At 46.5% G+C, this 115,343-nt stretch carries 116 protein-coding genes, 4 pseudogenes and 1 riboswitch (2 of these 121 cut by a window edge); of the genes and pseudogenes, 48 read left to right on the forward strand and 72 right to left on the reverse strand.

Annotated elements, in window-relative coordinates:
- The 3 genes from G9F50_RS12625 to G9F50_RS12635 all read right to left on the reverse strand — a co-directional run.
- Positions 1–209, reverse strand: partial view of a DUF2268 domain-containing putative Zn-dependent protease gene (locus G9F50_RS12625; protein WP_060562154.1) — the start only. The gene continues 577 nt to the left of window position 1, outside the view; the window shows 209 of its 786 coding nt (coding positions 1–209); it begins with the start codon at positions 207–209; the stop codon falls past the left edge of the window.
- 83 nt (positions 210–292) lie between these two features.
- Complete coding sequence (gene fabF / locus G9F50_RS12630) at positions 293–1,531, reverse strand: beta-ketoacyl-ACP synthase II (RefSeq protein ID WP_060562153.1); 1,239 nt, start codon at positions 1,529–1,531, stop codon at positions 293–295.
- A gap of 22 nt (positions 1,532–1,553) precedes the next feature.
- Entirely contained in the window at positions 1,554–2,492 is a 939-nt protein-coding gene (locus tag G9F50_RS12635) for a beta-ketoacyl-ACP synthase III (protein WP_165417772.1), read from the reverse strand.
- Between the two features lie 166 nt (positions 2,493–2,658).
- Here G9F50_RS12635 and G9F50_RS12640 point away from each other — a divergent pair, with 166 nt between their 5' ends.
- The gene (locus tag G9F50_RS12640; RefSeq protein WP_007409123.1) at positions 2,659–2,877 is read left to right on the forward strand and encodes a hypothetical protein; all 219 of its coding nucleotides are present in this window, start codon (positions 2,659–2,661) and stop codon (positions 2,875–2,877) included.
- 28 nt (positions 2,878–2,905) lie between these two features.
- Here the strand turns inward: G9F50_RS12640 and G9F50_RS12645 are convergent, their stop codons facing one another.
- The 4 genes from G9F50_RS12645 to G9F50_RS12660 form a co-directional block, all read right to left on the reverse strand.
- Positions 2,906–3,097, reverse strand: a complete 192-nt coding sequence (locus G9F50_RS12645; RefSeq protein WP_003155061.1) for a ComZ family protein — start codon at positions 3,095–3,097, stop codon at positions 2,906–2,908.
- A 12-nt stretch (positions 3,098–3,109) separates the two neighbouring features.
- Positions 3,110–4,063 carry a BMP family ABC transporter substrate-binding protein gene (locus tag G9F50_RS12650; RefSeq protein WP_060562152.1) on the reverse strand — a complete coding sequence of 318 codons (954 nt, stop codon included), beginning with the start codon at positions 4,061–4,063 and terminating at the stop codon, positions 3,110–3,112.
- Positions 4,064–4,152: 89 nt separating this feature from the next.
- Positions 4,153–4,719, reverse strand: coding sequence for a Rossmann-fold NAD(P)-binding domain-containing protein (locus G9F50_RS12655; protein WP_017417444.1), 567 nt, complete (start codon positions 4,717–4,719; stop codon positions 4,153–4,155).
- An 82-nt stretch (positions 4,720–4,801) separates the two neighbouring features.
- On the reverse strand, positions 4,802–5,536 hold the full coding sequence (locus tag G9F50_RS12660) for a lipase family protein (RefSeq protein WP_060562151.1): 735 nt from the start codon (positions 5,534–5,536) through the stop codon (positions 4,802–4,804).
- A 260-nt stretch (positions 5,537–5,796) separates the two neighbouring features.
- On the opposite strand from G9F50_RS12660, the gene G9F50_RS12665 reads away from it, so the two are divergent.
- Positions 5,797–5,982, forward strand: coding sequence for a YjzD family protein (locus G9F50_RS12665; RefSeq protein WP_007409129.1), 186 nt, complete (start codon positions 5,797–5,799; stop codon positions 5,980–5,982).
- Positions 5,983–6,018: 36 nt separating this feature from the next.
- Here G9F50_RS12665 and G9F50_RS12670 read toward each other — a convergent pair whose 3' ends face one another.
- The 10 genes from G9F50_RS12670 to G9F50_RS12715 all read right to left on the reverse strand — a co-directional run bounded on the left by G9F50_RS12670 (position 6,019) and on the right by G9F50_RS12715 (position 17,810).
- The gene (locus G9F50_RS12670; protein WP_003155070.1) at positions 6,019–6,198 is read right to left on the reverse strand and encodes a YjzC family protein; all 180 of its coding nucleotides are present in this window, start codon (positions 6,196–6,198) and stop codon (positions 6,019–6,021) included.
- A 75-nt stretch (positions 6,199–6,273) separates the two neighbouring features.
- Complete coding sequence (argF, locus tag G9F50_RS12675; protein ID WP_012117275.1) at positions 6,274–7,245, reverse strand: ornithine carbamoyltransferase; 972 nt, start codon at positions 7,243–7,245, stop codon at positions 6,274–6,276.
- On the reverse strand, positions 7,233–10,328 hold the full coding sequence (locus tag G9F50_RS12680) for a carbamoyl-phosphate synthase (glutamine-hydrolyzing) large subunit (protein ID WP_165406563.1): 3,096 nt from the start codon (positions 10,326–10,328) through the stop codon (positions 7,233–7,235). The genes argF and G9F50_RS12680 overlap by 13 nt, the downstream gene beginning before the upstream one ends.
- Complete coding sequence (locus G9F50_RS12685) at positions 10,321–11,379, reverse strand: carbamoyl phosphate synthase small subunit (protein WP_072588976.1); 1,059 nt, start codon at positions 11,377–11,379, stop codon at positions 10,321–10,323. The genes G9F50_RS12680 and G9F50_RS12685 overlap by 8 nt, the downstream gene beginning before the upstream one ends.
- Positions 11,380–11,447: 68 nt before the next feature.
- Positions 11,448–12,605, reverse strand: coding sequence for an acetylornithine transaminase (locus tag G9F50_RS12690; RefSeq protein ID WP_060562147.1), 1,158 nt, complete (start codon positions 12,603–12,605; stop codon positions 11,448–11,450).
- Positions 12,602–13,378: an acetylglutamate kinase gene (gene argB / locus G9F50_RS12695; RefSeq protein WP_032871177.1), complete on the reverse strand. Its 777-nt coding sequence runs from the start codon at positions 13,376–13,378 to the stop codon at positions 12,602–12,604. Before argB ends, G9F50_RS12690 begins: the two co-directional genes overlap by 4 nt.
- A gap of 14 nt (positions 13,379–13,392) precedes the next feature.
- Positions 13,393–14,610: a bifunctional ornithine acetyltransferase/N-acetylglutamate synthase gene (argJ, locus tag G9F50_RS12700; RefSeq protein WP_060562146.1), complete on the reverse strand. Its 1,218-nt coding sequence runs from the start codon at positions 14,608–14,610 to the stop codon at positions 13,393–13,395.
- Positions 14,611–14,632: 22 nt separating this feature from the next.
- Positions 14,633–15,670 (reverse strand): N-acetyl-gamma-glutamyl-phosphate reductase, encoded by a 1,038-nt coding sequence (gene argC, locus G9F50_RS12705; protein WP_060562145.1) that lies wholly within the window; start codon positions 15,668–15,670, stop codon positions 14,633–14,635.
- A 164-nt stretch (positions 15,671–15,834) separates the two neighbouring features.
- Positions 15,835–16,377 carry an MFS transporter gene (locus tag G9F50_RS12710; protein ID WP_060562144.1) on the reverse strand — a complete coding sequence of 181 codons (543 nt, stop codon included), beginning with the start codon at positions 16,375–16,377 and terminating at the stop codon, positions 15,835–15,837.
- Positions 16,374–17,810, reverse strand: a complete 1,437-nt coding sequence (locus G9F50_RS12715; protein ID WP_165406562.1) for an FAD-binding oxidoreductase — start codon at positions 17,808–17,810, stop codon at positions 16,374–16,376. Before G9F50_RS12715 ends, G9F50_RS12710 begins: the two co-directional genes overlap by 4 nt.
- Before the next feature lie 321 nt (positions 17,811–18,131).
- On the opposite strand from G9F50_RS12715, the gene fosM reads away from it, so the two are divergent.
- Complete coding sequence (fosM, locus tag G9F50_RS12720; RefSeq protein ID WP_080130442.1) at positions 18,132–18,575, forward strand: FosM family fosfomycin resistance protein; 444 nt, start codon at positions 18,132–18,134, stop codon at positions 18,573–18,575.
- 130 nt (positions 18,576–18,705) lie between these two features.
- Here the strand turns inward: fosM and G9F50_RS12725 are convergent, their stop codons facing one another.
- Together G9F50_RS12725 and G9F50_RS12730 are read right to left on the reverse strand one after the other, a co-directional pair.
- Positions 18,706–19,014 carry a metal-sulfur cluster assembly factor gene (locus G9F50_RS12725; RefSeq protein ID WP_003155088.1) on the reverse strand — a complete coding sequence of 103 codons (309 nt, stop codon included), beginning with the start codon at positions 19,012–19,014 and terminating at the stop codon, positions 18,706–18,708.
- Between the two features lie 62 nt (positions 19,015–19,076).
- Positions 19,077–19,844: a prolyl oligopeptidase family serine peptidase gene (locus G9F50_RS12730; protein ID WP_007409140.1), complete on the reverse strand. Its 768-nt coding sequence runs from the start codon at positions 19,842–19,844 to the stop codon at positions 19,077–19,079.
- A gap of 120 nt (positions 19,845–19,964) precedes the next feature.
- Between G9F50_RS12730 and G9F50_RS12735 the strand changes: the two genes are divergently transcribed.
- The 3 genes from G9F50_RS12735 (at position 19,965) to G9F50_RS12745 (ending at position 21,209) form a co-directional block, all read left to right on the forward strand.
- Positions 19,965–20,777 carry a Cof-type HAD-IIB family hydrolase gene (locus G9F50_RS12735; protein ID WP_007610550.1) on the forward strand — a complete coding sequence of 271 codons (813 nt, stop codon included), beginning with the start codon at positions 19,965–19,967 and terminating at the stop codon, positions 20,775–20,777.
- A gap of 85 nt (positions 20,778–20,862) precedes the next feature.
- Positions 20,863–21,012 carry a hypothetical protein gene (locus G9F50_RS12740; RefSeq protein ID WP_003155094.1) on the forward strand — a complete coding sequence of 50 codons (150 nt, stop codon included), beginning with the start codon at positions 20,863–20,865 and terminating at the stop codon, positions 21,010–21,012.
- Entirely contained in the window at positions 21,012–21,209 is a 198-nt protein-coding gene (locus G9F50_RS12745; protein WP_003155097.1) for a DUF3813 domain-containing protein, read from the forward strand. The genes G9F50_RS12740 and G9F50_RS12745 overlap by 1 nt, the downstream gene beginning before the upstream one ends.
- A gap of 36 nt (positions 21,210–21,245) precedes the next feature.
- On the opposite strand, the gene G9F50_RS12750 is transcribed toward G9F50_RS12745, so the two are convergent.
- Positions 21,246–21,707: a BsuPI-related putative proteinase inhibitor gene (locus G9F50_RS12750; RefSeq protein WP_060562140.1), complete on the reverse strand. Its 462-nt coding sequence runs from the start codon at positions 21,705–21,707 to the stop codon at positions 21,246–21,248.
- 14 nt (positions 21,708–21,721) lie between these two features.
- Positions 21,722–22,564, reverse strand: coding sequence for a YitT family protein (locus tag G9F50_RS12755; protein ID WP_007409143.1), 843 nt, complete (start codon positions 22,562–22,564; stop codon positions 21,722–21,724).
- 125 nt (positions 22,565–22,689) lie between these two features.
- On the opposite strand from G9F50_RS12755, the gene G9F50_RS12760 reads away from it, so the two are divergent.
- Together G9F50_RS12760 and G9F50_RS12765 are read left to right on the forward strand one after the other, a co-directional pair.
- On the forward strand, positions 22,690–23,541 hold the full coding sequence (locus G9F50_RS12760; protein WP_029325952.1) for a DegV family protein: 852 nt from the start codon (positions 22,690–22,692) through the stop codon (positions 23,539–23,541).
- 48 nt (positions 23,542–23,589) lie between these two features.
- Entirely contained in the window at positions 23,590–23,712 is a 123-nt protein-coding gene (locus tag G9F50_RS12765; protein WP_098081280.1) for a DUF3941 domain-containing protein, read from the forward strand.
- A 48-nt stretch (positions 23,713–23,760) separates the two neighbouring features.
- On the opposite strand, the gene cypC is transcribed toward G9F50_RS12765, so the two are convergent.
- The 4 genes from cypC to G9F50_RS12785 form a co-directional block, all read right to left on the reverse strand.
- Positions 23,761–25,011: a CYP152 family fatty-acid peroxygenase CypC gene (cypC, locus tag G9F50_RS12770; RefSeq protein WP_060562139.1), complete on the reverse strand. Its 1,251-nt coding sequence runs from the start codon at positions 25,009–25,011 to the stop codon at positions 23,761–23,763.
- 130 nt (positions 25,012–25,141) lie between these two features.
- Complete coding sequence (locus G9F50_RS12775) at positions 25,142–26,791, reverse strand: methyl-accepting chemotaxis protein (RefSeq protein ID WP_060562138.1); 1,650 nt, start codon at positions 26,789–26,791, stop codon at positions 25,142–25,144.
- Entirely contained in the window at positions 26,788–27,765 is a 978-nt protein-coding gene (locus tag G9F50_RS12780) for a BMP family lipoprotein (RefSeq protein ID WP_060562137.1), read from the reverse strand. Before G9F50_RS12780 ends, G9F50_RS12775 begins: the two co-directional genes overlap by 4 nt.
- A gap of 171 nt (positions 27,766–27,936) precedes the next feature.
- Positions 27,937–28,833 carry a CvfB family protein gene (locus tag G9F50_RS12785; RefSeq protein ID WP_170936341.1) on the reverse strand — a complete coding sequence of 299 codons (897 nt, stop codon included), beginning with the start codon at positions 28,831–28,833 and terminating at the stop codon, positions 27,937–27,939.
- Between the two features lie 99 nt (positions 28,834–28,932).
- On the opposite strand from G9F50_RS12785, the gene G9F50_RS12790 reads away from it, so the two are divergent.
- The 4 genes from G9F50_RS12790 to G9F50_RS12805 all read left to right on the forward strand — a co-directional run bounded on the left by G9F50_RS12790 (position 28,933) and on the right by G9F50_RS12805 (position 32,923).
- On the forward strand, positions 28,933–29,424 hold the full coding sequence (locus G9F50_RS12790) for a YajQ family cyclic di-GMP-binding protein (protein WP_012117263.1): 492 nt from the start codon (positions 28,933–28,935) through the stop codon (positions 29,422–29,424).
- 100 nt (positions 29,425–29,524) lie between these two features.
- Positions 29,525–29,646, forward strand: a riboswitch (SAM riboswitch).
- Positions 29,647–29,735: 89 nt separating this feature from the next.
- Positions 29,736–31,577 (forward strand): bifunctional homocysteine S-methyltransferase/methylenetetrahydrofolate reductase, encoded by a 1,842-nt coding sequence (locus G9F50_RS12795; RefSeq protein WP_165406561.1) that lies wholly within the window; start codon positions 29,736–29,738, stop codon positions 31,575–31,577.
- A gap of 82 nt (positions 31,578–31,659) precedes the next feature.
- Positions 31,660–32,100, forward strand: a complete 441-nt coding sequence (locus G9F50_RS12800; RefSeq protein WP_007409151.1) for a GNAT family N-acetyltransferase — start codon at positions 31,660–31,662, stop codon at positions 32,098–32,100.
- Positions 32,101–32,296: 196 nt separating this feature from the next.
- Positions 32,297–32,923 carry a pentapeptide repeat-containing protein gene (locus tag G9F50_RS12805; RefSeq protein ID WP_165406560.1) on the forward strand — a complete coding sequence of 209 codons (627 nt, stop codon included), beginning with the start codon at positions 32,297–32,299 and terminating at the stop codon, positions 32,921–32,923.
- A 7-nt stretch (positions 32,924–32,930) separates the two neighbouring features.
- Here G9F50_RS12805 and G9F50_RS12810 read toward each other — a convergent pair.
- Positions 32,931–34,208: pseudogene (locus G9F50_RS12810) on the reverse strand (aminotransferase-like domain-containing protein); the annotation flags it as partial.
- A gap of 60 nt (positions 34,209–34,268) precedes the next feature.
- Between G9F50_RS12810 and G9F50_RS12815 the strand changes: the two are divergent.
- Both G9F50_RS12815 and G9F50_RS12820 read left to right on the forward strand, forming a co-directional pair.
- Complete coding sequence (locus tag G9F50_RS12815; protein ID WP_102421711.1) at positions 34,269–34,877, forward strand: LysE/ArgO family amino acid transporter; 609 nt, start codon at positions 34,269–34,271, stop codon at positions 34,875–34,877.
- Positions 34,878–34,931: 54 nt separating this feature from the next.
- Positions 34,932–35,426, forward strand: coding sequence for a DinB family protein (locus tag G9F50_RS12820; protein ID WP_165406559.1), 495 nt, complete (start codon positions 34,932–34,934; stop codon positions 35,424–35,426).
- 143 nt (positions 35,427–35,569) lie between these two features.
- On the opposite strand, the gene G9F50_RS12825 is transcribed toward G9F50_RS12820, so the two are convergent.
- A complete protein-coding gene (locus tag G9F50_RS12825) occupies positions 35,570–36,433 on the reverse strand; it encodes an AraC family transcriptional regulator (RefSeq protein ID WP_015239545.1) in 864 nt (287 codons plus the stop codon).
- A gap of 122 nt (positions 36,434–36,555) precedes the next feature.
- Here G9F50_RS12825 and G9F50_RS12830 point away from each other — a divergent pair, with 122 nt between their 5' ends.
- Positions 36,556–37,923, forward strand: a complete 1,368-nt coding sequence (locus tag G9F50_RS12830) for an MATE family efflux transporter (RefSeq protein ID WP_003155121.1) — start codon at positions 36,556–36,558, stop codon at positions 37,921–37,923.
- Positions 37,924–37,957: 34 nt separating this feature from the next.
- Here G9F50_RS12830 and G9F50_RS12835 read toward each other — a convergent pair whose 3' ends face one another.
- Both G9F50_RS12835 and asnB read right to left on the reverse strand, forming a co-directional pair.
- Positions 37,958–38,698, reverse strand: a complete 741-nt coding sequence (locus G9F50_RS12835) for a squalene/phytoene synthase family protein (protein ID WP_060562130.1) — start codon at positions 38,696–38,698, stop codon at positions 37,958–37,960.
- 85 nt (positions 38,699–38,783) lie between these two features.
- Positions 38,784–40,625 (reverse strand): asparagine synthase (glutamine-hydrolyzing), encoded by a 1,842-nt coding sequence (gene asnB, locus G9F50_RS12840; RefSeq protein WP_025284535.1) that lies wholly within the window; start codon positions 40,623–40,625, stop codon positions 38,784–38,786.
- Between the two features lie 175 nt (positions 40,626–40,800).
- On the opposite strand from asnB, the gene G9F50_RS12845 reads away from it, so the two are divergent.
- Together G9F50_RS12845 and G9F50_RS12850 are read left to right on the forward strand one after the other, a co-directional pair.
- The gene (locus G9F50_RS12845) at positions 40,801–41,343 is read left to right on the forward strand and encodes a DUF2777 family protein (RefSeq protein WP_014417377.1); all 543 of its coding nucleotides are present in this window, start codon (positions 40,801–40,803) and stop codon (positions 41,341–41,343) included.
- Positions 41,344–41,378: 35 nt separating this feature from the next.
- Positions 41,379–41,612 (forward strand): hypothetical protein, encoded by a 234-nt coding sequence (locus tag G9F50_RS12850; protein ID WP_223837452.1) that lies wholly within the window; start codon positions 41,379–41,381, stop codon positions 41,610–41,612.
- On the opposite strand, the gene G9F50_RS12855 is transcribed toward G9F50_RS12850, so the two are convergent.
- Together G9F50_RS12855 and G9F50_RS12860 are read right to left on the reverse strand one after the other, a co-directional pair.
- Positions 41,609–41,965 carry a YisL family protein gene (locus G9F50_RS12855; RefSeq protein WP_007409161.1) on the reverse strand — a complete coding sequence of 119 codons (357 nt, stop codon included), beginning with the start codon at positions 41,963–41,965 and terminating at the stop codon, positions 41,609–41,611. The genes G9F50_RS12850 and G9F50_RS12855 overlap by 4 nt on opposite strands.
- 93 nt (positions 41,966–42,058) lie before the next feature.
- The gene (locus tag G9F50_RS12860) at positions 42,059–42,964 is read right to left on the reverse strand and encodes a fumarylacetoacetate hydrolase family protein (protein WP_031378473.1); all 906 of its coding nucleotides are present in this window, start codon (positions 42,962–42,964) and stop codon (positions 42,059–42,061) included.
- Positions 42,965–43,181: 217 nt separating this feature from the next.
- Here G9F50_RS12860 and G9F50_RS12865 point away from each other — a divergent pair, with 217 nt between their 5' ends.
- The 7 genes from G9F50_RS12865 to G9F50_RS12895 all read left to right on the forward strand — a co-directional run bounded on the left by G9F50_RS12865 (position 43,182) and on the right by G9F50_RS12895 (position 45,536).
- Positions 43,182–43,397 carry an aspartyl-phosphate phosphatase Spo0E family protein gene (locus G9F50_RS12865; RefSeq protein ID WP_007409163.1) on the forward strand — a complete coding sequence of 72 codons (216 nt, stop codon included), beginning with the start codon at positions 43,182–43,184 and terminating at the stop codon, positions 43,395–43,397.
- Positions 43,398–43,586: 189 nt separating this feature from the next.
- A complete protein-coding gene (locus tag G9F50_RS12870) occupies positions 43,587–43,808 on the forward strand; it encodes a spore germination protein (protein ID WP_003155135.1) in 222 nt (73 codons plus the stop codon).
- Positions 43,809–43,820: 12 nt separating this feature from the next.
- Positions 43,821–44,057 carry a spore germination protein GerPB gene (locus G9F50_RS12875; protein WP_007409164.1) on the forward strand — a complete coding sequence of 79 codons (237 nt, stop codon included), beginning with the start codon at positions 43,821–43,823 and terminating at the stop codon, positions 44,055–44,057.
- Between the two features lie 35 nt (positions 44,058–44,092).
- Complete coding sequence (gene gerPC / locus G9F50_RS12880; protein ID WP_060562129.1) at positions 44,093–44,710, forward strand: spore germination protein GerPC; 618 nt, start codon at positions 44,093–44,095, stop codon at positions 44,708–44,710.
- Entirely contained in the window at positions 44,707–44,883 is a 177-nt protein-coding gene (locus G9F50_RS12885; protein WP_003155141.1) for a hypothetical protein, read from the forward strand. The genes gerPC and G9F50_RS12885 overlap by 4 nt, the downstream gene beginning before the upstream one ends.
- Positions 44,883–45,278 (forward strand): spore germination protein GerPE, encoded by a 396-nt coding sequence (locus tag G9F50_RS12890; RefSeq protein ID WP_014417372.1) that lies wholly within the window; start codon positions 44,883–44,885, stop codon positions 45,276–45,278. Before G9F50_RS12885 ends, G9F50_RS12890 begins: the two co-directional genes overlap by 1 nt.
- 39 nt (positions 45,279–45,317) lie before the next feature.
- A complete protein-coding gene (locus G9F50_RS12895) occupies positions 45,318–45,536 on the forward strand; it encodes a spore germination protein (protein ID WP_003155143.1) in 219 nt (72 codons plus the stop codon).
- A 43-nt stretch (positions 45,537–45,579) separates the two neighbouring features.
- On the opposite strand, the gene G9F50_RS12900 is transcribed toward G9F50_RS12895, so the two are convergent.
- The 5 genes from G9F50_RS12900 to addB all read right to left on the reverse strand — a co-directional run bounded on the left by G9F50_RS12900 (position 45,580) and on the right by addB (position 57,706).
- Positions 45,580–45,873 (reverse strand): hypothetical protein, encoded by a 294-nt coding sequence (locus tag G9F50_RS12900; RefSeq protein ID WP_060562128.1) that lies wholly within the window; start codon positions 45,871–45,873, stop codon positions 45,580–45,582.
- Positions 45,874–45,888: 15 nt separating this feature from the next.
- Complete coding sequence (sbcC, locus tag G9F50_RS12905) at positions 45,889–49,281, reverse strand: exonuclease subunit SbcC (protein ID WP_060562127.1); 3,393 nt, start codon at positions 49,279–49,281, stop codon at positions 45,889–45,891.
- The gene (sbcD, locus tag G9F50_RS12910; protein WP_060562126.1) at positions 49,278–50,450 is read right to left on the reverse strand and encodes an exonuclease subunit SbcD; all 1,173 of its coding nucleotides are present in this window, start codon (positions 50,448–50,450) and stop codon (positions 49,278–49,280) included. The genes sbcC and sbcD overlap by 4 nt, the downstream gene beginning before the upstream one ends.
- Before the next feature lie 64 nt (positions 50,451–50,514).
- Positions 50,515–54,219, reverse strand: a complete 3,705-nt coding sequence (addA, locus tag G9F50_RS12915) for a helicase-exonuclease AddAB subunit AddA (RefSeq protein ID WP_060562181.1) — start codon at positions 54,217–54,219, stop codon at positions 50,515–50,517.
- Positions 54,206–57,706 (reverse strand): helicase-exonuclease AddAB subunit AddB, encoded by a 3,501-nt coding sequence (gene addB, locus G9F50_RS12920; RefSeq protein ID WP_060562125.1) that lies wholly within the window; start codon positions 57,704–57,706, stop codon positions 54,206–54,208. The genes addA and addB overlap by 14 nt, the downstream gene beginning before the upstream one ends.
- Before the next feature lie 139 nt (positions 57,707–57,845).
- Here addB and G9F50_RS12925 point away from each other — a divergent pair, with 139 nt between their 5' ends.
- The 5 genes from G9F50_RS12925 (at position 57,846) to G9F50_RS12945 (ending at position 62,545) form a co-directional block, all read left to right on the forward strand.
- The gene (locus tag G9F50_RS12925; protein WP_020955605.1) at positions 57,846–58,559 is read left to right on the forward strand and encodes a DUF421 domain-containing protein; all 714 of its coding nucleotides are present in this window, start codon (positions 57,846–57,848) and stop codon (positions 58,557–58,559) included.
- Between the two features lie 68 nt (positions 58,560–58,627).
- Positions 58,628–59,137, forward strand: a complete 510-nt coding sequence (locus G9F50_RS12930) for a ferritin-like domain-containing protein (protein ID WP_007610501.1) — start codon at positions 58,628–58,630, stop codon at positions 59,135–59,137.
- A 250-nt stretch (positions 59,138–59,387) separates the two neighbouring features.
- The gene (locus G9F50_RS12935) at positions 59,388–60,008 is read left to right on the forward strand and encodes a TetR/AcrR family transcriptional regulator (protein ID WP_060562124.1); all 621 of its coding nucleotides are present in this window, start codon (positions 59,388–59,390) and stop codon (positions 60,006–60,008) included.
- Positions 60,009–60,023: 15 nt separating this feature from the next.
- Positions 60,024–61,220, forward strand: a complete 1,197-nt coding sequence (locus tag G9F50_RS12940) for an MFS transporter (RefSeq protein ID WP_165406558.1) — start codon at positions 60,024–60,026, stop codon at positions 61,218–61,220.
- Between the two features lie 167 nt (positions 61,221–61,387).
- The gene (locus G9F50_RS12945; protein ID WP_060562123.1) at positions 61,388–62,545 is read left to right on the forward strand and encodes an AbrB family transcriptional regulator; all 1,158 of its coding nucleotides are present in this window, start codon (positions 61,388–61,390) and stop codon (positions 62,543–62,545) included.
- Positions 62,546–62,581: 36 nt separating this feature from the next.
- Here G9F50_RS12945 and G9F50_RS12950 read toward each other — a convergent pair whose 3' ends face one another.
- From G9F50_RS12950 to G9F50_RS12965, 4 genes are all read right to left on the reverse strand, one after another.
- The gene (locus G9F50_RS12950) at positions 62,582–63,103 is read right to left on the reverse strand and encodes a MarR family transcriptional regulator (protein WP_003155156.1); all 522 of its coding nucleotides are present in this window, start codon (positions 63,101–63,103) and stop codon (positions 62,582–62,584) included.
- 89 nt (positions 63,104–63,192) lie between these two features.
- Positions 63,193–64,674, reverse strand: coding sequence for a monooxygenase (locus G9F50_RS12955; RefSeq protein WP_060562122.1), 1,482 nt, complete (start codon positions 64,672–64,674; stop codon positions 63,193–63,195).
- A 148-nt stretch (positions 64,675–64,822) separates the two neighbouring features.
- Positions 64,823–65,338 (reverse strand): signal peptidase I, encoded by a 516-nt coding sequence (gene lepB / locus G9F50_RS12960; RefSeq protein WP_060562121.1) that lies wholly within the window; start codon positions 65,336–65,338, stop codon positions 64,823–64,825.
- Positions 65,335–65,961, reverse strand: a complete 627-nt coding sequence (locus tag G9F50_RS12965; RefSeq protein WP_060562120.1) for a TVP38/TMEM64 family protein — start codon at positions 65,959–65,961, stop codon at positions 65,335–65,337. The genes lepB and G9F50_RS12965 overlap by 4 nt, the downstream gene beginning before the upstream one ends.
- 152 nt (positions 65,962–66,113) lie before the next feature.
- Here G9F50_RS12965 and G9F50_RS12970 point away from each other — a divergent pair, with 152 nt between their 5' ends.
- The 4 genes from G9F50_RS12970 (at position 66,114) to G9F50_RS12985 (ending at position 68,618) form a co-directional block, all read left to right on the forward strand.
- Positions 66,114–66,473: a YhjD family protein gene (locus tag G9F50_RS12970; protein ID WP_060562119.1), complete on the forward strand. Its 360-nt coding sequence runs from the start codon at positions 66,114–66,116 to the stop codon at positions 66,471–66,473.
- 120 nt (positions 66,474–66,593) lie between these two features.
- Positions 66,594–66,794 carry a DUF3311 domain-containing protein gene (locus tag G9F50_RS12975; RefSeq protein WP_003155162.1) on the forward strand — a complete coding sequence of 67 codons (201 nt, stop codon included), beginning with the start codon at positions 66,594–66,596 and terminating at the stop codon, positions 66,792–66,794.
- On the forward strand, positions 66,791–68,260 hold the full coding sequence (locus G9F50_RS12980; protein ID WP_060562118.1) for a sodium:solute symporter family protein: 1,470 nt from the start codon (positions 66,791–66,793) through the stop codon (positions 68,258–68,260). The genes G9F50_RS12975 and G9F50_RS12980 overlap by 4 nt, the downstream gene beginning before the upstream one ends.
- A 40-nt stretch (positions 68,261–68,300) precedes the next feature.
- Complete coding sequence (locus G9F50_RS12985; RefSeq protein WP_003155166.1) at positions 68,301–68,618, forward strand: YbjQ family protein; 318 nt, start codon at positions 68,301–68,303, stop codon at positions 68,616–68,618.
- A 32-nt stretch (positions 68,619–68,650) separates the two neighbouring features.
- On the opposite strand, the gene G9F50_RS12990 is transcribed toward G9F50_RS12985, so the two are convergent.
- Complete coding sequence (locus G9F50_RS12990; protein ID WP_003155168.1) at positions 68,651–68,920, reverse strand: excalibur calcium-binding domain-containing protein; 270 nt, start codon at positions 68,918–68,920, stop codon at positions 68,651–68,653.
- Positions 68,921–69,115: 195 nt separating this feature from the next.
- Here G9F50_RS12990 and G9F50_RS12995 point away from each other — a divergent pair, with 195 nt between their 5' ends.
- Positions 69,116–69,826 carry a YrpD family protein gene (locus G9F50_RS12995; RefSeq protein WP_003155170.1) on the forward strand — a complete coding sequence of 237 codons (711 nt, stop codon included), beginning with the start codon at positions 69,116–69,118 and terminating at the stop codon, positions 69,824–69,826.
- Between the two features lie 228 nt (positions 69,827–70,054).
- Here the strand turns inward: G9F50_RS12995 and G9F50_RS13000 are convergent, their stop codons facing one another.
- The 17 genes and pseudogenes from G9F50_RS13000 to G9F50_RS13080 form a co-directional block, all read right to left on the reverse strand.
- Positions 70,055–70,564, reverse strand: a complete 510-nt coding sequence (locus tag G9F50_RS13000) for a MepB family protein (RefSeq protein WP_060562117.1) — start codon at positions 70,562–70,564, stop codon at positions 70,055–70,057.
- Between the two features lie 122 nt (positions 70,565–70,686).
- Positions 70,687–71,058, reverse strand: a complete 372-nt coding sequence (locus G9F50_RS13005) for an iron chaperone (RefSeq protein WP_165406557.1) — start codon at positions 71,056–71,058, stop codon at positions 70,687–70,689.
- 26 nt (positions 71,059–71,084) lie between these two features.
- Complete coding sequence (locus tag G9F50_RS13010) at positions 71,085–71,453, reverse strand: iron chaperone (protein WP_045207079.1); 369 nt, start codon at positions 71,451–71,453, stop codon at positions 71,085–71,087.
- Positions 71,454–71,598: 145 nt separating this feature from the next.
- Positions 71,599–71,763, reverse strand: a pseudogene (locus G9F50_RS13015) (competence protein); the annotation flags it as partial.
- Positions 71,764–72,146: 383 nt separating this feature from the next.
- Positions 72,147–72,968, reverse strand: coding sequence for a TIR domain-containing protein (locus G9F50_RS13020; protein WP_045507169.1), 822 nt, complete (start codon positions 72,966–72,968; stop codon positions 72,147–72,149).
- 345 nt (positions 72,969–73,313) lie between these two features.
- Positions 73,314–73,478, reverse strand: a complete 165-nt coding sequence (locus tag G9F50_RS13025) for a hypothetical protein (RefSeq protein ID WP_165406556.1) — start codon at positions 73,476–73,478, stop codon at positions 73,314–73,316.
- Positions 73,479–74,194: 716 nt separating this feature from the next.
- Positions 74,195–74,599, reverse strand: a complete 405-nt coding sequence (locus G9F50_RS13030; RefSeq protein ID WP_045507172.1) for a hypothetical protein — start codon at positions 74,597–74,599, stop codon at positions 74,195–74,197.
- Positions 74,600–74,936: 337 nt separating this feature from the next.
- Positions 74,937–75,410 (reverse strand): SMI1/KNR4 family protein, encoded by a 474-nt coding sequence (locus G9F50_RS13035; protein ID WP_069448650.1) that lies wholly within the window; start codon positions 75,408–75,410, stop codon positions 74,937–74,939.
- Between the two features lie 21 nt (positions 75,411–75,431).
- Positions 75,432–77,360, reverse strand: coding sequence for a T7SS effector LXG polymorphic toxin (locus G9F50_RS13040; protein ID WP_069448649.1), 1,929 nt, complete (start codon positions 77,358–77,360; stop codon positions 75,432–75,434).
- A 90-nt stretch (positions 77,361–77,450) separates the two neighbouring features.
- Positions 77,451–78,425, reverse strand: a complete 975-nt coding sequence (locus tag G9F50_RS13045) for a hypothetical protein (protein ID WP_069448648.1) — start codon at positions 78,423–78,425, stop codon at positions 77,451–77,453.
- 15 nt (positions 78,426–78,440) lie between these two features.
- Complete coding sequence (locus G9F50_RS13050) at positions 78,441–79,136, reverse strand: hypothetical protein (RefSeq protein WP_069448647.1); 696 nt, start codon at positions 79,134–79,136, stop codon at positions 78,441–78,443.
- Between the two features lie 60 nt (positions 79,137–79,196).
- Entirely contained in the window at positions 79,197–79,748 is a 552-nt protein-coding gene (locus G9F50_RS13055) for a hypothetical protein (RefSeq protein ID WP_069448646.1), read from the reverse strand.
- 444 nt (positions 79,749–80,192) lie between these two features.
- A complete protein-coding gene (locus G9F50_RS13060) occupies positions 80,193–81,005 on the reverse strand; it encodes a hypothetical protein (protein WP_069448645.1) in 813 nt (270 codons plus the stop codon).
- Positions 81,006–81,431: 426 nt separating this feature from the next.
- The gene (locus G9F50_RS13065; RefSeq protein ID WP_069448644.1) at positions 81,432–81,869 is read right to left on the reverse strand and encodes a hypothetical protein; all 438 of its coding nucleotides are present in this window, start codon (positions 81,867–81,869) and stop codon (positions 81,432–81,434) included.
- Positions 81,862–84,000, reverse strand: a complete 2,139-nt coding sequence (locus G9F50_RS13070; protein ID WP_069449146.1) for a site-specific integrase — start codon at positions 83,998–84,000, stop codon at positions 81,862–81,864. The genes G9F50_RS13065 and G9F50_RS13070 overlap by 8 nt, the downstream gene beginning before the upstream one ends.
- 5 nt (positions 84,001–84,005) lie before the next feature.
- A complete protein-coding gene (locus tag G9F50_RS13075; RefSeq protein WP_165406555.1) occupies positions 84,006–85,085 on the reverse strand; it encodes a tyrosine-type recombinase/integrase in 1,080 nt (359 codons plus the stop codon).
- Between the two features lie 542 nt (positions 85,086–85,627).
- Positions 85,628–86,071: pseudogene (locus G9F50_RS13080) on the reverse strand (competence protein ComK); the annotation flags it as partial.
- A gap of 315 nt (positions 86,072–86,386) precedes the next feature.
- Here G9F50_RS13080 and G9F50_RS13085 point away from each other — a divergent pair.
- Positions 86,387–86,620 (forward strand): IDEAL domain-containing protein, encoded by a 234-nt coding sequence (locus tag G9F50_RS13085; protein WP_012117233.1) that lies wholly within the window; start codon positions 86,387–86,389, stop codon positions 86,618–86,620.
- A 30-nt stretch (positions 86,621–86,650) separates the two neighbouring features.
- Here G9F50_RS13085 and G9F50_RS13090 read toward each other — a convergent pair whose 3' ends face one another.
- Entirely contained in the window at positions 86,651–87,508 is an 858-nt protein-coding gene (locus G9F50_RS13090; RefSeq protein ID WP_015239527.1) for an SDR family oxidoreductase, read from the reverse strand.
- A gap of 124 nt (positions 87,509–87,632) precedes the next feature.
- Between G9F50_RS13090 and G9F50_RS13095 the strand changes: the two genes are divergently transcribed.
- The 7 genes and pseudogenes from G9F50_RS13095 to G9F50_RS13120 all read left to right on the forward strand — a co-directional run bounded on the left by G9F50_RS13095 (position 87,633) and on the right by G9F50_RS13120 (position 94,411).
- A complete protein-coding gene (locus G9F50_RS13095) occupies positions 87,633–89,156 on the forward strand; it encodes an FAD-dependent oxidoreductase (RefSeq protein WP_015239526.1) in 1,524 nt (507 codons plus the stop codon).
- A gap of 232 nt (positions 89,157–89,388) precedes the next feature.
- Positions 89,389–89,763: pseudogene (locus tag G9F50_RS20810) on the forward strand (protoglobin domain-containing protein); the annotation flags it as partial.
- A gap of 9 nt (positions 89,764–89,772) precedes the next feature.
- Complete coding sequence (locus tag G9F50_RS20815; protein WP_371833775.1) at positions 89,773–90,570, forward strand: methyl-accepting chemotaxis protein; 798 nt, start codon at positions 89,773–89,775, stop codon at positions 90,568–90,570.
- 130 nt (positions 90,571–90,700) lie between these two features.
- On the forward strand, positions 90,701–91,258 hold the full coding sequence (locus G9F50_RS13105; RefSeq protein ID WP_014304743.1) for a biotin transporter BioY: 558 nt from the start codon (positions 90,701–90,703) through the stop codon (positions 91,256–91,258).
- Positions 91,259–91,269: 11 nt separating this feature from the next.
- Positions 91,270–92,706 (forward strand): acyl-CoA synthetase, encoded by a 1,437-nt coding sequence (locus G9F50_RS13110; protein WP_060562115.1) that lies wholly within the window; start codon positions 91,270–91,272, stop codon positions 92,704–92,706.
- On the forward strand, positions 92,694–93,785 hold the full coding sequence (locus G9F50_RS13115; RefSeq protein WP_060562114.1) for an acetyl-CoA C-acyltransferase: 1,092 nt from the start codon (positions 92,694–92,696) through the stop codon (positions 93,783–93,785). The genes G9F50_RS13110 and G9F50_RS13115 overlap by 13 nt, the downstream gene beginning before the upstream one ends.
- 50 nt (positions 93,786–93,835) lie before the next feature.
- On the forward strand, positions 93,836–94,411 hold the full coding sequence (locus G9F50_RS13120) for a histidine phosphatase family protein (protein ID WP_060562113.1): 576 nt from the start codon (positions 93,836–93,838) through the stop codon (positions 94,409–94,411).
- A 15-nt stretch (positions 94,412–94,426) separates the two neighbouring features.
- On the opposite strand, the gene G9F50_RS13125 is transcribed toward G9F50_RS13120, so the two are convergent.
- Complete coding sequence (locus G9F50_RS13125) at positions 94,427–95,305, reverse strand: ABC transporter substrate-binding protein (protein WP_060562112.1); 879 nt, start codon at positions 95,303–95,305, stop codon at positions 94,427–94,429.
- A gap of 489 nt (positions 95,306–95,794) precedes the next feature.
- Here G9F50_RS13125 and G9F50_RS13135 point away from each other — a divergent pair, with 489 nt between their 5' ends.
- Positions 95,795–96,943 carry a S8 family peptidase gene (locus G9F50_RS13135; RefSeq protein ID WP_007409199.1) on the forward strand — a complete coding sequence of 383 codons (1,149 nt, stop codon included), beginning with the start codon at positions 95,795–95,797 and terminating at the stop codon, positions 96,941–96,943.
- Positions 96,944–96,988: 45 nt separating this feature from the next.
- Here G9F50_RS13135 and G9F50_RS13140 read toward each other — a convergent pair whose 3' ends face one another.
- Positions 96,989–98,239 (reverse strand): M48 family metallopeptidase, encoded by a 1,251-nt coding sequence (locus G9F50_RS13140; RefSeq protein WP_060562111.1) that lies wholly within the window; start codon positions 98,237–98,239, stop codon positions 96,989–96,991.
- Between the two features lie 154 nt (positions 98,240–98,393).
- Between G9F50_RS13140 and G9F50_RS13145 the strand changes: the two genes are divergently transcribed.
- On the forward strand, positions 98,394–98,789 hold the full coding sequence (locus G9F50_RS13145; RefSeq protein ID WP_007409201.1) for a YhfM domain-containing protein: 396 nt from the start codon (positions 98,394–98,396) through the stop codon (positions 98,787–98,789).
- A 47-nt stretch (positions 98,790–98,836) separates the two neighbouring features.
- Here G9F50_RS13145 and G9F50_RS13150 read toward each other — a convergent pair whose 3' ends face one another.
- The 4 genes from G9F50_RS13150 to G9F50_RS13165 all read right to left on the reverse strand — a co-directional run bounded on the left by G9F50_RS13150 (position 98,837) and on the right by G9F50_RS13165 (position 102,977).
- The gene (locus G9F50_RS13150; RefSeq protein WP_060562110.1) at positions 98,837–100,378 is read right to left on the reverse strand and encodes a fatty acid--CoA ligase family protein; all 1,542 of its coding nucleotides are present in this window, start codon (positions 100,376–100,378) and stop codon (positions 98,837–98,839) included.
- 131 nt (positions 100,379–100,509) lie between these two features.
- The gene (locus G9F50_RS13155) at positions 100,510–101,154 is read right to left on the reverse strand and encodes an SDR family oxidoreductase (RefSeq protein ID WP_060562109.1); all 645 of its coding nucleotides are present in this window, start codon (positions 101,152–101,154) and stop codon (positions 100,510–100,512) included.
- An 80-nt stretch (positions 101,155–101,234) separates the two neighbouring features.
- On the reverse strand, positions 101,235–102,230 hold the full coding sequence (lplA, locus tag G9F50_RS13160; RefSeq protein WP_060562108.1) for a lipoate--protein ligase: 996 nt from the start codon (positions 102,228–102,230) through the stop codon (positions 101,235–101,237).
- Between the two features lie 12 nt (positions 102,231–102,242).
- A complete protein-coding gene (locus tag G9F50_RS13165; RefSeq protein ID WP_060562107.1) occupies positions 102,243–102,977 on the reverse strand; it encodes an MBL fold metallo-hydrolase in 735 nt (244 codons plus the stop codon).
- A 169-nt stretch (positions 102,978–103,146) separates the two neighbouring features.
- On the opposite strand from G9F50_RS13165, the gene yhfH reads away from it, so the two are divergent.
- Positions 103,147–103,269 carry a protein YhfH gene (gene yhfH, locus G9F50_RS13170; RefSeq protein WP_370465857.1) on the forward strand — a complete coding sequence of 41 codons (123 nt, stop codon included), beginning with the start codon at positions 103,147–103,149 and terminating at the stop codon, positions 103,267–103,269.
- Positions 103,270–103,503: 234 nt separating this feature from the next.
- On the forward strand, positions 103,504–104,793 hold the full coding sequence (locus tag G9F50_RS13175; RefSeq protein WP_003155211.1) for a glutamate/proton symporter GltT: 1,290 nt from the start codon (positions 103,504–103,506) through the stop codon (positions 104,791–104,793).
- 40 nt (positions 104,794–104,833) lie between these two features.
- Here the strand turns inward: G9F50_RS13175 and G9F50_RS13180 are convergent, their stop codons facing one another.
- Positions 104,834–105,865 (reverse strand): M42 family metallopeptidase, encoded by a 1,032-nt coding sequence (locus tag G9F50_RS13180; protein ID WP_241264882.1) that lies wholly within the window; start codon positions 105,863–105,865, stop codon positions 104,834–104,836.
- Between the two features lie 131 nt (positions 105,866–105,996).
- Between G9F50_RS13180 and G9F50_RS13185 the strand changes: the two genes are divergently transcribed.
- Positions 105,997–106,215, forward strand: coding sequence for a hypothetical protein (locus G9F50_RS13185; RefSeq protein WP_017417388.1), 219 nt, complete (start codon positions 105,997–105,999; stop codon positions 106,213–106,215).
- 137 nt (positions 106,216–106,352) lie between these two features.
- A complete protein-coding gene (gene fabHB / locus G9F50_RS13190) occupies positions 106,353–107,330 on the forward strand; it encodes a beta-ketoacyl-ACP synthase III FabHB (protein ID WP_007409208.1) in 978 nt (325 codons plus the stop codon).
- A gap of 61 nt (positions 107,331–107,391) precedes the next feature.
- On the opposite strand, the gene G9F50_RS13195 is transcribed toward fabHB, so the two are convergent.
- From G9F50_RS13195 to G9F50_RS13220, 6 genes are all read right to left on the reverse strand, one after another.
- A complete protein-coding gene (locus tag G9F50_RS13195; RefSeq protein ID WP_007409209.1) occupies positions 107,392–109,725 on the reverse strand; it encodes a YhgE/Pip domain-containing protein in 2,334 nt (777 codons plus the stop codon).
- Positions 109,726–109,799: 74 nt separating this feature from the next.
- Positions 109,800–110,372 (reverse strand): TetR/AcrR family transcriptional regulator, encoded by a 573-nt coding sequence (locus G9F50_RS13200; RefSeq protein WP_060562105.1) that lies wholly within the window; start codon positions 110,370–110,372, stop codon positions 109,800–109,802.
- Positions 110,373–110,520: 148 nt separating this feature from the next.
- Entirely contained in the window at positions 110,521–111,954 is a 1,434-nt protein-coding gene (gene hemY / locus G9F50_RS13205) for a protoporphyrinogen oxidase (RefSeq protein WP_060562104.1), read from the reverse strand.
- Positions 111,955–111,981: 27 nt separating this feature from the next.
- Positions 111,982–112,917 carry a ferrochelatase gene (hemH, locus tag G9F50_RS13210; protein WP_003155221.1) on the reverse strand — a complete coding sequence of 312 codons (936 nt, stop codon included), beginning with the start codon at positions 112,915–112,917 and terminating at the stop codon, positions 111,982–111,984.
- A gap of 75 nt (positions 112,918–112,992) precedes the next feature.
- On the reverse strand, positions 112,993–114,054 hold the full coding sequence (gene hemE, locus G9F50_RS13215; RefSeq protein WP_032875175.1) for a uroporphyrinogen decarboxylase: 1,062 nt from the start codon (positions 114,052–114,054) through the stop codon (positions 112,993–112,995).
- A gap of 123 nt (positions 114,055–114,177) precedes the next feature.
- On the reverse strand, positions 114,178–115,343 hold the 3' portion of the coding sequence (locus tag G9F50_RS13220; protein ID WP_060562103.1) for a transglycosylase domain-containing protein. Its footprint extends 976 nt past the window's final position; 1,166 of the gene's 2,142 nt are visible here — the last part of the coding sequence; the start codon falls outside the window, past its right edge; it ends in the stop codon at positions 114,178–114,180.

The raw sequence follows: 115,343 nt of genomic DNA on the forward strand, positions 1-115,343 counted from the left end.
ATATGGCTGTAGCATCCTTTTTCTTTCAGCCGTTTACTGGTCCTAACGCCGTCCTTCAAATGGCGAAACATGCCGTGGTTTTGCAGCATCCCGAGTATCGGCTTCCACTCTTTCTTATCGGCCCCTGAAAAAAGCGGCAAAAGATGCGGGGCCAGATCATTTACGGATGCCGCCTTTTCCATCCATTGATATGTCTGCTTGACGCTCATACCGGTTCGCCTCCTCTTGTTGTTATCATATGCACGCACAAAAAAACCGGCCACCTTTTTCAGGCAGCCGGTCAGAAACTGTATTATTGATATTTTTTAAAGATCAAAGTGGCATTATGTCCGCCGAAGCCGAGCGAGTTGCTGAGAACGATGTTGACATCCTGCTCGCGCGCTTTGTCCGGTACATAATCTAAATCACACTCTTCATCAGGTGTTTCGATGTTAATCGTTGGCGGGATAATGCCGTCTTTAATGGCCATGACGGAGAAGATTGCTTCAATTCCTCCGGCAGCGCCTAACAAATGACCCGTCATTGATTTTGTCGAACTGACGGCAAGCTTGTGCGCATGATCACCGAAAACGGTCTTAATGGCTTTTGTCTCGTATTTATCATTGTAGTACGTGCTTGTGCCGTGAGCGTTGATGTAATCAATTTCTTCTGGCTTGATGCCCGCATCTTTGATTGCTTCCTTCATCGCTCTCGCACCGCCTTCCCCGTCTTGGGCAGGCGCGGTAATGTGGTAGGCATCACCCGTTGAGCCGTAGCCGACAATTTCCCCGTAGATTTTCGCACCGCGGGCAAGGGCATGCTCAAGCTCTTCAAGCACGACGATCCCCGCGCCTTCTCCCATGACAAAGCCGTCACGGTTTTTATCAAACGGGCGGCTTGCCGTTTTCGGATCAGGATTTGTAGAAAGGGCTTTGTTTGCGCTGAAGCCCGCAAATGACATTCTTGTCAGCGGCGCTTCCGTTCCGCCCGTAATCATCGCATCGGCATCGCCGCGCTGAATGACTTTAAACGCATCACCGATAGAGTTCGTTCCCGTGGCACATGCCGTCACCGTACAAGAGTTGACTCCTTTTGCTCCGAGAGCGATTGAGATTTGGCCTGTCGCCATATCAGGAATCATCATCGGAACAAAGAACGGGCTGACCCTTCTCGGCCCTTTTGTCAGGAAGATTTCGAATTGGGATTCAAGCGTTTCAAGACCGCCGATTCCGGATCCGACCCAAACGCCGACTCTCGGCGCGATCTCGTCTGTGATGTTCAGACCGGCATCTTGAACAGCCATTTTCGCGGCTACGACAGCATATTGCGTGAAGCGGTCCATTTTTCGCGCTTCTTTTTTATCCATGTAATTTTCAATATTGAAATCTTTCAGTTCAGCAGCTACTTTCGCCGGATACTCGTCCGATTCCACACGTGTGATCGGTCCGATTCCGGATACGCCGCCGATTGCATTTTTCCAGCTTGTTTCGGCGTCGTTTCCAAGCGGAGACAGGGCTCCAAGCCCTGTAACGACTACTCTTTTTTTACTCATCTTGTGTGCACCTCACCTTTTTTTATCGTCCCCAGCGTATTGCTATGGCGCCCCATGTCAATCCTCCGCCGAAACCGACCATGACGATGACGTCGCCGTCTTTAATTTTGCCTGCTTCCAGTTCCTCTACTAATGAAATCGGAATGGATGCTGCGGATGTGTTTCCATATTTATGGACTGTTTTAGACATCTTTTCAACCGGAAGCTCCAAACGTTCCCGTGCCGCTTCCATGATGCGGATGTTTGCCTGATGCGGAATCAAAAAGTCTACGTCCTCTTTGGAGAGGCCGGCTTTTTCAATGACATTTACACTCGATTCACCCATTTGCCGGACGGCGAATTTGAATACTTCTCTTCCATGCATGATTGTATGCCCTTTTTCATCTAAGTACAAGTGCTGACCGCCTGTACCGTCTGCTCCGAGCTCAAATGACAGTATGCCTCTGTCGTCGCTGACCGGTCCGATGACCGCCGCTCCGGCTCCGTCTCCGAACAGCACAGCCGTATTGCGGTCGTCCCAGTCGGTAATCCTTGAGAGCTTTTCCACGCCGACCACGAGGACATGTTTGTATGTTTGCGATTCAATGAATTGTTTGGCGGTTACGATACCGTACATAAAACCCGCACATGCGGCGCTGATATCCATCGCGCACGCTTTTTTGGCCCCGAGCTTCTCTTGTATCATACAGGAAACGGTAGGGAAGGACTGGTCAGGAGTAACCGTCGCCACTAGGATCATATCAAGCTCCTCAGCGGAAATGCCGGCCTGATCAAGCGCTTTTTGCGCAGCCTCAGCGGCCATGCCGGATGAATACATATCTTCCGCGGCGATTCTTCTTTCTTCTATACCTGTTCTCGTACGAATCCACTCGTCCGATGTATCTACCATTTGTTCAAGATCATGATTTGTCAGCACTTTTTCCGGGATGTAACGGCCGACGCCAAGAATTCCAGCTTTCATTGGAAAGACTCCTTTTTTATAATGAATTTAAAACTAATTAGTTATGATCAATTATTAGTATCAGGTACTAATTCTACCCTATTTTTTTTCTGTTGGCAATATATTCGTCTAAACTATCGGACGCTGCTCCTCATAGAATAAAAGGAAGACGAAAGGAGGCTTCACTATGGATATTTTCTCCAAAATGATGTTCGGCGATTCCAGAGACCGGGATAAAGAACCGGAAGAAAACCCGGAGCAGCCTCAGGCTGAAAACGAAGAAGAGATCGATTACAACCACGTGATGAATCAGCTGGGGTCCATCATGAACTCTCTGGATCAATTAAAGCCCGTATTTAAAGACTTCGCGCCGATGGTGTCCGCTATAAAGAAAAAAATCATGTGAAAAGCCACTTCATGAAAAGTGGCTCTCTTTATTTATTCAGCTCCCCGGCATCAGATCTGCCAAGCTCATACGCTTCCGCCATGACCGAAGTAAACAGGTCCATAAACGGCTGAATCATTTCCATAGACAGATCTATGCCGGATTTCTCAAGCTCCGCCTTTGCTTCCGGCAGGTATTTCATCGCGATCTGCATAAATTCAAGAGACTTTTCATGCTGCATGTGTATCCACCTCTATTCATTTGACGGCAGTTCATTTGTTCGGTTATACGTTTTCACAAGGTCTGAGATTTTGTCTTGAAATGCTTTGTCCACCAGAGGGCTGAACGTCCCCATTTCAACGACTCCTTCCCTGAAATCAAAGTTGTGATCTCCGCTCTTGAGCGTACCTTTATTATATTGCTCGGCAATTAATGTATAGGCTTTATCTACGTTTTGCACCGTGCTTGTCAGCACCGTGTTTTTGCCGAGATTCGATTGCTCGGCGACATAGCCGATGGCGTAAAGCCCGTCTTTTTTGATTTGCTGAATGACAGGAACATTATACCCGTCTCCGGCCGGATATACAACATCCGTGCCTTCCGCTTTTAACTTCTCGTAAAGATGCAGCGCTTCATTGCCGTTATCCCAGTGGTCCGTAAATTCAGTGTTGACGGTGATATCAGGGTTTTCATATTTCGCCCCTTTGATAAAGCCGTCTACTTCAGGCTGCCACAAAAAGGAGGCGATGACGCCGACCTCATTGGTTTTTGACATATGGGCGGCTGTCATTCCCCCGAAAAAACCCATTGCTTCTCCCATAAGATGAACGCTTGTGACATTATCGCTTTTCGCCGTTCCGTTTGCGACGACGAATTCCATGTCGGGATAATCCTTGCTGATCATATTGAAGATTTCCTCGTATTCATTTCCGTGCCCGTATAAAAGATTGACTCCTTTTTTATGAAAATCATCTATCGCTTTTAAAATATCTTCATCGGATCTGATATTTTCTTTATAATAAACGTCAACGTTAAATTCAGATTGTATCGCTAATAAACCTTTGTAACCTTTTGTGCCCCATACCAAGTCACTGATGGTATCGGGAAAAAGCATTCCGACCTTCTCAATTTTTCCTTTAAACGGAGTTTGTGCGCATCCGCTCAATAAAAGGAGGACAGAAAAGATCATGACAAGCCTGGTGATCAAGCCATGTTCAACCCCTTTTCAAACTCATAACATGTATAATTGATATACGTTTATTGTAGCGGTAATGCACATAACATGGAAGGTATTTCTTAAAAAATGTCGAATATTGATGAAAATTGTCTTTTCCATTCTTTAATTTTTTCTTCCGCTTCCGTTTTTTGCGTTTTTTCTTTTATTTCCAGGGTAATAATCTGGTTTTCGTCTTCTGTGCCGTCAGCCTCAAGCTGATTCATCAGCCCGCAGACTGCGTCTTCTAAAAAGATCCTGCTTTCGCCATCTTCTTTTGCTTCTGTCCACGGACCGTAAAGGGGAGGAAGGATAATCGCTTTTGCCGTATCCCGCTGACCGTTTTTTTCCCAGTCTCCGTGATCCTCACTGTAAACAATCCAATATAAAGGCTCAGCCCTTTCTTCAGGCAGACACCCGCTCCCGTATTGAACGCATATACGATCGTATTCCTTTTCACCGATTTCATCTATTATTTGAAAAAGCCCGTTTCTCGCGAGCCACATTAAACGTTCTTCTAAATACAGCTGCCTCGTTTTGTCCTCCGGTTCTGCCAAAATGACATCAACATGCACACCCTCATCCATCAACCGTTCGCACAATGAAAGGCCGAGAAATTCATCTGCTCCAATGATCAGCGCTGTCTTCATCACATCTGCCGCCTTTCCGGTTTTTCATTCGCACACAAGCCAAACAGCCCTCTGAAAAGAGATGGCTGTTGTATTCTATTCATTACAGGTCTTTTTCATGACTGCGGAAAAACCGGCAGATGGCTCTGTACATACGCGCAGGGTTCTCAAGCAGGTGATACGTGATATCAGTCTTGCTTCCGGTCTTTTCCCGGGCTTCTTTATACGCGTTCGCATGCAGGGTGTACGGGTACGGCGCTCCGGTCGTTCTTTGCCATATATGTACCGGCACGCGGGTGCGGCAGCCGGTAATGGTCTGATAGCTCAGTGAGCTTGCCTCTTTTTCAGAAACACCGAAGCTCTGTGCCGTTTCCCTCAGAAACTGCTTATAAAAAAACTTATTTTCTTTCTCTGATTCAAAATGGGCTTGAAGGTCAAGACAAGGATCTAACATTGCGGCTGAACGGATATGCTCCGGTGAAGACTGCAGCAATTGATCGGCGATGAGGGCGCCCATGCCTTCTGCGAGCAAGTGTATTTTCGGATTGAGGGTTTCTTGTTTCAGCACATAATGCATCAGCTGTCTGGCGTAAAGGACGGCTTTTTCCGAACCCCAATGCCGTCCGTATAAATTGCTGTTAAAAATGGTGTATCCTCTGTCAAGCATCGTATTTAACAGCTGGTTTCTCCCTTCATGTTCGAGCCAAAAGCTTGAGTCCCGGCTGACAAAGTGGGTTCTGTCCCCCAGAATAAAGATACAGAAGCCGTTCGGCCGATACGGCAGATGGATGACGTTCAGCTCAGATCCGAATTGGAAAAATCTTTCCGTAATCCCCATGCCTGCCCGCCTCCTTTTACTCCTAATCTCTCTATTGGCTATCATATGTAAGAAGAATGAAAACGGATCGGATAAACTCCTATTTGCTGCTATGTTTTGGCTATTATCCCGAGCACAGGAACCGAATTTTCCATCAGACGGCCGGACAGGCGGGCAAATGCCAGTTTCAGGCGCGCTTTTTGATGAGAAAATGACCTTCCGCCCGCGCTTTATGTATGGTATGATACAACGTAGAATAAAATGAAGGACGAGGTGGAAACGTGCGGTTTATTATCGGTTTTATTTGGACGTTCCTTTTAACACATATGGCCTGTTATTTGGTCGCCTCCATGAACAGCGCGGCGTACAATTTCAAGCAATCATCCGTTATTGCCGTGGTTATTGCGGTGCTAGTCTTTGTTCTTGCGGAGATCATGCCTGTCAAACAGGATGCAAGCCAGCATTAAATAAAAAAACCTGCTATTCAGCAGGTTTTTTTGTGTTCACGGTTTTCGTTGATACGTCCACAATCTGTTGTGGTTTGAAGTTTCAGGGAACATTTCTCCCACTGTAAGCTTGATTTTTTGCGGGTTTTTGACCATGCTTCCCGTTTCGCCGATTTCAACGTACACACCGTTATTCGGCGCTTTTTGTCCCGGGCGGAATTGATGCTGCTGTCCCACGTCATTTCCTCCTTTTTCTTTTTTATGTAGTATGCGCTTGTATGCGGAGAAATATCAAAAACCGCTGAATGAGATTCAGCGGTTTTTTTGTTCATCCTGTTTGTAAAGAAGAGCTTTCAGGAGCGCTTTTTGCGCGTGAAGCCGGTTTTCCGCCTGCTGAAATACCGCAGAGTTCGGGCCGTCGATAATCTCGGACGTGACCTCTTCTTCCCGATGCGCGGGCAGGCAATGCAAAAATGTATAGTCGGGTTTGGCGAGACTGACGAGTGAGGCGTTGACTTGATACGGGGCAAACACATTCAGCCGCTGCTGCGTCTCTTCCTCCTGCCCCATGCTCGTGAAGACGTCGGAGTAAATCACGTCTGCATCCCGCACCGCTTCCTGCGGATTTTCGGTAAGGGTGATTTTCGCTCCGGAAACAGCCGCCGCTTCTTTTGCAGCATTTACCGCCTCTTCCTCTACTTCATAGCCTTTCGGCGAAGCAATCGCAATGTCACAGCCCATTTTTGCGCAACCGATCATTAGTGAATGCGCTACATTATTTCCGTCACCGATATAGGCGGCTTTTACTCCTTTTAATTTTCCTTTTATTTCTTGTATCGTTAACAGATCCGCGAGTGCCTGACACGGGTGATACCGGTCGGTCAGCCCGTTTATGACGGGAATGTCTGCATGCTCGGCAAGCTCTTCGACTTTTTCATGCTCAAAGGTGCGGATCATAATGGCATCAACGAAGCCGGACAGCACCTTCGCCGTATCCGCGACTGTCTCCCCCCGCCCAAGCTGCAGGTCGCTGCTTGAAAGAAATAGTCCCGTTCCCCCGAGCTGGGCCATTCCCGCTTCAAAAGACACACGTGTGCGGGTTGAAGATTTTTCAAAAATCATCGCCAATGTTTTCCCTTGGAAAATCGGCTGTATCGGATGTTGTTTTAATAATGAAGCTTCTGTCAGAAGCGCATTGATGTCTGACGGGCTGACATCTTTTAAGGAAAGAAAATCTTTGCCGTACAAATGGGTTAATGTGTGTTCCGCTTTTATTGTGTGCATGATGCCACTTCCTTTTGATAAAGATCTTTGAGCGATACAGGCTGAGGTTTGCCGGAGCCGCTTGCTAAAAATGCCTTTACGGTTTCCGGTTCAGTAAAGACCGTCACACCGTGCGTCATGGCTTCAATCCGTTGTTTACGCGCTTCTTCAGAGTGATTGAGATTTATATGGACCGCTTTATCCTTTCGCTCTGCCCATGCTGGGAACGCATCTTTGCATACGGTAAATCCCGCCTCTTGAGCCTGACATTCCAATTCCGCATCACAGCCTTCCAGATAGATGCTGCCTTTTTTCTCCCAGACGTGCGCGTAGATTTTTTTCAGGGCGCTTTCTGCGTCAAACGCGACACACATGCCTTCTCCAGTCGACTTCATTTCCGGCCCAGGCTTTACGTCCACATCCTGAATGGCGTGCGAAGAAAAAACCGGGAATTTCACTGCCGTTCCGTGCTGATTTTGAACCTCGGGCTTGATGTCTTTAAGGGAAGCGCCGGCCAGCAATCTGGCGGCAAGCGGGATCATCGGCACCCCCATCACCTTAGACACGACAGGAACCGTGCGGCTTGCCCGCGGATTCACTTCAAGAACGAGAATATCCCCTTTGTCATCAATGACAAACTGAATGTTCATGATGCCTTTAAAAGCCAGTTTTACCGCGATTTTTTCGGCGGCCTCTTTTATATTCCGCTGCATATCAGGTGTGACAGACGGACCCGGAAGAATGGCAAAACTGTCGCCCGAATGGACACCGGCGCGTTCAATGTGCTCTGTGTAAGTCGGCACGAATACTTCATGTCCGTCGGAAATCAGATCGATCTCCAATTCTTTTCCTGTAATGTACTGATCGATCAAAATCGGATACGGCATGCCCGCTTCATTTTCCAGCAGTTCTGACATTTGCGCTTCTGAATCAACGATGATCATGCCCATCCCACCGATGACATAAGACGGACGGATCAGCACGGGGTAGCCGATTCGGCTTGCTTTTTCCGTTGCTTCTTCTTTTGAATAAGCGGTTTCGCCTTTGGCATGTTTGAGGTCAAGGTCATCAAGCAGCTGATAAAACAGATCCCGATCCTCCAGCGCATCAAGGGTTTCAAAGGATGTTCCGAGCAGCGGAATGCCCGCTTTTTCCAGCGGTTCAGCGGCATTGATCGCGGTCTGTCCCCCAAACTGGACGATGGCAAAATCAATGTTTTCATGTTCCGCCACATTCAAAATATGTTCTGTCGTCAGCGGTTCAAAATAAAGCCGGTCGGCGATTTCATAATCCGTGCTTACTGTTTCCGGATTGTTATTGATCATAATCGTTTCATACCCCAGCTTTTGCAGGGTCAGAACGCCGTGGACGGCGCTGTAATCAAATTCCACTCCCTGACCGATGCGGATCGGGCCTGAGCCGATGATGAGGGCGCGTTTTTTCTCTTTTCGGCTGATATCTCCGTCGCTTTCCCCGAGGTAGGTGGAGTAGAAATAATTCGTCTTGGCATCAAATTCAGCGGCGCATGTATCTACGATTTTAAACGACGGGACGATGCCTGATTTCTTTCTGAGAGCACGGATGTCTTCTTCCGTTTTTCCCGTGAGAGATGCGATCATGACATCCGTGAAGCCCTTTACCTTCGCCTGCTTTAAAAGCGGGAAAGACAGATGATCCCCTTCTTCCATCAGCTTGTTTTCCAATGTGATGATATTTCGGAATACATGGAGAAAAAACGGGTCAATTTTCGTTTTGGCATGGATGTCTTCTATCGTTTCACCGCGGCTTAACAGCTCCATGACGACGAAAAATCTCCGGTCATCCGGCGTTACCGCTAATTCCCACAGCTGATTGATCGTACAGCCGCCGAGTTCAGGCAGGCGGGTGCCGATCGTTTTCAGCTCAAGGGAGGCCGCCGCTTTTTGAATGGCCGCTTCCATATTTCTTTCAATCGCCATGACCTCTCCCGTCGCTTTCATCTTCGTTCCGAGCGTGCGGTCGGCATGTTTAAATTTATCAAACGGCCAGCGCGGGAATTTGACGATGACATAATCAAGCGCCGGTTCAAAGCTTGCATAAGTAGAGCCCGTCAGCGGATTTTTCAGTTCATCAAGCGTATAGCCGACGGCAAGTTTCGCCGCCATTTTGGCAATCGGATAGCCGGTCGCTTTTGACGCGAGAGCTGAAGAGCGGCTGACACGCGGGTTCACTTCAATGACATAGTACTGTTTGCTGAACGGATCCAGCGCAAATTGAATGTTGCAGCCGCCGACCACATCCAGCGCCGAAATAATCGCCAGGCTTGCTGAACGCAGCATCTGATATTCTTCATCCGTTAACGTCTGGGACGGTGCGACGACAATGGAGTCCCCTGTGTGCACGCCGACGGGATCGATGTTTTCCATATTGCAGACGGTGATGCATGTATGATTGCTGTCGCGCATGACCTCATATTCGATTTCTTTAAAACCGGCGATGCTTTTTTCGACGAGGCATTGGCTGATCGGGCTTGCTAAGAGCGCCTGTTTAATAAGCGTCTGAAACGCTTCTTTCGTTTTCGCGATTCCGCCTCCCTTTCCGCCTAACGTGTACGCCGGTCTCAGAATGACCGGAAATCCGATAGACTCAGCGAAACGGAGGGCGTCTTCTTCGTTGTCGACGATTTCGCTTTCCGGAACGGGCTGATCAAGCTCTTTCATCAGGGCGCGGAACTGCTCCCGGTCTTCGCCTTTTTGAATGGTTTCCACCGATGTTCCCAAAAGCTTGACGTGATGCTTCTTCAGCACGCCTGCTTCTTCAAGCTTAACGGCTAAATTCAATGCCGTCTGGCCGCCCAAATTGGCAAGCAGACCGTCCGGTTTTTCTTTTTCAATAATGGCCTCGATGCTGTCGGTTGTGAGCGGTTCAAAATATATTTCATCGGCAAACGCCTCATCCGTCATAATCGTTGCCGGGTTGTTGTTGACTAGAATAACGCGGTATCCTTCTTCTTTCAGAGCCATGCAGCCCTGCGTTCCTGAATAATCAAATTCTGCCGCCTGGCCGATGATGATCGGGCCGGAGCCGATGACTAATATGCTGGAAATGGTTGTATCTTTAGGCATGAGCGATTTCTCTCCTTGCTGGTATCACTTTCTCTAGAAATTCATCAAATATCCACTCGCTCTCAGCCGGTCCGGGATGAGCTTCAGGGTGGAACTGGACGCTTAATACGGGAAGGCGCTTATGAATGAGCCCTTCCACTGATGTATCATTGACATGATGAAATCTGATGGACAGCTCGTTTTCGTCAATTGATGCTTCATCAACGACATAGCTGTGGTTCTGGCTTGTCATAAACACCCGTTTCGTTTTCCGGTCAATGACAGGATGGTTGGCACCCCTGTGGCCGAACGGCAGCTTATACGTATTTCCTCCGAAAGCCAGGGCAATCAGCTGATGCCCGAGGCAAATGCCGAGTGCGGGGAAATCACTGAGTAATGATGTAATCCGGTTCATGTACGGCGCAATCGCTTTCGGGTCGCCCGGGCCGTTTGAGAGCACGATTCCGTCGGGCTGAATGTCGTAAACAGCGTTCATCTGCTGATACGGAATGACCGTTACTTTACAGCCGCGCTTTACAAGTGACGAGGCGATTGATTTTTTATAACCGAAATCAATCAGCGCAATATGCCGGTCTCCATTCCCCATTGACGTGATGTCTTCAGACTGCGCCAGCTCCGCCGGGTTTTCTGTTCCGGATGCTGCCGGAATTTCTCCTGTTGTTGACACGGCAGCGTTCATCGTGCCGCCGGAGCGGATGGTTTTGACGACGGCCCGTGTGTCCACTTCGGTTAAGAGCGGGATGTTCCATTTATTTAAATACTCTCTCAAGCTTGAGACTGCTTCATGGTGAGAAAAATGTTCACACGCTTCATAGACGGCAACAGCCTTGACTTGAGGAATCTTACTTTCAAGGTCTTTTTCATTAATTCCGTAGTTTCCGATCAGCGGATACGTAAAGACGATGATCTGATCCTTATATGACGGGTCTGTAAGCACTTCCTGATAGCCCGTCATTCCGGTGAAAAAAACCGCTTCGCCAACACAGCGGGCTTCTTTTTCAAGTTCACCGCCAAATGATGTTCCGTCTTCCAATACTAAATAGCCTTTCATCTAAAGCCCACCTCTTGATGAATAATTAATTAAAAATATGAATTTTTATACTTTTATATCGAAAAAAATTACCGTTTCACTGCCGAATGCGCTTCGATCGCTGCCTTCAGCATACTGACGGCCGACAGCATTTCTTCTTCAGAAACCGTAAGCGGCGGGAGCAGCCTGATGACATTCGGTCCGGCCGGAAGCACGAGAAGCCCGCGTTCCTGCAGATCTCCGATGATGCCGGACACGGGACCTGCGCATTCAATGCCGATTAATAACCCTTTTCCGCGGATTTCTTTTACAAAAGGCCCTGTCAGTTCACGGTTCAGCTGCGCTTTTAAAAATGATCCTTTGTCTGCCGCCGCCTGGAGAAAGTCCGGCTGAAACACAATATCCAAGGTTGCTTTCACAGCTGCCATGGCAAGCTTATTGCCGCCGAAAGTCGTACCATGCGTACCCGGCGTAAAGGCGTCGCCAAGCTTCTTTTTGCCGATCACGGCTCCGACGGGAAAACCGTTTCCAAGCCCTTTCGCAGCAGTGATGATGTCCGGAGAGATGCCGAAATGCTCATAGCCGAATGCCTTGCCCGTCCGGCCGATTCCGGTTTGAATCTCGTCTGCGATAAGCAGCGCCTGTTTGTCTTTGCAAAATGTCTGTAAGGCTTCGATGAATTCCGGATCGGCGGGATTGACTCCCCCTTCTCCCTGCACCGTCTCAAGCATGACGGCGGCGATATCATCCTCTTTTGAAAGCGTGCTGAATGCCGACGGATCATTGAACGGAAGATAGTGAAAGCCTTGAAGCATCGGTCCGAAACCGGTCTTGATTTTGTCTTGTCCGGTGGCGGCCATCCCCGCATAGGTCCGTCCGTGAAAGGATTGATGAAATGTTACAATTTTTGTCTTTCCCGTTGCTTTACGGGCAAGCTTAATGGCGCCTTCATTCGCTTCGGCCCCGCTGTTGCAGAAGAAAACGAGATCCCCCGCGCTATGTTCGGCAAGCTTTGCCGCGGCTTTTTCCTGAAGATCATTTTCAAACAAATTGGAAACGTGCCATACGCTGTCAAGCTGTTCTTTCACCGCTTCTGTGACCTCATCATGACAATGGCCGAGATTGGAAACGGCGATGCCCTGAATAAAATCGAGATACGTTTTTCCGTTTTCATCCTCTGCAATTGTCCCTTTCGCTTTTTTGATATTGATGGGCCAGCGGCTGTAGGTTTGAAATAGACTGCTCATGACACGCTCTCCTTTTCTTTGACGATTTTTGTTCCTTGGAAGGCTTGATCGGTGAAAAACGCTCCTTTTCCGTTTACGATCATCACTTCCTCGACATCTTCACTCAGTGCCGATAATGCCGAGTTTACCTTCGGAATCATCCCTCCTGAAATCACGCCGTCATCTATGAGGGCCTGAATCTCTTGCGGCGTCAAAGTATCCAGCCTGTTCTCTCCGTCCATAATTCCTTCGACATCCGTGACAAATAAAAGTTTGTCGGCGTGTAAGGCTGAAGCGACGGCCGATGCCGCGGCGTCTGCGTTGACGTTCAGCGTTTCGAAATCACTTGTCATGGAAAGCGGAGCGATAACGGGAATGATGCCTTCTTTCATTAATGCGTGAATGATTGACGGATCGGTTTTTTGTATTTCGCCGACTTCTCCGTATTTGTCTTGATTAAGATAGGATGCTTGAAGGAGACCGCCGTCCTTTCCTGATATTCCCGCGGCTTTCAGCCCGTTTTTCGCGAGTTCGGTTACGAAAAATTTATTGATCGTCCCTGACAAGACCATTTCCGCTGTTTCCAGCACCGGTTTGGTCGTTTTCCGCTGTCCATCGACAAATTCCGTTTCAATCTGCAATGTTTTCAGCATTTTTGAAATGTCCGGGCCGCCTCCATGGACGACGGCAATGTTCCAGCCCGATTGCATAAGCTCTTTTACATTTTGAAAAAAATCGGCGGATAACTCGCGGATTACGCTTCCGCCGCACTTAAAAACGATCGTTTTCTTCATGCCGCTCCCCTTTGTTATGTGCGATAGCTCGCATTGATTTTGATATAATCATAGGTTAAGTCACAGCCCCATGCCCGGCCGCTGCCGGATCCTTCCTGCAGGCGGACTGCAATCGCAATCTCATCACCTGATAAGTACTCTTTGGCATCAGTTTCCGAAAATGGCTGAGGTTCGTTGTGTTTAAACAGACACTGACCGCCGAGGAAAACTTCCACTTGTTCGGCCGTTACGCTTGCCGCACTGTGCCCGATTGCGCCGATGATGCGCCCCCAATTGGCGTCTGTACCGTAAACGGCGGTCTTCACAAGGCTTGAGCCGACGATTTTTTTGGCGATAATATTCGCCTCAAGGTTATTTTTCGCGCCTTCGACTCTGGCTTCAATTAATTTCGTCGCTCCTTCACCGTCTCTGGCTATATCTTTGGCAAGGTCTTCGCATACAAGCTTTAATCCCTTTTTAAAAGCCGGCCAGTCAGGGTGCTGCTCCGTCAGGCAATCATTCCCCGCGCAGCCGTTTGCCATCACAAGCACCATGTCATTCGTCGATGTTTCTCCGTCAACGGTGATTTGGTTAAATGAAACATCCGTAATCTCTCTGAGCGCGTTTTTGAGCGCCTGTTCTTCCACGGCCGCGTCCGTTGTGACAAAGCCGAGCATTGTCGCCATGTTGGGGTGGATCATGCCGGAGCCTTTCGCCGCTCCGCCGATCGTGATGATGTCTCCGCCGATCACCATTTCATAACACGTCTGTTTCGTCACTGTATCCGTCGTCAAAATGGCTTCTTCAAATGCTCCGGACACGGACGGCGCTTGACCGAGCTGTTCAATGCCCGCTTGAATTTTTTTCATGTCTAAAAGCTCGCCGATCACCCCGGTTGACGAAACCGCAACAAGCTCCGGCTCAATGCCGAGCTGGCTCGCGAAGCCGTCCCGCATTTCATAGGCGTCCTTTAATCCTTGGTCTCCCGTACAGGCGTTGGCAATCGCGCTGTTGACGATAACCGCCTGAAGCACACCCTCTTTTTTCAGGCTGGCTTGCGTCACTTTCAGCGGCGCTGCCTGAAAATGGCTCTGCGTATATACCGCTGCACTGACTGCAGGCGCTTCGCTGATAATCGCTCCGAGATCTTTTTTTGAATAGCGCAGACCGCAGTGCACGCCCTTTGCCTCAAACCCTTTCGGCGAGGATACGCCGCCTTTTATTTTCGTGATTTCCTCACTCAGCTGAATCATATTTTTGAATCCCTCTTTCGTTCTATGGATAGACTGGCGTCATCGTAAGTCCCGTTTCTTCCTGCCAGCCATTCATGATATTTAAATTTTGAACCGCCTGCCCTGCGGCGCCTTTCATCAGATTATCTATGACAGAAACGATGGTGGCACGGTTTGTTCTTTCATCCACGGTGACACTGATATCACAAAAATTGCTGCCGTATACCTCTTTCGTCGCCGGAAATTCACCTTCCGGCCTGATTCTGACAAAATATGAATCTTTGTAGAATTCGGAATACAATTCTCTTACCCGTGCAGCAGACATACCCGGAGGAGCCTCCGTATACATCGTCGCCATAATGCCCCTTGTCATCGGCGCCAAATGAGCAGAAAACGTGATCGGGCCTGTGCCGGGCTGCCAAGCCGCTAATTGCTGTTCAATTTCCGGAGTATGCTGATGCTCATTAACCTTATAAATTTTGAAATTATCATTCAGCTCAGAATAATGAGTGCCCATGGATGCTTTTCGGCCGGCACCGGATACGCCTGTTTTCGCATCAACAATCAGAAACGAATCTTGTAAAAGCTTATTCTTCGCCAGCGGAGCGAGCCCGAGCAGCACAGCCGTCGGAAAACATCCCGGATTGGCAATCAGCTTTGCAGTCTGAATCTCTTTTTTTTGCAGTTCAGCTAAACCGTAAACCGCGCTTTGAATCGTTCCTTTCGGAGCGGCCTTCCGCTTATACCACTTTTCATACACGGCCGGGTTTTGAATCCGCAGATCGCCGGATAGATCAATGACCGGCATGCCCGCCTCCGCCAGCTTGGGCGACCACTCTCCGGAAACGCCGGGCGGCGCAGCTATGAACATGACATCAATTTCGTTTCGGATCGTTTCTATATGAAGCGGCTGAAGTGATTGTGACGCTATATTCCTCAAATGCGGATATGAAGCGGCATATTCTTTCCCTTCGTCGCTCGATGAATATAATATACAATCTTCTGCATAAGGGTGATGGTTAAGAATCCTGACAAGTTCGGCGCCTCCATAACCAGTCGCGCCTATAATACCTATTTTCAACGGGTTCACCTTCTTGGTTTTTGTGAAATTATTTAACATTATAACATGAATAAAAATTAATTCAATTGTATATTTAATATTTTTTCATTCATTTTCCATCTGTTTTCGCTGACAAAAACCCCCCTCTCGATCGAGGGGGGCATAAGAAAAACAGGCTGATCGGATCAGCCTGTTTTTTTCAGCATCATCAGCCCGCTCATAAAAAACAGCACGGAGCTGGCGTAAAAGATAATATAAACCGTAAAGAAATCAGCGAGAAACCCGCCGAGAATAATGGCGGCAGCTGAAAATACGGCCGTCCAGAAATGATAGCTGCCGACTTTTTTCCCCCGCTCCCCGCCGTCGGTGTAATCGGCGATCATGATTTTCTCGCCGTGTTTTTGCATCGCGCCGAACAGGCCCAGAAGCACCTGCACAACATAAACCTGGTGCACGCCGGTAATGTGAGGGAGCGTCAGAAGAAGCACCGCCATCCCCCACGAATTTGCCATAAGGAACCAGCGGGAATCCAGTCTTGCCGACAGCCGGCCGAGCAGCGGATGAATCAATGCGCCGCTCAGGCCGAACAAGCCGTATGAAAGACCGAATTGCGTGTAGCTGGAACCGATGTTTTTAATAAATAAAATATAAAACGGAAAGATCAGGCTGCCGGCAAAAAAGACACTGCTCTGTGACAGGATCAGCCATTTTAAATGGTTGTGTTTCATGATTTGTACCTCTGATAAAAATAATTCATAAACAAGTCATCCGGATCATATTTGTGTTTTTTCTGAAAGAACATATCGCTTTTCGGATATGCCTCGCGCATCTGCTCTTTCGTTTGATACAGCATATACGGGAGATAATAACTGCCGCGGTGGCGCAATGCCGTATCCGTCATTTTTCTGACAATCCGCGCCGCGCTCGCCTGGCTGTCTTTTGAAAACCCTTCGTTGATTAAAAGAACGAGTGAAAACATGTCTTCCTTTGCGTATGACAGATCGGCTTTTTCATTTTTTTGCACGTAGCGGATCGTAATATTTACGAGATTGAGATCTTCATGTGACAGCGTCTTGCGTAAATCATGAATGTACGGCGCAAATTCGCCGACGGGCACGAAGTATTCTTGCAGCACATCGGTGTTGTCCGTGTTTTCATATTCCAAAAATTTCGATTCTGACCGCATGACATTGTTCCTGGAGACTTTCACGCCGTTTTGGCTGAGAAAATAAGACTGCTGGGTTGACCAGAACCAATTTCTTCCCCAGTCATACCGGCGGGAGAGGCCGAGCGCGAATTTCGTCAGCGCCGGATGCTCATCTTCTTTCAGTTCATTGTGCCGCTTTAATTCTTTCTGATTGTCTGAGAGTGTGTAATCAGTCACATACATATCGTGCAAAAAGCCTTTATCCCCTGTTGCGATCCGCGCGAGATGCATGCGCACGGCGGGGTTGCGCCGAACATGCTGCGTAAAATATTGACTGTATGTATCAGCGTTCATACGTTTCGTTTTCATTTCATAAAGCTCATCATCCGTCAGCTCAATATCCGCGTCCAGGATGACGCCGAACAGGCCGTAGCCGCCGATGACGGCTGAAAACAGGTCATCTTTCGGAGTAACGGTGATGACTTTGCCGTCCGCCTTTAAAAGATGAAACGATTTGACCGTATCAATCAGCGAACCGTACCGGATATCCCGGCCGTGGGCGTTGGCGCTCAGTGAGCCGCCGATCGTAAAAATGTTTTGCGATTGCATGACTTTTACCGCGAGCCCGTACGGATTGACATAGCGCTGAATATCATTCCACGTCGCTCCCGCCTGCACCCTGATGATTTTTTTCTTTCGGTCGAGACCGAGTATTTTGTTGTAGCCCGTCATGTCGAGAACGATACCGTCTTCATAATACGTCTGGCCGCCCATTGAGTGCTGGGCGCCTGCGATTGAGATCTTCAGATGCTTTCTCTTTGCTTCCTTAATCGTTTCGACCAATGTTTCTGTCTCTTTTCCTTTGACCGTCTGCTTAATTTTCACGGGCATGAGACGGCTGACATCCGTCATTGTCCCTGCCTGCTGCACCGGCTCTTTGTGAAAAGCGGAAACAGCGAACAGCGCCGTATAAACAAGGATGCTAAGGATAATGAGAAGTAATTTTTTCTTCATGGGTTCCTCCCTCGCATGCAGCCGGTCTATTATATCATGCCTCACGTCCGTTTTTTTCCTTTTTAATCCGATACCGTAAAAAACCCCGAATGGTGGGAAACTCGGGTTTTTTTAGTGACTTGCCCTTCTTTCCGCACGCCGGTCTGCAGCGGCAAAGCAGACAGAACGGCGCCCGACAGAATCATGTTTAGTACAGCTCGAAACGGTCAGCCGGAAAACATCGGGCATAAAAATCCACAGAAATCCTTAAAATGATTTTTTAGTCAGTATATAATCGATATATATGCAGATGTATTACCAATGGAATTGTTTCAAACAAACATGTTAAATGAGGTGGGGAAAATAAACATAAAAGGAATCAATCATCTTCTTTTTTCTGTTTCAAATTTGGAAAAATCTATAGAATTTTATGAAAAAGTATTTCATGCACAACTCCTGGTTAAAGGGCAAAAGACAGCATATTTTGATCTGAACGGGCTTTGGCTTGCACTTAACTTAGAGGCGGATATACCAAGAAATGAAATACATAAATCTTATACGCATATGGCCTTTACAATTGACCCAAAAGATTTTGATGCAATACATCAAAGGCTAAAAAATCTAAATGTAAGTATATTAAATGGGCGTCCTAGAGATAAGCAAGATCAAAAGTCAATTTATTTTACTGATCCCGATGGACATAAATTTGAATTCCACACAGGTACACTCCAAGACAGACTGTCCTATTACAAAAAAGATAAACCTCATATGAAATTTTATATATAAAGGTTTGTTTGCGATCCAAAACAAACCCTCACTGTCGCTTATCCGCGTTGATTTTTTCATTTAAATGCAGACAAAAGAAAAGCACCTCCAAACTTTAGGATGTACCTAAAATCCGAGGTGCATTTTCTTATTACTGAATCCCTAATGCAATTTTTGCGTAGCGTGACATTTTGTCTCTTGTCCAAGGCGGATTCCAGACGATGTGGACCTCCGTCTCTTTTACATCCGGAATGTCGGCGAGCGCTTTTTTCACCTCGTCGACGATGATCGGAGCGAGCGGGCACCCCATTGATGTCAGTGTCATCGTAACGTGCGTCAGGCCGTCGTCATCCATATCAACGTCGTATACAAGGCCGAGATTGACGATATCGACGCCGAGCTCAGGGTCAACAACCTGCTCCAAGGCGCCCATGATGTTTTCTTTTAATGCTTCTTCCACGTTCCATCACTCCTTTTTCCTCAGTATAACGTAAAAGCGGGTTTCGTTAACACCTTTGTGCTTTATAAATGCTTATCGAACCAGGCGACGGTTTCTAAAACGGCGTATCTCGGGACTTTATGATCAGCCCGTTCGTCTTTCAGAAACTGAAGATGGTCAGGCCGGCTGCTGTAATGAGGTTTAATCGTTTCATAAAAGCCGCGGGTCGGTGCATACGGAACGACTTTGTCTTGAACGCCGTGCCAGAACAGCAGCGGGCGGCTGCGGAGTTTTTCCGGTTCCAGACTGAGATCGAACGGTTTGAGCCGCGCAAACAGTTCATCGACCTGTTCTTTTGTGACGTCAATGTCGATGTCCTGCTTTTGAATGTGGTCAATCTGCTGCTGAAAAAACGCCGTATAGTTCGGGCTTCCCATCAGACTGACGCCGGCTTTGACCCAATCATATGCGGCCATCGCGCCGAATGTCGTAATTCCGCCCATTGACGTGCCCGCAAGACCGATCCGCCCGTCTTCAATCAGACCGCGCGCTTCAAAATCCTTTTTCAGCACGTCAAGCTCCTCGATTTCATTTAATACAATGTCCCAAAAATGGACGGCGAGCTCTTCTGCTGACAGCTGTTCAGCGCGTTCACCGTGGTAAAGAGCTTCCGGCAGCACGGCTCTGAAACCCTTTTCAGCAAGCAGGTAAGCGAAATGAAGATTATGCTCCTTCGCGCTTGTAAAACCGTGAATAAAGAAAACAAGGGGAGCGGGACGGTCCCGATTTTCTTCTTTTACAATATGTAAAAACGGAATGCCTGATACGGTTTGATGATCAATAAGAATCACGTTGACTCCCTCCTTAGGATAACCATAATCATAAGTGTAACATGTAGACAATAAAGATGGTAAAAAGCTACACTGTACATAAGAGAAAAACAGCAAATTATATGACAAAAGGAGTTATTTATGGAGACAAAACCTTACCTCATCGCCTTAGATCTGGATGGAACCTTATTAAAAGATGATAAAACCATTTCCCCTGAAACGGCACGGACGATTCAGACGCTGAAAGAAGCGGGCCATCATGTCTGCATCTCAACCGGCCGCCCTTTCCGTTCCAGTTCGATGTATTATGACGAGCTTGGGCTGACAACGCCGATTGTCAATTTTAACGGAGCGTTTGTCCACCACCCGAAAGACGAGTCATGGGGACGCTACCACACGTCTCTATCTGTCGATGTGGTCAGACAGCTTGCCGAACTTACAGAGACCTATCAAATACATAATGTGCTCGCTGAGATCATTGATGATGTGTACTTCCACTATCATGATGAGCATTTAATTGAGGCGTTTCATATGAATACGGCGAATGTCACATTCGGCGATCTGCGCGAAACGGTCCAAGAGGATGTGACGTCCGTATTGATTCACGCGAAGGAAGAGGACGTCGCGGACATACGCGCGCATTTATCTGATGTGCACGCCGAGGTCATTGACCACAGAAGATGGGCGGCTCCTTGGCATGTGATTGAAATTATTAAACACGGGATGAATAAAGCGGTCGGCCTGAAGAAAATCAGCGACTATTACCAAGTGCCGAGAGAACGGATCATCGCGTTCGGCGACGAAGACAACGATCTTGAAATGCTCCGATTTGCCGGGTGCGGCGTAGCGATGGGAAACGGCACGGATGAAGTCAAACAGGCCGCCGATCGCGTCACGGGTTCAAATGAAGCGGACGGAATCGCCGAATTTTTAAAATCCTATTTCTCCCTGTGAGGTTTTCCCGCTCATAACACAAAGCCTTCCGCCCATACTAAAACAGACGACTCATCTCGTCTAAATATGGAAGGGGGACATTGCAATGGGTAAACGAAACAAATCAAAACGGTTTATTCAGCAAGGCAAGGACTCTGTCAGTCTTCATGACGCAAGATTTCCATATCGGTCTACATTAGAGGAAGCACAGCATGATGCAGCAAAAGATTCGGCTGAAAGGCAGGTTGACTTTTAATGAGAAACGAACTGTTTTCTCAAGCCAAGTCATTTGTCCAGCAGGCCGTCATGATTGCTAACGGTTTCGAGGACGGCGACCAGGAAAAAGCTGTCTCACGCGCCAAAAATGCCGTGTCTTCCGCGTACGCCAATTCGACGGATGCAGAACGTCAGCAGCTGCACCAATTTCAGGATCAGCTGGAGAAATTGCAATAAAAAAAGGCGCCCCGTTTAGACGAGGGCGCCGCTTTTTTATTTCACTTCAAATGTTTTTACCGTTTTCAGTCTTTTTCCGATCTGATCGGACTTCCCTAAAAACGTCACCGTCACCGTGTATGTTCCCGGACTGGGCACGTTCTTCCACACATCTGAAAAGTCATACGTTTCATTCGGCATTAAGGTCACAGTCTGAAACGCCTGAGTAAACATTTTGTCTTTTGAATAGCGGTACAGTTCTTTGTGATGTTGGTCATGTACGGTCAATTCGAATTTCTGCCCTGAGCTGAATGTGAAATCGATCGGGCTGCCGCTCTTATTTTTTAAAGACATTTGAAATTCGATCTGCTGATCCGTCTGCACAGGGTTTACGGCTAATTCCGCTTGCTGTTCATTCATCTCTCCGGATACCTCCTCAGCGGGCTCCTTCTGCCCGGATTGACTGCTGCATCCGATCAGTAAAATGACCGGTAATAACAGGCCAAACAGCCACTTCATTCTATCCGCTCCTATCAGTCTTTTCTGAAGAAACCAAAGATCCCCGTCGTTTGCACGATGTTTGTGAAGGCTTTCGGGTCGACTTCTTTCACGATTTTCTCAAGGTCATACAATTCGTACCGCGTGATGACGATGATCATCATTTCTTTCTGTTCGTTTGTGTAAGCGCCTTTTGCCGGCACCGTCGTAATGCCGCGGACCATTTTCCCGTAAATCGCTTCTTTGATTTCATCGGCTTTTTTTGTAACGATCATGGCGGTCAGTTTCATGTGGCGGGTGTGAATGGCGTCAATCACCCTTGTTGTGACATACAGAGCGACAAGGGTATATAATGCTTTCTCCCATCCTTGCAATAATCCTGCCGTCAAAATGATAATCCCGTTCAAAATGAAGAAATATGTGCCGACCGGCTTATCCTTCCATTTGGCCAGCACCATCGACACGATATCAAGACCGCCTGTCGAAGCACCGAATTTCAGCGTTAAACCGATGCCGATAGCTGAGATGACCCCTCCGAATACGGTATTCAGAAGAATATCGTGCGACAGTCTCATTTCCGGGAGAATTCCCATAAAGACGGACGTCAGCGCTACGCTTAATATGCTGTATACAGTGAATGATCTGCCGACTTTCAGCCACCCTAACACACCGATGGGAATGTTTAAGAGGAACATGAGAACTCCTGTCGAAATATAAAAGGGGGCGTATTGATCAACGACGCTTGACAGCAGCTGGGCGACACCGGTAAAACCGCTGGCATATACATTCGCCGGTATCAGGAATAAATTCAGTCCCGCCGCATACAGAAACGCGCCGATGACGACGATTGCTAATTTTTTTGCTTGTTCTAGTACCATGGCTTGCTCCTCCGCTCATTTTCATTATTAGCTTTTCCCTTAAAATAAAGTTTTGAACACTATTTTGCCACATTTATATGATATAGTTGGCATCACTCTCACCAATCGGAAAGAAGGGAATTATGATGACAGTTCACCTTATTGCTGACAGCGCCTCTGACCTGCCGAAATCTTATATTGAAGAAAACCGGATCGGGTTCATTCCGCTGCACGTAACACTTGACGGAAACGAATATGAGGACACGGTCACCATTCAGGCGGATCATATATTTCAAGCGATGCGGGACGGGAAAGTTCCGAAAACATCCCAGGCATCACCGGATACGATAAAAAAAGTATTTTTACAATACGCGGAACTGGGAGAACCGGCGATATACATCGCCTTTTCCTCAGGTCTTTCCGGCACCTATCAGACGGCGGTGATGATCGCCAATGAAGTAAAAGAGGAATTTCCCGATTTTGATTTACGGATTGTAGATTCCAAATGCGCTTCATTGGGCTGCGGCCTTGCGGTGATGCACGCGCAAACACTCTGTGTTAACGGGAATACAATACAAGAAATCGAAACGTCTGTAAAGAGCTTTTGCGCACGGATGAAACATATATTTACGGTCGATGATGTCGCTTATCTCGCGCGGGGCGGCAGAATTTCAAAAACGTCCGCTTTTGTCGGGGGGCTTTTGAACATTAAACCGATTCTGCATGTGGATGACGGCAGGCTCGTGCCGCTCGAAAAATTGCGCGGACAGAAGAAACTGTTTAAACGGATTATAGAAATGATGAAGGAAGAAGGCGGCGATTGGGCGGATCAAACCGTGGGGATCAGCTATGCAGATAACGAGGAGACGGCGCTTCGGATGAAGGAAATGATTGAAGAAGCGTTCCATCCGAAAGAGATCATTCTTCATTCAATCGGCTCTGCGATCGGCGCGCACTCCGGGCCGGGCACGCTCGCGATTTTTTTCCTGAAGCCATAATTTCAATGCGGGCGGGCATCCTAACGGACAGAAGGGAGGCTTTGCCGCATGAAAGATGATGACAAAAAACCGTTGGACAATAACGCCGTAAATCAGAAAAAGAACCGGCTTGCCGAAAAAAACCGGCAGGCGGGAAAAAACCAGAATTCCAAAAAACCGAACCATCTGTAAAAGCAAAACAGCCCTCTTGTGTATGAAGATAGAGGGCTGTTTTTTGTTCTATATGCGTCTAACATCACTTATCACGAATCCGCTTTCAGGCAATGCCGGCATTCTGGACAGGCTGAAGCTCAAATCTTGGGACGGAACATCGTACTCTATTTCATTGGCAAGAAACGCAAGGGAAGTTTTCATGACTTCCACGGTCATTCCCTCACCCGGACAGCGGTGGCCATTAGCCGGATCACCTCCGCCCTGGGGAATGAAATCAAATTTATTTTCCTCCCGCCCCTGAAAACGTTCCGGGCGAAATTCATTGGGATTTTCCCAAAGCCGGGAATCATGGTTTGTCCCATATAGGTCAAGCATGACGGATGCACCCTTTTTAAACTCACAGTTCTTCCATACGAAATCTTTTTTCACAACGGCTCCTAAAAACGGGGCAAACGGGTAATACCGCCGAACTTCATGTGCAAATCTTTCGGCCTCCTGATCATCTCTCGATCTCAGTTTACCCCGATATTCAGGGTAATCATGCAATGCAAGAGCTGAAAACGTAATGAAGTAAGAAATGGCGGCAATCGGGCGCAGAACATTAATAAGCTCAACAGCAGCCATGTGAGAATCAAGTCTGTTCCCGTCAAGTTCTGTATGAAAAGCCATTTCATACAAGGCTGAGCCCTCCGGCGTTTGCAGCTTGCCGGACCGCACATCCTCAATGACCTCCTCTATCCATTTCTCCGTTTTCAGCCTCGCCCTTCTGCCTTTCCAATGACGCGGTCCGACAGCGCCGAATGCGTCTACCATATCGGTGAACTCCTCCGCCCGCTCTTTCACTTCTGAGTCTTTCAGCGGGACGCCGGCCCACTCACAGGCAGCCCGGCACAGCACTTTCTTCGCTTCATCAAAAAGGACAATTCGGTTTGAACCCTCCCACATTTCCGCAGATGCTTTCCACTGTTTTGCCACCGCTTCCGCAAGCCGTTTTTGCCGGGGCGGCGTCATCAGCGACATAAATAGAAGCTTCCTGTGCTTATGCCGTTCACCGTCCATTGCCTGGATTGCCCCTGTTCCGAATAACGTTTTCTGCACCCGTTTGGGGAGGGCCTGCTGCCGCTGAAATCGTTCTGTGTCATAAAAAAGCTTTGCGGCTTCCGCTCCGCTCATACAAATGAATGTCTTCCCTAATAAACGGGCGCGAAACACATCCGAGCGATAAGTCTCCGCTCTGTTTTTCACAAATACATAACCATCGCGTAATAAAGCCAGACTATTATCAAGACCCTTTTCATGCGGAATTTGTTCATCCATCCCGATTCCTCCCTTCTTTTTTCACCTTTCTCGAAAAAGAATAAATAACACAAGTATATTCAGTATTTGTGTTTCATTCAGAAGTTACTCATGTCAGGCTGCAAAAATCAGGGGGCGGGCCAAAAGCCCGTTACAAAGTAAACCGGCGGACCTGATCGTTTAACCGCTCTGTCAGGCTCACCAGATTATTGACGCTTTCCGCCATTTTATGAAAAGAAGACAGCTGCTCAAGCGCGGAGGCAGAAATCTCTTCGCTTCCCGCAGCCGTTTCCTGAACGACGGCGCTGATGCTTTCGGCATGATGCAGCACTTGCTCACCAAGCTGTTTCGATTCGATGATCCGTCCGTCCAATTGAGTAAGCTCCGCTTTAATATGGGCGGCTTTTTGTTCAATATGGACGAATGATTCTGACGTTTTCTCCATCAGCTCCTGCTGTCTGTCCGCTAAAGCGACGCCGGTCGTGACAGCTCCGGTAATAGACGTGATGCCGTCTTCAATTTGCTTTACCATATCGAAAATCTGCGCGGTCGCTTTGGCTGATCCGTCTGCGAGCTTCCGTATCTCCTCGGCAACGACGGCAAATCCTTTTCCGGCCTCGCCTGCTCTGGCCGCCTCGATTGCGGCGTTTAATGACAGCAGATTGGTCTGGCCCGCAATGTCAGAAACGGACTGCGCCATCATACTGATGCCTGCCGCATGCTCTATGAAGAGATCGGCGGCTTCGGAAATCTCTTTTGATGTCTCATTGCTTTTATCAATGGCTTGCTTGGTCTCGGCTAAAGCACCGCGCCCCGCAGCCACCGCCGCAATCGTCTCTTCGCTGCTTCTCGTCGTTTGTTTTGAACGTTCGGCGTTCGCCTTTGAATGTTCATCCATTTGTTCAATGAATTGCACCGCATGCTGCAGATCTTCTGAAATGGTTTGGGAGCCTTGCGCCATTTCTTCCGTCGACACGGACACCTGCTCGGTCATGTCCTTCAGCGTCTGGTTTTCCTTCGTCAAACCTTCCGCGAAGGTCTCGACTTCACGGCCGACCTCTCCGATCGCCTGAATTAAGGTGCGGAGCTGTTCAGCCATCATTCCGAATGAGTCATTCAGCTCTTTCAGTTCGTCCTTCCCTTTATAATCAAGCATTTCAACAGCAAGGTTTCCTCCTGCAATACGACGGGCATTTTCAGCCATGCGGCGGATCGGCCCTGCAATTCTCTTCGTCAGCCTGATGGAAGATATGACGGTGACGGCAAGTATCACGATGGTCAGCACGGCTGCGCTGTAAACGATAAACTGAATCTGGTCAGCCGTCTGCTTCTGCATGTCTTCATAGTGATCCCGGCTTTTCAGATTCAGCATATAAATATCATTCAGAAGACCGTTGATGCGGGCCGCCGTCCTTGTCGCTTCAGCCGGGCTTTTCGAATCAAGAGCAGCGTCCGCCTCCGCCTGCCATGATTCGTATTTTTTGGCGAGTTTGTCATAAGCGGCTTTGTCTGCACCGTCCGTCATCGTTTTTTTGAGCGCCGCCAGTTTGTCTGAGCTGCTTTTCATATAGCTTCGCACATCTTCTTTCTGGGCGTCTGCGAGCGTATAGGAATAGCCGGTGATGCTTTCTTTTAACGTATTAAGGTCAGCTTTTGCTTCCTGGACGTTTAACAGCGCGTCCACTTCATCTTCATTTGAAGCCTGAATCTTCATCATGTTTGCGATGGTAAAGCCGATGACGGCGGCGAAGCAAATCATCGTAACGGCTGCGTTAACGAGCAGCCTTGTCCGTAATGTCACTTCAGATCGCCTCCTTTTTCAATCAGACTGTTTTTCATATCCGTGATCTTTTTCGTCAGCACGCCTGCGTTTTTGACAACTCTGATCTTGGCTAAGTCCATGCCGTTTTCCTTCAGTCCGTAAACGATCTCACCGCTTTTGATCTCCTTGTTGTCTTTTAAATCTTTCGCCAATTCATAGATGACATGGTCGACGTTTTTCACTAAAGAAGAGATAACGGCGTGCTCGGCGGTGTAATATTGATCGCTGTCAACACCGATGGCGTATACTTTTTGCGCCTCCGCTTCTTTCAGTGCGCCGACACCCGTGAAGCCGGCCGCCGTAAACAGGACATCGGCTTTTTTTCGGATCATGTTTTGGGCGATGCGCTTCCCGAGCTTATCATCATCAAACGTACCGCTGATGTCCGACAGCACGCGGATATTCGGTTTGACTGATTCCGCGCCTTTCAGATAGCCTTTTTTAAACCGTTTAATGACGTCGGCATCTGAACCGCCGATAAATCCGATTGTGCCGGTTTTGCTCGTCATGGCCGCCAGCGCTCCGGCTAAGAAGCTTCCTTCATCCTCTTTAAACGTGACGGAGGTGACATTATCCAGGTCTGATACGGAATCAATCAGCACAAACCGCTGCTTCGGATATTTTTTAGCGACCTTTTCTAAATCCGCCTGCATGCTGTAACCGAGCCCCACCACAAGATCATTGCCTTCCCGGACAAGCTGGGTCAGTCCTTTTTCGTATGTACCGGTGTCTTTTATCTCCCGGTAATCAAATGTGATGCCGAGCTCGTCTCTCGCTTTCATCAAACCTTGAAAGCCTGAATCATTAAATGATTGGTCGCCGAGGCCGTTGTCTGTCAGCATGATGCCGATTGTTTTCGTTTTTTCGGCCGCCGTTTCCTCAGATTTGCCGGCACATCCCGCCGTGCTGAGCGCAATCAGCAGTACAGCCGCAAATATCGCCATTTTTCTCATTAAAACTCTCCTTTTGTTTTTTTCTACAGTTATATATCGGTTCGGATGTCAGAATATTTTATTTCAATAAAATATGTATGTTCGGCAGGGCGTTAAACAAATGAGGGCCATAGGAGCTTTTTAGAAAATAAAAAACATCGGTTTTGGTTCACCGATGTTTTTGCAGAAAATTTATTGTTTTTCGTATGTCCAGCCGTCTTCCTGATAGACCTTGCCGTTTTTCATCAGATGCCCGAGCGCCCGCTTAAAGGCGGCTTTGCTTAAATGAAACCGTTCGCGGATATCGTCAGGATGGCTTTTGTCTCCGTAAGGCATCGCGCCGTTTCTTGATCTCAGATAGGTCAGAATTTCTTCCGCGTCAACCGAAAGCGCATCCTGCTTTCTCGGCAGCAGGGACATGTTGACGGAGCCGTCTTCCTTCACCTCGATGACACGCCCTGTCACGCGGCTGCCGAGTCTCGGCTCTTCTTTTCTTTCTGAAGGGTGAATAAACGCGCGGATGCCTTCATCGGTAATCAGAAAAGAGCCTGATGCAATCAGTCTGTACACCGTACCCGTCAGGTCTTTATTCATGACGTCTTCCTCTGCATCCGTAAATAATTCACTGATGATATCTTCAGGCGCCGGCTTGGCAAACATGCGCCCGCGGCTTGTCACCTTCAGCATGCAATACAGTCTGTCTCCTTTTTGCGGCCAGACGGATTTGTACGGAGGCAGGTGCTCCGTTGCGACGAGCGCGTCTTTTGACAGACCGACATCGACGAATACGCCCATATCTTCCACAGCGTCCGTCACTTCCACCCATCCGTAGTCATAAAAGCTGATGAGCGGCTTTTTCATCGTCGCCGCGAGTCTTTCCTGATGATCGACGTAAATAAATACGTCCACTTCATCTCTGTCTTCGATATCCTCTGTGATTTCACTGTTATGTAAAAGAACCGTATCTTCGCCGTCGGTTAAAAAATAACCGAAATCGGTTTGGTGATCTATACTAAGCGTGAGCTGCTGCCCTGGTCTCATGTTATCGTCCTTCCTGATTCGCCCGTATGAGGCTGATGTTTTTCTCATTTTTTCCAATATGCATAAATTCATGCTTTATGCTGTTGGACATTTCTCTTTATTCTACTATAATCAACTCATAAGTGAAATGTTATAGGAGGTTTTCTCATGGCAAAAGAAAGTTCTTTTGATATTGTATCCAAAGTTGAATTTCCCGAAGTGCAGAATGCGATTCAGATGACGCTGAAAGAAATCGGCACGCGCTATGACTTTAAAGGATCGAAAAGCGATGTAACTTTAGAAAAGGAAGAGCTTGTCCTGATTTCTGATGACGAGTTTAAACTGAATCAGCTCAAAGATGTGCTGAGCGGCAAGCTGATCAAACGGGACGTGCCGACGAAAAACATTGAATACGGCAAAATCGAAAATGCATCGGGGGGCACGGTGCGCCAGCGCGCGAAGCTTGTACAGGGCATTGATAAAGACAACGCCAAAAAAATCAACGCGGTGATTAAAAACTCCGGCTTGAAGGTCAAGTCGCAGATTCAGGACGACCAAGTGCGCGTCACCGGAAAAAATAAAGATGATCTGCAGCAGATTATTGCAGCCGTCCGCGGAGCAGACCTGCCGATTGACGTTCAATTTATTAATTTTAGATAAATTATGTGATTCCTATTGATTATTGTCTCTATTTTCGGTAAATTTGGAGAAAGGGATTTTCACAGTTAAGTTTTGGAAACCCATGACAATTACATGAACGTTCTTATCAAGAGAAGCCGAGGGACTGGCCCGACGACGCTTCAGCAACCGGTGTAGTGGTTTACCCAAACCATGACCAAGGTGCTAAATCCAGCAAGCTAAAAACAGCTTGGAAGATAAGAAGAGAGACAAATGATTACAAAGTCTTCTTCTTAAGAAGACTTTTTTTATTTCTCTTTTTTCCTTGCTGAATGTGACGAAGGAGGCAAACAATGGGACTATTACAAGACTTAAAAGAACGGATTTTAATCGGAGACGGCGCGATGGGCACTCTCCTCTATTCCTACGGCATTGACAGATGTTTTGAGGAACTGAACGTATCAAAGCCCGAAGAGATCAAGCGGATACATAAGGCTTACGTGGAAGCCGGGGCAGACATCATCCAGACAAATACGTACGGCGCGAATTTTATTAAGCTCTCAAGATACGGACTTGAGGACGAAACGAAAAAAATCAATCAGAAGGCGGTCAGAATCGCGCGCGCTTCCTCAGACGGCGCTTATGTATTGGGAACGATGGGCGGCATCCGCACCTTTAACAAAAACGCCTACAGCCTGGAGGAGATTAAACGCAGCTTTCGGGAGCAGCTTTATTTATTGCTGCACGAAGAGCCGGACGGTCTGCTTCTGGAAACATACTATGATTTAGAAGAGGCGCGCGAAGTGCTGAAGATCGCGAGAAAAGAAACGGAACTTCCGATTATGCTGAACGTATCCATGCACGAACAGGGCGTGCTGCAGGACGGAACGCCGCTTCGGGAAGCCCTCAGATCCATTGCCGATCTCGGCGCTGACATAACGGGAATCAATTGCCGGCTCGGCCCGTACCACATGATTGAAGCGCTCACCGAAGTGCCGATTTTCAGTGACGCTTATTTATCGGTCTATCCGAACAGCAGCCTTCCGTCTTTAGAAGAAGGCCGGCTTGTTTATGATACGGACGATGCCTATTTCCGGGAGAGCGCCGTACAGTTCCGCACTCAGGGCGCGCGCATTATCGGCGGCTGCTGCGGTACGACACCAAACCATATCAGAGCCATGGCTGAAGCGGTCCAAGGACTTTCTCCTGTCACTGATAAAGAAGTGAAAATCAGACGGGAAGAAGAAGTCATCTCAGTCCACAATGAACGAACCGAGCCGGGTTTAAACGAAATCGCCGCTCAAAAACGGTCAATTATCGTAGAGCTTGATCCGCCGAAAAAATTGAATTTTGACAAATTTCTGCAAGCGGCGGCTGAATTAAAAGAAACCGGCATAGAAGCGCTGACGCTCGCCGACAATTCATTGGCGACACCGCGGATCAGCAATGCAGCCTGCGGTTCATTGCTGAAAGAGCGCCTTGATATCCGTTCTCTCGTTCACATTACATGCAGAGACCGCAACATCATCGGCCTTCAGTCACATTTAATGGGGCTGGATACGCTCGGGCTCACCGACATTTTAGCCATCACGGGTGATCCTTCAAAAATCGGCGACTTTCCGGGGGCTACCTCCGTCTATGATTTAACGTCCTTTGACTTGATCAGGCTGATTAAACAATTCAACGAGGGCATTTCTTTATCAGGGAAACCGCTCGGCAAGAAAACGAACTTTTCCGTAGCCGGAGCATTTAATCCGAATGTCCGCCACCTTGATAAAGCAGTAAAACGGCTGGAGAAAAAAATCGAGTGCGGAGCTGACTACTTCGTGTCCCAGCCTGTCTACTCGGAGCAGCAGCTCATTGACATTCATCATGAAACGAAGCATCTCAAAACACCGGTGTATATCGGAATCATGCCGTTAACGAGCAGCCGCAACGCAGAGTTCATCCATCATGAAATCCCGGGCATTAAGCTGTCAGACAGCATCCGCGAAAAAATGGCGCTCGCCGGCGAAGACAAGCGGAAGCAGAAAGCCGAAGGCCTCGCCATCGCCAAGTCGCTTCTCGACACGGCGTGCGAACTGTTTAACGGAATTTATTTAATCACCCCGTTTCTCCGTTCTGATTTGACATCAGAGCTTGCAGCTTATATTAAGCAAAAGGATGAAAAGCGGGCTGATGTATATTTGCATTGACGCGGAAGAGGCCGCCTGATATGACAGGCGGCTTTTTCATGGTACGATACAGAAAAAGAATCAAGCAAAGGAGGATTTTTTCATGGTTGAAGTAAAACCCATCACCGCAGAAGACACGTACGCGATCAGACACAGCGTGCTGCGCCCCCATCAGACGATTGAGGATTGTAAATATGATCAGGACAGCGTCAAAGGAGCCTTTCATCTCGGAGGTTTTTACGACGGGACATTGATCAGCATCGCTTCTTTCTACCCGCAGAACCAGCAGGCGTTACAGGCAGCGCCCGCCTACCAGTTGCGCGGCATGGCGACACTTGAGGAATACCGGACGCAAAAAGCGGGAAGCACGTTAATCGCCTATGCAGAACGGAAACTGGCAGATATGGGGGCGGCGCTTGTCTGGTGCAACGCCAGATGTCACGTAAAGGGATATTACGAAAAGCTCGGCTGGAAAAGCACGGGCAGCCCCTTTGACATACCCGGCATCGGCCCGCATGTGATCATGTATAAAGAACTCGCCTGAAACAGACTAAAGCCCTTGGGGACATGTCTCTAAGGGCATTACCTTGAATGTCACGCCTGCTTTTATATACGGTACTATTGACGCCCTCCCGCTTTTTTAATACCCTTTGTACATTACACAACAGCAAGGATGGCAGGCAGAAAACGATATCTGTCAATTGCCGATTCAGCTATTAATTCAGAAAAGGAAGTATGAGATGAATACGATCCAAAAACCGAAAATCCCGAAAGAATTGCCGGTGCTTTCTTTCACAGAAGCGCTTCAGGACGACCTCATAAAAGAAGTCGTCATAGAAAACGCCGTCGTAAACAGCAAACTGGACGGCCTGCGCGCCGAAAAAGTCATTTTCAGAAACACCGTTTTTACGGATGTCTCTTTCAGACATATGGAATGTACGGATGTCCTGTTTGACAAATGTGATGTCTCAAACGCTGATTTCAGCAGAAGCATCATCCATAGAACGGCGTTTCAGCATTCAAAACTTCTCGGCTTGAATCTGGCGGATTCCGCCATGCGTCATGTTCGGTTTGAAGACTGCCTCGCAAATTACAGCTCCTTCAGCTATTCCAATATGAAGCATGTCCGGTTTGACACGTGCGCTCTTACAGAAAGCGAGTGGAATGATGCCGTTCTTGAATACACAGATCTTGACGCCTGTGATTTGAACAGCTCAAATTTTATTGGCACGTCTCTTTTTAATATGGATATCAGCACGTGCACATTTGATCACCTGCACGTCTCACTTGAGAAGCTGAAAGGATGCCGCATCTCTCCGGCGCATGCCGTTACATTCGCAGAAGCGCTCGGAGCCATTGTGACGTGATCTTTTATTAAACGAAACAGCGGGCGATGTCCGCTATCGTTTGAATGCCTTTTTCCAAGTCCGGTAAGGATGCGTATGAATAGGAAAGACGCAGGCTTTGCCGGTCTTCGGGAAGATAGAGTGCTCCCGGATTGATCAGCACGCCGGCCTCCAAGGCACGGGTGAAAAGCGTCTGAACGGCGATTGCTTGATGAAAAGTGACCCAAATATAAAAGCCCCCCTCCGGCACACGCCACTCCGCAATATCTCCCGCGTATCTTTCAAGAGAACGCAATGCCGCATCTCTTCTGATTTTGAGTTCCTTTCTGAGACGCAAAAGGCGCGCTTCATAGCGGCCGCTTGACAGCCATTGACATGCCGCCCATTGAGATAAAGCACTGGAGCCGTAATCCGTCTGCATTTTAATATCGGCGAGCCTGTCTGCAACCGGCTCAGGGGCGACGACCCATCCGATGCGCAGACCCGGGCTTACGGTTTTTGACAGCGTGCCGATATACAGCACATTCCCCTCACCGTCCATGGATTTTAACGGAGGCGGCGGTTCTTTATCGATCCATATATCACCGTATGCGTCATCTTCAATGACAGGCAGACGGTGATTTCTTGCGAGCGCGATGAGTTCCTTCCGCCGCTTGAGTGACATTACCGTTCCGGTCGGATTATGGAATGACGGAATGGTGTACAGCAGCCCCGCTTCGTATTGCCGACGGTAAGCGGGAAGATGATCCGTTTTGATTCCGCTCCCATCCATAGGCACTCCCTTAAGCCTGACGCCCGCTGATTGAAACACACGCAGGGAATGGAGATACGACGGCTTTTCAGTCAGCATGACGAAGTTTGGTTTTAGCAGCCCGATTGAAATGAGCTGAAGCGCCTGCAGCGCGCCTGAGACGATTACGATGGATGCCGGGGACGCGTGAATCCCCTTTGTTTTCAAATGTTCCGCGACGCTTTGCCGAAGCTGCAGGCTGCCCTTCGGTTCTTCATAGCCGAGCGCAAAAATGTTAGTTCCCGCTTCACGGAACAGTTCGCCCATCTCCTGCTCAGGCAGCAGCTCTTGACTCAGCTCACCCGTCCCCAGCCTGATCAGATCCGGACGCGGCTCGTTTTGATTAATGGCCTGAATCAAGGATGAATTCGGCTGATGACTCCCCGATGTAACGTACGTGCTCCAATCAAGGGGCTTAGCCGCTGCCATGATGCTCCACGTATTGTTGACGACCTTTGTGCCTCCCCCTCTTTTTCCTTCCAGAAGACCTTGGGCGATTAACTCATCAACTGCTGCCACATCAGCACACAGTGCGGCTACAATGAGATGTAGTTGACGATTGGAGGGTTTTACGATATGAATGCCATTCTTCACGGAGTGATGCTCGCTTTCGGCCTTATTTTGCCATTGGGCGCGCAAAACGTGTTTATTTTTCAGCAGGGAGCCTGGCAAAAACATGTGTGGCAGGCGTTTCCCGCAGTGATTGCCGCGGCGGTATGCGATACGATTCTCATCAGCGCGGCCGTCGCAGGCGTGTCAATGATTATTGCAGAGATTCCCGTTTTTCAGACCGTCATGCTTATAGGCGGCTTTTTGTTTCTCAGTTTTTTAGGCTGGCAGACTTGGAGAAGCAAACCGCAGGCCGAACAGGCGAAAAAAACAGTTTTCACGGCAAAAAAACAGGCGGTCACGGCCGCCATGGTATCCCTTTTGAACCCGCATGCGATTTTGGATACTGTCAGTGTCATCGGCACAAGCTCCGCCGCCTATCCGGGAATTGATAAATGGCTGTTTGCCGGTGCTTGTATCACGGTTTCCTGGGTATGGTTCGCCGGACTGGCATTCGCGGGACGGCTCGTCCAAACGGCGGATACAGGCGGCCGGCTCCTCGGCATCCTGAATCAATGCTCGGCATTGGTGATGTGGGGTGCTGCTTTTTATTTTGCGGCGCTTTTGTTTCGATAAAAGGAATTCGGCCAGGTCATGTTGAATGTACCGGAAGGAAGAGGGGGAATTGGAATGTCAGATATTTTAAAGCTGTATCACTACCACAGATGGGCAAATGAGCAAGTTATTCAGCATCTGAAGACCCTGCCCGCGGCAAGCTTACAGCAGAAACTGGATAGTGTTTTTCCGACTGTGAACGCCGTGCTTGTGCACATATACCGGGCGGATTACATTTGGCTTCACGTGCTTTACGGAGAAACTTACGAACAAACCGTCTCGCAATTTGATCAATTTGAAAAGCTTGACGGAGATTTTGAGGCGGTTGAACATAGAATGACTGAACTGGACAAAGAATACAGCGAATTTTTAAGAGAATTGGAGAACACGGAAGGCCCGATCTCCATTTCTCATCCGCGCATGGGAACGCTCCGGACGACATATGCCGATGTGATCCGGCATATTGTGAATCACGGCACATACCATCGCGGCAATATAAGCGCGATGCTTCACCAAATGGGCTATAAAGGCGTGCCGACTGACTACATTTTTTTCTCATACGAATCATAAAAAAGCAAAGGCCTCCCGGGCCTTTGCTTTTTTACTTCGAATCTATCATAATCCGATATAGCCGGAGACGCCCGCTTTTTCGGCCACATCGTAAATTGTCATTTCCATGCTTACTGATCCCTCTTTTGTTCTCTGGTTTTAGGTCAGTCCGTTTTCCGGCTTACGAATTTGCGGTATTCAAGCGGCGAAATGCCTTCAATCTGTTTAAACAGTTTGGAAAAATAGGTTGGGTCCTCCATACCGATGGCGTCCGCGATCGCCCCCATTTTGTCATTGGTTGCGGACAAAAGACGTTTCGCCTCCGTCATTCTGACTTTGTTCGTATACTGGCCGGGCGTGACGCCGAGCACCTGCTGCATGCAGCGGGTCACGTAGTCTTGGTTGTAATGAAGAGCCGAAGAGAGCGCTTTGATGGTTGTTTTCTCCTGATAGTGCTCCTGCAGGTAACGGGCGGCCTCCCATGCGACTCTTTCCTTTGCGGACGGGATTTGGAACGCTTCTTTCTGAAGATGGAGCAGCAGCTCTTCAAACAGAATCTGCTTTCTGAGCGGCAGATCGGAGTTCTCTGCGCTGTCATCGGTCAGCACACTGAATTGCCCGGCCATAAACTGCGGGCGTCTCACCTTCCCTTTTTGCGGCAGGGACAGGCGGTAGCGGGACGGCTCTTCAAAGCTCCCTTTTTTTCGCCTCAGCTCCGACCAGTTGTTCCCGGTTGTTTCCGCCATCTCATAAGCCGCTCCCTCAAAATGAAGCCACGAATAGGATGTCGTTTCTTCACTGCCTTTTGTCCCGTAATGTTCAAGGCCGGGAGAAAGCAGAATATATTCTCCGGCTTCAACGGAAAAGGCGTTTTCGTCTTCTGTAATGTAGAGGACGCCTTCTTTCACATACAGCAGATCAAACACCGGGAAGACCCGTCTCACATGGGTTTCGCCTTTTTTGAATACTCCTTCTCCCGCAGCGATAAAGACCGGGAACGGAGGAACTGTGAACTCGAGAAAGGACATATTTTCGGCCCTCCTTTTTAAGTCGGATTTTTGCAAGAAGTTTCGTTTCTCTCCCTTTTTATTATAAGAAAATGGAGGTACACTTTTAAACGTTGATTTTGTCAGGAAAGGGGTTAAAAGAAATGAAACAAGCGATTTTAAAACGGGCTGCGTTCAAACAATCCTCTGATCACAAACTCTCATTATACGCGCTGACTTGGCCGATATTTATTGAGGTTTCATTATATATGTTTATGGGAAACGCCGACACTCTTATGCTTAGCCAATACTCTGACAACAGTGTGGCGGCCGTGGGTGTCAGCAATCAGATTTTAAATTTAATTATCGTGATGTTCAGCTTTATCGCAACGGGTACGACAATTGTGATTTCACAGTTTTTAGGATCTAAACAGAAAAAAGAGGCGCAGGAAGTGGCTTATGTATCAATAGGAGCGAACTTTGTCATCAGTCTCGCCATCAGCGCCGCCATATTTTTTGCGGCCGTTCCGCTGCTTCATGTGATGGGTCTTTCCAATGAATTGATGCCGGATGCCAAAGTCTTTTTGCAGGTGGTCGGCGGGCTGTCCTTCATTCAGGCTTTGATTATGACGTTCAGCGCCATTTTAAAAAGCTACGGTCATACGAAGGATACGATGTTCGTTACGATCGGGATGAATATTTTAAATATTGCCGGAAACTTTCTTGTCATTTTCGGGCCGCTCGGCCTTCCGGTGTTAGGCGTCGCCGGTGTTGCGATGTCAACGTCCTTCGCGCGGATCATCGGGCTGATCGCGATGATTGTGATCGTCAAAAAACGCATCGGACTCGGTCTGACATGGCAAAAGATTTTTCACGTCCATAAAGAGCACTTGCGGAAACTCCTGAAAATCGGGATTCCGTCTGCCGGCGAACAGCTGTCTTACAACATTTCGCAAATGGTTGTCACTTATTTTATCGCCATTATGGGCGCTCAGGCGCTTACAACAAAGGTTTATACACAAAACATCACCATGTTTATCCTGCTGTTCGGAACGGCGATCAGCCAGGGTACACAGATTTTGATCGGCAGATATATCGGCGCCAAACGGTTTGACGACGCTTATGACCGCTGCATGAAAAGTCTGTACTGGGCGCTTGGCATTGCCGCTTTGACATCCGTGATCATGACCTTGTTTTCAAAGCAGCTGATCGGAATTTTCACAAGCAGCCCTGACATTATTGCGACGGCGAGCATGCTGATCGCCATGACGATCATTCTTGAGCCCGGCCGTTCATTTAATGTCATTATCATCAACTCGCTGCGGGCTGCCGGAGATGCAAAATTCCCCGTCTACATGGCGATGATTTCCATGTGGGGTATCGGACTGCCTCTCGCTTATCTGTTCGGCATCCATTTCGGATTGGGGCTTATGGGCATCTGGATTTCATTTATCGCGGATGAATGGGTCAGAGGCATTCTTATGTACAGAAGATGGCGGTCGCGGATTTGGATTCAAAAAGGGATTGCATAGACGCCCTGGCTTCGTTATGAAGCCGGGCGTTTTTTTATGCTTGTGAAAGCTGTTTTCTCATGTCACCGAGCTCTGACCGGTAATGTGCCGCTAAACCGGTAACGGCGGGCCTTGAGTATAACGGAAACAGCTCCAGCTCTTCAGACGCCTCCTCGAAATACGCCTCGGCCTCGAATGCGATGTACTCCCATACATTCATAAAAGCTTTGTTGACGGTATGGCTCTCCAGCTCTTCTTCCGTATAGCCGAATTGCTTCATCACCTGGCGCGGGAGACGCTTTTTCGCCCGCTCGTCCGTATGGACCTCCAGAAGCACCCGGGTCAGCTGAATGGCTGCTCCTAATGAAACGGCTGCATGGCGGAGTTTCCCTTGGTTCCGGCGCGCGCAAACCGGCAGCAGCAGCAGGCCGAGGGCTCCGCCTGTTTGGCCCGCGTACATCAGCAGGTCATCAAACTCTTGATACGTTACTTTTTCTCTGTCAGAGATTTGACCGGCGATAAACTCACGTAACGGCTCTTCTTCAAGCGCAAATTGCTGCCGCACATCGGCGAGCGCTTCCCACAAAAAGCCGTCGGCGCGTGCCCCGTTCAGAAAGTCTTGTGCCGCCTGTTCAAATCCCCCAAGTTCCTGCACATCAAGCCGGTCAGCTTCGTGAAACAAAGCAAGCACCGCCCATGCGGCCCGCCTGTTTTTTGGCGGCAGGGATGAGAAAGTCCGTTTATATAAAGGAAAGTGCGCCTCGGCAAGCTGGGCGCATGTTTCGTATTCGGTCATGGTATCACTCCTCTGTTTTTTAGTGTACCATATGTTTCACAATAAAAAGACCGATATCCTTCAGCGGAAACCGGTCGCGGCACTGTTATTCTTCTATATCGATACGGTACGCCTCAAACCATGTATGGATCTGGGCAAGATGGGCGATCAGCTGCGGGCCTTTCATCAGCTGGCCGAACCACGGAACCTGAAAAGATGAACCTTCTGTCTCCAGCAGCATTTCCAGCTTCTTTCTGTCAAGCAGGGTGTGAAGCACGGAATCTTTCTGTTGTAAAATCGTTTTCAGCCATTCTGTGACCCCCTGCGTGTATTTCGGGTGATGCGTTTTCGGATAAGGGCTTTTTTTGCGGTACAAAATATCTTCAGGAAGCAGTCCTTCAAGCGCTTTCCGCAAGATGCCTTTTTCCCGGCTGCCATGCATTTTCATTTCCCAAGGAATATTCCAAACGTATTCCACAAGTCTGTGGTCGGCGAACGGCACCCGTACTTCAAGACTTGCGCCCATGCTCATGCGGTCTTTGCGGTCGAGCAGATTTGTCATAAACCAAAGCATATTTAAGTAGAACAGCTGCCGTCTCGCTTTATCTGTTCCCGTCTCACCGTCTAACAGCGGCGTTTCCGCAATGGTTTCTTCATATCTCGCATTCACGTATTCTCTAAGATTCAGCCGTTTTTGCCACTTTTCATCCAAGAGCGTGATCCTCTCCTCAGTCGACCTCATCCAAGGAAATCCGTCTTCTTCTGCCGCGGTGTGAAACCACGGATATCCGCCGAAAATTTCGTCCGCGCATTCTCCGGAAAGGCTCACGACAAAATCTTTTTTAATTTCCCGGCAGAACCATAATAGCGAGGAATCCACATCAGCCATGCCCGGCAGGTCTCTGACGAGAACGGATTCCTCCAGATGTTCAACCAGCTGATCCTGCGTAATCACGCACTTATGATGCTGTGTGCCGAATGCATTTGTCATTTTATCGATCCACGGGCCGTCATCATTCGGCTGAAACGCGCTCGCTTTAAAAAATTTGCTGTTCTCCTCATAATCAATTGAATAAGTATGAAGGGGATCTCTGCCTTGTTTCTCAAAATGAGCGGCGGCTATCGCGGTTATCGCGCTCGAATCAAGCCCCCCTGATAAAAACGTGCAAACCGGCACGTCAGATACGAGCTGGCGTGTCACTGCATCCTGAAATAAGTACCGAATGTGAGCCGCGGTTTCATCGAAGCTGTCTGTATGCTTTTCGCTCTTTACATTCCAATAACGCCATATGGACAAACCGTCCTTTGAGAAAGTGAACGCATGGGCGGGACGCACCTCGTGAATTCCTTTAAACACTCCGCAGCCCGGAGTTCTGGACGGCCCGAGTCCGAATACTTCCGCAAGTCCGCCGCTGTCTGTGCGGGCTTTCACATCAGGATGAGCAAGGATGGCTTTCAATTCCGACCCAAACAGAAAGGAAGAGCCGTGTTCTTTATAAAAAAACGGTTTGACGCCGAGCCGGTCTCTTGCCCCGAACAGCCGCTTGCGCTTTTCATCCCAGATGGCAAAAGCGAAAATACCGTTCAAGCGGTCCACGCACTCCTCCCGCCACTCAATATAGCTGTGCAGCAGCACTTCTGTATCAGAGGTCCTCTCAAAACGGTGGCCCCTCGCCTGAAGCTCCTTCCGCAATTCCTCCGTGTTATACAGCTCGCCATTATAAATGATGGTGTACGTTTCCTCTTGATGCGTGCAGGCCATCGGCTGGCGGCCGCCTTCAATGTCAACGACCGAAAGTCTTTTATGTCCGAATAAAACATGGGGCTCTCCCCAGACGTTTGAATCATCAGGCCCTCGTTTTGAAAGAGTGTCTATCATATTGTTCATAATATGTTTCTCTTGGACGAGCTGCTTTTGAAAATCGACCCAACCCGCAATTCCACACATGTGATATCAGCTCCAATCCCGTTTCTGTCGGTATCAAATTCGTTTCTATCAGCACTTTACCCAGTTTATGCAAAGAAACGCAGATAGTTGATTTGTCCCACTAAGAGTTGTATGAGACAAGCCCGATTTGGAAAGAACGGAAGAGAAGAAACAAACAAAGGAGACCGGCACGGTTATGAAACGAAAACAGCTTTTCTCAGAAAAAAACAAATGGGGTCGCGGCACCCTGATGATAGAGGACGGCATCTGCCTCGTCGAAAACGATGAAGGCGATATCCTGCTGGCAGACAGTCTAGGAAACGCAGACGTATTGATGAAACGCGGCGGCAGATGGCAGCCGGCACGGATTTGCGGCGGTGCGGCCGAAATCGGCGCAGACACCATCCCCCTGCTCGGCGGGGAAGAAATCCGTTATGAAAAGGCGGTCAAACGGCCGCTGTTAACCTTGCTCGATTCGCTGGACGATGAAACGTTTCTGCTGTTTCTCAGCCATCTTCACGGGTTCGGCCTGTCTGTATATGATTGCGTATTTTCCTACAATCAGGCGCTGTTTTCCGGTGAAGGCGTTTCGTTTTATCACTTCTCGGCGGATGACGCACAATGCGCCCTGCAGCATCACCGCGGCAGCTCGGGTAAACACGACAGATTTGAATGGACGGCATCTGACGGGCGGCGCTCCATTATGTATTCTGCGGCAAAACAAGACGGCACCGCGTAACAAACAGGCGGCACCTTTTAAATAGGTGCCGCCTGATGTATTTAGCTTTGTTTTTCACGCTGATTGACGCCCGGCGTTTGCTTTTACCCTTCACAGCCGTAGCTTTTGCGGTAACAAGAGTGATTGACGCTTTTGGCATCCTGCAAATCTTCTTCGCCTCATCAACATCCCCCTGTCACGGCATTTCTCATTCAGCGGCACAGTCGCTTATACATTTTGCGCAACTAAAAAAACCCGGATGCATCCGGGTTTTTCAAGCGATTGATTAAAATACGTGAAAGCCGATCGGCAAGTGAAGGCCGAGCAGCACCGTCAGGACGAGCACGATAATAAAACCGATCCACAGTCCGCCAGTTGATTTGCCTTTTTTCTTACGGATGACGAGCATTTCCATCAGTCCGATGGTAATGATGCCGAGCAGCATTTTTCCGGCGTATTCTCCGTTCCAATTCGCAAAACGGACAAAAAGCTCAGCTCCGGTCAAAATAATAATAATGTAGAATAAGCGCAGAATCATATGCGTAATTTTTGCGCCCTTCGCTTTTCCGGAACCGTACAGCCCGTAGCTGACAAATACCAGGATAAGCGCAACGACCCATGAAGTAATATGCCAATGTGTCATTATGTTCAATTCCCCCTATCAGATCAATCTGCCTCACTTATGGTACCACAACAAGCCGCTCGGAGCATTATCAATCGTGCGAAAGACACACAATTATCCGATTTGGTTCGACAGCGTGCCGATCGGTTCAATTGTAATGTCAATGCGGTCCCCCGGCTTTAAAAATTTCGGCGGCTTAAACCCTTTTCCGACACCGGACGGCGTCCCCGTCGCTATAATGTCACCGGCTTCAAGCGTCATTCCTTTTGACAGCGTTTCGATTAATTCAGCTATCGGAAAAATCATGTCACCCGTTGATCCTGATTGGCGCAGTTCTCCGTTCACCCGCGTTTCAACTTTAAGGCTTTGCGGATCACTGACGGCCGACTTATGTACAATGACCGGGCCCATCGGGCATGTCGTATCGAGGCTTTTGCCGATAAAAAACTGTTTATGTTTCTTCTGCAGATCGCGCGCTGTTATATCATTTACAATTGTATAGCCGAATATATGATCAAGCGCATGTTCTTTGGAGATGTGCGATCCGCTTTTTGATATGATTACCGCAAGCTCCCCTTCATAATCAAGCTGCTCTGTTACGTCCAAGTGGCTGTCCACTGTTTCTCCGTGTCCTGTAACGGCAGCGGGGGCTTTTGTAAAAACCATGGGATGCTCCGGTATATCAGCCTCACTCCCCATTTCAACGGCATGATCACGATAATTTTTCCCGATGCAGATCACGTTCTTTGAAGGTCTCGGAATAGGCGCGCAAAGCTTTACGTCAGACAGCGCATACATAAATGAACCCGACTCGTCATTCGGTTTTTTCGCCCATTCCGCAAGCTGTCCGGCATGCGCGACAAACTTATCTCCTTTTTGAATGCACTCGATCAGCGAACCCGGAATCGTCTCAAGTTCAAACAACTTTTTTTCAGCCTTTTGCAGATCTAAGATTTTGTCATCATCAATGATCAGACCGACAAATGTTCGGCTGTTCAGTTCCCCTGTCGCAAATTTCATGTTAATCCCCCATCATTTTTAAATCTGGCATTCCTTTATGTATTCTTCCTCCGGGCGGGAAATTCCTCTTTTAAACAGGCTGAAAATAAGTGTAAAAGAGTATCAAAAATTGTCACTTTTTTAGTCATATTGACGAAATAAAACCTTCTTGGCCAAAATGGGTTATACTATTGTCATCCTATGTTTTCCAAAATAATCGAGAATTGGAGATCACACGATGAACAAAATTGAAGAAAAAAGATTAACTTTATTCGAGACAGCGCAAAAATTCGGAATCAATGCAACGGAGACCATCAGGTGCAGCCAGGAGCTGGACAGCCTTTTAAACGGGTGCCGGGGCGGGCTCATCCAACAAACGAAAGACAGCGGGCTGAACCCGGCCGCACAGATTGAGCACGGCCGCACCGCAGGAAAAAAAGAGGCTTTCTCATAAACGTGATATGTATATAAATCTGTATCATTTATGTATAAGACCCGGCATGCGTAAAGCGCCGGTGTTTTTACGTCTAAAGTTTTTTCCGCTCACAAAAATGTGCATTTGTCATAAGCTATTTTAGGCAGGCAGCCCAGATAAGCTCCTGGAGTGTAGTCATGAAAATCTTCACGAAAAGGATGTGCTCGTATGCCCGCAATTGTCGGAGCGTTTAAAATTAATGCCGTCGGTACGAGCGGAGTCGTTCATATAGGCGACTGCATCACCATTTCTCCAAAAGCAGAGGTTAAGACATTTGCCGGAGCGGGCAGCTTCAATACCGGAGACAATCTCACACTGACGAATTACAGGAATTCAACGAATGTGTACGATAATGATGTAATCGATCAGCCGATGGCAGGAAACGCATAAAGGAGGCGCCGTATGAATTTTTACGTCAATCAGTCGATCCATATCAATTACATGCGTGTAGAATCTGTCAGCAATTCCTCCATACTGCAAATCGGAAGCGCCGGTTCAATTAAATCTCTTTCCAATCTGTACAACACAGGGAGTTATGTTGAGCCGGCGCCGCCTGTCACCGCGGGGCAGCAGACTGTAACAACAGGGGGAGGTCCCGGCACCTCATCATTTGTACCGCTCCAGCCGCCAAGCCGGTAGTTTTAATGAAGGAAACGAGACGCGAGGTGAATGTCATGTATGATCAATCCGTTTCATCCTACCTGCAGAATTTAAATTCTTTCGTCCAGCAGCAGGCGCAGCAGATTCAGGAGCTCGAACGGCAGCTGAAAGAATTCCAAAATGAAATTTCAACGCTGAAGCAGCAGCCTTCTACAAGAATCGATCGGCTCGAGTATAAATTTGATCAGCTGAAAATTGAACGGCTGGAAGGAACGCTGAATATCGGATTGAATCCGACTGATCCGAATGCCGTGCAAAACTTCGAAGTCGGCCAGACATCTCCGCAGGTCGGAGTGATGCAGCAGGAACAGGCGGGCCAGCAAATGCAGCAAATCCGCCAAAACGTCGATATGTACCTGAATGAAGAAATCCCCGCGCTTTTAGAGCAGCTCGAAACTCAGTATGAGAGCAGGCTGGACGAAGCGAACAAATATCATATTATTGAAGATATCAGAAAGCAGATGGACAGCCGGATTCAGTATTATCTGTCCCATGTCCCGAAAGAAGAAAATACGGCGCCCGCGCAATATGCCGAGCAGATTGCCGAACATGTGAAGCGTGATATTGTCAGGGCCGTCGAGCACTTTATTAAGCACATACCTGGTGAAATGAAAGGTGATGATCCGTCATGATTTTTACAGTGATTAACCGGAATATTGAAGTCGGCGACATCCGGTCTACCGGTGTATCCAGTTCTTCCTTATTATTAATCGGCGACACCGATTCCGTCTATCTGTCTTCCATCTTTGACACGCCTCCGGAATCTCTTATTATCGGGCCTTATGTGCCGCTGGCGCCGGAATAATGTTAAAGCGCATTTCACGCCTCCGGAACGCCAAAATCAATTCAGTCGGGATTGCGAGTGTCTTTCAAGCAGGCGATACGAATGAAATCAATATGCGGGTCAAAGTATTGGCCGATCAGCGTAGTCTTGCTGTATACAGAGATGATGAAGGCTCATTTAACAAAAAAGAATACCAGATCTTTCGGCAGCCGGCCGTCATGCCGTTACCGGAAACGGGAGTCCAAAGCGCATTCTGCCATGAAAACCCTTCAATTCGGGTAAGGAATGTGAAAGTTCAAGGGGTATCGTCAGCGTCCGTGGTTCAAATCGGATCGACGTCGATCGTTCTGGGAGATTCGCGGCTGAAACATATTAGGCAGATCTTCACATCAAGCTCACAATCACAGCAGCCCTGACATATAATGACGGTGAGACTTCTATAAAGGGTGTCGTTTATGCCAGCAATTACCGGACCTATAGCTATCAATTCCATATCGGGCGGAGTCGTAAACTTTGGTGATTCCTTTTACCTTTCTCCAAAAAGCTCTTCTAAATCTGCGCTCGGTTCGGGAGCAGGCAATACCGGAGATTTCCTGTTATTAAACAACGTTGTCAATGCGACAAACTATATAGACCCCGATGTCAGCGATCAAAATGTGGTCGGAAACGCCTAAAAAGCAGCCGCTCTTTCAGAAGAGGGCTGCTTTTGGTTCAGCGTTATTTTCGTTCATTTGCTTTTTTTGTTTTTACAAGCTTTTCCGGCGGCTGTTTTCTGATCCATTTCACAAACCGCGCGAGTTTCGGGTCACGCCGCAGTTCATCTATTCCCGCGAGCCTTGCCGCAAGCTCCTGATTCGTATAGAGCGCGTGAACCTGTTTATGACAAGGGATGCAGAGCATTGCGGTCGGAAGGAATGTCCCGCCTTCTTCCTTAGGCGTTAAGTGGTGCTCCGTCAGCCGCACATGATGGCGGCCGCATAATTCACATGTGCCCTCGGCAGAATCGGCCATAATTCCTTCTCCTTTCTACATGATCTCCAATGTGACCCGGGTGCCTTTCCCGCCCGGCTCGGACGGATGAACGATTAATTTTTTCGGCAGACGCGCTCTCAGCTCCTGCACATGGCTGATCACTCCGACGGATAAGTTGTCCGATTGCAGCTTTTCGAGCGCTGTGACAACGGTGTCTAAGAGCCCTTGGTCAAGAGTCCCGAATCCTTCATCTAAGAAAAAGAATTGCAGCGGGTATTGCCCCCGCAGCTGAATCTGGGCGGACAAGGCAAGCGCAAGCGACAGCGATGTCAGAAACGTCTCTCCGCCGGAAAGGCTTGATACGGGCCGTTTGACGCCTCCGTTCGCGTCATCACGCATGACGAAACCGCCTTCTGAATCGACTAATATGGCATACCGCTGCCTTGTCAAAGCTCCGAGACGGGCAGAGGCGTCTCGAGCCACGCTTTCCAGCTGTTCTTCCGCTAAAAATTCGACGAATGTATTGCCTTTACATACAGACTGGAGCTTATCAAGCCTGTCAATCTGTGTCTGCCAGCTTTTCAGTTCGGCTTCAATCTCTTTAAAGCGCTTATGCTGTTTTTGCATAACCGCGAAAGCTTTTGCCTGTGCTCCTTTTTCCTCCATGGCGGCGCCTGACTCAGCCTCTGCCTGCTTCAGCAGAGAAACGGATGCTGTCCATTCTTCCTCCGATATCCGGCGCTCGGCTAATTTATCAGTAACACGGCTGATATTTGCCGATAGCTGTTTTGAGGTGTCCAGGAACTCATCTATTTCTTTTTTCATTTCCTCTGCACGCCCTTGCGGAAGCAGACTTTTTTTGACTTGGTTCGGGTCGGCAAACCCGGTGTCTTTTGACCTCACGCGCCAGTCGTTTTGCGCTTTCTCAAGGGAGGTCTCAGCATCCCTGAGTGACATGAGACTCCCGGATTCCCGGCCTTTTGCGTCATTCAGTGATTGCTGCGCCTGCTTCAGCGCATCGAATAGGGACTGTTCTTTGGATTTTAACAGCTGTAATTCCTGCCGCACCGCTTCAAGCTTTGCGGAAATTGATGTTTCTTCAGCTGCTGTTCCGAGCTCTTGTTCATATCCGTCAATCACCTGCTGCAGGCGCTCAGACGCATAGTGAAGCTCGAGCCGTTCCCGTTCAAGCCGATGCTTCATCTCCTGCAGGCGTTCTTTCTCCTCTTCATGTTCCTTGAGGAATGCGATGCTTGTTTCAATGCGCTTCTCACATTCTTCTGCCTGCCTGTCCTTCTCATCTATCGAAGCCTGCCAGGCGTCAATCCGGTTTGGCGGAATATCACCGCAGACTTCATTGTACTGATTCAATCGGCTTTCTGACAGCGATTCAAGCTCTTCTAATGAATGTCTGAGACGGCCGGCTTCTTTTTCCTCGTAGCGGATTCGTTCGGCAAGCTGCTCAGCTTGTTTCACCGTCTGCTGATGCGCGCTGATCAGTCTTGTGACCTTCTCTTTTACCGACAGCATATCCTGTTTCATTTGTTTCCACTCCAAGCGGACGGCGCTGAACGCTTCATCAAGCGGGCGTCCGCTGATGGAGGAAGCGGCTTCCAGCTCCGGAACCCGGGCGCTTTGCAGAAACGGACATTCTTCGGTAAAACGCCCCGACTGCTCTTCTAATGCAACCTTGGCTGTCAGCACCTCCTGAGAAAGAGCCGCCGCCTCAGAAAGCAGCGCTTCAACCTGCTGCAGCTGTTCCTGTACAGCCGTATCAGGCGAGAATGTTTCATGAGCGGAACGCGGGCGGTCATGCTGCGTCGAGCCGCATACAGGACAAGGCTTTCCTTCGATTAGTTTTTCCGATAATTCTTTTGTTAATGCAGCCGTTCTCGCTTCCTCTGAGCGCCTGCGGAGATCGGCTTGCGTTTTGTCAGCCCGTTCGGCTGCGGCTTTCAGTGAACGTTCCGTTTCACAGACCATATGGTAAACGGTTTGAAGCGTTTGATAAGCGCGCGTAATGTCTTCCTCTTCCGTTTTCGCTTTCGCTGTGAGCGACTCGCTTTCTCCGTTCAGCTTCTCCATGTTTTTCAGCTGCGTTGTCAGATTGGCCCGCTCTTTCGTGATTTGTTCCTGTGTCTGCTGAAAGCCCGCCGCCAGCTGTGCTGCGGTCTGGCATTTTTTCCGTTCATCGGCGGTCACTTGAACTGCTTTCAGCTCTTCTTTCAGCTCATTCTGCCTGTTTTGGCCGCGGGTCAGGCGGTCTTTCACTCCGGCCAGCTGTTTCGAGGCGGCTTCGTATTCTTCCTCTTTTTTGCTGTGTTCCGCATTTGTTTTTTCCGCTTCTTTTTTCGCTTCAAGCAGTTTTTGTTCAATGGCTGAAAGTCTTTGATACAGCTCTTCTTCCTTGACAAGCTTCGGCTCCTGTTCGGCCTTGTGGGCCCGCCATGCTTCATAGGCTTCATTTTGCCGGGTAAATGAAACGGTTTCCGCCTCTGATTTCCGTTTGGCCAGTTCGTGTTCCCGTTCAGCGTGCTGCTTCCGGCGAACGGCTTCTGTGTAACGGTCTGCGTACGGCTCAAGGGCGAGAGCTGTTTCCGCCTCTTTAAGACGCTCAGTCAAATCCGTGATGTACGGGCGTCTTTCCTCAAGCTTTTTCTCCCGGCGCTCATATTCATCTCTTTCTGTCTGCAGGTTCCAAATTTCCTGGTGATTCTCAAAGCGCTCTTTTGCCCGGACCCGTTTCTTCTCAGCTTCTTCAAGCCGTTCGTTCGCTTCGTGAAACTGCTGTTCAGCCTGCTTCAGCGCATCTTCTCCTGCGTCTCCGAGCCCGGATTGTTCGGCCAGCATTTCATTTTTTTTCGCTGCCGCTTCCTGCGCCCGCCGCCGCAATTTTTTGACAAGCCTGTCCCCGTACTGTTCCAGATTAAACAGGCGTTGGAGCATATGTCTTCTTTCCGCGCCTTTAAGCGACAGAAACTCGGCAAACTTTCCTTGCGGCAGCACGACGGCTCTTGTAAAGTCGTCAATGGTCAGGCCAAGAAGCTCCTCTACCTTTTTGTTCACTTCATTCGCTTTATCGGCCAGCACCGTTTGTTCGTCTTTGATTTCAATCAGGCGGCAGAGGGCGGTTTTTACTTTCGTTTCATCCGTTCTCTTAAAAACGCGCTCGACCTTGTAGGAAACCCGGTGGCCGGATTGAAGCGCGAATGTAAATGAGACGGCGAGCTGATCTTCGGCATGATTCAGGATGCCGTGCGTATTATTTGCGGCGCGCTCCACTTTTCCGTATAAAGCGAGTGTCATGGCATCAAGGATCGACGATTTTCCGCTTCCGGTCGGCCCGAAAATTCCGAACACCCCGGCTCCGGACAGTCCGGCAAAATCAATGGTCTGTTCCTCCCTGAAGCTGTGGAGCCCTTTTATCGTTAACAGAATCGGCTTCATGTCGCATCCTCCTCATCATCTGCTGACGCAAGCTCTAAGAACAGCTTGACCATCTCCTCATCCGGCTCGCCGCCGCCCGTTTGTTTTTCATAAAACTTCTTAAATCGATCCTCAATTGATGTGTGTTTCACTTCAATCCGGTCATTGTCGGTCTCTTTTTCTTCAAAAACCGGCCTGATATGGATAAAGCCGGGATGCGCCTTTCTCAGCCGATGAATTTCCTCGAGAGAAAGCTGATCCGTCAAATGGATATCAAGATCGATCCAGGCATTCCGGTCACGCCCTTCATCGAGCCAGCCGTGAACCTCGCTCAGCCCCTGCGCTTTCCATTTGACGAGCGGTTTACCGGAAGACAGGAAAATCTCTTCCCACTTCGCTTCTCCGCCGGGCTTCGCTTCTACCACCGTCACCGATTTGGCATAACCGGCTTCTGAAAAGCTGTATGCCAGCGGAGAGCCTGAATAACGGGCAGCCGTCTTGGCGCGCTTGATCGTTTGCGGACGGTGGAGATGGCCGAGAGCCACGTAAGCCGCATCAGCCGGCAGGCTGTCAGCGGCAACTGTGTAAGCGCCCCCGACTTCAATCGGACGCTCTGAATCGGTCTGATTTCCCCCCGCGACATAAATGTGGCTCGCCGCGATTTTCACGGCATCGTCCCGGCACAGTCCGCACATGTGAGCAAACGCCTCTCTGATTTTGACATCGTAATGATCGCGAAGAAGCTTTTCCTCAAACGTATCAGAAAGCACTTCGTTTAATCTCGCCTCTGACGGATATGCCAGCGCAGCTACGGCTAACAGCTCGTCCGCCGACGGCACTTCAATATGCACGGGTTCTGTCCGCGGATAGCCGATTAAATGAATGCCGCGCTCATTTGTTAACGGAGAAGCCGCCGCCAGCCTGTCGGGATTGTCATGGTTTCCGGCAATGACGACGACCGGTCGTTTTCCGCCGTCAGAAAGCGCGGAAAGACTTTCGTAATACAATTGTTCAGCGAGCGCAGGCGGGTTGACCGTATCAAATACATCCCCCGCCATAATGACCGCATCAATATTTTCTTCCTTGACAATGGTATTCAGCTCTTCCAATACCTCGGCCTGCTCGCTCAGCCGGCTTCTGCCTTCCAGCGTTTTGCCGAGGTGCCAGTCAGCTGTATGTAAAATACGCATACCGCATTCACCTCACTTTTTGATAGAAAAAAAGATCCGCTCCAAAAAGGAGCTTCGGATCTTGTTACAGTGTAAGAACGTGACCTCCATCGAAGAAATAGAGCGCACGCCCTTTCACTTTCGTTTTTGTAATTTGTTCAACCGCTTTTGTATACAATTCGATTTGTGTTTCATACCTTTTTTGCAGAATCGGAGCCGCGCCTTCAAATCCGTTCCGGAATTTTCCCTCTATCCGATCTGTTTTATAGTCCAGCAAATAGAGACCGTCCGCCGTTTCGTAGAGGCAGTCAATAATCCCTTGCACGAGCAGCGGTTCACCGGCCGTTTCGGCATCCTTGTACACCTCGCCGGCCGGAAGCGCCATACTGAACGGCACTTCCCGGTCAATCCGCCGCGCCCCGAGAAGGTCTTTCCCGATTTCAGTTCCGAAAAACTGGACAATTTCTTCTATATCAATAGCTTCCTGCTGTTCTTCTGTCAGCAGCTCTTTTTCGTAAAGCATCCGGACCGTCCGCTCCGCTTCTTCGGCAGTCGGAACGTGCGTCAGCGGTATGTGCTGCATCACCGTATGCATCGCCGTCCCTTTTTCGGCGGCTGTCAGCCCTTTTTTCATCATAAAACCGGGACGCCTGTATAAAAGCGTGTCTCCTGACGGTTTGATGAGAGAGCGGCCGCTGTATTCATCCTCGTATTCTTGCTTTCTCTTCAGCTCAGAAACTGATTGCTTCGTTCTGATAGCCGTCAGCTCTCGGTACGGATATTCCCATTCAAGCAGACGGCGCGCCTGATCATCAAATGAAAACGAATCAGGAATCGGCTCGCCCTGCTGAATCGCTTTGAGACGTTTGCTCTTTTCTTCAGCACGTTCTTTTGGATTCTCTTCCAGCAATTCACTTTGCTGAAGCATCCGGATGTGAAAACGCGACGGGTCGCGCGCGATATCCTCAGATGAGGAAAGTCCCGGCGTCCTGTGCGCCTCCATGTCACGGTGGCGGATGAGCGCCGGCCCGATAAAGTCCAAATAAGATGACGCCTGATAGCGGTCGAATTCAGAAAGAAGCCAATCGGCCCGGTCTGCTTGCGCCTGCCATTTGGCCAGCTGTTTTTCCCGGTTTTTGCAGGAACCGACGAGAAACAGCTTTTCCTTCGCTCTGGTCAGCGCCACATACAGTACGCGCAATTCTTCGGATAAGAGCTCTCTGCGCATCTTTTTCTTCATCGCCACAAGCGGAAGAGTCGGATAGCTGATTCTGAGTTCCGGATGGATATACTTCGTGCCGAAACCCAGCTCTTTATCAAGCAGGTATGATTTGTTGAGATCCATCATATTAAAACTTCTGCCGAGTCCGGCGGTGAAAACGACGGGGAATTCAAGTCCTTTGCTGCTGTGGATCGTCATCAGCCGAACGACATCCTCCTGCTCGCTGAGCGCCCGGGCCGTCCCCAGATCATCGCCGCGCTCCTGCATCCGTTCAATGAACCGCAAAAAGCGGAATAACCCGCGGAACGCCGTCGCTTCGTACGAGCGCGCCCGGTCATACAAGACGCGCAGATTGGCCTGGCGCTGCTTTCCGCCGGGCATGCCGCCTGCATAGTCAAAATATCCGGTATCGCGGTATACTTCCCAAATCAGCTCAGACACCGAATGATTCGTCGAAAATGACCGCCACTTTTGCAGACTGTCATAAAAGGTTCTCAGTTTTTGATACAGTTCATCATGCCTGTCAGCGTTCGCTATATATGCTTTCAGCGCTTCATAAAACGGCGCTTTTTTCTTTTCAAGACGTATCAGCGCAAGTTCATTTTCGTCACAGCCGACGATGGGCGAGCGCAGCACGGAAGCAAGCGGAATATCCTGATACGGATTATCAATCACCTTTAAGACTGAAAGCGCCGCAGCCACCTCCACGGCTTCAAAGTAACCCGACGTCAAATTGGCGTACACCGGAATGCCCTGGTTTTTCAGCTCTTCCATTAATTGCGGCGCCCACGGCATGGAGCGCAGCAAAATTACGATATCCCGGTACTGGATATTCCGGTGTGTTTTTGTTTTGCCGTCATATACCTTAAACGGAGATGAGACAAGCTTTCGGATCTCCCCGGCTATCGCTTTCGCTTCCCAGTGCACAGTTTCAAAGTCTTCGGCATCCTCGGAGCTGTCTGCGCCATCAGCGCTGTCAATGAGCAGCAGTTCCGTTTTTGCCGCGTCATTCGGCGGATACGATGCGCCGAGCTTCAATGCCGCCTGTTCATCGTAGTCCACTTCGCCGATTTTTCCGCCCATCAGCTGCTTAAACAAGAAATTCGTACTGTCCAAAATATCGGAGCGGCTGCGGAAATTTTGGTTCAGGTCAATTTTCTGCCCCGCGCCTTCCCCGCTTTCTGTAAACCTTTTATATTTCCCGAGAAACAGCAGCGGCTCAGCAAGTCTGAAACGGTAGATCGATTGTTTAACGTCGCCTACCATAAACAGATTTCCCGTCTCTTCATTCCCGCTTTTAACAAGCTGCAGGATAGACTCTTGCACAAGATTCGTATCTTGATATTCATCAACCAGAACTTCATGGAACTGGTCTTGATAATAAACGGCCGCTTCGCTCGGCACCCGCCGGCCTTCTTCATCAACCGCAGTTAAAATCGCCAGGCAGTAATGTTCCAAATCTGAGAAATCAATAATTGATTTTTCTTGTTTCGCCGCTTCAAATCGTTTTCCGTATGATATCACGAGCTGAACGAGCGTTTCGATGACAGGCTTCATATCTGCTAAACTCTTTAAGTGATCTTGCGGACTTCTTGTAAAATAATCGGTCTTTACCTTTTCGATCAGTTTCTTCGCGCCGTTTCGCAAATCGGTCGCTTCGTCCAAAAGCGCTTTGTCAAATTCATCACCCTTTACCGCCTTCGCCCGCTTAAAGGAGACTGCGGGAACCCGTTCATACAGCGCATCGAAGTCATGCCGGCAGCTGATCAGCTCTTCTATCTGCTGAAGGTCATCCAGAAAATTATCAGCGCGCGGGGCCGGCCCGCCGGGCGCTTTTGTCAGTTCAAGCGCCTTCTCAAGCTTTTGTTTTGCCCCGAAAAGCGCCATTTCAGCATCTTCTCTCACATATTGGTAAAACGGAAGCTCTTCCATTTTGCTTTCTTCCGTCACATCATACAGGCGGACAAAGCTTTGCAGCCATACTTCCGGGTCAGGATGCGACCGGGAATACTCGTACACCCGTTTGACAAGGTCTTGAAGATCCAGATCATGCCTGTCTGTCGTATATCTGTCCGCAAGCTCAAAAAACGCCTGATTCCCTTTTGCGTATTCATCTTCAAACAGCTCATCAAGCACTTCGTCTCCGAGCAATTCGCCTTCCGTCTGGTCAGCCATCCGAAAACCGGGGTCAAGATCAATCATATAATAATATTTTTTAAGCACTTGCAGACAGAAAGAGTGAAGCGTCGAAATGCTCGCCCGATTCAAGAGAGAGAGCTGCCGTCTGATATGCAGAGATCCCGGATTTTTGGCGAGCTCTTTTTCTAATGCTTCCGCGATCCGATGCTTCATCTCCGCTGCTGAGGCGTTTGTAAAAGTCACCACAAGAAGCCTGTCAACATCAACCGGATCTTCTTCCGCGGTTATCTTTCTGATCATCCGTTCCACGAGCACGGCCGTTTTACCTGATCCGGCTGCGGCAGCGACCAAAATATCGCGGCCGGAAGAAACGATGGCGCTCCATTGGTCATCCGTCCATATGCTGTCTTTCGGTTTAGGAATTTGCATCATCATCCGCCTCCTTCTTCAGCAAATCCAGTATGGTGCCGTCTTTTTCCGCTTTCAGGCTGCGGTATTCATTTTCCTTAAGCGACTCATCAAACTGGCACACCGATTGAAACGCACAGTACGTACAAGGCGTCTTATCTTTCAGCTTATACGGAGTAATGGACACAAGCCCGTCCGTTATCGCTTCGCCCGCCTGTTCAAATGTCCGCCGCACATGGTCTGTCAGCAGATGAAAATCCCGTTCGCTGACCGCGGCTGAGTCGGATCTTAAAGAACCGTCCTTTTTCAAACCGGCATTGACGATATTTGAACGCCCTTCCTCCAAAGTCGTGTCCATGAGGCTGATCGCCTCCCGGTCACCGAGGAGAAGGCCTTTCATTTTAAATTTCTTGAAAATTTCCTGCTCGATTTCATCAAGCCCCATCGGCAGACTGGCCTGAATCATCGGATCGTGGATATGGAAATACAAAACGCCTGCCGGGGTCGCTTTCATGCCGAGCCAATCTTCGGAATGTGTAATCGATAAGTCAAGATATGTGAGCATTTGCAGAGCGAGCCCGTAATACACCTCAGCCAGATCAAGCCCCCTGTCGCTTGATTTATAATCAACGATTCTCAGCAGCAGGCCTTTTGAACTTTCCGCTTTATCCACGCGGTCGATCCGTCCGACGAGTTCCATCGTACAGCCGTTTTTCAGCGTGAAAGTGAGCGGAGGCAGCGGCCCGCTTCCGCCGAAACCGAGTTCAAGACCGACCGGGACGAAACCGCTCGCCTTCGCATGCTCGCTTAATATGCCAGAAACACGCGTGACGATCTTCTGCAGTTTTTCCTTCACATAAAAGTGTCTGTTTGAGCTGAGCAGAATCTCTTTTTGCAGCTTTGGCGCAAGCCGTTCCACCGCTTCATAGGAGAAATTCCGGCACTGATCTTTCGTCAGATCGCGCCATTCCAGCTTCTGCTCACGAAGCCGGTCTGAAATCAGCTTCAGGCTGGAGTGAAACAGCTGGCCGATATCCGGCGCGTCCAGCTTGAAAAACTGCCGCTCTTTTAATTGAAGCCCGTGAGATGCAAAATGAGAAAACTGGCAGGCATTAAACGCCTCCATCCGGGAGACGCTTCCTTTAATATGCTCGCCGTAAAGCTGGCGCGAAACAGGCCGTTCAAGACGCTTCGCCTCATTGCGGAAAAACAAGCTTGAAAACAGCTTTTTTGCACGCTGGTGATCAGGCTCTTTCATCAGCACATTGTATGCGCTCCACCATACGTCACTGATCTCGTACTCTCTTGTCCACAGCCTGAGCTGACTTGCCGTATATGTCTGAGCCACCTGTTTATTGACGAGATACTGAAGCTGCTCTTCTTCGCTTACCTGCTCGGGATCAGCCGCTGACAGCTTTTCCTGATGATCGGGAAACAGCTCGCTAAGCCTGTTTACAACGATTGACGGCAGGAGCGTTTTTCCTTCCGCATCGGCAATCGGGTATGACACATAAAGACGGTCAGACGGACTCGACAGCGCCATATAGATGAGAAAATGCTCATCAAGCAGCCGCTCACGCCCCGCGGAAGACAGCTCCACTCCGACTGCTTTCAGCCACTCCCTGTCATCATCAGACAGCACGCCGTTTTCATCCGGGCGCGCCGGAAGAACGCCGTCATTGGCACCGATGACGAATGTGCAGGACGTGCCGTACATTCTTGAGAGATCCATATTCCCTACAAATACTTGGTCAAGCGCGGGAGGAATTAAAGAAAAATGAAGCGATTCCGTTCCCGTTTCAAGCATTTGCTGGAACAGCGCCAAAGATATTTCATCTTCACCCATCATGCCGGCAAACTCCTCGAGAAGCTGGATAACGGCATCCCACGCCTGGCCGTGCTGCTGCGCTTCGATCATGTTTCCGGCCTCTTCGGCCCGCTGCCTTTTCCGGTCCAGCTTCAGGGGAACATCGGTATCTTCCAAAAAGAGATAAAGAGCCTCCGCCATGCTTTGAACCGTTTTCGCCTTTTTCATCCGGTTTTGAAGCCGGACAAGGGGCGCGGCCATCCACTCTTTCGTCTCATTCAGCATGTGCTCCATCTCTATTTCCTGATCTGTCTGCGCGAAATCCTCATCAAGTGATACGAAGCGCCTGTATACAAACCGCTTCCCGCTCGTCCAGCGCTCCCCTTTAATGCCGTAGGCGATACAGTAATTTTCAAGCTGATCAACCTGCTCCCTTATTTTCTGCTCCGGCTGATCAAGCGGGAATAACAGTTCGGTTTTCGCACAGCGGAACACCGCTTCATATCTCCAGTTCCCCTTCACGACATCCAGGCTTGAACGGATGAATTCAATAAGCGGGTGATGCTGCATAGAAGCTTTTCCGTCAATAAAATAAGGAAGCCCGTAATCGGCAAACACTTCCTTCAGCAAATCTTTATAATCTTCCGGCTGACGGATGAGAATCGCCATATCTTTGTACCGGTATCCTCCATCCCGGACAAGTGATTGAATTTCCCGGGCAATACCTTCAAGCTCAGCTCTTCTGTTTTGCGCCTGCATGACGGTAAAAGCTTCCTGTCCGCCGGTATACGCTGCGGCGGGACGCACATCGTACTGCGACTCTATACAGGCAAGCTCCGGCGCATGCCGATGCCGCTTCGTGCCATGCAGTTCCTTGCAGGAAATATCGGCATTCAATTCCTTTGCCGTCTGATAAAGCTTATAGTATGTGCTTCCCGTCATTCTGAACAGATCGAGCTCATCCGGTGCCTGTTCCGCCGAAGGGCTGTCCGCCGTCAGCGAGAATGTGACATGTTCAGCATGCATGATCAGCTGCTCCAGCACCCTTAATTCCTGCGGCGTAAATTGATAGAATCCGTCGACGTAAACACGGGCGCCTTTTACAACGTCCGCCAAAGGAATCTGCTGAGCGAGCAGCGTCAAATAATCCTCTGAATGCAAATAGTGTCCGGCGAGGCTTCTTTCCATCTGCTGATATAAGATGCCTAAATCATGAAGTTTTTCAGACAGCATCCGCTCTCCGCGATATTCTGACGCCGTTCCGCTTTCCGCCATGCGGCGGACGTCTTCAGGCTCAATACAGTACCGCTTAAACTCTGTCAGCATCCGTTCCACCTGCTCAGTGAACCCGGTTTTGTCACTCGCTTTTTGATACACTTTAAATTCGTGCTTATGTTCTTCAATCAATTTCCTTAAAAGCATCTGCACACCCGTCGTCGTCACAAACGGGCGGTTCATGCCCCCGGTATGCTGAAGCACGCGCCACGCCAAACGCGAGAAACTGAACACTTGAGCGCGTATCATGCCGCCGATATCCGGCGTTTTAGCAAGCTCATATTCCATTAAAAACGTCATTTGATCCGGGACTAGAAAAATGATCGGTTTCCCGAACGGCTCCCGGCGCAGTTCATCTTGAATGCTGTCGATAATCAGCCTCGTTTTCCCACTCCCCGATCTGCCTACTAAAAACTCAACACCCAATTAGAAGACCCCTCTCTTTTTATCTTTCTACATTTTATCGAAAGTTGACGAAAATGACCAATCTCATCTGCTGGTAAAAACGGGATGACTGTTTTAAAAAATATCGTTTTTGACCAAAATAAAGAAAAAAGGACTAATGATGATGTCAGAATATCCCGAAGTAATTGTACGGACGGCTCTGTCGTTCAGCATTCTGTTTATCGGCGCCCGGATACTCGGTAAACAAACCATTTCACAGATGACGCTTTTTGATTTCATTGCGGCCATCTCGCTCGGCGCCATCACGGCAAATCTGTCGTTTAATACAAAGCTGCCGATTCATTATAATGTTATTGCCTACATTATTTTCGTGGCAATCATTTACCTTGTCGCATATCTTTCTATGAAAAACAGGGCCCTTAGGGGTTTCTTTGCAGGCAAACCGACCATTATCATTCAAAACGGTAAAATACTTGAGCATAATATGAAAACGATGCGTTATACCATCGACTACTTGAACCAGCAGCTGCGTGTAAATGACGTATTTGACATTTCTCAGGTTCAGACTGCCATCATTGAAACAAACGGCAGCATGTCAGTGGAGGTCAAACCGGAATTTGCGCCCGTTACAAGAAAGGATCTCGGCATCTTTGCCGGACATGAAAAGAACTTTGCCGTTGAGCTGATTATGGACGGCCGGCTGGTGATGAAGAATCTGGAAGAAAACCACGTATCGGAAAAATGGCTGAGAGAAGAATTGGACAAGAGAAACCTCAAACCGGAAGACGTCGTATACGCTGTGCGCGGAAGCAACGGCCGGCTTTTTGTCGACACATACGACGACCATATTACATCGCCGCTAGATCAAGAATAAAAATGACATCCGCACATGTCACGGGCTGCCGCCGTATAATACCCTATAAACATCCGGGGGTGAGTCCAATGCACGAGAATTTTTTTCATTATACAGCCATCTGCAGTGACGATTCTGTGCTTATCAAGGATCTGGTAAAATCCATAAACGGTGAATACAGCGCTGTGATTTGCTACTCAATATTAGCCGAAAAAGCGCCGACCGCAGAAATCAGAAGACGAATCGAACATATCAGAGAGGAAGAAGTGCGCCACCTGCACGCTTTCTCTTCACTGTATACGTCAATTACCGGAAAACAGTTGACGCCGAAACAGACGGAGCATTGTCCGCACACATACAGAGAAGGACTGAGGGCGGCGTTTTATGATGAGCAGAAAACGAATGATTTTTATTTGCAGGCATCCGATAGAGCGGTGCATCCGGAAGCGAAGCGGTTATTTGCCCGCACGGCATTTGACGAGCAGCGTCATGCCGTCTGGTTTTTATACGATATGGCCCACTCTCCTTTCCACCATACAGGGGGAACGGTATCAAACGCGCCGAACACAAGCTACACCGAGGTAAATACCGGCAAATAACGGTTCAGGCAGATCACGCTCCCCCGCCGGGAGTCTTCAGACCGCTGACAAACCCCGTTCTTTCAACATGAGAGAATGGGGTTTACTTTTCGAGCCGTTTTATACTCCCTCTAAACAATGGATACCTTCTTCATTGTATAATCAGCAAAAATCCTTTATAATAAAATAAACCAACTGGTCGGTTTCAAACGAACCGAGCCCCGCTTTGCCGGGACAACGATATGAATGAGGCGGAAAGGATCTGTGTGAAGTGACAAATACAAAAGGCGGTGCCGGAAAGAGCGAAAAGACGAAGAACAGGCTCGTATCCGCTTCGCGTGACTTATTTGCAAAAAAAGGATATTCAGAAACATCGATTCGGGATATTTTAGAGGCGGCCGAAATCAGTAAAGGCAATCTATATCACCATTTTAAAGGAAAAGAGTTTCTGTTTCTCCATATCATGGAAGAGGATCACCGCGTGTTGATCGAGACGTGGAGGGAAATGGAAGCTGATCTGAAAGATGCTGCCGAAAAATTGGCGGGCTTTGCGGAGCTGCTCAGCCGGATGAGCATCAATTACCCGCTTATGAGAGCAAGTGAAGAGTTTTATGCGAGTGCGTTTACGTCAGAGGAGGTCGTAAAGCGGCTCAACAAAATTGATATTGAATATGACGATGTGATGAGGGAGATCTTAGAAGAGGGAAATCAAGACGGCAGCTGGTCCATTCATCATGTCGAATCAAAAGTAAAAATCCTGCTATCCGTCTTCTACGGTTTAGATGTGTTATATAAAAACGATACCATTCAGCAAAGAATCGAATTGCAAAAAGAAGCCATCTCCGTGTTTATTCACGGGTCGATCAGCGCTGATAAACAGAATGACAGCTGACAAAGGAGAAACAACATGCAAAAACCGATCAGAGAACAAAAGGCTGTACTCATCATCTTATTAAGCAACATATTTATTGCGTTTTTAGGCATCGGATTGATCATTCCCGTTATGCCGCTGTTTATGAATGTGATGCACTTGACGGGCAGCACAATGGGATACCTTGTCGCTGCCTTCGCCGTCGCGCAATTAATTGCATCCCCCATTGCGGGAAGATGGGTTGACCGCTTCGGCAGAAAAATCATGATTCTCGCCGGACTGTTTTTATTCGCATTATCCGAACTGACCTTCGGGTTGGGCACACATGTCTCCATTTTATATTTCGCAAGGGTGCTGGGGGGCATCAGTGCCGCTTTTATCATGCCCGCCGTTACAGCGTATGTCGCAGATATTACGACGGTGCAGGAAAGATCGAAGGCGATGGGCTATGTATCTGCCGCCATCAGCACAGGGTTTATCATCGGGCCCGGCATAGGAGGATTTATTGCCGATCACGGCGTTCGTATGCCGTTTTTCTTTGCGGCGGGAATTGCATTTATCGCAGTGATTTCCTCTGTCTTTATGCTGAAAGAGCCGTTAACTAAAGAAGAACGCGCAAAGCAGATGGAAAGCGCCAAAGAATCAACCTTCTTAAAAGATTTGAAAAAGTCGATTCATCCAAGCTACTTGATCGCCTTTATCATCGTTTTTGTTTTGGCATTCGGGCTGTCGGCGTACGAAACGGTATTCAGCTTATTTACAAACCATAAATTCGGCTTCACGCCAAAGGATATCGCCATTATTATTACGTTCAGCTCCATTGTGGCAGTCCTCATTCAAGTGCTCGCGTTCGGCAGACTTGTCAACTTCCTCGGGGAGAAAAAAGTCATTCAGCTTTGTCTGATCATCGGCGCTGTGCTGGCTTTCGTTTCTACGGTGATATCAGGGTTTTTGCCCGTGCTCGCTGTCACCTGCATCATTTTCCTTGCGTTTGATTTACTGCGCCCGGCACTGACTACTTATCTATCGAAGATCGCAGGAAATCAGCAGGGGTTTGTTGCCGGTATGAACTCAACATACACGAGTTTGGGCACCATTTTCGGCCCGGCTCTGGGCGGTATTTTATTTGATATGAATATTCACTTCCCATTTCTGTTCGCAGGTGTGGTTTTATTTCTCGGTCTGGGATTGACGCTTGTGTGGAAAGGAAAAGCGGGCGAGGTTTCGGAGTAGGGTGCACTCACCCATCTCCGGAGCTTTTTTTGTGTTTTCGATAAGAAAAATGAATGGATTATGAGAAATAATTCATTATTTATTTATCTCAAAATCTATACTATAGTAATAGTAAGGTTAACGAGCTTAACAATTTAATATGAATGTTTCAGGAAGAAGGGTTTTCATTGAAGAAAGACAAACATCTCCTTACAGATATCTGGTTTATTCTCATCAGTGCGGCAGGGGGGTTTCTTCTTTCGCTTACAGGGATGTCGATCGCCTGGATGCTCGGAACGCTTGCCGCCGGCTGCATCCTATCCATGACGAGGCCCCGCTGGCTGTTCATGGCGCCTGACAGAAGAGGGATTCACCGCAGATGGCTTGCGGCGGGACAAATGATCCTCGGCATCGAACTCGGCCAGAAACTGAACCTGTCCGTTCTGTCGGTTTTACGGGAGCATTGGCTTCCGGTAGGCTTCATGCTGATTTTCTCTATCGTGATGGCGCTTGTTTCCGGATATGTGCTCTTTCGGTTCAGCCGGACGGACATGATGACAAGCTTTGTAGGCACGGCGCCGGGCGGTTTATCCGCCATGCCCGGTATCGCCCAGGAAGTCGGCGCAAACACCGCGATTGTAAGCCTTATTCAGCTGACGCGCGTCCTTTTGGTCGTCATGACAATACCGTTTCTCGTTATTTTCTTATTTACCAAACAAAACGGTGCGGCTCAGACATCAGCCGGAGCCGTTTCAGCAGGAGCTTCACATCCGGGCCTTGTCTCCGTCTTGTTAACGGCCGGATTTATTTTGGCTGCCTGGCTTGCAAGCAAAGGCGCAAAACGGCTGAAATTTCCCGCCCCTTGGCTGCTCGGCAGCATGATCGGCGTTGCTGCTGCGGAAATCGGCGTGTCCGCCTTGGCGGGCAAAGACATGCTGGCCTGGTGGCCGCCGGAAGCGAACCAGCTGTCACAAATTTTTCTCGGCGCCACAATCGGATCAAAAATGTACAAAAGCATGTTCACCGGCGTGACGAGAGTGCTGACCGTCGGGTTTATTTCTTCCGTCGGATTAATCGCCGCCATGATTCTGAGCGCGGTTGCCGTTTCTAAATTAACGGGCATCTCCATGATTACATCGGTTCTCGCCTTTTCTCCCGGCGGGATCGCCGAGATGGCGGCGACTTCGATCACCCTGCACGAAGACTCGACTTTCGTCGTCGCGGTTCAGGTCATCCGGATCGTTCTCGTCATCGCCATGCTTCCGCCCTTCTATCGGCTGCTGCACCACCTTTCTCAGCTGAAACGGGCACACGGCGAAAGAGGCCGGGCAGAAAGAGGAACATGATCCGAATAAAAAAACACGCATCCATATGCGTGTTTTTTATTTGAACAGCTCTCCGCCGCCATTTACAGACCGCCAGTTTGCTGAAAGATCACGGAACAGCCGTTCAGCAAATAACAGTTCTTCATCTGTATAGCGGTCTAAAAACGCCAAGAGCCGCTGTTTTATCAATTCATGATATTCATGATGAAGGGAATGCAGCTCTTTCCCGGCAGGAGTCAGCCGGAAATAGACTTCTTTTTTATTGTCGCTCAGCCGGGTTCTGCGCAGAAAGCCGGCTTCCAAAAACTTCGCGCAGCTTCTCGACACGGTCGGCTTTGTCGTCTTCATTTTTTCCGCTATTGACGTGACATTGATCGGTTCATGATCTCCGATACACGACAAAATGTGAATTTCCGTCAAGGTCAATTGTAATTTTTTCCCGTTTCCTTCACGGAGTTCATCCATCCGTCCGGCCAACGACGCCCTGATATCCTCCTGGCACCTCTCCTGCTCGTGAAAAATATCTGTCAGCCCTTCAAGAATCATGTGTTTTGCATGGTCTGGCTGTCTTCTGTCCAACTGCTGAGTCACCCCTCCGAATTGATTGTTTCTTTTACTATAACGTTTTGTTACACAAGAAACAATCACACAGGTGCATAAAAAGGTTATCAGATGAATAATCCCCATCTCTCCAAACCGGCCAGAACGGCTTCTTCCGCTTCACGTCCCGAGCCGCCGGCTGCCCATGCCGCATGGCCGTCCGGCCGGATTAAAACGGTGTGGACGTCGTTCCAATCGGCACGTGTTTCAGCAAGCTCCGCCCTGACTGCCGCCACGCTGTCCGTATCAATACCGGCGGGAATGCTCCCTCTTAATGACAGAAGCACAAAGCCGCCCTTGCGGAGAAAATCATACAGCCGGGCCGGCCGCCCGTCATGAAGGGTCAGTTCGATATCCGGCAGGCGTTTTCCGTTCAGCGTATGCGGCGGCAGCTCCGCATCCGGTTCATAATGCAGATCAAGCGCGGATACTTTTCCCGCCAATAAACGGTTGGACTCCTGAAAATCCAGCAAAGCGGTCATCGTTTCTCTTAATGCCATCCCCGACTCGGTAAAATCCATGAGCTTGATCTGCGTTTTGATATTGTGCAGCACTTCTTTTCCTGTGCTGTGCCTTTCCTGATGATAGCTGTCCAGAAGATGAGGCGCCGCTTTTCCTTTCATTTGCGCCGCCAGCTTCCAGCCGAGATTGACGGCATCCTGAAGCCCCGTATTCAGGCCTTGGCCGCCTGCGGGAAAATGAATGTGCGCCGCATCCCCGGCCACAAAAACCCGGCCGGAGCGGTACTGCTCAGCCTGACGCTCGGCATTGCCGAACCGCGACATCCATACCGGATCACTCAATCCGAAATCAGTGCCGCATATCCGCCGCAGGTCTTCTTTCAGCTCATTTTCGGTGACCGGCTCTTCCTTCCGCTTTTGCGGAGCGTGCGGAGAAACGATGAGGACGCGGAAAAGTCCGTCCGTAAGAGGGACAATCACAACCGATCCCTCCAGGCGGCACGTTGACAAAAAGGAAGATTCGGGCGGATGTTTCAAAGCGGCATCACAGAGGGTTCCTGTTAAATCGGCATCAGTGCCCGAAAAAGCGATGCCCGCCTGTTTCCTGACAATGCTCCCCGCTCCGTCTGTACCCGCGGCATATAAGCTGTGAAGAGTGCGGATCCCGCTTTCGTCCCGGAACACCGTCTCCACTCCGTCATCCGTCTGGGTGACAGCCACCGCTTCCGCCCCGCGGATGATGTCTGCGCCGAGACTTGATGCATACTCCTCCAAAATCCGCTCCGTTTCTGCCTGAGGCAGCATTAACGAATAATTCTGCTTCGTATCCAGCCGAGAAAAATCCAGCCGTGTATCCAGCATGGAAAAATGGCCGGAAGACACCTTCGTCCCTTTTTCCAAAAAGCGTTCCAATATGCCTCTCATGGCAAAAAGCTCAAGTGTGCGCGGATGCATGATAAGCGCTTTGGAATATGCCACCGTCTTCTTCAATCGTTCAATAACAGTCGTTTTCACTCCGGCCAGCGCCAGTTCTGATGCAAGCATAAGCCCGACCGGACCTCCCCCGATAATGGCAGCCTGTGTTTTCATCTCATCAGCCCTCTTTCATATTTTTTGTTACACACGTAACAAAATCACCAAAAAATAAAACGCCTCCTTTTTTGTTTCGCGCGTAACAATTTTCATTATAGTCTTTCCTCTGCTTTTTTACAATCATTTCCGAAAAAAAAGACGCCGTTTACTTGGCGTCTGATTCATTGATGACTCCGACAATGTCTTTATCCTTAATCGGGCCGAAATGACGGCTGTCGAGGCTGTATATGCGGTTGTCGCCAATAACAAAGTATTGTCCCTTCGGTATGCTTTTGCGCCCGGTCGTTTCCTTCAGCGTATAATCACCGGTCACATGGCTCCCGGCGGACAATGATGACTTTAACGGTTTTAAAAACGGTTCCGCCACCCGTTTTCCATTCACATACAGCTGATCCTCCCTGTATGCGATTGACTCACCGGGGAGCCCGATGACACGTTTGATCAGCACTTTGCGGTGCGGGCCTTTAAACAGGACAATATCGAAACGGCGGATCGTTTTGTAACGATGGGAAAACTTGTTGACCATCAGCTCATTTCCTTGTTTAAAGGTCGGATTCATGCTGATTCCTTCGACTTTATAATCAATAAAAATGGCATTCTTTAATTGTATGGCCAAAACAACGATAAGCACGCCGGCTATAAACCAAAATCGTTTTTTCAAGATTCCTGTCTCCCTCCGTCTTTCTCATGCTGACTGATTCTCGTCTGTAAACGCCGTTCGATATGCTTTCCGGCATACCACAGCACCGCGATCACCATTATGGCGCCCGCCATTCTGAAAGGCTGTGTCATGAGTGCGTGTAGATCATATCCGATAAAGCTGATCATAAAGATCATGACCATTTTCCCCATAGCGGCTGCTGATATAAACTGCAGCGCCCCCACCCGTGACAGACCGGCAACGATATGAACCGCAGCGGACGGCGTAAAGGGGAAGCAAAGCAAAATAAACAGCGGACCGAAACCGTGCCGCTCAACCCAGAGCATCATCCGCCTTATGGTCTGATGCCTGCGGATGAAACCGAAAGCTCTTTTCTGTCCGAAACGGCGGACGGCATAAAACATCAGCATCGATCCTGCCGCAGACCCGAGCCATGACAGAAAAAAACCTTCCCACAAACCAAATGCATTCGTATTCGCCACCACAAATACAACGAGCGGCAAAAACGGAAGAAACGCTTCAATAAAAGGCAGTGCAACCGCAGCCGCCGGGCCGAAAGCTCTATAGCTTTGGAACCATTCCGTCAGCCGTTCCTCAGTCAAATATGATAAAAATTGCTCCAACGTTTATACTCCTTAACGAGTTTGTCTATCCTTATTCTACACATTATCTCCAAAAAACGAAAATGTTTACGAGATTTTCCGACTTGAAATATCGTGTAAGCGAGTATAAAATAAGAACAAACGTTCCCTTTTTTAAGAAAGAAGGAGTATTTATGCCTGACATCCGGAGCGGCACCCGCGATCTCATCGAAAAAGGGCTGTTTCTGCCCATGGCGGCTGCCATCCTGAACCGGGACCTCGAAGCGCTTGATTCGTGCCCGTTCAAATTAAAACAACCCTATAAACAGCTTATCAGCTGCTCTTTAAAATTAGCACAAAAGGATTTGAGTGATGTTCGAAAAGAGTTAAGAAAGCGTAAAATTAAAATATACGAAGCGGAAAGAGACGAAGCATTTACGCTTTATATATGCACCATTAACGGCTATGAAGAAAAACACCGTTATTTCAACCCAAGAATAAGGGAACAGGTAACCGTCTTATTAGAATATTATCTGTCTCTTGCGACCATTTAAAAAGCAGCCGGGACTGCTTTCCCTTTTCAGTTAATAAATTTCAGACTATTCACACTATACATTCGACATGATTTTCTTTATAATCGGGACACGCTGTTTTCAATGAAAAGGAGGAATGTTATGAAACTGATTCATGTTCTCGCCGCCCTGCCCTTTTTCGGAATTCTCGCCGGCATTCCATTTGCCAACCGGGTGACGCCTTATGTTTTCGGAATGCCTTTCATTCTCGCATATGTCGTCATCTGGGCGGTGCTGACTTCCGTTCTGATGGCCGCCGTTTACAAATTGGACAAAGAAAACAAGGCGGGTGAGACGGAATGAACGCAGCATTTCCCGTAATGGCCGCCGTGCTCCTGTTTTGTGTATATCTCGGAATCCGGGCCCGAAAAGGAAAACATATGGACCTTGAACAATGGACGGTGGGCGGACGCGGCTTCGGCACGATGTTTGTCTTTTTATTAATGGCGGGAGAAATATACACGACCTTCACATTCCTCGGCGGAAGCGGATGGGCTTACGGAAAAGGAGGCCCGGCCTTTTATATTATCGCGTACGGCTGCCTTGCCTACATTTTGTCATATTGGCTTCTGCCAGCCGTGTGGACTTACGCCAAACAACACAAACTGATGTCGCAATCAGATTTTTTTATTTCAAAATACAACAGCCCGCTCCTCGGCATTCTCGTATCGCTCGTCGGCATCGCATCCCTCATCCCCTATCTCGTCCTGCAGCTGAAAGGGCTCGGATTAATTGTTTCAGCAACGTCATACGGACAGATTCCGCCCTCCGCCGCTGTCTGGATCGGCGCTGTCTCCATCACAATTTATGTGATGATTTCAGGAATCCACGGTTCAGCGTGGATATCCGTCGTCAAAGATATCATGATTTTAGGCATCGTCCTGTATTTAGGCATTTATCTGCCCATTCATTACTATGGCGGGTTTACGGAGATGTTCAAACAAATTGACGCCGCAAAACCCGGTTTTCTCACGCTGCCGGAAACCGGACAGAGCGTTTCCTGGTTCAGCTCAACGGTTTTGCTGACCGCCCTCGGCTTTTATATGTGGCCCCATACCTTTGCCGCTTCCTATTCGGCGGAGCATCCGCGGGTGTTTCGGAAAAACGCGATCATCATGCCTCTTTATCAGCTCGTCCTGCTGTTTGTCATCTTTACCGGATTTGCGGCAATTCTGCAGGTGCCCGGTTTAAAAGGGGCGGACACGGATCTCGCCTTATTAAAGCTGTCTGTGAAAACCTTTGATCCCTGGTTTGTCGGACTGATCGGATCGGCGGGCATTCTGACGGCGCTAGTACCCGGTTCAATGATACTCATGGCCTCAAGCACGCTGTTCGCCAAAAATGTGTACAAAGCCATTCTGCCCGGCACGACTGACGAAAAAGTCTCACGGCTCGCAAAATACGCCGTACCCGTCATCGCGCTGATATCCGTATATTTTACGCTGAAAGGCGGAAATACCATCGTCACCTTGCTTTTAATGGGCTACAGCCTTGTCACCCAGCTTTTCCCCGCCCTCTTATTCAGCCTGCCGAAGCGGCGTTTCATCACAAGCCACGGCGCTTTTGCCGGCATAACGGCCGGGGTCGGAACGGTGGCCTTCATTACGCTGACCGAATCAACCGTCGGAACCCTCTTTCCGTTTCTTCCGCAGATCGTTAAGGATATGAATACAGGCATCATCGCGCTGGTTCTGAACATTGCCGTCATGTTTCCAGTCAGCGCCGCAGTCAGAAAAAAACAAATCAGCGCAGCCGAAAAGGCGGCTTAATGATAAAATAGCGGTAAGACACATGAAGGGGGAAAGCCGCATGATCATGACAACGACCGAAACCGTCGCCGGAAAACAGATTACGGAAGTAAAAGGCTTAGTGACAAGCAGTATCGTCCAGTCCCGTCACATCGGAAAAGACTTGCTTGCAGGCTTAAAATCTGTCGTCGGCGGCGAATTAAAAAGCTATACCGAAATGCTGGAAGACTCCAAAAAAGCGGTGAAAGAGCGGCTGATCAGAGAGGCGGAGCAGCTCGGAGCGAACGCCATCGTCGGCCTGCGGTTCGAACTGACCGCTGGACAGAACACATCCGAATTAATCGGATACGGAACCGCCGTCACCGCCGAATCCATTTAAAAAAACAAGCCTCTTTAAAGAGGCTTGTTTTTTTATTTCTCACATGCGATATAGTCTTTATCCCGGTCAAGTCTTTTATTTGCATTATAAAGCGCTTTTGATACATACGGCTTGTACTTTGTTCTGCCGCCCTTGTTTTTCACTTTCGACGATTTGGCCACGCCGCCCTTATACACCTTATTCAGCGCCTTGCAGTTTTGATACGTTTTTACCTTTGTTTTCGCTTCTGCCGTCTGCCCCGCTCCGTATGAACAACCGAACACCAGGCCGAAAGACAAAAGCACAGCTGCCGTCTTTTTCATTTCTATCCTATCCCCTTTCCTGAATCATGCTGTATGGCTGAACATATCATAGTTCAAATAATCTCCATTTACAAGATAAATAGGAAAATAGTTTTAATTTATGTCCGCCCGTATATCTTTTATGGAATTTTTCCCAAAACCTTTTATAATATGAATTGATAGCGCTATCTGACTATGATGATAGGAGGAGAAATGATGATGAAAAAAGGGCTTGTTGCGGGTGTTCTCACTACAGCCGTTCTATTCGGCGCATGTACGGCGGATATTCCGGGGGTGATCAGTCCAAATACGGCGGAAGCGGCGTCCCAGCTCAGTAAAGGAATCGGCGGAAGGGCCTATCTGAACAGCACGGGCTCAGTTCTCGTCACGAAAATTCAGCTTCCAAGCTCGATTCAGGTGTCAAATGGGACAGCCTATATTTACTCAGGATTTACCGGAGGCACAGAGGCTGATATCGGGCTTCAGTACAGTGACACCTATCATGTATGGAAACCGATCATGAAAGTCGGTTCAAAGGGACAAGGCCAGGTCCGGTATCTGGAAGGAGAAAGCCAATTCACCTATACGAAAGGCTTCCGGCCCGGCAGCACCGTACAGCTGACCATTTACAAAAATCTGAACGGCAATACCCGCGCCACATATTGGGGCACGAATAATGACGGATACACCGGCCGCATCATCTCAGAACTCGCCCAAACAAATGTAGGCTCTGTCTCAAAATGGAAAGCGCTCGCCACCGTTGCGGTCACATCAGAGGATCAGCGCCCTTACATCAAATCAAACTTCTCAACAGCCTTTACGAACATCACGATCGACAATAAAGCAGTCACCCCTGTGATTGATACACAGGATTTTGCCAAATTGACAGTGTCAGGCAGCAGCGTCAGCATGTCTGTCGTCAAATAAAGAATTTTGGACGCACGATTTCTGTCATCGTGCGTTTCGTGAGGGTCTGCGGGATACGCAAATCCCTTATTTTTCGGATTACGTTTAATAAACAAACTCTGTTACATTCAAAATGTCGATTTCTATATAACAATTAGAGGAACCTCATTTGTTGAGGTTCCCCGTTATTCTCCAACTCACGCACCGGTTAACTTCACATACTGTCAGCCGGCTCAGGGCTGTCCAATTTTAGTTAGAATATAGCTTTAACAGGTCTTGTGCTGGAAAACGATCTGCATCGTTCGCCTCAACAAAATATGCCAACTGCCATTTTTGTGTTTCGATAGCTTGTTTGCTAGTGGGATTTTCCCATTCAGGGTAAACTCTAATTGCCATTTTTCCTTTTGTAGCGGCTGTTTTAAGGATATTTTGCTTTACAAGAACTTCTTTTGGAAAAACAAATTGTCCAAAATGATGATTACTGGCAAAAGTATTGATAACCAATAAATCAGCAGCTTTTTCATATGAAAAGGCTTGGTTTTTACCATCTCCATCTTTTTCCCAAAAAGCAACAAACTGTCCTATCTTGTTAGACGTTATTTTTGCGACTCTGAATCGAACTGACTTTGAATGCAGTTGAAACATACCGGCCCCATACTCTGAGTTTTGAGCTTCTTCTTGAATATCATGTATCGTTAAGTGATTTGGTTCATAAAAAATTTTATTTACATATGTTAACGCCTTATAAAATTCATTCACTGCTTCGTACTCCTTATTTTTTATAGTACGTCATCCATTGCTTCTTGATTAAAATGGGCTGATCATGTGTTTCCAATAAAAAAACAGCCCTCCTCAGGGTTGTTTTTTTAACATTTCTTTCATTATTTCCGCCAAAATGCTGAGCAGTCCGCCTTATCCTGAATATTGAATTGAATCACGCGTTCAAGCAGCTCATAATGCACCGGTTCAGTCCATTGAATTCTGAACAAACGGGAAGTAGCGCTGTAGCCGGCACAGGCAATGTCATCGGCAAAATGCGCAATTCCAGCTTCTTCGGGGGAAACACTTACATGATGCTTTGCTGCCGCAAAGCCGATAATAAAGGTGCCGTGATCGGTAAACATCGGCGTGTTCCACTTGATCTGCGCTTCTAAGTTCGGAAATTGGCCAGCCGTCCACGAGAGGATTTCCTCCATTCGCAGACGATGATCAGGGCTGTCGATACTTGATAAATAGTCTTTGAGTACGTCCATGTCTTCCTCCTTCAACATCACGTCCGCTAGCGCCAAAACCCCGGATTTTCAGCTTTTTCCTTGATGTTAAATTCGATGATCTTCTTAAGCAGATCATAGTGCACCGGATCAGTCCATCGAATTCTGAACAGGCGCGAAGAAGCGCTGTACCCGGCTTGAGCGATGTCATCGGCAAAATGCTCCATCGTCTCTTTTTCAGGTAAAATGCTCAAATGATTTTTTGCCGCGGCAAACATAATGATATAGGTGCCGTGATCGGTAAATGTCGGTTTGTTCCACTTGATCTGCGCTTCTAAGTTCGGAAATTGGTCAGCCGTCCACGACAAAATTTCCTCTGCTTTGAGACGGTGATCCGGGTTATCGATTCCTGATACATATTTTGCAAACACATCCATGCCCATCTCTCCTAAAATGAAATATCATTACTCTTTACATCATCATAGCCAACAGACGGACACGATACAACTCTGCCCGGGCATGCAAATCGAAAAAAGCCCTCCCCAAAAGGAGAGGACCCGTCCCTTCACATCACAGCTTTCTCTAATATCTCTCCCCCAGCTCCCGCAAAATAAAGTCGTAGATCATTCTTGTCCGCTCTTCTTTCGGATACAGCATGAATTCCTGCCGCTTCGGGATATGACTGCCCATCCTGTCCTGAAAAGTGGTTCTGAGATAGGCGGTTCTGTAAACCTGATTTTTTATATTAAAACTCTTAGCATCTAGCAATTCCCTTACTCCCACAAGGGATCAATCCTGTTGTTGCACAAATAACTTGGACAAAGAAAATCCAATAGAGATTCGAAAATGATTATTATACTGACGAAACATTTTCAACGATAATTATACAGGGATTTGTAAAAGGGTATTCGCAGACGATTATCGGAAGAGTTCGTATCTAAGCTAAGACGAGCTACCTAAATCCAAATGATAAATCAAATAAATGGTCTCCGCAATTCGGATAACTTAACGTCTTACTTAAAAAGTTCTCGTCTATATAGTAAACAAATCCTAACAACCATGTTATATAGTTTTCCCAACCAAAAAAAGCTCTCCGAAGAGAGCTTCTAAAAAGTCTGATCTTTATGAGCTTAATTAAATAGGGTCTCAATGTTCACATTATATCCCGCGCTTTTTAACTCTTTAATTATTCTGATCTTCCATCCATCATGTTCATCCATTGCTATGTATACTACTCCTGAAATATCATTAGGTGTTTCAATCTCCCCTTTAACAAGGGCAGCAATACGGGATCTTCCTAATCTACCTATTAGATACCCATGCTCAAAAACCACATTCTGTCTAGCTCTATCGTTTAGATTATCTTCTAGACCTTTTTTTGCACCTACATCACACGCTGTATATAAAACAATCCCATATCCAACATCGGCATTTTTTTCAATCTTTTCAATTATTGTTAGGCCTTCGTTCGCAGTATCCCTCAAAACAACGGGTTGCAGCTCTAACTCTCTAATAAATGATTTAGCTTTACTCAAAGCAGCCTCATCATGACCATGAACAATAAACACTTTAGTATTGTCTTTTTCAGACACCTTCCGTTCCTCAGCAATATTTATCTCTAATTGTCTCTCTGCTTTCAAAAACATTTCCTTAGTAATATCGCTACAGTGCTTGTCACCCAAGAAGATGTTGTCCTTACCCATAAAAATAAAAAGTCCTTCCGGTCTATTATAGTCATTTTCCCAGTCTACTATTTCCTGAATCTTCTTTTGTGTTTCCTTTATTAGTATCCTTGCTATGTTTTCAACCTCAATAAAATATCCATTAAAATGAATTCTTTCTTTTTTAAAATACGGTATTAATACTGAGCTTAAAACCTCTTCTTCACATTTATCGTATTCAAATATCCGACTATTTTCTCCATATCTCTCAATCATCACATGTTTGTACACTTTGCTCTAACTCCCATCAAAATTAGTATATACAAAAAACAGATCGGAAATATTAATAACCAATCTGACTTTTGATAGAGGTTAATTAACTCTAGAAGCAACCTCAAAGCTTTCGCTTCGTAAAAGGTCTAACTTCGTATTATTAAAAATAAAATTCCACTATTCTTGAAATTGTAATTATACCCGCTATCGTTAGGATTACGCCTCTCAACTCTTTAACCCCATTACCTTCCATGGAAAATTATATCATCATTTTCCTGAGTAGAAAGCGAATTCAGACAAAAAAATCATTTCAAGTAAACTAGTTGCTTTTTCCGTTCACAAATAAAAGCCCCGATTGATTTATCAGGACTCCGCATCATATATTTCTTTATTTTTCATTTTATTCTTCATCTTCATTAAGCGGTTCTGAATTTCCTTTGATTTTATTGAAATTTCCTCTAACGCATTTTCATTGGCTTCTCTAGTCATATCTTTAGGTGTTGATCCAATATACACTGCTTTTGACAAACTGACACCTCCGTAAAATGAATAAAACATTAACAGCCTAATTATAGCCAAAGCAAGTTAATTTAAACCCAGTTTTGTTCGGGTTTCATTTCAAATTTCTTTTAAAATAAAAAAGACATAGATATTTTCTATCCATGTCAGACTTGTAAGATATTTAAATAAGTGATAGTATTTATGTATCTCTGTATTCTAATGCACTAGAATACAGAGATACATAAAGGTGGTGTATATATGAAGTTATTTCTGGAATTCTTCGAGAGAATATCCAAGAGATTATCTCATATTATGATTTCTAAAGAGGGGATTAAAATTCAATTTAGAAAATGAGTTTGGGACGTAGCACTAGTTGCTGCGTCTTTTTTTATACAGTTATTTTATTTTTACTCTTAATAACTACTAGTTATTTTATTTTTATTCTAAATAACTTTATAATTATTTGTATTACTTATGCCGAAATTATTTCAATGGTTTTGTTTAATAGCAAATATTCAATTCATAAATCGACTTTTACTTGCTGTCAGAGTATCTTTAACACAATTCAACCAATAAAATCTAAATGAATTGATCCTTATATTTAACATTTAAATGCCAATCCAGGATTCTGTACTCTTACAAATACTCAATTCTTAATTCATTATACGATAGCGCATATCTTTTGTCAAAAAGATTTGTAATGCATTACAAATCTTCTAAGAGTATCTCCAATTACTTTAGTATTAATTAAACTCTACCTTTTCAGCTGCCCATTTTTCATCTAGAAAATCAATCTCGATATGACGTTTTTCAGAGCCTTCTTGAAGAGTTAGTTGTTTAGCACAATCATGATCCATAAAATCCTCTAGAAGCTTTTTAAATGCTCTCGCTTCACTATTATCAGATCCTGTTCCAAGGTATCCTTTGATCAGCATATTCAAATTCTCTGCAAAGAAATATGTCTTATATTTTATATCCGTTGCGCCCCTTTGGTGAACAATTTTTTTCAACTTCCCACCCATTTCGGCTATTGTTTTACGTACTAATAAATGTGTTCCTGTCAGACTTCCTTCTTCAATTGTCAAATCGATAAACTCTTTCATTATTGGAAAATTCCCATTGATTTCATATGATTTAACTTTGACCATGAATGTACCCTCCCGAATAATTAATCAACACCTTATCAAAAACAGAAGAAATTACGCCCTAATCCCAAGAGTATAATTTTACTACTAATGTAATTGTTTGTATAAAATATTCTTCGCAGGCTTCCTATTCTCCTCCTTCAGTGTCTGAAAACTTAAGCATAATTCGCAATTGAATATTTAAAAACCCAATTTGGAATCTGGGGTTTACTTTCTTAACAAAATGGAATTTAGCGATGCAGCATTAACTGCTCTTAAACAAAGTATCCGAAAAGAAGAAAAGATCCTAATAAAAATTAGGATCTTTCATAAATGATATAACTATAAAGAAAACATTTTCCTATTTAATTAACAGATTCAAAAACTCTTCAAAGTTGTCTGCTACCTGATAAGTTACAGGAGCAAATTCACCTGATTCTTCATGACTCCAAACGCACACTGATGGTTCATCTTTGTTTGATCTATAGTCCAAACAAACAAAATCACCGGCAAATAGTACGGCAATTGGCAAGATCTCAACTCCAACTAAATCCTCGTCATCGATTATTCTCTCATCTAACTGTGACATGGTAGCCCCTATATCGTACCACTCAAGTTCACTTTCACCTGTGATTTTTAAAATACATAGAAACCTATCAATGGCATAGTTATGCCCATTACATAAAAATTGGCTTTCTAAAGGTATTCCTCCACTATTTTGTTTAATAAAGGTTTTATAACTTTGAGGTAAGGTTATTCTCCATTTTCTTTCTTTTTCATCCAGCAGCTCGTCTGTTGGAAGTGGATTTATAATTGAATTTTCCTTCATATTCATAAGTCGTTACCTCCAAAATTTTTATCTTGGTGCATCTGCCCACATCCCTTTCGTTCTGCCTCCATTATGTATTGTAACATTATGAATGCCAAATGGGACTAACTCCATTATCCCAGGAAATTCAGTGTGATGCCAAGTCATGCCATCTCTGTGACCACCAATTGCCTTATCTAAATAATCAAATTGCACCTTATCAGAAGCATGCCACAATTCTTTTGGCAACGGAATTGTCTTTTCTACAACTCCAGCACCTTTGAAATCAGCAAACCCAAATGGCATCCCCTCTACTTTTGTTACTTTTATATTTGGGATTAACTGATTTGTAAGTGCTTTTTCTTTTATCAATTTCTTCTGCTTTCCTGTTAAATTTTCTCCACCTAAGATTGTATCATCCCACGACCATGGTTTATTAGAGTTTACTGTTTCTTTATATAATTGTGCATAGTCGTCTACTACATCATCAAAATGTTTATTTCCACTAATAAATTCTTCAATATTTTTTGTGTCTACTTTTTTCGCTAAGTCAGCTTTTTTAAGTCTATGCGCGGGCTTTTTAGTAACTTTTACACCAGTATTAGCACTTTTAGCCATCATCATCAATTTGTCTTTTAAACCTAAGCCGTCAACCGCATTATAAGGGACCTTTCCTATTCCTGCACCTGCTAACTGATGTTTTGAGGCATAAGGAAGCCACTCTGCTAAAGATATGTCTTTAACCGTTTGTCCGGCCTTGGTCACACTAGTTTTTACTGCTACCTTTGTAGTCGCTACTCCTGTTTTGGTTATAGATCCAGCACCTTTTGTTCCAAATATTGAAGTTACAACAGTCCCTACAGCATAAGAAACCCAATGTGCTCTAGAATATGAATCTCCATTTACCATATCTCGCTCATACGAGTCGGATATGGATTTTGCAATCATATTGTATGTATCAACAGGATGGATGACGGCCGTTACAACAGCTTCAATCGTACCTGCTGGATTGACCACCAAATCGTAGATGCCAGTGACAAAATCCTTCCCTACATCGTAAAGCCCAACCCCTACTCCTTTTGTAACGTTCCAGACCTGATTTCCTAATTCCTGTTGTGACTTTGCTTGAAGTAGTTGTCCATAGTAAAGTTTTTGATCAGACGTCAGATTTTCATAACCGACTTCAGTTGCAATGTCGATATAATCATCTACTGATAAATCCCCTGGCTTGTCCAATTTAGCCTTTAACTCTTTGATTCTACGTTTCTCTGCTTCTTCCTTTTTAATGCGTAAATATGTTTTCACTTCTGCATCAATATGTTTATGTGCTTTATATACTTCTGATTCATGAAACTTATTCGCATCATAATACATCGGTAGTGCTGATTTTCCTCTTCCTGTAGCAGCCATCAATGCAGAATAGAAAGATTTGATATGCTGCTCAATAGGTTCAGATTTGGCATATTCCATCACTAGTTCATGATCCAATTTATAAACAGCGTCTATTGTTTCTCTTCGGATTTTGTCAGCATCATTAAGTCGATCATTAACTGGCTCACTTGAAAACGGTGTTAAATGAATAATGTCGCTAATACCAGCAAATATTCCGGAAAGCTCCTGCTGTTGTTCGTCAATAATAATACGACTGTTTTTGATTCCCTGTTCTAATTGATTTTCGACAAAATGTTCATCAACAAATGTACCACCGGCAAGCCCCATATCTTCCAGCTTTCCTTCAATACTATTGAAAAAGACGATCTGCATCTCAGTGAAGTTCATATAAGTTTCGGTGTACAATGCTAAATCGTTAAAAAAAGCTTTAATGTTATCTGCGCCTCGGCCAGTGAAATCATCACCCAGATTAGACACATCTTCTAATGATTTCTTTAAATCGGATAGTTCTTCACGAAGTTGTTGATATTCTTTGGAGCGTTGTTGTGAGGACGTAATAAGCGATTGTGCATCAAGGATTTTCATAAAAAAACTCTCCCTTAATTTAATAAACATTGAAGATAAAAAAACTAAAAGCCCTTATTATTAAGGGCTTTTTATGTACTAACCTTTATTTCAATTATTTAAGTTAGGTCTCCCCTGTTCAACTTCATTAACTAGTCTATCCCTTAAATATTGTAAAAAATCCGATTTTATTTCAGGCGACCAATCAGATGTTTTTACGGCAGTTTTATAACAATCAATAATTATGGGTATTAACTTCATGTAAAGAAAAATAGCTATAGCATTAGTTTTATGCTCCCCAGACAATCTTCTTAGGATACCATTATAAGATTTTATCCAAAACATAAAACTTCCAGTAAGTTTAAGTTCCACTAAAACATGCTCTCTTCCAACCTGTACCTTTGCTTTTAAAGATTTTAACTTAGCATTATTTATTAAAAATGCCGTAGTAGTATACAAATTATCAATACCATTCCCTGCGCCAGTACAAGTATTTTTACCGTCGCCTTCTGAACCAGAATACTTTTCGATATCTGTAATAAAAACTTGTTCCAATTTTGATAAAGACTGATTTCGACTATCTGGATGTAAGTATTGTTTAGCGATCCAAAATAATAGGTCATCGCAAATATCTAAATTTAAATCTGAAACTATCCCCCATGTCTCAGGCGTAAAGAAACTTTTCATAGGCGTTTTAGCATTGTGCAGTCCACAGAAAACAATTGCATCTACTGTTCCATCATATTCAAAAACCAAAACTTTAGACTCATTAAGTTTAACCCGCTCTTGTCGATCAATCATCATCTCATCCGAAACCCAACATTTTGTATTCTTCGGACTCTCTGTCAATAAGTTAAAAGAAATATAATTGATATTATTGAATCCCTCTAGATCAACAATGTTTTTTTGAAATAGAGGAAACTCATCAGAATATTGCTCTACTCTTGCATATAAAGTATCTGACAAATTATCTACTGTCTTTTGTCTAGACACAATTAAATTGTTTCTAAGCGTCTCAATGAAGTTATCAATACTTTCATAATTGTAAAATCTAAATACTGAAAAAGTGGTTGATTTATCAGACATAATATATCCTTTCTGCTAATCAAGCTTCCTTGCGTGGATAACATATTCCTCTTCTTTTAAATTGTAAAAAACAAAAATTATTATACAAATAAGTAAGTAATAGAGTTTATTGTTTGTTCTCGGGACAAACGAGGGAATTATAGCTCCATCAAGTCTACTTGTTGCACTAGATATAAACCTTTCCTTGATAATAAATCTAGATTTGGCTGACTTTTTTTGAATATACTTGTCCAAGATAATTGTAAAACTATTCTCTTGAGCATTTTCACTACTTTCTTCATAAAAAGAATCTTTAATTGCTCCCTTAGGGTAATTAGTGTTCTGATCCCAATCAATCTCTAACCAATAGGGAAAGGACACAACAATTTTAAGACCCCCCAACTTAGTGATTAAATACTTTAAAAAAGACCATCTATAGTTAATAGCACAGTCGATTCTCAAAGTTATTGGACTATTTCTCTCTGGTCTATAGTTTATTTCACCTTGTGAAGCAAACTCATTATCATACACTTTTGAAGAGAAATCAGAAACTTTTCTAAATAATTCACTGATTAAACTGATGATAACTGTACATATTGATACATTCAAAGTAAATTCGAGTGATTCTTTACCATCAAGATGTTTAGTCATTTCTGGAATAAAAAAAGTGATGATATGAGTGAGATTTAGTTTATAATTATACACCAATATAATAGTAAGTATCGGACTCAATAAGGTAATCCATTTAAGTAATCGATTCCTAATTCTTAATAATAATTCTAACAGAATAAATCAGTCCTCTAATATAAATTCTACCAAATTCTGCAACTCATCTGAAATGTTTTGAGTAGTTGTTATAATCCCGTTATTATAAAAATTCACATTAGAATAAATAGGGTTATCTTTTATTTCCATTTGAATTTTAAGATCTTCTATATCTATCCCTTCGTCCGATACAATCCAATCCAATTCTGAAAAGAGCTTATCTCTATACAACAATTTTATTTCTTCAGTTCCATCGTTAATTTTATCTAAATATTTCTGCACAAACTCATAGCTATCTTCAGGTACTATTTTAACGAAATTTAGATCTTCTATATATATATTATATCTTAAGCAATATTGTATTATTTTCAAAAATTTATTAGGGTTTAAAATTACTTGTCTTGATCTTGTTGTTCTCATAAAATTTAATACATAACTGTAACTCACATTAGAGTAATTATATCTAACACCTATATACCGATCTGTAAAAGAAATTATATTTTCAGCCTCAAACTCATCCTGAATTTCTGAAAGTGTTGTTTTATTGGCAATCTCATATAATTTTATCTTAATGACCACGGGTTTTCCCCCTTCTGATAGGTATAGTTTATTTTATTATCAACTACCCTAACGTATACAAATTTTCTATATACAGAAAATTTCATTTCGCGACACTTTTCACTTAAAGTAATAATCCTTTTAATTCTTAGGGAATCATTTTAAATTAAATTTCATAAAAAAGGAAGTCCTATGCAGAATTTGTCGAACGCTTTTTTATTCATAAAAATCTTCATTCATTACCAGCGTAGAATATATGGTTAAAGATTTTTAAGCAATGTAGCCTTATAAAACTTTATTCTCAATTCTTTTTCTTAGCTTTTTATAAAAAAGTGTCAATAACATAGGTTTACTTATACTTTTCCCGAATTTTGTCGAAAAATATCATGTGCATTATCTTCGAATTCGTTAACATCAAAATTCTAATTATTCTATTTTCCAAACTTAACTAACACCAATCATAGGTTAAAATAAATGTTGTTTAACAACTTTAATCAACTTCTCATCAGTTAAGAATATGGTTTCAGCTTTTTCCCTATCTTCAGATTCATAAATAATAATAAAACACTCTTCATTCTCTATTATTCTCATTTCCCAATTAATTGTTTGATATTTGTATACCTTCTCTAACACTTCTTTTAATTCATCTTCGTATTTGTTTCTGTCTTCGTATACCCTTTTTGCCGCAAAATAAAGTTTATTTACTAATCGTACTGTTAACCTTCGGTACAACAAATATAAACAGATTAAAACCACAAAAATGCCTATTATTCCTATGTGTTGCAACATCGTGTCCATAACAAAAGAATCAACTTCTTTAATTGCCTTAGTTAATAACTTTTCTGTTTTTTCATCCGGGTTTAAAAACCCAGAATTTGCACTCACTTCACCGCTTCGTCTCAGTTCTTTAACTTTATTTTCAATCTCGCTGGTGAATAAGTTCAATCTAATATTTACACGTGCTAAGATATATGATAGATACGCAGTAGCAGACGAAATAAAGGCTATACTTATAACAACAGATTTTGAAGTGAAATTATTTTTTCGTTCATATTCATCAGATAAGTCATCCACAATTTGAGCTAATTCTTTTATTTTTATTTTCCAAAAAAACTCTTTAATTTGATTCATACGTTCACTATTTAAAATTATGAAAGATAATTTGTTCTTTTTTGTCTTATACAGAACATGAACTGATGCTATAGTATACGTTTTCTTTGTCTTCTTGTAATTCGAAATTAAAATATATAAAATAATCAGTACCACTATTGCCCACACTTAATATCCCCCTTAAAAAATGATTATGACTAGTCCGTCCATTTATTTGATCGTCAAACTAAGATACCTTTTAAATACCTTAAAATAAGATAATCCCTATAAAAATCATACCTTTTCTCTTTTCTCACCTGAGCCTAGGAGATCTCTGTTCGTTTTTCCATCTTTTGCTTCTTCATTTGAAAAAGCAATTGACTTTCACTTCTTCATCAGTTATTCTTATAAATGAATCAAAAAGTCCGTCTATAACCTTACTACAGAGGTAAACCGTTTATATAACGGTTTCTGTGTCTTCAATAAGAAAAAGAGAGCGTGCACACCACTGCAGCTCCCTTTAATAAAACATTACATATACTTAAATGTTATATCACAAGATTATGCTGGCGAATAATTTTGTGGTTTTTTGTCATTTTCTCGTTACAAAAACATCTAAAAAAATTTTTTAGACTTCTTAAAATGCTCTCCATGCCATCTATCCTCATTATCTGCAATATAGTCCAGCGCTTTCAACAAGACTCCAACAACCTCTTGCTTTGTCATCTTCATAAACTTTTTTTCAGCAATTTTTTTATCTCTGCTGGATTTAATCTTCCTGAAGTAGGCATCATCCACTTCAAGTATTCGATTCTTTTTGTCATTTAACCGTTTCTTTTTCCTATACGATATACTGTATTCCTGATAGTAACAATAAAGGTCAGTATTTGTTTTCACAGAGTTTGGATGAATTCCTTTACTTGTTGGATCAAGTTCCTTTGTTCGTTTACTTATACTCTGCCGGGTTACAGGCATTCCCTCTTTAACTAAGGAATCAATCGCTTTTTTTCCCAGTTGAAAGGTACGATCCCAACTTGATCTACGTTCATTCATCTTTTTCTTTTTGCGGAAACACGATTTCTAATCGAAAGTTGCTTTCTTTACGGTATACTTCAATTCCTTTAATCAATTCAAGCTCCCGTTGACCATCTTCCCTCATCTTTCGTATTTTTTTCAATTCAAACTGCAAATTCCATTTGTTATAAAGCTCCTCTGTTCGATAAGTGTTCTCCAAAATGTCGAGCAACTCTTCTTTTTTATCTGGTTCTGGTATTTTTGCCTGACATCCAATACAAGCCATGTTTTTTGGACAAGCATCATTAGTCACACAGATTCCACCGGACACCTGATTATAAATACCGACTTTTTCTTCTCGTTTTTTTAACTCTCGATCCAATTCAGGATAGTCTTTTCTTTTTTCATCCATATTCTCAAAAGACGCAGCTAGATCTTGATAGCGATTCATTAAACCGATAACCTGACTGGCTGTAGGTTCTGCGTAATAGCCAGTAACATTCAAATTCTTTTGATGCATGATTTTTCCCACAACAGGTAATGGAATAGCAAATCGATTCACAGCTTCTGTAGCAAATCCGTGGCGCAACCCATGAGATTTGACTACTACCTTCTCACCTTCAATTGTACTGCAAGTTATTCCATGCATTAGCAGTTGCATACATGCATTGATTCCTCTGCCATTAAGCAATCTACCATTATATTGAAACAAGTACGGTCTTGGTTCCAAAAACAAATGCTCTCGTACATATAATTTATACGGAACAAGTGGGATTTTATCACTTTGATAATGTTCTTTAAGCATCTCTCTCACTTCGCTAAATAGCTTCATGATGTCTTCTGTCACAATGTATTCTTGGCGATCGGTATGCCCTTTCGGTACAACGTGAAAAGAATAAATCAGTTTGGATTTATGCTGTACTAATTTGATACACTCTTTAGTGTATTCAATTTGTAAAAGTTCATTTACCCTCGCCCCATTCGTCGTATAAATATTAATAGCTAGTAGCCCAAATATTGCAGCTACATATAACGGCTCGATATCAATAAGCAAACCTTCTGCCTTGTCTTGATTTTCACACAAAAAACTATTCTGTTTGAGTATTCCTAAATGACTCGTATAAAATGCGGGAATAACAGCATTTCCCCTTTTAGAACGATGCTCGTATCCCCATGAACGCAGGATGCTGTTTTTCTGCTCCGCAACTTTTGGATCTTTTGTGCTAAATGTACCGATTAGATCGTTATCGATTAGTTCTTTAAACCATAACCCCTCAACTGGATCATCGGACGAACCTTTTTTCTCAACTTTAATAAGTTCAAGAAAAACAAATTCTTTTTTAAACACATCTAACCTTAGCCTTGCTGCTTTTTTACGATGATCTTTGAATTGATCTGCATGATGTAAGACAAACGATCGTCTATCCCATAAACGGAAAAAATAACGTTCACCGATACGATCAGGTTCATCATAATAAAAATCTATAGGATACTCACCGTTTGCTTTTTTAACCGCCTTCCTAAAAGCTTCACGCATACGTTTAAGCTTTTGCCATCTTAAGCTCGATTCAGCCCTTATCTGAGGCAATTGATTAACAATAGCATCTGTTTCAGCTTTCCGATTAATTTTGCTTTTCATATATACTGTCTTCATATACGGAAAATCACTGTAATGAAAAGAGCAATGCGGAAAGAGATATTTCTTAAAGTATTCCTTATCACGCATACTTAATGTGTCATACCAACGGCCAGAATCCAGATTTGCGACATGATAACTGCAATAAAATTGATAAAGCTGAGAATCGCTTAATTCATGCGCTATGTTCCCTTTAAAAAATGGATATAGATGATCGTTTATGTTAAAATCGGTAACCTCTTTTAAATTGAAGTAATTAAATAAAATATCTAGGTTTCTTTTGATGGTATAAACATTTTTTCGAATATACGGTGGAGATATATTTTTCCTCGTTAACAATAACGCAAGCAATAATAAATGATTTGCAAATATTGATTTACGAGTATTGTCACGTAGCATTCTCAAATTTGTTTCATACATCTCATCCAAAAGAAAACCATCATTTCCTCTTTTTAAAAGCAAAATTCGTTCATCATAGTAAGGTTTTAGCTCATTATAAAATGATGTGCTTGGTGTTTTTAAGCTGGTGTCCATAATTCTCAATCCAATCCATCCAAAAATTCTTGTATCTCTTTATCCTGTACAATAGGTTCAGAGTCTGATGAATGTGGAGTTTCTGCATTTCGACGTAAAATTTCTTTTCTGTTTTTTAAATAATACGCTTCATCTTGTTTCATTTTTTCATGGAGATCAAGCTGCATAACCCGATTCGTTTCATTCGTAAAATGATGTTCATACGCCCTAATTGTATCTTCATGCTTCCATTTCATATAGACTCTGAACTCCGATATCATACGAGCATACTCATCAGGATTACGAGCTAACTCCTTTATCATTCTCATTCTTGCTGTTGTAAACCAATGACGTGTTTTATGTGGGTTTAATTTAATTCCTACAGCTGCCATTGCCCCATTCCAGTGATAATACCAAGCTTGGTATGTTAAAGGGGTGCCTTTTTCTGAAATGAACAAAGGCTCTTCATCAGAAAGCTGCTCATATTTCACTTTGTTGACTGCATACTTTTTACGCTCTTTATTGATGTACCTCATCAAAAGTCTAGCCGTATCTTGTTGAAAAATAATGAATTTAACTCTTCTACCGTAGCTTCCTTTACTAAAAGTGTTAGCTTCATTAATATTTGACCGGCTTCGATAATCACCTATTGTCAGCCCTATAATTTCAGAAATGCGAGCTCCTGTTTCATACAGAAGTCTTGCAATCACTATTTCCCTCAATGTCCATCCATGTTTTTTGCCTGCTTCATATGTCAGAGTTGGCAGAAATTTATCATCAATAATTTCCGGAGCCCATGCTCCTTTAGCGAATTTAAAATAGGAGTCCGTTTCGCGTCTAAATGATAACTCTTCCTCCGTTCCAGCCATGTGTGGAAGCCTTGGTGCATCCTTACGAACACCTTGATATCTTGACTTTTCAATTTCAAGTTTTGAATAAATATCAATCAACGGGTTTACATAGATATAATCTTTTTTCTGAATCATGATTGTGTAAAAGAGTTTGATAGCTGACAGAAACGTACTTACAGTCTTTGGACTTTTGTACGTCGGGTTGACATATTTAAATGTGCTCGTCCCTAGAACCTTACAACCCATTCGATCCATCAGATAATACTCAACACATAACCGTACTTCTTCTTCAGGTCCGTCTCATGGAAAATCCCGTCCCACTGTTTTTGTATACTGTTCAAGCCAGTTAAAATAATCTACAAGCCTATTAAGGTATGTCTTGGCAGTATTTGAAGCATAATTTGAACAATGAAAGTAAAAAGTAGTCAGCGGCATGAAAGGTTCCTTGTCCGGCGAAAAGACCATTAGTTCATACAAGCTTTCAATCCCTTTTGGGCAAGTCCATATATAATATCGGCTCATTTAATCTCACCCCCCTCCCGTCATTTATAACTAGCAAGGAATACTTTTCCAAGCAAGTTCGCAAATCATTATAGCAAGCATCACAAAAACATGTAAAGATGACTATTTCTACAATCTCACACATTTAATTTCCAATTCGATGTTATTCGAATATAACTTTATTAAGTTCATTTACACAAAAAAAGAGCATCAGCTACTTTGCTTTGCTCCTTTGTCCAAGTTATTTGTGCAACAACAGTATTGATCCCTTGTGGGAGTAAGGGAATCAGTTTTTTTGCACATTTTAGGTTTCTGTTTTCAAAAGAATGATAGGATACTTCCAGTTCCATCGTTTTGCCGTTTGAGAACGTGACCGCTGTGTCATCAAATGCCGTCGGTTGAAAATCTTTAACGTGCACATGAGATATCCAGCCGCATTGAGGCCTTGCAGAAGAAAGTGTAGGGAATAAAAAGATGTGATTTGAAGGGTCCACCATAATCGGCGGCTTGTGAGAAATTTTAATCGCTTCATATGTTCCCGCTTTTCTCCCGGCATAGCTGGAGCCAAAGTAGCGGCAGCTTCTGTCGATGATGTGAATCGGCTTCATGCTGACATACAGAATGCAGTCTTTTTCAATGACCTTCGACCCCATTTTACCGTCTATTTCCTCAGGCAAAACAGCGATGGTTGAACGATTTACTTCGTAGCTTTCTAAGGGTGCGTGTGTTTTCTGGCACATAATGTGCAGCCTCCAATCCTTTTCTTGAAAATTTATACTAATAATCTATCATCTGTCATTGGAAAACGACAGGTTTTTTTTGAATATAGCTAAAAATCACCTTTTAAAGATGTAATTTAGTCTTAAATTACTATTTAAATATTGTTTTTCTTTTTCGTTTCACCTCATTTATACGATGATCATTTTCGTTTTTTCGTCAATTTGCAGGATATGTCGATATATTTCCAAGTATTAGTTGTCTAAAGATTATAAAAATTAATTGATTTTTCCGGCCGTTATCCATATACTATAAAAAAGGCATTGGGGGGATTCTTTATGAAAGAGAAAAAGTCGTACACTGAGCTCATGAAGTCCCGCAACACGCAAATAGCAAACGAATTCGATGTGACAATGGCCGATATTTACATTCAAATGGTGCTTGATGAATCCTTGTATAAACGCCGGCTCGCCATGCTGACCATGCAGATTAATAAGGCGCTTGATGATAAAAATAAAGAAGCGTTCCTCACGCTTTCAAAAGAATATGCAGCACTCAAACAGAGTGAATAAGCCAATCCATATGGATTGGCTTTTTTTACATTATCCGTTTACGATGGTGCCGCCGTTCACATGAATCGTCTGTCCCGTGACATAGGAAGAATCATCGCTTGCTAAGTACAAATAGCTCGGCGCCACTTCAACAGGCTCTCCCGGGCGCTGCATCGGCACGTCTGAGCCGAAGACTTCCACTTCCTTCGCCGAGAAGCTCGCCGGGATCAGCGGCGTCCAGATCGGCCCCGGCGCCACTGCGTTTACCCTGATGCCCTGAGTGACAAGAGATTGGGAAAGAGATCTTGTAAACGTGACGATCGCCCCTTTTGTCGCTGAATAGTCAATCAATGTTTTGTGGCCTTTATAGGCGGTAATAGAGGCCGTATTAATGATTGAACTTCCTTTTTTCAGGTGAGGGAGCGCGGCTTTCGTTAAGTAAAACATTGAAAAAATATTCGTCTGAAACGTTCTGATGAGCTGGTGGCTCGTGATTTTCTCAATCCCCGGCTGTACGTGCTGCTCACCTGCGTTGTTGACCAGGATGTCAATGGAAGGAAAGGCTTGGCCCGCCTGGCGGATGACATCGTTGCAAAAGGCTTCGTCGCCGACATCCCCTGCGATCAGCAGACATTTCGCCCCCTCTTTTTCTACATATTGCTTCGTCTCTTCGGCATCCTGATGCTCATCAAAGTAAACGATGACCACATTAGCGCCTTCCTTCGCGAATAAAACGGATACGGCGCGGCCGATCCCGCTGTCTCCGCCCGTGATGACCGCCGTTTTCCCTTCAAGTTTTTTCGCAGCTTTCGGTTTGTCAAAAACGGGGCGCGGGTCCATTACATATTCAAAGCCCGGCTGCCGGTTTTGATGCTGCGGCGGCAAGGTTTTCTTCTTCTGGTTAGCCATTTTGATCACTCCTTTACATTAATTACTATATTATGAGTAATTTGAGCATCTTATACGAATTTCATGTATGAACAGAGTCTTATTGGAAAAATTAAGAATATACAACAGAGGAGGTAAATCTGAATTGACTACTTTTTCAAACGAGGAACCGGCTTCCTATTGGAAAGCAACAGCTGACATTCCTTCCTTTCCCGCCCTCACTGAAGATACGGAATGTGACGTTGCGATTATCGGCGGAGGAATTACGGGCCTGACAACGGCATACGAACTGACGAAAAGAGGTTTCCGTGTCGCTGTCATTGAAGCAGACCGGATTTTAAACGGGACGACCGCGGGAACGACCGCAAAAATCACCGCCCAGCATGATTTCATCTATGCCGATCTTATTCAGCAGATCGGCCTGACCAGCGCAAGGCTGTATTTCGAAGCCCATCTCCGCGCCATGGAAGACATGAAGCAGATCATCAAGGACCTTTCGATTGACTGCAGACTGATTGAACAAGACGCATATCTTTACACCAATACAGAATCAGGCGTCAAAAAAATCCGCAGTGAGCAGGAAGCTTATACCAAGCTCGGTATTGAACACGAGCTTGTGAAAGAACTTCCCGTCCCCGTTGATTGCAGGCTCGGTCTCGCCATGAAGAATCAGGCGCAATTCCATCCGCTTTTATATGGCGCGGCGCTCGTCAAAGAGATCGTTAAAAACGGGGCGCGGATTTTTGAACAGACGGCTGCGATCGACATAAAAAAAGAACCGCAGCCGGAAGTGGTCACGAAAAACAGACACGGCATCAAGTGCAGCTATATTGTCTGCTCTTCCCACTTTCCTTTTTATGACGGAGGCGGGCTTTACGCCGCCAGAATGTATGCCAGCAGATCCTACGTACTCGCGGTAAAACCGAAACAAGCGTATCCGGACGGGATGTATCTCAGCATAGACAAGCCGTCCAGATCACTGCGATACACCGATTTGAACGGTGAAAAATTGGTTCTTGTCGGCGGCGAAAGCCACAAAACAGGCCAGGGAAAAGAAATGTCCGAGCATTACGAAGCGCTGAAACAATTTGCGGAAGACACAATCGGAGTTGAAAGCATCCCATATCATTGGTCTGCACAAGACCTTGTCACCATTGACAAAATTCCGTTCATCGGTCCCATCTCAGGCGATGAAGAACATATTTTGGCGGCGACCGGTTTTAAAAAATGGGGCATGACAAGCTCAGCGCTCGCGGCGAAGCTTTTGGCTGATCATATTCAAAACAAAAAGAACCCGTTTTCCGGCCTGTTTATTCCGTCACGCTTCCACGCAGATCCGGGACTGAAAAAACTGATTTCCTATAATGCCGACGTGGCCAAACACCTTATCTCGGGCAAACTTGAGAGGCCGGACGCTTCACCTGAGACTCTTCGGCCCGGGGAGGGAAAAATCGTAACGGTAAACGGCAAACGGGCCGGCGCCTATAAAGATGAAAAAGGCTGTCTGCATCTTGTCGATACGACATGCACCCATTTGGGCTGTGAGGTCGAATGGAATGACGGCGAACGGACGTGGGACTGTCCTTGTCACGGGTCCCGGTTCACACCTGACGGCGGGGTTGCCGAAGGTCCCGCCATCAAGCCGCTGAAGCGCCTCAGCCAAGATTAACTAAACCATTCTGTACGAATGGTTTTATTTTTTTTGCATTAAAATATTTTTATCAGATTCCTTCATTCAAGTTCCTTCCATACCGATAAAAAGAAAAAGAGAATATCTGGGGGAACTTATATTGTTATTTAAAAAAGACCGCAAAAAAGAAACAGCTTATTTTTCGGAAGCCGATGAAAAAAAACGCATCGCGCTTTCAAATCAATATGCAGATGTCCAAAAACAGCTGAAAATGGTCAGGCTCGGAAACGAAGAACTTCATGTGCTTGAAGAGCTGCAGCCGTTAATTAAAGAACATATCTCAACAATCGTCGATTCCTTTTACCGAAACCTGGATCACGAAAAATCATTAATGACGATCATTAACGACCACAGCACGGTCGAGCGCCTGAAAAAAACATTACGGCGTCATATCCATGAGATGTTTGCCGGCACGATTGATGATGAATTCATTGAAAAAAGACAGCGCATCGCTTCCATCCATTTGCGGATCGGCCTTGAACCGAAATGGTATATGGGAGCGTTCCAGGATCTGCTTCTGTCGATGATGAACATATATGAAGCAACCATTCCGGATTTGCATGAGCTTTTAAAAGCGATCAAAGCGACGACGAAAATATTGAATCTTGAACAGCAGCTCGTCCTTGAAGCATTCCAGACTGAATATAACTGCCAGCGTGACGAACAAGAGGAAAAGAAAGCCCGTCTTCATCAAAAAATCCAGGAAACATCCGGATCACTCGCTGATTTGTTTTCAGAAACGAGCAGAGCCGTGCAAGAGCTGGTCGATAAATCCGAGGGCATTTCCGAGGCGTCAAAAGCCGGCACCGTAACTTCCGTACATGTCGAAGAAAAATCAATCGGCGGGAAAAAAGAGCTTGAAAGCCAGCAGCAGCAGATGAATAAAATCGACGCCAGCCTCCTGCAGATTGAAGAAGAAATGGACAAGCTGAATGACATCGCCCAGCAGATCGAAAAAATCTTCGGCATCGTGACGGGGATCGCCGAGCAAACGAATCTCCTGTCACTCAACGCTTCAATAGAATCCGCGAGAGCCGGGGAGCACGGCAAAGGGTTCGCCGTTGTCGCGACGGAGGTAAGGAAGCTTTCAGAGGATACGAAAAAAACCGTTTCCACCGTATCAGAGCTCGTGAACAATACCAATACACAAATCAACATCGTGTCCAAACATATTAAAGATGTAAACGGACTTGTAAGTGAAACGAAAGAAAAAATGGCGCAGATCAACCGTCTGTTTGATGACATCGTCCAAAGCATGAAAACGAGCAAAGACCAGACAGGCAAAATCGACGTTGATTTGCAGGCCTTTCTCGGCGGCCTTCAAGAAGTCAGCCGCGCGGTTTCCCACGTTGCATCATCCGTTGATTCACTTGTTATCCTTACAGAAGAATAAAGATAAACCGACCGGCCTTTTTCATAAAGGGCCGGTCTTTTTAATGTTAACTTAAAATATAATTGAGTTGACATATATAAAGACTCGCTTTATTGTATAAACATATTTTGATAAGCTGGAGGAATACATAATGAAATTGACAGAAATGATGCATATTGCCGTGTTTACCGCCATTATGGGACTTTTGGGGCTGCTCCCGCCGCTTTTCTTATCCTTTACGCCGGTTCCGATTACGCTCCAGACGATCGGTGTGCTCTTATCGGGAAGCATCCTAAAACCGAAAGCGGCGTTTTTAAGCCAATTGCTATTTTTGCTGATTGTGGCATGCGGAGCGCCTCTCCTTTCAGGCGGCAGAGGCGGGTTCGGGGTTTTTTTCGGGCCGAGCGCCGGATATCTCATCGCATATCCGCTGGCGGCATTACTGCTGAGCCTCAGCATCCAAGGCCTTCGCTCAGCTGCTGTCCCCCATTTGTTTATCAGACAGTTCTTGTTCGGCGTGCTGTTTTTGTATGTCATCGGCATTCCCGTTCAGGCTTTTATAATGCACATTGATATCTTGACTGCCGTAAAGCTCAGCCTCATCTATGTGCCCGGAGATCTGCTTAAAGCGGCCGCAGCCTCATTCGCAGCCGTAAGAATCAGAAAAACTCTTCAAGCAAGCCGGCTTTTGCCGACGAAAGGAAGCTGATTTTAGTCATCATGATTACATCATCATATTCAGATACAGCCGGACAAGCGCCGGAACAGATCGCAATTCAGACAGAAACAGAACAGATCACCTATCAAACTTGGAACAGGCTAGTTAACCAAACCGCAAACTGGCTTGGCAGCCTTTCAGGTAAGCCGGAAAACATTGCAATATTACTGCCGAACGGCATCCCATTTTTACAACTTTTCGCAGGGGCGGCGCATGCCGGCTGCACGGCGGTTCCGTTAGATCCCCGCTCGGCAGCGGCGGAACTCGCGGACCAGCTGCACATCAGCAAAACCGGCCTCGTCATCTGTGACCGCCGGCTGAGCGGCAGACTGGACGGCGTCAAAACGCCTGTCATCCTGTGGGATGAATGCAGGCCCTTGATCGAGGCGGAAAAAACGGAAGGCGCTTTTATCAATAACGCCGGCCTGCCCTTTTATACCGGATTCACCTCGGGATCGACCGGTAAGCCGAAAGCCTTCACCCGCTCTCACCGTTCGTGGCTGGAGAGCTTTTCTTGTACGAAACGTGAATTCGGCATTTCCCCTGATGACAAAGTGCTGGTACCGGGCACGCTTCGCTCGTCACACTTTTTATACGGTGCCGTCAGCACTTTGTTTATCGGCGGAACCGTCATCCTTCAAAGAAAATTCAACCCGGCCGGAATGAAAGACCGGCTCAGACAAGCTGACGTTCTATATACCGTTCCGACAATGACGGACGCCCTGCTCTCACTAGAGGCGTTTCCGGATACACCGCTCAAGGTGATTTCTTCCGGTGCAGACTGGCCCGCTTCGTCTAAACAAGCGCTGTCAGAGCGCTATCCCCATCTGCGGTTGTACGATTTTTACGGAACGTCCGAGCTGAGTTTCGTGGCGTTCTTATCGCCTGAAGACAGCGCCCGAAAGCCTGACGCGGCGGGCCGGCCGTTTGAAAATGTTACAATCGAAATCCGCCGGCCCGGCGGAGAACGCTGCATGCCGGGCGAAACGGGGAAGATTTTTGTGAACAGCCCGATGAAATTCTCCGGATACATCAACGGCGCAAAACCTGATGATTCCGGCTGGATGACGGTTGATGACATGGGATATATCGATCGTGAAGGCTATCTTTATATCGAAGGACGTGAAAACGGGATGATCGTATCAGGCGGCCTGAATGTATTCCCTGAAGAGATAGAACGTGTGCTCAACCGCTGTCCGGGCGTCAGAAAAGCGGCCGTCATCGGCATTCCTGATGATTATTGGGGCAGCATCGCCGTTGCGGTGATCGACGGAGATGCAAATGTAAAGGAACTGAAGAAACAGTGCCGCGAGCAGCTGGCGGCATATAAAATCCCGAAGAAATGGCTGTTTTCAGAAATACCGGAAACAGCCGGCGGAAAGATCGCCCGTGCCGCCGTACAAAAGCAGGCAAAGGACATGATGGAATGGAAGCTGTAATTACGGATGCGAAACGGACAATTTTCGCCCGGGAAAACGGCCTGTTAAAAGACTGTCTCCCAGAAGATTTGGCAGCTCCGCTGATCCGCCATTTGAGCCGGAACATGCCCGAAGACATTGATGAAGTCCTGATCGGAAACGCGACAGGCCGCGGCGGGAATCTCGCCCGGCTGTCGTCCTTGGCCGCCGGACTTCCTTTGAGCGTGTCCGGTACGACCATCGACAGGCAGTGCGGCTCCGGACTGGACGCCGTGAGGGTCGCGTGCCACTTTGTCAAAGCCGGCGCGGGGAGCACATACATCGCGGGAGGAGCGGAGAGCAGCAGCCGTTCCCCTTTCTCATCCCGGGCGCGCTTTTCTCCTGAACACATCGGCGATCCTGATATGGGCATAGCAGCAGAGTATACGGCACAGGCTTACGGCGTAACGAGAAAGATGCAGGACGAATATGCCCTTCTCAGCTATGAACGGAGCATCAAAGCGCACGAAGACGGCTTGTACCGCCCGGAAATTCTTCCCTGTCACGGATTCGCCGCTGACGAAAACATGCTGAAAAAGCGGAACATGGAGCCTCTCATCTCCCGTGCCAAGCCCGTCTTTCAGTCCGGAGGCTCTGTCACCGCCGCCAACAGCTGCGGAATTTCTGACGGGGCGGCGGCAGTTTGTGTGATGGAAGAACAAAAAGCGCGGTCTCTCGGTTTAAAGCCGGGATTACGTTTTATCGGAAGTGCGGTAAGCGGCGTCCACCCGAATTATCCGTCAGCAGCTCCGGTTTATGCCGTCAAAAAACTTTTGAAGGAACGGGACCTGTCACCGGATGATATTGATATATACGAAATCAACGAGGCGTTTGCCGTCAAAATATGCGTTTTTTCACAGCAGCTTCGAGTGCCGTATTCTAAAATAAATGTCAGGGGCGGCGCTCTGGCCGTCGGGCATCCGTACGGGGCTTCCGGGGCGGCGCTTGTCACCCGGCTTTTTTATGAAGCAAAAAGACGCCCGGATGCCCGCTACGCAGCAGCAGCGATCGGCAGCGGAGGCGGAGTCGGACTAGCGCTTCTCTTTGAAGTGTTAACGTAACGGCAGTATAATAGATGATATCGATAAAAAATGATCGGAGTGGAGACTTTATGACTGCCGTTTGTTTAGTAAGACATGGAGAGACTGATTGGAATGCCCAAAAGAAGCTTCAAGGCAAATCGGATATTCCGTTAAATGCGACGGGAGAGCGTCAGGCGAAAGAAACAGGAGAGTACTTAAAGGGGTCCGAATGGGATGTCATCGTCTCAAGCCCGATGAAACGGGCCAGAAAAACAGCTGACATTATTAACGGGTTTTTGAATCTTCCCATCGTCGTCATGGAAGATTTCAGAGAACGAAGCTACGGTGATGCGGAAGGAATGTCTTTACCGGAACGGTCGAAGCGCTACCCGGATAAAAACTACCCGAACATGGAGACCGCAGAAGAGCTGACAGACAGAATGCTTGCCGGTTTAGTGAAAGTTCAGGAGCAATTTCCTGATCAAAAAGTACTGATCGTCGCTCACGGCGCAGCCATTCATGCCCTCTTGTCCGCCATTTCTGACGGTGATACAGACATACAAAACGCAAAGCTTGTCAATGCGTGCCTGAGCAATATCGAACGAATTGAAAATAAGTGGCGCGTCAAAGATTACAATGTAAGCAGCCACCTATCAGAATCATAACAAAAAGGCCCGAATTCAGTTTTGGGCCTTTTTGGCGAGCATTTTTTTCTGCAGATCATGTAATATGGCGTCCGCCCCGTCAATGCTCCGGCGCTCCGTCCATACCGCCCTGTCCGCGCGGTAAACGTGTCCGTTTTTTACAGCTGTCAGCTGTTTCCAGAGGTGATTTTTTTCGAGTTTTTTCTCACCGTCCAACAGCACGATGTAATCAGGATCGATATGCAAAAGCTGCCCGGACGTCATTTTGATAGAGTCTGATTTCCCGCCGGAATCCGTCTGGACCGCATAGGTAAACCCTGCGAGCGTCAAAAGCCGGGACGTAAAAAACTGATCATCCTTTACGGAAATGCTGTCATTTGCAGCGTCAATTAATAAAATCGTGCCGCCTTCTGCATCCAGCTTTCTTTTGATGTCATTCAGCTTTTCTTCCTGAGCCGACAATTGTTTCTCTATGATGCCATCTTTACCGACCGCCTTTTCAATAGTAAGGGCAGCGTCAACCGCATCCTGATAATCCGCAGCTTCATTTTTTAAAGCGATTGTCGGAGCGATCTTTGTCAGTTTTCGGTATATCCCCCTGTGAAGGCTTGAGTCTGCAATGATGAGATCGGGCTTTAACGAAGTGATCTTTTTCAAATCGGGATATGACGGGGGCCCGACGGACGGACTGCCGTCGTTTCGCTCTGTCCGATTATCCGCCGCAGCCACAGGCTTTATGCCGAGATCATGGAGGGTATCAATAAAGCCCTCATTCAATACGGCGATGCGCTGCGGGTGCGCAGCCACATGCGCCGTCCCCAGATCGTGCCTGACGGCGGTTTCATGTTCCTGTTCTGAGCATGCCGTTATGAAGAGAACGGATAAGATCATCAGCATACTGAAAATTTGTTTCATCTGTTCCCCCTCTTTCGTTTTTCCGCAATTATATCATTGACAATATAAGTATCAATGATATTCATTATCATTATTTTTATAAAATGGTTTCACAGCTTTTCTCCGTCAAGAAAGCCGAAGACTGATTCATGCCGGCCGCTTTATTTCATTCCGCTTCCGTTTCCATCAGACTTCTGCATTCAACAAAAGGTGACATTTATCCTGTTTTTGCCGCAGCTTCCAAAAATGGAATCAAACCGTTCGACCCAGCAAACAAGAGAGCGATTGCGGCTGTGTACAAATACTCATGTCCTTCCATCGGTTTTTTCCATTAAAATTTAAATATTTCGGGTTCCTATTAAACGAAAGAGAGATGATATACCTAAATAGAAATAAAACAAACTGAAAAAAATTGGGTCTACTAAAATATTATTCCATGCTATACAATTAATCCACAGAATAATCTGTCTATTGGTTGTTCTGCAAATGAAAAAAAGGAGAGGATAAAGAGTGAGAGGCAAAAAGGTATGGATCAGTTTGCTGTTTGCTTTAGCGTTAATCTTTACGATGGCGTTCGGCAGCACGTCTCCTGCCCAGGCGGCAGGGAAATCAAACGGGGAAAAGAAATACATTGTCGGATTTAAACAGACAATGAGCACGATGAGCGCCGCTAAGAAAAAAGATGTCATTTCTGAAAAAGGCGGGAAAGTGCAAAAGCAATTCAAATATGTAGACGCAGCTTCAGCTACATTAAATGAAAAAGCTGTAAAAGAGCTGAAAAAAGACCCAAGCGTCGCTTACGTTGAAGAAGATCACGTTGCAAAAGCGTACGCGCAGTCCGTGCCTTACGGCGTATCACAAATTAAAGCCCCTGCTCTGCACTCTCAAGGCTTCACTGGATCAAATGTGAAAGTAGCGGTTATCGACAGCGGTATCGATTCTTCTCATCCTGATTTAAAAGTAGCAGGCGGAGCCAGCATGGTTCCTTCTGAAACAAATCCTTTCCAAGACTACAACTCTCACGGAACTCACGTTGCCGGTACAGTTGCGGCTCTTAATAACTCAGTCGGTGTATTAGGCGTTGCGCCAAGCGCATCTCTTTACGCTGTAAAAGTTCTCGGCGCTGACGGTTCCGGCCAGTACAGCTGGATCATTAACGGAATTGAGTGGGCGATCGCAAACAATATGGACGTTATTAACATGAGCCTCGGCGGACCTTCTGGTTCTGCAGCGTTAAAAGCGGCAGTTGACAAAGCCGTTGCTTCCGGCGTCGTAGTCGTAGCGGCAGCCGGTAACGAAGGCACTTCCGGCGGCTCAAGCACAGTGGGCTACCCTGGTAAATACCCTTCTGTCATTGCGGTAGGCGCTGTTAACAGCAGCAACCAAAGAGCATCTTTCTCAAGCGTAGGTTCTGAGCTTGATGTCATGGCACCAGGCGTCTCTATCCAAAGCACGCTTCCTGGAAACAAATACGGCGCGTACAATGGTACGTCAATGGCATCTCCGCACGTTGCCGGAGCGGCTGCTTTGATTCTTTCTAAGCACCCGAACTGGACAAACACTCAAGTCCGCAGCAGTTTAGAAAACACCACTACAAAACTTGGTGATGCTTTCTACTACGGAAAAGGGCTGATCAACGTACAGGCGGCAGCTCAGTAAAACATAAAAAAACCGGCGTCGGGCATGGCCCCGCCGGTTTTTTTATTATTTTTCTTCTTCCGCATGTTCAATCCGCTCCATGATCGATGGGTGGCTCCCTCTGAAAATTTTGACGAGAAACGGCGGGTTGACCCGGCTCAGTCCCGTATCGGCCAAGTCCTGAAACGTCTCAATCGCCGCTTCCCGGTTCCCGGTCAGCTCGATGCCGTAACGGTCGGCAGCGTTTTCCTGATACCGGGAGACCGCATTCGTAATCGGATCAGAAGCAAAACTGAGAACGGATATGAGCAGCAATAACAGCGGGAGGGCGGCCAGATCTTCAGGCCCCTTTATATGAAGCATTCGGCCGAAGAATTTGGACAGCCGCTTATAAAGCTTGTCAATGATATAGAACCCGGCTAATGACAGCAGCAGATACCCGGCCAGTCCGATGTACACGTGCTTCATCACATAGTGCCCCATCTCATGCCCCATAATGAACAAAATTTCCCGATCCTTCAGTTTGTTAAGCGTCGTATCCCACAAAACGATCCGCTTATTCGAACCGATGCCCGTCACATACGCATTCAGCGCATTCGTTTTCTCCGACATATTTACTTCATACACATGGCTGGCCGGAATGTCGGCCTTGTCGGCAAGCGACAAAATTTTGCTTTCCAGCTCCTTGTCTTTCAGCGGATAGAAATCATTGTATAAAGGATCAATCACGACCGGTTGCAGGAAAAACAAAAACAGGGTAAACGGCACAGTAAGACACCAAGCGTAAAACCACCATTTTTTTGTATGCTTTGTGATCAGCCAGTAAAACACAAGCACACACACGGCAAACAGCGGAAAACTGATCCAGAAATCAATGACATGGTCTCTTATCCAGCTTGCTGCTGTCTGCGTCGAAATATGATACGCAAGCGAAACCCGATATCCGATCCACTCAAGCGGAAGTGAAGCCGCCGTAACGATGAGTGAAATCACAAATACGAAGCTTACGATTTGCAGCACCCGAAAGTGCACCGCTGCTTCCAGCCAATGCTTTATTTTTTTGGCAAGCCCCGTAATGAGCAGCAGAAAAAATAAAAACCAATCTAACGGCGCTCCGATGAAAAATAAAAAATCCTTTACATTTGAAAAGTTTTCAGCGGCTGCCAGGCGGCCCGGGTCCATAAACGAGGACGGATCGGCTTTTGTTCCCTTTACGGCCTCCGGGACGGCGGAGTCTCCTGTCATAAAGAAATACCAATAGAAAAAAAGGCCGTACAGCACATAGGCAAGTCCCGCTGCCGCTATCCATTTGCGCATGGAAGTCTCCCTCCTTAGCCTTATGACTTACTCCTATTGTAAGCATAAATGCAAATAAATAGAACCAAGCCTCCGAAACGGATGTTAATCTTTTCACAACAGAAAAGAATGGAACAACAGGAAGCGGGAAAGACTAAAAGACGGAGTGATGAATATGAAAAAAATAATCGCGTTTATTGTAGTAATCGCCCTTTTGGTTATTGCTTTCTTCTATGTATACAGCCGGACCGGCGATGTGTTTCCATCAAGCAACGCAGATCTGATTATTCTGTCAGAGCACGGAAAAAAAGAAATCAAAATTAAAGACAGGCAGAATGTAAAAGATATGCTCGATATCTTGAACCAAGGAAAACAAGTCAAACTGACCAAAAGCGTGTCTCCCGATTACGACGGAACGGTCAAATACCATGAAGACCGTTTTGATTCATTCAGCATGTGGCTCGAAGGCGGCAATTATATGATGTACAAGTATAAAAACACGTATTACAAACTGACCCGGCATGATACGAAGCTTGTGCAAAGCATCATTAAGGAAGAATCGCAGAGCTGACCGGATCAGCATGTAAAAGCGAAGCCCCCGGCTTCGCTTTTCGTCTGTCATTTCGGAAGCATCTCCCGGACCGCCCGCCTCAGCAGCTTCCCGGTCGCATTCTTCGGAATTTCATCAAGAAAAACCACTTCCGCCGGCCGTTTATATTTTGCCAAATGTGTTTCACAGTAATCAAAAACCGCCTGCTCTGTCAGCTCACCGTCCCCCGCCACTATATAAGCATGCACCGCTTCCCCCGTTTTGGCGTCAGGAACGCCGATGACCACGGCTTCTTTAATGCCCTCATGGCTGTAGAGCACTTCTTCTACTTCGCGCGGATAGACGTTGTATCCGCCGACGAGAATCATATCTTTTTTTCTGTCGACGATATAAAAATAACCGTCTTCATCGCGCTTCGCCAAATCACCCGTGTACAGCCAGCCGTCTTTCAGCGCGTGCTCCGTCTCCTCGGGCATCTTGTAATAGCCTTTCATCACATTCGGCCCTTTCACGATCAATTCTCCCACTTGATGGTCGGGCAATTCGCGTCCGAGCGTATCGACGACTTTATTTTCGACATGTAAAATATTCGTCCCGATCGAGCCGGGCTTTCTCCCCCGGTCAAATGGATTAAAACAAGTAACCGGAGACGCTTCAGAAAGTCCGTACCCCTCCAGAATGGTGACGTCAAAGGTTTGTTCAAACGTCTGCAACAGAGCGACCGGCATGGAGGCCCCGCCTGAAATGCACAGTCTGACGGACGCAAAATCCTCCGCCTTGCCGTGCTCGTATTGATACAGATAGTTATACATCGTCGGAACGCCGGCAAAAATGGTTGCCTGTCGGCTTTTAATCAGTTTAAACACAGAAGCCGGGCTGAATTGCGGCTCGATTAAGACACACGCTCCGCTCATCAAAGGCGCATTCATACAAACGGTTAAACAAAAAACGTGAAACATCGGCAATGCCGCCACAATTTTGTCTTTCTCATTCATTCCTAAGTATCCGGCGACATCATTTGCATTGGAGAAAAGATTCTGATGGGTGAGCATGGCGCCTTTCGGTTTTCCGGTCGTACCTGAGGTGTATAAAATGACGGCAGTATCGTCTTTGGACAATGTCGGATAAGTTCTGCTGCGCTCCGCCGGGCGGAGCATTTTTGTAAACGTTGTCATTTTTAAGCGCAATTGAGGGTCTTCTGTCGATGGAGCGTTCTCTGCTGTCTGGCTGATAATGATATGCTCCAGCAGCGGCAGCGAGCCGTGCAGGCTTTCAAATACGGGAATTAATAGGTCGATGCCGGCGATCGCTTTGACATCGCCGTTTTTCAGCATGTATGCGATTTCTGAAGGTGTGTATGCCGGATTAACAGGTATGACGACAATTCCCGCTTTTAACGCGCCGAAAAACGCAATAACAAAGTCAGGCGTATTTCCGAGCAGCAGCGCGAGATGATCCCCTTTTTTCAGTCCCCTGTCCTCCAAGCCGTTTGCAAATGCTTTGATTTTACCTGCCAGCTCCTCATACGTCATGTACTGATCTTGAAACAGACAAGCTGGTTTTTCCGGTTTCTGCGATGCCGTTTCTTCCAATTTGGAAACCAGATTCATTTTCCCACCCCTTTAAAAATGTAATGAATGAATAGTCATTCATTTCTCCGGAATAAACGTTCACTTTTATTATAGAAAAATATAGAAAAACACTCAAGGGCAAAAAGCCCCGAGTGCCTGAAAACCGGAAACTATAATTGTTTCAGCGCTTCACTGACCGGCGTGCCGCCTGCTGTCAGATCGAACGCTTTTTCATACGTATTCGGTTCATCAAGGGATGCGATAACGGTCTTGGCGACATCGTCTCTTGAAATGGAGCCTCTTTCTAAATCGGCCGCGGCTTTGATATTTCCCGTGCCGGGATCATTTAATAACCCGCCCGGCCGGATAATCGTATACGTCAGACCGCTCGCTTCAAGAATTTTATCCGCATAATGCTTTGCGGCATAATACGGCTTCAGCGCTTCATTCCAATTGTCACGGTTATGAGCCTGAAGGGCGCTTACCATAATGAACCGCTTGATGCCTGCTTTCTTTGCCGCTTCTATCGCTTTCGCCGCTCCGTCAAGATCAATCAAAAGCGTCTTATCGTACCCGGTGCTTCCTCCTGATCCGGCGGTAAACACAATCGCGTCACAGCCTTCAGCGGCTTTCGCAATGTCTTCCGGGCTCCCTTCCAAATCTGCAAGAACGGCTTCTGTTCCCGCGGCTTGAAGCGCTTCTTTCTGCTCTTCTTTCCGGACCATCGCCCGCAGCGTATGCGTGCCGTCTTTTTGAAACAGCCCGGTCAGACGCTGTCCGATCTGTCCGTTTGCTCCGATGAGAAATACTTTCATCATGATCCCTCCCCATTCATTATGGTTCTATCATTTCACAAAAACGGGCGCTGATTCAAATCATGCGTTCGGCAAATGTTCTAATAAATCAGCTCGAGGAAATCTTCCAGCTCTATTTTGCCGAAATACTGTTTCAGATCGATTCCGGCCAGCGCCTCCCTGATAGCGCTTCTGTCATACTGTTTTCCGCTCAGCGCCTGTTCGACTTCACTCACATCTTTCGCACCGAAGAAATCACCGAAAATTTTGCAGTCCTGAATGATTCCTTTTTTCACTTCAAGACGCAGATCAATCGATCCGACCGGATAACGTTTCGAATGCTGAAGGTTGAATGCGGGCGACCTTCCGAAATTCCAGTCCCAGTTTTGATAGCGCTCTTCGGAAATCTTCCGGATCGCTTTCCAGTCTTCATCGGTCAGTTTATATTCCGGCACTTCGGAAAGATCATTTGTATTAAAAATATGGTGAAGCAGATGCTTTTTGAATTCGTCCGCCGTCATTTTATCATCAAGAAACTCGCTGATGTTGGCGACACGGCTTCTGATTGACTTAATGCCTTTTGATTCGATTTTGTCTTTTTTCACTTTTAAGGCTGACACGACATGATCAATGGCGGAATCCAGCATTAATGTTCCGTGGCTGAAAATACGCCCTTTCGTCGAAAATTGAGCGTTGCCGGAAATTTTTCTGCCGTCCGCGACGATGTCGTTTCGGCCGCTTAATTCAGCTTCCACACCGAGCTGGCGCAGCGCCTGAATAACGGGTTCGGTGAATTTTTTAAAATTGTGAAAGCTGTCGCCGTCATCCTTGGTGATAAAACTGAAATTCAGATTCCCGAGGTCATGGTAAACCGCTCCGCCTCCTGACAGCCTGCGGACGACGATGATTCCGTTATCTTCTACGTATTTCGTATTGATTTCTTCTATTGTGTTTTGGTTCTTCCCGATGATAATTGACGGCTGATTGACATAAAACAGCAGGTATGTCTGTTCAGGGTCGAGATGCTTCACGCAATATTCCTCGATCGCGAGGTTGATCCTCGGGTCGGTTATGTTTTGGTTGTCGATAAATAACATGGTGCTCCTCCTTTATTTCTCCCACTTCAATCCGGAAGCGGCGATTGTCACTTCGCCCCCGAACACGGATTCCGCTTCTTCTTTCAGCTTCCGGTGCTCGCCGAAATGAGGCAGATGTGTGAGAATCAGCTCCCCCGCTCCGGCCTCCTCCGCGATACGTCCGGCTTCCAAACTGTTCATATGGCCGGCTGACGTGCCGTCCTGGTCCGCGTAAAAATTGCACTCACAGATCAGCAGATCGGCATTTTCCGCAAACGGGATAAACGCGTCCTGGTAGCTTGAATCAGCCGTATACACAACAGAAGCTGCACCGTCAGTAATCCGCATCGCATAACAAGTGACCGGATGCACCGTTTTCAGGAAGGTAATGGTGAACGGCCCTGCAGAAAGCGGGCGGTCCGGCTGATAGGCCACTCCTTTTGTATGCGTTTTATATGTAAGACGCTCAAACTGTTCTATATCAGCATCATGCCCGTAAATCGGCAGTGCATGCGTTCCTTTTCCGAGAAAGGAGCCGACCTGTTTGGCAAATTGAAGCGGCCCGATATCAGCGATATGATCATGGTGATAATGGGACAAAATGACGGCATCAAGCTCTTCTGCCGGAACATAGGCAAACAGCTTCGATAATACGGCGCTTCCGCAATCAACGAGCAGAGAATAGCCGCCGGACTGAAACAGATAGCCTGAAGTTGCTTCGTTTGCGGCCGGAAACCCGCCGCAGCATCCAATAACTGTAACTTTCATATGACCCTCCGAATGTTTATGATAAAAAGATCCTTTCCTCCAATATACCTATTTTTCGTACAAATTGCATGTTTTAAACATTGTGCCAAAACAGCCGTTGATTTTCCGAAACTGTTATAATACAATGTAGAGACAAAACAATGAAAGAGGGATGGGTATGTTGGAAAAGATGTCGGATTTTTTCAGAAATTTACCCGGTAAGAAATGCGAAGAATGCGGAAATGAGATTGTTGAGCAGTATGAGTGTCACATTAATTTGTGCAATGACTGCTTGAAAATTAAGGATATGTGACAATAGGGCGCCGCACAATTCTAAGTTGTGCGGCGCCCGTTTTTTTCGGCCGTCATCATACTTTCTGAATGGGGAGTTATTCACCATTATTAGCAATTATCTGTACGTTTTAAAATATTCAGTATTTTCAATCTATATTTTTCTATAGACGGATTGTTTTCTTTTCTATTATAATTTGTTCTAATAGCTATCTTTTTAGATACTTATTGCACTTTTTTCTTCGGGAGGTAATCTATGAAAAAATTACGCTTTGGACTAGCGACGCAAATTTTCGTCGGACTCATACTAGGGGTTGTAGTCGGTGTCATCTGGTACGGCAATCCTGCCATTCCAACATATTTACAGCCTATCGGCGATTTGTTTTTACGCTTAATCAAAATGATAGTGATTCCAATTGTCGTCTCCAGCTTAATCATCGGCGTTGCCGGCGCGGGAAGCGGAAAACAAGTCGGAAAATTAGGCTTCAAAACGATTTTGTATTTTGAGATCATTACCACTTTTGCCATTATTCTCGGGCTGGCTTTGGCGAATCTGTTTCATCCGGGAACAGGCGTTAATATACATGAAGCTCAAAAAACAGATATCAGTCAATATGTTGAAACAGAAAAAGAACAAAATAACAAATCTATCGCAGACACATTCCTTCATATCGTACCGACAAACTTCTTCCAATCATTGGCCGAAGGAGATCTGCTTGCCATCATCTGCTTTACCGTGCTGTTTGCACTCGGCATCTCGGCAATCGGTGAAAAAGGAAAGCCCGTATTGGCCTTCTTTGAAGGTGTTTCTCATGCGATGTTCCATGTTGTGAACCTCGTCATGAAAGTTGCGCCGTTTGGTGTTTTTGCGTTGATTGGTGTTACCGTTTCCAAATTTGGGCTCAGTTCCCTGCTTTCACTCGGTAAACTGGTCGGTTTAGTATATGTAGCTTTGGCTTTCTTTCTCATTGTTGTATTCGGAATCGTCGGAAAGCTTGCCGGAGTAAACATTTTCAAATTCCTCGCCTATATGAAGGATGAAATTTTATTAGCGTTCAGTACGTCAAGCTCCGAAACCGTACTCCCCCGCGTTATGGAAAAAATGGAGAAAATCGGCTGTCCGAAAGGTATTGTTTCCTTTGTTGTGCCGATCGGTTATACCTTTAACTTAGACGGATCTGTGCTGTACCAATCTATCGCCGCTTTATTCCTCGCTCAGGTATACCACATTGACTTGTCCATTTGGCAGCAGATTACCCTTGTGCTTGTCTTGATGGTCACTTCCAAAGGAATGGCTGCCGTGCCCGGGACTTCTTTCGTCGTCCTGCTTGCAACATTAGGCGCATTCAACATTCCTGCAGAAGGCCTTGCATTCATCGCCGGTGTTGACCGGATTATGGACATGGCCCGTACGGTCGTCAATCTGACCGGAAACGCGCTGGCATCCGTTGTGATGTCAAAATGGGAAGGCCAATATGATCCCGTTAAAGGCGCGAAGGTCATGAGCCTCGCCAAAACAGAACAAAACACAACCATCTCAGGTTAAAATGAAACCCCTGCACGGAATGATTTCCGCGCAGGGTTTTTTATGCCATCGGCGATAGAACGTACCTGTGCAAAAGCTTCGCCGTATTAAGAAGCGATAATTCATGCGTGCGTTCAAAAGCGTGTGAAGCGTCAATTCCCGGTCCGATCAGCCCGTGGACGATGTCATGGCCCGAACGGATGGCTGCTGAGGCATCAGAACCGTAATACGGATAAATATCAAGCTGATAATCAATGCCATAGCGCTCCGCAAGCCCGGCCAGATGCTTTCTGAGCTGATAATGGTACGGGCCGCTCGCATCCTTCACGCAAATGGAGACGGTATATTCATCCGTAGACTGGCCGTCGCCGATCGCTCCCATATCAACAGCCAAGTATTCGACGGTCTCAGGAGGAATGTTGGAATTGCCTCCGTAGCCGATTTCTTCATTATTAGAAATCAGAAAATGCGTCGTATACGGAAGTTCGATTTTCTCTTCCGTGATGCGGCGGATTAAATTCAAGAGCAGAGCCACGCTCGCTTTGTCATCAAGATGCCGGGACTTAATAAAGCCGCTCGGCGTAATCTGCACGCGCGGGTCAAATGAGATAAAATCGCCGACCCTGATGCCGAGATCGGACGTCTCTTCCTTCGTCCGGACAGGTTCATCAAGGCGGACTTCCATATTCTCCTGATTTCGCTCTGCCTTGCCGGCGTCCTTGTAGACGTGCACTGAAGTCTGATGCATTAAGATGGTGCCTGTATAGGTTTTGCCGGAAGAAGTTTGAATCTCGCAATATTCCCCTTCAATTGAGTGATATCGGAAGCCGCCGATCAAGTCAATCTTCAGCCGGCCGTCCGCCTTTATTTCCTTTACCATCGCGCCGAGCGTATCGACATGCGCCGTCAGCAATCTGTGTTTCTTGTCATCACGACCGGGAATTGTGACAAAAAGACCGCCTTTGCGGTTTCTGTAAGAGGAGACGCCCCATTCTTTTAAAAGGCTTTCTGTATAGGCGATAACCTCGTATGTATTGCCCGTCGGACTCGGAATCGACACCAATTCTTTAATCAGTTCCATCGTATATTTCATATTTACCACAGGTCATTCCTCCTATCAATTTTATTCTTCTTAAAATATACTCTTTTGATCCACAACCCGTCCAATCTTTTCCTTCTCTTTTTTCATAGAATGAAGGGAGCATGAGCATAGGAGGGAAATGTATGATCAGCCGTAAACCGCACAAGCGGAAAAGATTTCATAATGATTGGTTTGAGGATTGGTTTGAGGATAATTGGTCTGGTGCAGCCTTCTGGGGCTGTAAAAAAGAAAAAGATCACTGTAAAAAGAAAAAAGAAGACCCTTGTAAAAAGAAGAAAGATAAAAAGAAGAAAGATAAAAAGAAGCATCATCATTCATGCTGCCGCTGCCGTCATTGGTAATCGTTCACACAAGCCCGTTTTACAAATAGATTCTCATGCTCCCCAAACAGCGGATGCTGCTTGGGTTTTTTTTATTAAAATTAGTACCAAGTAATAATATCAGGTGTTATAATCTGATATAAAGGAGTGATTTTTTCATGTCAAAATCTAAAATTACAGCAATCGGTACATATGCTCCGGCACGCCGATTAACAAACGCGGATTTGGAGCGCATCGTCGATACATCTGATGAATGGATCGTCCAGCGCACCGGTATGAAGGAAAGACGCATTGCCGGCGAACATGAATTCACATCGGATTTGTGTGTGGAAGCGGTGAAAAACCTTGCAGAACGTTACAGCGGAACTCTTGATGATGTCGATATGATCCTTGTCGCCACAACGACGGCGGACTATGCGTTTCCAAGCACCGCGGCACGCGTGCAGGCTTACTTCGGCTGGCCGCACACGGGGGCGCTTGATATTAACGCCACATGCGCCGGACTCACTTACGGCCTTCAGCTCGCAGACGCATTAATTACCGCCGGTTCCCATCAAAAAGTGATTGTCATTGCCGGTGAAACATTATCAAAGGTAACGGATTATACTGACCGGACGACCTGCGTTCTTTTCGGAGACGCTGCAGGCGCCCTATTGGTGGAACGCGATGAATCAGCGCCGGGCTTTTTGGCAGCCGTGCAAGGAACAGCGGGAGGAAGCGCGGACGTGCTGTATCGCACGGGACTGAGCACAGAATTAAACGGCGAGCCGCTTAAAGGCGGAGGAAACATGGTGCAAAACGGGCGCGAAGTATATAAATGGGCGGCCAGAACCGTGCCTGAGGAATGCAATGCCCTTTTAGAAAAAGCCGGCTTTTCAAAAGACGATCTGGATTGGTTCGTTCCTCACAGCGCCAACATGCGGATGATCGAATCCATCTGCGAAAAGCTGCCCTTCCCGCTTGAACGGACGTTGACAAGCGTTGAATATTACGGCAACACTTCATCGGTTTCTATTATTCTCGCATTGGATGAAGCTGTGAAAGCAAAAAAACTGTCGGAAGGCCAGACGCTGGTATTATTCGGGTTCGGCGGCGGATTGACGTATACCGGACTGTTGGTGAGATGGGGATTTTAATAGTACGACGATCGAAATTTAAAAAAAGAGGCCCTGAGCATCTGCTCAGAGCCTCTTTTTCTTATGCTGTTATTTCTTCTTCCGTTTTGTGTTCTTTTTTGCTTTGCACCGTAAAATACACGATGGTCAGCGCGATCATGACAACGGCGATGCCCAACAGAATGGATGCCTGCTGCCACATGTAGCCGTAGTCGCCATTTGAAATGACGGCACGGAACCCGTTGATGCTGTAAGTCATCGGCAGTGCCCCGTGAATCACTTGATAGAATCCCGGCAGGAGTTCAAGCGGGAAGGTTCCTCCGCTTGCCCCGAGCTGGAGCACCAGAATGATGACAGCGATAAAGCGTCCCGGATTCCCCATCGTTGTCGCCAATAATTGGATCATCGACAGGAACGCGATGCTGGTAATCATCGTAAAGAGATAGAATCTCCACGTGCTTTCCACATCAAGCCCGATTCCTTTTAACAGAACCGTGGCGACAATAACGGATTGAATCAGTCCGACAAGCAGAATAACACTGAATTTGCTGAGGAACCATTCAAAACCGTTTCTCGGACGCCCTGAAGCTTCACTCAGAGGGAATACGACCGTCAGCATCAATCCGCCGACATACAAGCCCATAGAGAGAATATAAGGCGTCAGTCCGGTACCGTAGTTAGGCACGGAATGAATCGCGTTATCGTCCGTTTTTACCGGATCGGCAAACATGCTGTACGTTTTGTCATCTGTCTTAATGTCACCGGTTTGATCGGCCGCATCTTTCAGCTGGCTGGACAATTGTCCGGTGCCGTCTAAAAGCTTGCTTAAACCGGTGCCGAGAGACGCTTGCCCCTGCTCAATTTTGGACGAGCCGTCATGGATTTTGTTTTGCGCGTCCAGCAGTTTCGTTAAGCCGCCTGACACTTGGCCGCTCCCTGACACTAACGCTTCAGATCCTGATTTGAGCTGTCCGAACTTGCTGTTGTATTCGCCGATACCGGCCGTCAGTTTGTTTTGGCTTTCAAAAACAGTCTGCGCTCCGCTGTATAATTTATCAGTTCCCGCTGTCAGCTGGTTAATCGCGTCTTGTACCGCCGCTGCGCCGTTATACAGTTTCGATGTGGATTGAGGCAGTGCTTTCAGCTGATCAGCCTTCGCTTTTACATCTTTGAGCGCGCTTTTTATGACTGACATATCCGGAAGCTGAATATCTCCGCCGGACGGAAGCTGGCTGACGATATTGTCTAAATCCGGAAGGTCAGCCTTCGGAAGCTTCTCATTCAGAAGCTGAACAAGTTTCGCTTTTTGCTCATCCGTTAAGAAATCACTGTCCTTAATCACCTTTTTGACCGCGTCATCCCGGGCATCCAGGCTGTTTTTCAGATCAGAAAGCTTCTTCTTAAACTGCTGCAGGTCCTTTTCAGTCTGTTCGAGCTGCCCAACCGCGTTTTCAATGTCTGACAGGTTGACTGAATTGATCGCATCTTCAAATGCCGCCGCTTTTTGCGACACTTCCTGCGCCTTGCTGTTTAACGCGCTTAATCCATTCGTTAAATCCGGAAGCTTTTGCTGGAGCTGCTTTTGTGCGTCAAGGCTTGTTTTCAGCCCGCTGGCCACTTGGCCTCCTCCTGAAGCAATCTGTCCTGATTTATCTTGAATTTCGGCGCTTGCGCTCTGAAGTTTTGCGATAGAGCTGTCAAGCGTTTGAATTCCGCTTGTCACTTTCGCCGCGCCGTCTGCAAGCTGCTGTGTTTTATCGCCGATGGTGGCGGTGCTTTCAGTAAGCTTCGCTAAATTTTCCTTCAGCTTGGCGCTGCCGTCTTTCGCGTTTTTCGTGCCGTCGTCTATTTTCTTGGCTCCGCTGCTGGCTTTGCCGAGCCCTTTGGCAATATCTTTAAAGTTATCAAAAATGACTTTTGCGTATTGCTCTGTCACTTCTTTCGACACGGAGGCTTTCAGTTTGTCGATCGCCTTTTCCCCGATTGTCGCGCCGACATAGTTTGATCCGGCATTCGTATGATATTTCAGATCCAGCTTCTTCGGATTTTTATCCATTACCGTGCTGGCGTTTTTAGAAAAATCTTCAGGAATCTCGACCAATAAATAATATTTAGCATTTAATAAGTCCTTTAACGATTGATCAAGATCGCTTGAAAAATGCCAATCAAAATTATCATTTTTCTTTAACTCTTTCACAAGGTCGTCACCGATCTGAAGATGTTTCCCTTCGTAGTCCGCCCCTTTATCCTGGTTGACAACGACAACCGGCAGCTGATCCACCGTGCCGTACGGGTCCCAGTACGCCTTCAAAAACACTCCGCTGTAAATCAGCGGAACGAATAATATGGCAATGATGGGGATTAACAGTTTCTTGTTCGTTACAATGTCTTTCCACTGGCTTTTTATTGTATTCAACCCTGTTGCCTCCTTCCGCAAACTGACTCATTTGACAAAACGGTCACGGCACCTAAAAAGTGAAGGATCATCTATTATTTAGATAATCCTTGACCAACATACATTTCCAGCAATTCGGCGATCGTCTCTTTTTCAAGAGGCGGATGGTTTTTTTCCCAGTCAAATATCAGCGCGATGTAGAGCTTGAGCATCACAAAAGCGGTCAGTTCCGGATCACACGGTTTAATGCTTCCGTTTTCAATGGCTGTTTCTATCTTTTCTTTAATGTATGACAGAATGGCCCGCTCCATTTTCGCAATGACATCCTGAACGGCTATTGTACCAATCTCGGCGTTCTCCTGAAAAATTTTAATAGTCAGCTGGTGTGTTTTTCTGAATTCCAAAATCGCGACAAGCGCCCGGTGGACATTTTCGTGAAATGAAAGCTCCGGTTTCATCGCTTCGTCTGCTTGTTCCTTCATTTCTCTTAAAATAGTGGTGAAAATATCATCAAACAGTTCTTCTTTGTTTTTGAAAAACGTGTAGATGGTTCCCTTCCCCACATTTGCAAGCTTTGCCACCAGATCCATTGTCGTTGCTTTGTAGCCGAATTGTGTAAAAGACTTCGTTGCCGCTTCCAGAATGAGCTTTTTCCGATCGACGGACATGTTTCCCACCTCGTTAAATTGACCGTTTGAACGTTTTAGTCATTTTGTACATAAGATAACTTATCACAGTCACAAAGAAGATTCAAATGTTTTCTCTCTTTATTGGTGTTCCCTTTACAGAACGGGAACATGCAAAAAAACCTCCGTTTTACGATAACGGAGGCTGGTACGTTTCAAATAAATAAGCCAGTGAATCGTATACGGCGGCTTTTCCCTGGTCGATACAGTCGGGGATGCCCACCCCTTCGAAAGACGCGCCCGTCGCGTATACGCCCGGATAGGAAGCTTTCAGCGCATCTCTGAACTCTTTGATGCGCTCCTTATGGCCGACATGGTATTGCGGCATGCTTTCGTTCCAGCGGGTCACACAGGTCATTTCCGGTTCGCCATTTATTTTCATTACTTTTTTCAAATCTTCCATTACGATTTTAATGATCTCGTTATCTGAAAGATCTACGATGGATTCATCTCCGGCCTTTCCGACGTACGCCCTGAGAAGCGTTTTGCCCTCCGGCGCCGCGTGCGGCCATTTTTTATTCGTCCATGTGCAGGCCGTGATGGAGAAATCGCTGTTTCTTGAGATAACGAATCCCGTACCTTCATGCTCCATCTTGACGGCTCCCTCAGGAAAACCTAAGGCGACGTTGGCAACGGACGTAGAATGCATGTCTTTGAGACATGAAACCGCCGGCAGATCAGAAAGCATTTTCGCCGCGGCTTTATGCGGGGCTGTCACTATGCATCCTTCCGCATAGAGCACTTTGCCGTTATCAAGCGTCACGGAATATCCTTTCTCCTCGCGGCCGATATGGATGACTTTCGTTCCTTTCATCACCTTTGTCAGCGTAAGCTGCTTTTCCAGCTCCTCCACCAACGTTTGAAGTCCTGTCGTCAGCGTTAAAAACTGGCCCTGCTTTTTGGCCGTCAGCTGCTGTCCCGAAGGCTGCGGACGTGATTTTTTCATACCGAGAATCAGGCTTCTGTGCTTTTGCTCAGTCTGATAGAATTGCGGAAACGTGGACATGAGGCTCAGCTTATCAATATCTCCGGCATAAATCCCTGATAATAGCGGTTCTATTAAATTCTCAACTACTTCGTCACCGACGCGTCTGCGGAAAAATTCACCGAGAGACTGATCTTCCTTCGGTTTGCTCGCAGGCAGGACAAAGTCAAGCGCCGCCCGCGCTTTTCCGGGAACAGAAAATAAACCGGTGGAGATGAACGGAGCGATTTTGGTCGGAATGCCCATCACCGCGCCCTTCGGCATCGGATGAAGCGTCTCATTGACGAGCACGTAAGACTGGCCGGTCGCATTGTTGACGAGCAGATGCTCAAGCCCCAAATCCTTAACGAGCTGCGGCGCGCTTTTTTTCCTTTCCAAAAAAGAATCCGGCCCCCGCTCAATGATGTAGCCGTCTTTATGCGCCGTCTGAATTTTGCCGCCCGCTCTCGGTCCCGCTTCGATCAGGGTGACCTCAAGCGGCAGCTGTTTTTCCTTGATTTCTTTTTCCATGTAGAAGGCGGCGGCTAATCCCGTTATGCCGCCGCCGATGATGACCAGATGTTTTTTATCGCCACTCATTTTTATCGCCTTCTTTACCGTTTAATTCTACTTGTCCAGCTCTTTCAGCACGACCGCTGCAAGCGCGTCGATAAATTCAGGCTGTGCGTTCGGCATGGCCGGACGATAGTAGCTTGCGCCGACTTCTTCGGTCACAGCTTTGCATTCATAATCATTATCGTAAAGCACCTCTAAATGATCGGCAACGAAGCCTGCGGGCACGTATACAAATGCTTTATAAGGATGCTTTTGATACAGCTCGCGCGTGAGATCTTGCACATCCGGCCCGAGCCACGGATCAGGGGTGTTCCCTTCGCTTTGCCAGCCGACTGCGTAATCGGTAATTCCGGCGCCTTCGGCAATCAGTTTTGCGGATTCCTCCAGCTGGTCAGGATACGGATCGCCGTATTCTTTAATTTTTTCAGGAAGGCTGTGCGCTGAGACGATCAGCATCGCGTCATCCCGTTCTTCTTTCGGCATTGACTCATACGTTTTCTTCACCTGGCCGACCCAATAATCAACGAATTTCGGTTCATCATACCAGCTTTCAACAGACTTGATGGTCAAGCCGCCGAGCTTCTCCGCTTCTTCTTTCGCGCGTTTGTTGTATGACTGGACGCTGAATGTTGAAAAATGAGGGGCGAGCACAAGGCTGACAGCTTCTGTAATGCCGTCTTTATGCATGTCCGCCACCGCGTCTTCAATAAACGGTTCAATATGTTTTAATCCGATGTACACTTTGAATGTTACGTCGTCCTGGATTTCATTTAAACGCTGTGCGAGCTTCTCCGCCTGCTCCTGCGTGATTTTTGCCAGCGGCGAAATGCCTCCGATCGCTTCATATCTGTCTTTTAAGTCTTGAAGCATGTGCGGCTCAGGCTTTCTTCCGCGTCTGATATGTGTATAATAACGTTCTATGTCTTCTTCTTTGTAAGGCGTTCCGTAAGCCATGACGAGAAGTCCCATTTTCTTTTTGCTGCTCATTTAGTTAAACACCTCTTTTGATGGTCTGTCTACCTTGATTTTGACAGGAAAATCTTCTTATAACCAACGATCTGCTCAGGAAGATTGTTCCGTTTTTTGGGCCGCGGAGTATTCATGTACAAACGCCGTCAGCTTTTTCAGCGTTGCCGGATTGACATCAGGGAATACGCCGTGCCCTAAATTGAAAATAAACCCGTCCGTTTTCATGCCTTGATCAAGTATCGCTTTCGCTTTTTTCTCGATGACTTCCCAAGGCGCAAGAAGAAGCGACGGATCAAGATTGCCCTGAACCGTTTTTGTAATGCCTTGTTTTCTGGCGTCATCTATGCCGAGTCTCCAATCAAGACCGACGACATCAAGAGGAAGGTCATGCCAATCCCCGGCCAGGTGGCTTGCGCCTACGCCGAACATGATCAGCGGAACTTGCTCTGCTGAAAGCTCCCGGAATATTCTGTCCATCACCGGTTTTATAAACTGCCGGTAATCTTCGCGGTTCAGCGCGCCGACCCATGAATCAAAAATCTGAATGGCTTTTGCGCCGGCATTAATCTGCGCTTTTACATAAACGATAATCATGTCCGCCAGCTTGTCCATCAGCATTTGCCACGCTTGCGGCATACTGTGCATAAACGCTTTTGTTTTGTTGTAATTTTTAGAAGGCCCGCCTTCAATCATATAACTGGCCAGCGTAAAAGGCGCTCCCGAAAAACCGATGAGCGGAACATTCAGCTGTTCGTTTACGAGTAATCGGATCGTTTCCAGCACGTAAGGAACATCCTGTTCGGGATTCAGTTCGCCGAGCTTTTCAATATCCGCAGCAGAGCGCACCGGCTGATCGATCACCGGGCCGATTCCGTTTTTTATTTCAACATCCACTCCGATATAAGGAAGCGGCGTCATAATGTCTTTATATAAAATGGCAGCGTCCACTCCGTACTGCTCGACCGGGAGCCTCGTCACATACGCGCACAGCTCGGGCTGATGCGTAATTTCGACTAAGCCGTACTTTTCCTTCAGCTTGCGGTATTCCGGCTGAGACCTCCCCGCCTGTCTCATGTACCAGACAGGGACGTGATTTGTTTTTTCTCCCCGTGCCGCTTTTAAAAACGTATCATTAAACGCTTCTCGTTTACTCATCTGAATTTCCACCTTTCCTCCTGCAACCATACGTTCGTGTTCTTCGCCCATTACACTATACCTTGTTTTTTCAAAAGCGTATAGAATTGAGGCTTAATGTTCAAAAAATCGCCGAATTCATGATTAAGAAGAAAAAAGCTTCGGCTGAACGTATTCCGTTCCCTCTCCTTCTTGATCCGTCTGTGAATTATATGGAACGACTTTGTATGAAGCTCCTGAAAACAGATTGGCGTACGGTATGTCAAAGCTGCCTTTTCCTTTCACCGAATCCAGAAGTTTGTCTTTTCCGTCTTTATTCTCATATATTCGGTAAACAACCCGATCATCCTTTTGAATATCCCATTTTAATTGAACCGTAATCAGTCCCATCGCCTTAAATGTATAACGGGCCGACAGGGACTTTACCGCCTCCAGCTCAATCGGGCTGCCCAGTTCCTTCACATTTTCAGGCTTTTTGAATGTCCGGCCGTTTTCCCCCGCTTTTGTGACGATATCTTTAAAGAGTCTGACCGGGTATTGGCTTCCGCCTTTCAGGTAATGGGTTTTATCCGTTTTGTCATAGCCCATCCAGACGGCTCCCGTCAGTCCGGGAGTGTATCCCGCAAACCAGGCGTCCTTTGTCGCGCCGGGGACGCCGGGAAATGTGGTCGTGCCGGTTTTCCCCGCCAGGTCACCTTGATAGCTGCCTTGTGAAGCGGTTCCTTCTTTTACGACCTGCTGAAGCATTCTCGTCATATTCCATGCCGTCTGTCCGCTGAAGACGCGCGTTTTGCCGTTTTTAGGCCCGGATAACGTTTCTCCGTCTTCGTCCGTGATGTTCTCTATAAAAAATGGCTTCGTATACATTCCGTTTGCCGCAAAGGTATGATAAGCTCCGGCAAGCTGAAGCGGGGTGACGCCTTCTGACAGACCGCCAAGCGCAATCGCGAGTCCGTTGTCAGAAATGTTCATGCCGTTTTTCTCAAGATACGATTTTCCCGTATCCACGCCGATCTGCTTCAATGTCCAGACAGCGGGCGCATTTATGCTGTAAGTGATCGCATCCTGCATCGTCACTTCCCCCTTGTACTGTCCGTCATAATTTTTCGGTTCATACCCGTCGTAGGACGTCAGTTTGTCTTGGAGAAGCGAATACGGTTTGAACTTGTCTTCCTGCATGGCGGGCCCGTATACGGCAATCGGCTTAAACGTTGAGCCCGGCTGCCGCTTCGCCGTAACCCTGTTGTATCCTTTTGTCACGTAGTCGCGTCCGCCGACCGCCGCGCGCACGCCTCCGGTTTTATTATCAA

Origin of the sequence: Bacillus sp. EKM206B, from assembly GCF_011066015.1 — a bacterium.
GTDB lineage: Bacteria > Bacillota > Bacilli > Bacillales > Bacillaceae > Bacillus > Bacillus velezensis.

Coding starts and splice junctions, on each gene's coding strand:
- argF (WP_012117275.1), bottom strand. CDS start 7,245: ATGCACACAATAAAAGCGGAACACACATTAACCCATTTGTACGGCAAA.
- G9F50_RS12735 (WP_007610550.1), top strand. CDS start 19,965: ATGGAGACAAAACCTTACCTCATCGCCTTAGATCTGGATGGAACCTTA.
- cypC (WP_060562139.1), bottom strand. CDS start 25,011: ATGGATGAACAAATTCCGCATGAAAAGGGTCTTGATAATAGTCTGGCT.
- G9F50_RS12980 (WP_060562118.1), top strand. CDS start 66,791: ATGAACGCAGCATTTCCCGTAATGGCCGCCGTGCTCCTGTTTTGTGTA.
- asnB (WP_025284535.1), bottom strand. CDS start 40,625: ATGTGTGGAATTGCGGGTTGGGTCGATTTTCAAAAGCAGCTCGTCCAA.
- G9F50_RS12870 (WP_003155135.1), top strand. CDS start 43,587: ATGCCCGCAATTGTCGGAGCGTTTAAAATTAATGCCGTCGGTACGAGC.
- G9F50_RS12835 (WP_060562130.1), bottom strand. CDS start 38,698: ATGACCGAATACGAAACATGCGCCCAGCTTGCCGAGGCGCACTTTCCT.
- sbcC (WP_060562127.1), bottom strand. CDS start 49,281: ATGAAGCCGATTCTGTTAACGATAAAAGGGCTCCACAGCTTCAGGGAG.
- argB (WP_032871177.1), bottom strand. CDS start 13,378: ATGAAGAAAACGATCGTTTTTAAGTGCGGCGGAAGCGTAATCCGCGAG.
- G9F50_RS12855 (WP_007409161.1), bottom strand. CDS start 41,965: ATGACACATTGGCATATTACTTCATGGGTCGTTGCGCTTATCCTGGTA.
- G9F50_RS12745 (WP_003155097.1), top strand. CDS start 21,012: ATGAGAAACGAACTGTTTTCTCAAGCCAAGTCATTTGTCCAGCAGGCC.
- G9F50_RS12875 (WP_007409164.1), top strand. CDS start 43,821: ATGAATTTTTACGTCAATCAGTCGATCCATATCAATTACATGCGTGTA.
- G9F50_RS12815 (WP_102421711.1), top strand. CDS start 34,269: ATGAATGCCATTCTTCACGGAGTGATGCTCGCTTTCGGCCTTATTTTG.
- yhfH (WP_370465857.1), top strand. CDS start 103,147: ATGTCGGATTTTTTCAGAAATTTACCCGGTAAGAAATGCGAAGAATGC.
- G9F50_RS13070 (WP_069449146.1), bottom strand. CDS start 84,000: ATGGACACCAGCTTAAAAACACCAAGCACATCATTTTATAATGAGCTA.
- fabF (WP_060562153.1), bottom strand. CDS start 1,531: ATGAGTAAAAAAAGAGTAGTCGTTACAGGGCTTGGAGCCCTGTCTCCG.
- G9F50_RS12990 (WP_003155168.1), bottom strand. CDS start 68,920: ATGAAAAAGACGGCAGCTGTGCTTTTGTCTTTCGGCCTGGTGTTCGGT.
- G9F50_RS13035 (WP_069448650.1), bottom strand. CDS start 75,410: ATGAATATGAAGGAAAATTCAATTATAAATCCACTTCCAACAGACGAG.
- G9F50_RS12975 (WP_003155162.1), top strand. CDS start 66,594: ATGAAACTGATTCATGTTCTCGCCGCCCTGCCCTTTTTCGGAATTCTC.
- G9F50_RS12710 (WP_060562144.1), bottom strand. CDS start 16,377: ATGAAACACAACCATTTAAAATGGCTGATCCTGTCACAGAGCAGTGTC.
- G9F50_RS12900 (WP_060562128.1), bottom strand. CDS start 45,873: ATGGCCGATTCTGCCGAGGGCACATGTGAATTATGCGGCCGCCATCAT.
- addA (WP_060562181.1), bottom strand. CDS start 54,219: ATGCAAATTCCTAAACCGAAAGACAGCATATGGACGGATGACCAATGG.
- G9F50_RS12790 (WP_012117263.1), top strand. CDS start 28,933: ATGGCAAAAGAAAGTTCTTTTGATATTGTATCCAAAGTTGAATTTCCC.
- G9F50_RS13120 (WP_060562113.1), top strand. CDS start 93,836: ATGACTGCCGTTTGTTTAGTAAGACATGGAGAGACTGATTGGAATGCC.
- G9F50_RS12940 (WP_165406558.1), top strand. CDS start 60,024: ATGCAAAAACCGATCAGAGAACAAAAGGCTGTACTCATCATCTTATTA.
- G9F50_RS12930 (WP_007610501.1), top strand. CDS start 58,628: ATGCACGAGAATTTTTTTCATTATACAGCCATCTGCAGTGACGATTCT.
- sbcD (WP_060562126.1), bottom strand. CDS start 50,450: ATGCGTATTTTACATACAGCTGACTGGCACCTCGGCAAAACGCTGGAA.
- G9F50_RS13140 (WP_060562111.1), bottom strand. CDS start 98,239: ATGCGCAAATGGATAGCGGCAGCGGGACTTGCCTATGTGCTGTACGGC.
- G9F50_RS13005 (WP_165406557.1), bottom strand. CDS start 71,058: ATGGACGTACTCAAAGACTATTTATCAAGTATCGACAGCCCTGATCAT.
- G9F50_RS13085 (WP_012117233.1), top strand. CDS start 86,387: ATGAAAGAGAAAAAGTCGTACACTGAGCTCATGAAGTCCCGCAACACG.
- hemH (WP_003155221.1), bottom strand. CDS start 112,917: ATGAGCAGCAAAAAGAAAATGGGACTTCTCGTCATGGCTTACGGAACG.
- lplA (WP_060562108.1), bottom strand. CDS start 102,230: ATGTTATTTATCGACAACCAAAACATAACCGACCCGAGGATCAACCTC.
- G9F50_RS12750 (WP_060562140.1), bottom strand. CDS start 21,707: ATGAAGTGGCTGTTTGGCCTGTTATTACCGGTCATTTTACTGATCGGA.
- G9F50_RS12850 (WP_223837452.1), top strand. CDS start 41,379: ATGTATTTAGCTTTGTTTTTCACGCTGATTGACGCCCGGCGTTTGCTT.
- G9F50_RS13040 (WP_069448649.1), bottom strand. CDS start 77,360: ATGAAAATCCTTGATGCACAATCGCTTATTACGTCCTCACAACAACGC.
- G9F50_RS13125 (WP_060562112.1), bottom strand. CDS start 95,305: ATGAAACAAATTTTCAGTATGCTGATGATCTTATCCGTTCTCTTCATA.
- G9F50_RS12895 (WP_003155143.1), top strand. CDS start 45,318: ATGCCAGCAATTACCGGACCTATAGCTATCAATTCCATATCGGGCGGA.
- G9F50_RS12800 (WP_007409151.1), top strand. CDS start 31,660: ATGGTTGAAGTAAAACCCATCACCGCAGAAGACACGTACGCGATCAGA.
- G9F50_RS13045 (WP_069448648.1), bottom strand. CDS start 78,425: ATGTCTGATAAATCAACCACTTTTTCAGTATTTAGATTTTACAATTAT.
- G9F50_RS12645 (WP_003155061.1), bottom strand. CDS start 3,097: ATGCAGCATGAAAAGTCTCTTGAATTTATGCAGATCGCGATGAAATAC.
- G9F50_RS12640 (WP_007409123.1), top strand. CDS start 2,659: ATGGATATTTTCTCCAAAATGATGTTCGGCGATTCCAGAGACCGGGAT.
- G9F50_RS12680 (WP_165406563.1), bottom strand. CDS start 10,328: ATGCCTAAAGATACAACCATTTCCAGCATATTAGTCATCGGCTCCGGC.
- G9F50_RS12685 (WP_072588976.1), bottom strand. CDS start 11,379: ATGAAAGGCTATTTAGTATTGGAAGACGGAACATCATTTGGCGGTGAA.
- G9F50_RS13150 (WP_060562110.1), bottom strand. CDS start 100,378: ATGAATCTGGTTTCCAAATTGGAAGAAACGGCATCGCAGAAACCGGAA.
- G9F50_RS12805 (WP_165406560.1), top strand. CDS start 32,297: ATGAATACGATCCAAAAACCGAAAATCCCGAAAGAATTGCCGGTGCTT.
- G9F50_RS13065 (WP_069448644.1), bottom strand. CDS start 81,869: ATGAATGAACGTAGATCAAGTTGGGATCGTACCTTTCAACTGGGAAAA.
- G9F50_RS13110 (WP_060562115.1), top strand. CDS start 91,270: ATGATTACATCATCATATTCAGATACAGCCGGACAAGCGCCGGAACAG.
- G9F50_RS12760 (WP_029325952.1), top strand. CDS start 22,690: ATGACAGTTCACCTTATTGCTGACAGCGCCTCTGACCTGCCGAAATCT.
- G9F50_RS12860 (WP_031378473.1), bottom strand. CDS start 42,964: ATGAAATTTGCGACAGGGGAACTGAACAGCCGAACATTTGTCGGTCTG.
- G9F50_RS12825 (WP_015239545.1), bottom strand. CDS start 36,433: ATGTCCTTTCTCGAGTTCACAGTTCCTCCGTTCCCGGTCTTTATCGCT.
- G9F50_RS12780 (WP_060562137.1), bottom strand. CDS start 27,765: ATGAGAAAAATGGCGATATTTGCGGCTGTACTGCTGATTGCGCTCAGC.
- G9F50_RS12715 (WP_165406562.1), bottom strand. CDS start 17,810: ATGAAGAAAAAATTACTTCTCATTATCCTTAGCATCCTTGTTTATACG.
- G9F50_RS13010 (WP_045207079.1), bottom strand. CDS start 71,453: ATGGATGTGTTTGCAAAATATGTATCAGGAATCGATAACCCGGATCAC.
- G9F50_RS13175 (WP_003155211.1), top strand. CDS start 103,504: ATGAAAAAATTACGCTTTGGACTAGCGACGCAAATTTTCGTCGGACTC.
- fabHB (WP_007409208.1), top strand. CDS start 106,353: ATGTCAAAATCTAAAATTACAGCAATCGGTACATATGCTCCGGCACGC.
- G9F50_RS12660 (WP_060562151.1), bottom strand. CDS start 5,536: ATGGGGATTACGGAAAGATTTTTCCAATTCGGATCTGAGCTGAACGTC.
- G9F50_RS12740 (WP_003155094.1), top strand. CDS start 20,863: ATGGGTAAACGAAACAAATCAAAACGGTTTATTCAGCAAGGCAAGGAC.
- G9F50_RS13180 (WP_241264882.1), bottom strand. CDS start 105,865: ATGAAATATACGATGGAACTGATTAAAGAATTGGTGTCGATTCCGAGT.
- G9F50_RS13030 (WP_045507172.1), bottom strand. CDS start 74,599: ATGGTCAAAGTTAAATCATATGAAATCAATGGGAATTTTCCAATAATG.
- hemE (WP_032875175.1), bottom strand. CDS start 114,054: ATGAGTAAACGAGAAGCGTTTAATGATACGTTTTTAAAAGCGGCACGG.
- G9F50_RS12655 (WP_017417444.1), bottom strand. CDS start 4,719: ATGAAGACAGCGCTGATCATTGGAGCAGATGAATTTCTCGGCCTTTCA.
- G9F50_RS12690 (WP_060562147.1), bottom strand. CDS start 12,605: ATGAGCAGTCTATTTCAAACCTACAGCCGCTGGCCCATCAATATCAAA.
- argJ (WP_060562146.1), bottom strand. CDS start 14,610: ATGATTCAGCTGAGTGAGGAAATCACGAAAATAAAAGGCGGCGTATCC.
- G9F50_RS12765 (WP_098081280.1), top strand. CDS start 23,590: ATGAAAGATGATGACAAAAAACCGTTGGACAATAACGCCGTAAATCAG.
- G9F50_RS12845 (WP_014417377.1), top strand. CDS start 40,801: ATGAAACGAAAACAGCTTTTCTCAGAAAAAAACAAATGGGGTCGCGGC.
- G9F50_RS13145 (WP_007409201.1), top strand. CDS start 98,394: ATGAAAAAAATAATCGCGTTTATTGTAGTAATCGCCCTTTTGGTTATT.
- G9F50_RS12925 (WP_020955605.1), top strand. CDS start 57,846: ATGATGTCAGAATATCCCGAAGTAATTGTACGGACGGCTCTGTCGTTC.
- G9F50_RS12785 (WP_170936341.1), bottom strand. CDS start 28,833: ATGAGAAAAACATCAGCCTCATACGGGCGAATCAGGAAGGACGATAAC.
- G9F50_RS13200 (WP_060562105.1), bottom strand. CDS start 110,372: ATGTCCGTCGATCGGAAAAAGCTCATTCTGGAAGCGGCAACGAAGTCT.
- G9F50_RS12830 (WP_003155121.1), top strand. CDS start 36,556: ATGAAACAAGCGATTTTAAAACGGGCTGCGTTCAAACAATCCTCTGAT.
- G9F50_RS12795 (WP_165406561.1), top strand. CDS start 29,736: ATGGGACTATTACAAGACTTAAAAGAACGGATTTTAATCGGAGACGGC.
- G9F50_RS12985 (WP_003155166.1), top strand. CDS start 68,301: ATGATCATGACAACGACCGAAACCGTCGCCGGAAAACAGATTACGGAA.
- G9F50_RS12755 (WP_007409143.1), bottom strand. CDS start 22,564: ATGGTACTAGAACAAGCAAAAAAATTAGCAATCGTCGTCATCGGCGCG.
- G9F50_RS13165 (WP_060562107.1), bottom strand. CDS start 102,977: ATGAAAGTTACAGTTATTGGATGCTGCGGCGGGTTTCCGGCCGCAAAC.
- G9F50_RS12635 (WP_165417772.1), bottom strand. CDS start 2,492: ATGAAAGCTGGAATTCTTGGCGTCGGCCGTTACATCCCGGAAAAAGTG.
- G9F50_RS13075 (WP_165406555.1), bottom strand. CDS start 85,085: ATGGATCGAATGGGTTGTAAGGTTCTAGGGACGAGCACATTTAAATAT.
- G9F50_RS13090 (WP_015239527.1), bottom strand. CDS start 87,508: ATGGCTAACCAGAAGAAGAAAACCTTGCCGCCGCAGCATCAAAACCGG.
- G9F50_RS13185 (WP_017417388.1), top strand. CDS start 105,997: ATGATCAGCCGTAAACCGCACAAGCGGAAAAGATTTCATAATGATTGG.
- G9F50_RS12955 (WP_060562122.1), bottom strand. CDS start 64,674: ATGAAAACACAGGCTGCCATTATCGGGGGAGGTCCGGTCGGGCTTATG.
- G9F50_RS12820 (WP_165406559.1), top strand. CDS start 34,932: ATGTCAGATATTTTAAAGCTGTATCACTACCACAGATGGGCAAATGAG.
- G9F50_RS12995 (WP_003155170.1), top strand. CDS start 69,116: ATGATGAAAAAAGGGCTTGTTGCGGGTGTTCTCACTACAGCCGTTCTA.
- gerPC (WP_060562129.1), top strand. CDS start 44,093: ATGTATGATCAATCCGTTTCATCCTACCTGCAGAATTTAAATTCTTTC.
- G9F50_RS13115 (WP_060562114.1), top strand. CDS start 92,694: ATGGAAGCTGTAATTACGGATGCGAAACGGACAATTTTCGCCCGGGAA.
- G9F50_RS12890 (WP_014417372.1), top strand. CDS start 44,883: ATGTTAAAGCGCATTTCACGCCTCCGGAACGCCAAAATCAATTCAGTC.
- G9F50_RS12970 (WP_060562119.1), top strand. CDS start 66,114: ATGCCTGACATCCGGAGCGGCACCCGCGATCTCATCGAAAAAGGGCTG.
- G9F50_RS13105 (WP_014304743.1), top strand. CDS start 90,701: ATGAAATTGACAGAAATGATGCATATTGCCGTGTTTACCGCCATTATG.
- G9F50_RS12885 (WP_003155141.1), top strand. CDS start 44,707: ATGATTTTTACAGTGATTAACCGGAATATTGAAGTCGGCGACATCCGG.
- fosM (WP_080130442.1), top strand. CDS start 18,132: ATGTTAAATGAGGTGGGGAAAATAAACATAAAAGGAATCAATCATCTT.
- G9F50_RS12865 (WP_007409163.1), top strand. CDS start 43,182: ATGAACAAAATTGAAGAAAAAAGATTAACTTTATTCGAGACAGCGCAA.
- G9F50_RS13155 (WP_060562109.1), bottom strand. CDS start 101,154: ATGAAAGTATTTCTCATCGGAGCAAACGGACAGATCGGACAGCGTCTG.
- hemY (WP_060562104.1), bottom strand. CDS start 111,954: ATGAGTGGCGATAAAAAACATCTGGTCATCATCGGCGGCGGCATAACG.